This window comes from Pseudomonas sp. W2Jun17 (genome assembly GCF_023127795.1).
GTDB classification, from domain to species: domain Bacteria; phylum Pseudomonadota; class Gammaproteobacteria; order Pseudomonadales; family Pseudomonadaceae; genus Aquipseudomonas; species Aquipseudomonas synxantha_A.
This window is the reverse complement of record NZ_SPKO01000024.1, coordinates 182,647-297,989: the sequence shown is the minus strand read 5'-3', so window position 1 is coordinate 297,989 and position 115,343 is coordinate 182,647. Positions and strand designations below refer to the sequence as shown.

The window sequence follows — 115,343 nt, the reverse complement described above, 5'->3', positions numbered from 1 at the left end:
TCGCCGGGCTGTTCGTTGAGCAGCTCCAGGGCAAGGCTGGCAGGGTCGGGAAACGTATGCCCGATCAACAAACGCCCCCAACCGCAATGCACGGCAATCGGTTCGGGACCTTGCGGGCTGCCGTCTTCGGCAAGCCGGGCCTGCAGGCGCTCGTAGGTCGGCGCCTGGCCTTTGATCAAGCGTTGGCTATACGCCGCGGCGTTAGGTTTCATGGATCAGATTCCTTGTTCGCTGAGCCACAGGTTCAGCGCCGCCAGTTGCCACAGCTTGGAGCCGCGCAATGGGGTCAGTTGACCCTGAGGGTCCGTCAGCAGGCGATCGAGCATGGCCGGGTTGAACAGGCCACGGTCCTGGCTCGGGTCCAGCAGCAACTCGCGCACCCAGTTCAGGGTGTCGCCTTGTAAATGCTTGAGGCCGGGGACCGGGAAGTAACCTTTTTTACGGTCGATGACTTCGCTGGGGATCACCCGGCGCGCGGCCTCTTTGAGCACCTGTTTGCCGCCATCGGGCAGTTTGAACTTGCCCGGTACGCGGGCCGAGAGTTCTACCAGGCGGTAGTCGAGGAACGGTGTCCGGGCTTCCAGGCCCCAGGCCATGGTCATGTTGTCGACGCGTTTGACTGGGTCGTCCACCAGCATCACCGTGCTGTCCAGGCGCAGGGCCTTGTCTACGGCGGCTTCCGCGCCCGGCATGGCAAAATGTTCGCGCACAAAGTCGCCGGCAGCGTCGTTGGCGGTCAGCCATTTCGGTGCGACGGTGGCCGCGTAGTCATCGTAGCTGCGGTCGAAAAACGCCTCGCGGTACGCGGCATACGGGTCGCTTGCGCCATCCACCTGCGGGTACCAGTGGTAACCGGCGAACAATTCGTCGGCGCCCTGGCCGCTCTGCACCACCTTGCAATGCTTGGCGACTTCCCGCGACAACAGGTAGAACGCGATGCAGTCATGGCTGACCATCGGCTCGCTCATGGCGCGGAACGCCGCCGGCAGTTGCTCGATGATCTCGCTTTCGGCGATGCGCAGTTGGTGATGGCGAGTTCCGTAATGCTTGGCGATCAGGTCCGAGTACTGGAATTCGTCGCCGCGCTCGCCACCGGCGTCTTCAAAACCGATGGAGAACGTGGACAGGTCCTGCACACCGACTTCACGCAGCAGGCCGACGAGCATGCTCGAGTCGACGCCACCGGAGAGCAGCACGCCCACATCCACGGCGGCGCGTTGGCGGATGGCCACGGCTTCGCGGGTGCTGTCGAGCACGCGGTCGGTCCAGTCTTCCAGCGTCAGGTGTTTTTCGTCCTCATGGGGCCCGTACGGCAGGGTCCACCAGGTTTTCTGTTCGGTCTTGCCGCTTGCGTCGATGCGCATCCAGCTGGCGGGCGGCAGCTTTTCAATGCCCGCCAACAGCGTGCGCGGCGCGGGGACCACGGCGTGGAAATTCAGGTAGTGGTTGAGAGCGACCGGATCGAGGATCGGGTTGATGTCGCCGCCCTTGAGCAACGCCGGTAACGCCGAGGCAAAACGCAGGCGCTGGCCGGTGCGCGACAGGTACAAAGGTTTTACGCCCAAGCGGTCACGGGCGATGAACAGACGTTGGGCGTCACGTTCCCAGATGGCGAAGGCAAACATGCCGTTGAGCTTGGGCAGCAGTGCTTCGCCCCAGGCGTGGTAGCCCTTGAGCAGCACTTCGGTATCACCGCCGGAATAGAAGGCGTAGCCCAGGGCTTCCAGCTCTTCTCGTAGTTCCGGGAAGTTATAGATCGCGCCATTGAACGCCAGGGACAATCCCAGTTGGGCGTCAACCATCGGCTGCGCGGAGCCGTCCGACAGGTCCATGATTTTCAGGCGGCGGTGGCCCAGGGCAATCGGCCCTTGGGCGTGGAAGCCCCATGCGTCGGGGCCACGGGGGGCGAGGTGATGAGTGATGCGTTCTACGGCTGCCAGGTCGGCAGGTTGATGATCAAAGCGTAACTCGCCAGCTAATCCACACATAAGTTCCTTACCGGTTTTTCCGTTGGGGAGGGGTCAATACTCAATGCGCCAAACGGCGCGTACCCAGAAACTGACCCAGTGCTATGCGTGGAGTTTTAGACCGATAAGTTATAAGGCAGATGGCCGCCTAGCCATCAATCCCGCTCTTTACGGGCTGCGGCCTGGCCTCGAACCAGAGCGCGCAGGGTAAACCGGTTGGGGTGGCAAGCCGCGGCCACGCTGGCCGGTACCGGCAGCGGTTCGCCATTCAGCCAGGCGGCCAGGAGTTCGCCGCACAGTGGTGCGGTGATCAGGCCGCGGGAGCCATGGCCACTGTTGAGGTACAGCCCGGGCAGCCAGGGGCACGGCGTATCCGGTACTTGCCGGGCGTCTTTGCCCAGCACGGCATAAGCCTGCTGGAACGCTTCATGGTCGGCCAGCGGCCCGACGATCGGCAGGTAATCGGGGCTGGTGCAGCGAAACGCAGCACGCCCTTCCAACTGTTCGGCCGCCAGGCGGTCGGCGCCCAGGCGCTGCAGCAGGTCTGTGGAGATCTCGCGCAGCATCTCCAGGTTGCCGGTGTGTTCAGCGAGCGTGGGTGTGAGGTCTTGGTTGTTGAAGTCAAAACTGGCGCCCAGGGTATGTTCACCAAGGCGGGCTGGTGCGACGTAACCCTCGGCACAGACCACAGTAGTAAGGGCCTCACTGGCTGGGGTTTGTGCGAGCCGGGTGATCTGCCCGCGAATACGCTTGAGCGGTATGTCTGCGCTCAAGGGGAAACGCTTGATCTCCGCCGCCCCGGCGAGCACCACCACGCTGGCGCTGGCCAGCACGCGATCGCCGGCGCGAGCGTGCCACTGGTCGTCGTGCCGGTCCAGTTCAAGCGCCTCATGGTGGCTGAGCACCTCAATCAGCGGATGCGTCGCCTGCCACTGGCACAGTGCGGGTGGATGCACCCAGCCGCCCTCGGGGAAAAACAGGCCGCCGTGGGCCAGTTGGATTCCAGCCTGTTGTTGCGCCTGCTCGCGGTCGAGCAGGTGCAGCAGGCCCGGTGCGAAGGCGTCGGCGAGTTGGGCCTGGCGCTGGCCTTCCTTGGCGTCGAACGCCAGTTGCAACACACCACAGCCATCCCAATCCACGCCACGGTGCAAGTGCTCCAGCAGGCGGCGGGTGTGGCCGAAACCGCTGAGTATCAGTTGGGACAATGCGGTGCCATGGGCCGACAGCTTGAGGTACAGCACGCCCTGAGGGTTGCCCGAGGCTTCCTGCGCCAGGCTGGCATGGCGTTCCAGCAAGCTGACGCGCCAACCGCGGGCGGCCAGGCTGGCAGCCGTTGCGCAACCGGCCAGGCCACCGCCAATAACCATGGCGTGGCGTTCACCGTCGATGGCTGGGGGGCGAGCGAACCAGGGTTTGCTTTTTGCGGGCGGCGGCGTCTCGTCGGGCCAGCCGAGAAACTCTCCACGCAGGATCTCCCACTTATGCCCGATGCCCGGCGTGCGCTTCATCTTGAAGCCCGCGGCGTTGATCAGGCGCCGTACCCAGCCGGTGCTGGTAAAGGTGCTGATGGTCGAGCCCGGAGCGGCCAGGCGCGCCAGTTCAGCGAACAGTTCGGCGGTCCACATATCGGGGTTTTTCGCCGGGGCGAAACCGTCCAGAAACCAGGCGTCGATCTGCGCATCCAGTTGCGGCAATTGCTCCAGAGCATCGCCGATCAACAGGGTCAGGACCACGCGGCCGTTATCCAGTACCAGGCGTTGGAAGCCTTGGTGAATGGCGATGTATTGCGCCAAGAGTTGTTCGGCCAAGGGTTGCAGTTCAGGCCAGAGGGCGAGGGCGCGTTGCAGGTCGGCATGGCTCAGCGGATATTTTTCCACGCTGACAAAGTGCAGGCGCGCGCCGGCCGGTGCGTGTTGCTCAAACAATTGCCAGGCGCAGAGAAAATTCAAACCCGTGCCGAAGCCGGTTTCGCCGATCACCAGCCGCCCGCCCGCTGGCAAGCCAGCAAAGCGCTCCTGCAAGCGGTTCTGCTCCAGGAACACATAGCGGGTTTCTGCAAGGCCCGACTGGTCGGAGAAGTACACGTCGTCGAACACCCGCGAATGCGGGCGACCTTGGTCATCCCAGTCGAGCTGGGCGTGGGTGATGGGGGTCATGGGCGGCTCATAGACATACAGCAGGCAAAGACAAGGCGGCCATTCTAGCCGATCGCGGCGCGCAGGGCCGATTCCAGGTGGTAGCCCCATAGGTTTTGCATGGAAATAGCTGCTGCGTCCGGCCTGCAATCCATCAACTATCAGCGTTAATTCTGTGCAAGTTGCTGCGGTATCGTAATAGCTTGATTTATAGGCAATAAAGGACATTGCTGATGCGCCCGCAGGACGATTTGAACAGCAAACTGAACCAATTGACCCAGCGGCAACTGCAATCCGCCTTACTGGAAATGACGGGTGATTTGGACAAGGCCCAGGTGTTGCAAAAGCAACTGCCGGGCTGGATGGTCAACGCACCGCCTGGCGTGTTGGACGCACTGACCAGAGATGCCGCACGGGTTGCAGATGCCCAGGCAGTTGTCGCCGAGCAATTGAAGCCTTTGCAAGCACTGGATGAGTTTTGCAGTGAGCGGCTCAAGGCTTACTGTCAGACCCGATGGCAACTGACCGTGGATCCGAAAAAAGATCTTTTGGTGCGTGCTGTAAACGAGTACGAGAAAGAAGTCTTGCCATTGAAATATGTGAAAACGGTGAGGCTGGTCCAGGACAGTCTCCTGCATGTGGCGATGCAGAATTTTTCCGAGGATGAAGTGCGAGCGCAGCACTTTCCGACGGGCTCGCTGCTGCGCTTGGGGGCTGCCGCTCGCGGGGTCATTGGCATAACCCCCCTGGAGTTTGCACAGGGGTGCCGTGCCCTGGATCTGGGTGGCCTGTATCAGCAGCACATCAGTGAAGTATTCAAGCTGGGGAGTGATCAGCCCAACCTCAATGATGTCGCAACCGATATCGGCCAGATGAAAACCCTGGATATGAAAATCGACGCCCACATTGCCCTGATGCGCGCAGATATTTCCCAAGGTGTCTACGAGGTGTTGTGCAAATTGCTGGACCGCAAGCTGACAGCGTCTCAGGCTCAGGCGGCAGGGATTTTGTTTGAATGGCGCCCCGTCACTTGGCAATGGCTGAATGTACAGGGCAGTTGCCTGTGGAGCATCCTGGTGTTCTCCGGCCGCTCGGTTGCGCAATACCCGCAAGAACCCTGTGTGGTGTACATGCCCAATGAGCCGGAGCGGCCATTGTTCGAGTATTCCTCGTTTGATGACTTTCAGGTCTACCTCAAGCGCAAGCTTGAAGTGCCGGCTTATCGTAGTTTCTTTACCCGGTACCTGAGCCAGGATGACCGGGTCGGCTTCTTCAGCCATTTCGATCAATCCCGTACCTTGGGGGCGCTGGAGGCAACCCCCATTACGGTTAGCCTGGCGGGGCATTTTTTCGCAACTTACGCCGCCAAACTCCAAGCCGACGCGCGGACCCTGGCGGTACCGGTAGCCGACGTGGATGAGGTGGCCCGCGAGCAGCGCTTGCAAGCGTACCTGGATGCCGGTTTGACAGTGCTCAACCTCGCCGGGTTTGTTGTGCCGGAGTTGGGAATATTGATGACTGGCGTGGCGGTGGGCCAGATGCTCGGCGAGCTGTATGAGGGCATTGAGGACTGGCGCCGTGGCGATAAAGAAGAGGCGTTCAAGCAGTTGGCAGCGGTAGCGCAAAACATCACCTCGATGGTGCTGTTCGCGGCGGGGAGCAAGGTTGTCGGTTCGGCGATGAAACGCAGCGGTCTTAACCTGGATAACTTTTTTCGCCAGTTTGAAGTGGTACGCCCCACAGATGGCAATCTGCGGCTGTGGCGGGCAAATGTCACGCCGTACTTCCATGATCAGCGTCTTGTCGACGACGAGGTTGCGGACGCTACGGGAATTTACAAAGTCGGAGGGCATTCATACGTCAAGGTCAATGATTGCGTACATCGGGTTGCGTTTGACTCGAAACTGGATCGATGGCGGGCCAGCCACCCGCTGCGGCAGACGGCTTATCGCCCGCTGTTGCTGCACAACGGCGAAGGACGCTGGCGTTTTGCGTTCGAAACGCCCGACGAATGGGAGGATCAGGAGTATCTCTTTTCACGCCTGAACCCGGCAGGCCCAGGTGCTTCGCTGCATCCCAGGAAGCTTGTGCAGATCAAGGCCATTATGGATATGCCCCATGAATGGGGCGTCTATCAGGCCGAAGAGTGCCTGCCCTTTCCCGCACGTTTTCGTGATTTGTATGAGCGTTTCAAGCTGGACCAGTCCATTCGTGATCTGATCTGGCAGTTGGAAAGCGGTGCGTCCCCCAGTGTAGAAAACTTGACCTTGCAGATGCATGCCCTGCCCTTGTTAGACGGGTGGCCGGTGGGGCGCTATTTTGAGGTGCTGGATGCACAGGGCCGCGTCAAGGCGCGTTACCCCACCGGTGGGCCGTTTGACAATGTAGGCCTGCGTTTGACGCTCACTGAGCAGATGCTTCGTGAGGGCAAAGTGTTTGATGTGCTGTTGTCCGAGCTGGACGAGGCACAAAAAATCGGCCTGCTTGGAGAGGGGGTTGCTGCTGATCAGGAGCGCGGCGTATTGGAGCGTCAGTTGCTCGCACACCTCAAGGCTGACTGCAGGCCGTTGTTCGAGCAGTTGTATCAGGCCCATGACGGACCTGTACCGCCCGAATGGGCGTTGCTTAGGCGTACCTATCCGCAACTGCCCTGTACGCTGATGCGCGAATTGATGGCCCAGACCTCAACGGTGCAGCGCGAGACCCTGCGCGATAATCAACGTATCCCCATGGCATTGGCCGAGTCGGTCCAGCGTGCTCTCGGGGAGCAACGCCTGGACCGCGCCCTGATGGGGTTTGAGCAGCCTGAGCTGGCCAGCCTGGATACGGCGTGTGTGGCGGTTCGGTCGATGCCGCATCTGGCAGGGTGGGGCAGGGAGGTGCGGCTTGAGTTGCGCCAGGGTTCGCCACAGGGTGACTTATTGGCCCTGGGCGCGAGCAATGGCGCCGGTGCGCGACGAATAGTGGTCAGCTCGGACGCTGGGTTTGCAACGTTCGACGACAACGGCCTGAGTCTAGGTGGGCCTTACTCCGGACCGGACGGCTTGTTTCAGGCGATTGAGTGCGCGCTGACCGACAGTCAGCGCGTAGCAATGGGGTTGCCGCTCAACGAGGCCAACAATCTCTGGCGCCTGCGCTACATGAGCGCTTCCCAGGCCAAGGGGGAACGGGAGCTGGCCGCCGAGGCTTTTTCCAGCAGGGGCAGCGAGCCGGTGCTGGACGCGATGCCCTGTGAAATGGCTGATTCGCCGACGGGGCCATTGGCGCACCCTCGCGCGCTGGTGCGCAAGGTGAAGCGTTTGTACCCCTTGTTCAGCACTGCACAAGTGTCTTCGCTGCTGATGGCCTTGGGTGCTGACCATCTTTCCCGGGCCAGGGCGGTAAAGCGTTTGAAGGCAGAGCTTACTCATCTGCGAGCGCTGCTCAAACACTGGAAGACCGATACCCAGGGCATGGATAAACAGCCGGGCCTGAGTGACATTCGTACCAGCCGAGAGCAGGTGGCTGAGCGCATTGAAGCCTGTTGGCGGCGTCAAAGCTTTGCTCTGGATGAACATCAGATGTCGGTTGCCAGTTTGAACCTGGACGGAATGCGCGTCGGATCGTTGCCGACGCTGCCTGCCGACATTCGTTTCGACCATGTCCGTCAGGTGTCACTCAAGAACATGCGATTGGGCGATGACGTCGCGTATTTCCTCAAGTGTTTCAAAGGCATTCGGCATCTGGCGCTGGACCGTAACCGCCTGACGCGCTTGCCGGAAATATTCTCGCGGATGCTCGACCTCGAAAGCTTGTCGATGCCCCATAACCGTCTTGCACTGACCGAGCATACCCAGCTGAAACTGGCTGATCTGAATACGCTGCGCCTGCTGGACCTGAGCCATAACCCACTGGATAAGCTGGTGGATGTCAGCAGGATGCGTGACTTGCACACGCTGTTGCTGCGGGACAGCAGACTCGTCGACCTGCCGTCGGGCATCGGGCGGTTGGCCCACTTGGAGCAGGTGGATCTGCGCGATAACCTGATCACCGTGCTGCCCGAGTGGTTGTTCACGGTGCCGCGCATTTTCAGCCAGTCGATCGACTTGGGCGGCAATCCGCTATCCGACACGACAGTAGAGGCACTCGAGCGTTACCGCGCTGACGTGGGTATTGGTATGGGGTATGTAGACGACGATCAGCCTCGTATGAGCGAACTGAAGGCCAGGGCGCGGTGGTTGCCGGACGAGGTGGCTGCCCGCGATGCCAACAAGCGTAGCGTCTGGGCCAACCTGCGGGATGATCCGGAGTCGACAGAGTTGTTCCTGTTGCTGGCTGAATTGACCAGTGCTGCTGACAGTCGCCGTGTGCGCGAGGATATGACGCAACGTGTCTGGGACGTATTGCAGGCGACCCATGACAATGTCGGGCTGCGCGAGCAGGTCTTCCAACTGGCAGCCCATCCGACTGGTTGTGAGGATGGGGCGGCGCAGATGTTCAGCCAGATTGAGGTTCTCAAGGAAGTCGAGAAGGCAACGCTGCAGGCGGGTCGTGCACAGAGCAACTCCGGGGCGCTGTTGAACTTGAGTCGAGGTTTGTTTCGCCTCAGCGAGCTGGAGAAAATTGCGGCGACATACGCGGTTGAAAAAGCCTCCTCGGATCCGCTGGAAATCAACCTGGCATTTCGGATCGGGTTGGCCAAGGACCTGCAACTGCCGGGGCAGCCGAAACATATGGTCTATGACTCGTTTTTCGAGGTGCCCAGCAACGATTTGGCGATGGCGCAAGCCCAGGTGCGAACAGCTGAGCTGTCGCCTGCCTTCTTGCGTTTTATTACCCAGTTGACGTTCTGGAAAACCCATCTCAAACAGCAGTTTCCTGCTGAGTTCCTATCGGTGACTGAGCCCTTCGATACGCAGCAGCAAACACTTTTTGAGAATCGCCAGGACCTTACTGACGGGGAGTATTTCAAACAAATGGAAGCCCTGCGCACACCGCGACGGCAGGCAATAACCGCAGTGATGGAGCGCCTGACACAGCAGATGTTGAAGCATCAGGACCTGGGCCTATGTCACGTTCCTGGGTATTAACCGTAGCCGCGGTGATTGATCCACGGCAAGCCGAGTGAAATTCCTTGCCTGCCGTGGTGCCCAATCCGCTAGTCTTGAGCCATCTTGAAACGGAGCTGCCCATGTTCGAATCCGCCGAAATCGGTCACGCCATCGACAAAGACACCTATGACGCCGAAGTGCCGGCCCTGCGTGAAGCCTTGTTGGAGGTGCAGTACGAGTTGCAGCAGCAGAAGCGCTTCCCGGTGATCATCCTGATCAATGGCATCGAAGGCGCGGGCAAGGGCGAAACCGTCAAGCTGCTCAATGAATGGATGGACCCGCGCCTGATCGAAGTGCGCACCTTCGACCAGCAGACCGACGAAGAACTGGCGCGCCCGCCGGCCTGGCGCTATTGGCGGCAACTGCCGGCCAAGGGTCGCATGGGCATCTTTTTCGGTAACTGGTACAGCCAGATGCTGCAAGGCCGGGTGCATGGGCAGATCAAGGATGCGCGCCTGGACCAGGCCATCGCCGGCGCCGAACGTCTGGAAAAAATGCTCTGCGATGAAGGTGCGCTGATCTTCAAGTTCTGGTTCCACCTGTCCAAAAAACAGATGAAGGCGCGCCTCAAGGCCCTGGCCGACGACCCGCTGCACAGCTGGCGCATCAGCCCGCTGGATTGGCAGCAGTCCGAGACCTACGACAAGTTCGTGCATTTCGGTGAGCGTGTGCTGCGCCGCACCAGCCGCGATTACGCGCCGTGGCATGTGATCGAAGGCGTCGACCCCCATTACCGTGGGCTGACCGTGGGCAAGATCCTGCTGGATGGACTGCAAAGTGCCTTGAAACAGGCCAAGGTCAAGGCCAGCGGCATGAACCCGGCGCCGTTGCTTGCCTCGGTTGACCAGAAGAGCCTGCTCGACAGCCTGGACATGACCCTGCGCCTGGACAAGGACGATTACGAAGAACAGCTGATCACCGAGCAGGCGCGCTTCTCTGGCCTGATGCGCGACAAACGCATGCGCAAACACGCGCTGGTGAGCGTATTCGAAGGCAACGACGCAGCCGGCAAGGGCGGGGCGATCCGTCGTGTGGCGGCAGCACTGGACCCGCGCCAGTACCACATCGTGCCGATTGCCGCGCCCAGTGAAGACGAACGCGCCCAGCCTTATCTATGGCGGTTCTGGCAGAAGATCCCGGCGCGTGGCATGTTCACCGTGTTCGACCGCTCCTGGTACGGCCGCGTGCTGGTGGAACGCATCGAAGGCTTTTGCACCCCGGCGGACTGGATGCGCGCCTATGGCGAGATCAATGACTTCGAAGAGCAATTGCGCGATGCGAGGGTGATCGTGGTCAAGTTCTGGCTGGCCATCGACAAGGACACCCAACTGGAGCGCTTCCAGGCCCGCGAGGAAATCCCGTTCAAGCGCTTCAAGATCACTGAAGATGATTGGCGCAACCGCGACAAATGGGACGACTACCGCGCGGCGGTGGGCGACATGGTTGATCGCACCAGCACCGAGGTGGCGCCCTGGACCCTGGTAGAAGCCAATGACAAGCGCTGGGCGCGGGTCAAGGTGTTGCGCACCATCAACCGGGCGCTGGAGGATGCGTTCGCTAAAACCGATAAGCACGACAAAAAGAAAAAGAAATAGCCTGCACCCGGCTCGGTCCAAATGTGGGAGGGGGCTTGCTCCCGATGGCGGTGAGTCAGTCACAGATGTGCTGACTGACACTCCCTTATCGGGCCACATCTCACTAGTTGTCTGCTCTAGCTCTTAACTGACTGGCATTGGGGCAAGCCCCCTCCCACATTTAGGATTGTGGCGTATCCCAATCCAGTGACTTGCCCCTAGAATGCGGTTCCACTTCCTCTGGCATCTGGGGCACTCATGCACATCTCCTCCGGCCGCTGGGTCTACGGCTTTTTCCTGACCCTGCTGACCGCGTTTCTGTGGGGCATCCTTCCGGTCAAGCTCAAGCAAGTGCTGCAAGTGATGGATCCGATCACCGTCACCTGGTTTCGCCTCACGGTGGCCGGTACTTGCCTGTTTGTCTATCTGGCTGCCACCAAGCGCTTGCCCAGCCGTAAAGTGCTCGGCCCCAGGGGCGGCTGGCTGGTGGGCATGGCGGTGTGCGGCCTGGTCGGCAACTACGTGCTGTATCTGGTTGGGCTGAAAATGCTCAGCCCAGGCACCGCGCAGCTGGTAGTGCAGATGGGCCCGATCTTTCTGATGGTAGCCAGTGTGTTTGTGTTCAAGGAGCGCTTCAGCCTGGGGCAGGGTGTGGGGCTGGTGGTACTGATTATCGGCTTTGGTTTGTTCTTCAACCAACGCCTGGTGGAGTTGCTGACGTCCATGGGCACCTACACCGCCGGTGTGCTGACGATCCTGCTCGCCACCACCATCTGGGTGTTCTATGCATTGGGGCAGAAGCAGTTGCTGACAGTGTGGAATTCGTTGCAGGTGATGATGGTGATCTACCTGTCGTGCGCGGTGTTGCTCACGCCGTGGGCGCATCCGCTGGAGGCGTTGCAGTTGAGCCCGCTGCAAGGATGGCTGCTGCTGGCGTGTTGCATGAATACGCTGGTGGCCTACGGCGCATTTGCCGAAGCCCTGGCGCATTGGGAAGCCTCGCGGGTCAGTGCGACCCTGGCGTTGACGCCGTTGGTGACCTTTGTGGCGGTGGCCTTGGCGGCCTGGCTGTGGCCTGACTATGTGCAGGCCGAAGAGATCAATGCCTTGGGGTATGTGGGGGCGCTGGTGGTGGTGACGGGGTCGGCGATGGTGGCGTTGGCGCCTTCGCTGCTCGCCGGGCTCAGGGCCCGGCGGCTGCGGATATCGGTTTAAGCGCCGAGCATGTCTTCCGGGCGGACCCACTGGTCGAACTCGGCGTCGGTGAGGTAGCCGAGTTCCAGCGCGGCTTCGCGCAGTGTCAGCCCTTCGGCGTAAGCCTTCTTGGCGATCTCTGCCGACTTGTCGTAGCCGATATGCGGGTTGAGCGCGGTGACCAGCATCAGCCCGCGTTCCAGGTGTTCGGCCATTTGCGCGGCGTCGGGCTCAAGACCCGCGATGCAATGCTCCTGGAAGTTGTTGCAGCCATCGGCCAGCAGGCGGATCGACTCCAGCAGGTTGTGAATGATCACCGGTTTGTACACGTTCAACTGCAAGTGCCCTTGGCTGGCAGCCATGCCGATGGTCACGTCGTTGCCCAATACCTGGCAGGCCAGCATCGACAGCGCTTCGCACTGTGTGGGGTTGACCTTGCCGGGCATGATCGAACTGCCCGGTTCGTTGGCCGGCAACTTCACTTCGGCCAGCCCTGTGCGTGGGCCGGAACCCAGCAGGCGCAGGTCGTTGGCGATTTTCATCAGGGCCACGGCCAGGGTTTTCAGCGCGCCGTGCAAGGTGACCAGCGGTTCATGGCCGGAGAGGGCGGCGAATTTGTTCGGTGCGGTCACGAAGGGCAAGCCCGACAGCGCCGCCAGTTCGGAGGCAATCGCCTCGCCGAAGCCATGGGGTGCGTTGAGCCCGGTGCCGACAGCAGTGCCGCCTTGGGCCAGCTCGCACACGGCGGGCAGGGCGCTGCGGATCGCGCGCTCGGCGTAATCGAGCTGGGCGATAAACGCCGACAGCTCCTGGCCGAAGGTGATCGGCGTGGCGTCCATCATGTGGGTGCGGCCGGTCTTGACCAGCTTCATATGCCGCGCGGCCAGTTCCGCCAGGCCACCGGACAGCGTCGCGATAGCAGGCAGCAGTTGCTGGTGCACCGCTTGCACCGCAGCAATGCTCATGGCGGTTGGGAAGCAGTCGTTGGAGCTTTGGGAGCGGTTCACATGGTCGTTGGGGTGTACCGGGCTTTTACCGCCCCGATTGTTGCCGGCCAGTTCGTTGGCGCGGCCGGCGATCACTTCGTTGGCGTTCATGTTGCTCTGGGTGCCACTGCCGGTCTGCCAGACCACCAGCGGGAACTGGTCGTCATGCTGGCCGTCGAGGATTTCGTCGGCAGCCTGTTCGATCAGCCGGGCGATATCGGCGGGCAGGTCGCCGTTACGGTCATTGACCCGGGCGGCGGCCTTCTTGATCAGGGCCAGGGCATGCAATACCGCCAGCGGCATACGCTGCTCGCCAATCGCAAAATTGACCAGCGAGCGCTGGGTTTGCGCGCCCCAATAGGCATCATCAGGGACCTGTACTTCTCCCAGGCTGTCGGTTTCGATACGGCTCATCGGGCACCCTCCTTATCCAGTCGTGATTGGTCAGTTTAGGCCCTGGCGGCTGCCGTGGGTTCCCTAAATCCGCATTTGTGCCATTGCGCCCCGCAAAACCAGGGCCTGCGTGGGGTGGGGTTGAGCCGCGAGGTTTTTTAGGCGCAGAATGGGCGCCCTTGGGGTCTTACCTCGCCTGCTAGAAAAGGAAACTCGATGACTCGTCTTCGTGCCATCTGTACCGCGGTTGCTCTGGTTTGCGCCAGCGGCCAGGTTTTTGCCGATACCGCCAGCCACAACGCCAGTGCCGAAGCCTTCCTTACCCTGGCCCACGCTGACAAGCTGGGGACCCCGGTGTACATGCAAGTGCAGCAAATGTTCGCCCAGCGTTTCGAACAGACCAAGGCGCCTGCCGCCAAGCAGTCCGTACTGGACAGCTACCAGGCCAAGGCCAACGCGGCCCTGGACCAGGCCATCGGCTGGCCGAAGCTCAAGCCCGATATGGTCAAGCTCTACACCACCAACTTCAGCGAATCCGAGCTCAAGGACCTGGTAGCGTTCTACCAGTCGCCACTGGGCAAGAAAGTCCTGGAAAAAATGCCGCAGCTGACCCAGCAATCGGCCCAGATGACCCAGGCCAAACTGGAAAGCGCCGTACCGGTGGTGAACAAGCTGTTGGAAGACATGACCAATGAGCTGGCGCCAAAAGGTGCCGCACCGGCCAAGAAGAAGTAAGCAGCAATGACCATGCAACAGCGTATCGAAACGGCGCTCGCCGCCCTGGGGCCGGAACACTTGAGTGTGCTGGATGAAAGCCACATGCACAGCCGTGGGTTGCAGACCCACTTCAAGGCCGTGCTGGTCAGCCCGCAGTTCGAAGGGCTCAACCGCGTCAAGCGCCACCAGAAGGTCTACGCCACCCTGGGTGACCTGATGAGCGAATTTCATGCGTTGGCGCTGCATACCTACACGCCTGAGGAGTGGGCGAAAATCGACGCAGCCCCGGCCTCGCCGACCTGCGCCGGCGGGCACTGAAAACCTTTGAGGCCAGCAGGTGCCAAGCCTGCTGGTCTCGACAGGTAGTGCCAGAATCTGGTTACACAAGGCTACTTTTTATACCCCTTTATCGAGGCCGGTACCTCTAGGATTTGTTGACCTTAGTGCAAAACAGGTCATGAATTCATGTCTAACGCCCTACATCGAAATACGCCTACCTTGACGGCCATTGACCCTCGCGGGTTAGCCGTGCGCACTGTGCAGTATCATCGTGCAACGCTCGCGGACTCCCCTCAGGCGCGGGTCAATCGCCAGGTGTTGAGTGCCAGTGGTTTTTTGCTTGAACAGTGGGACCCACGTCAGTTCGCCCTTGGCTCGACCGGGGTGGCGGCGCAATCGAACCTTTACAGCCTGTCGGGTGAAACCGTGCGAACCCAGAGTATGGATGCCGGTTGGCGCTTGGTCATGTACGGTGCAGCGCGGCAGCGGTTGCACAGCTGGGACTCGCGCGGCGCCCTTCAAGCGTTTCACTATGACCATTTGCTGCGCCCTGTGGCGGTGTTCGAACAATCTGCAGAGGACCCGTCACCCCGTTGTGTCGAACGTATGACGTACGCGCCCGCAATCTCGGCCGAGGTCGTCGGCAATCGCTGTGGACGGTTGATTCGCCATGCGGACCCAGCGGGTGTGCTGCTGGTGGAGGCGTACGCGATCGATCAACGCGTCATCAAGCAAACCAGACGGTTTCGCGCCGATATCGCTCTGGTCGACTGGCCAAACAGCGATGAGGCACAGGATCTGCTAACGGAACGCCAGGCCTATACCACCACCTGGCGTTACGATGCGCTGGGTGCAATGCTGGAGCAGATCGATGCCAAGGGCAACCGCCTACAGTGGCGCTATGGGCAACAGGGCTGGGGGTTGGAAATGCTGCTGATCTTCAAGACCGGCGAGCGCCAAGTGTTGATGAATCAGCGGGTGTACAACGCCAGCGGCCAAGTCGTGTCCGAACGGGCGGGCAATAACGTTACCAAAGTCGCCCGTTACGCCGAGCACGACGGTCGTTTGCAGCAACTTGAGGTGTACCGCCAAGGGCAGGCCGGCACGCCGCTGCAGCAGCTGGTATATGAGTACGATCCGGTCGGCAACATCCTCAGCCTCAGCGACCTGGCGCAACCGACTCGATGGCACAGCAACACCCGGATTGATGCGGTTAATCGCTACCAGTACGACACGCTTTATCAGTTGATCCAGGCCAGCGGTCGGGAAAATAGCGCCAATGCCGGGGGCCGGGCTTTGCCAACGCAGGTGCAGTTCGGGGCGACGGATCAGGGGCTCTGGCGCAATTACACCCAGCATTATGCCTATGATGGTGCGGGCAATCTGACGCGCCTTCGACACGTGCCCTCCAGCGGCACAGGCTATACCCGCGAAATGCAAGTGGCGGCGCTCACGAACCGCGCCGTGCCCGTAGCGCAAGGGTGGCAGGTTCAATGGGATGGGGCGTTCGATGCCAATGGCAATCAGTTGTCGCTCGACGGCACACAGCAGGCGGCCTGGAATGTGCGCAATCAATTGACCTACACCACCCAGGTACAGCGTGAGAACGGTGACCCTGACGTGGAGAGTTACCTGTATGACAGTCAAGGCCTGCGCGCACTCAAGGTTCGCAGCCGTGAGGCTCGTGCAAAACCTTACACCCAGGAAACCTATTACCTGCCGGGCCTGCAAGTACACAAGCAAAGGGCACAGCGCTTCAATGTGCTGGACATTGATACGGGCGGTGGGCGAGTCACCGTGGTGCAATGGGAGTCGGGCAAACCCAGCGAGATGAGTACCCACTCACTGCGATTCAGCATTCTGGATCACCTCAAGAGCTGTGCGCTGGAACTGGACGAGCAGGCTCGCTTGTTGAGCCAGGAGCATTACTATCCTTATGGCGCAACGGCGTGGTGGGCAACCAGCAATATCGTTCGGGGGCACCCTAAGATTCGCCGTTACTCCGACAAGGAACGCGACGCCACGGGCCTGTACTACTACGGTGCGCGTTATTACGCACCGTGGTTGCAGCGCTGGATAAGCCCGGACCCGATGGGCGATGTGGACGGCTTGAACCTGTATGCGATGGCCCGGGGCAATCCCGTAGGGTTCAGGGATGCCGATGGCACGCAAACGACGTTTGGCGAGCAATTCCAACCCGGTCGAGGCGATATTCTCTTTGGCTTGGCCGCGACGGTTGCTGCCTACAGGAGTTTCTGGTCGAAGCTGAGCGCGCGCGGGGATGCGATGGTGGCCTATTTCTCAGGCGCGGAACTGCAGCGCTGGACTGCCGGGCTGGCGCCTCCCGTTCGCGCCTTCTCTGCATTTCGCAACGTGAATGCGGAGCTATTCAGCGACTTGACGCAAGATCCACATGACCCAGCGAAAGCTAACGAACTCAAGGCCGAGCTCATTGAGCAGCTTTCGGTCGGCGTCCGGCCGTTTTACGAGGGCATTGTTTCGAAATATTCAGGTTGTACGTCAACTTCCTGCAACCAGCAATTCGCGAGGAGGTTTGTCAGTGATCTTGCCGCAGGCAGGTATTCACTCGAGGCGACGGCTCGCCAACACGTTGGCACAGACCTATTGGCCATTCAGCAAAAAATCGTCACTCGAAGCAGCAAATCGGCTTTGGAAACCTTGACTAGCCCGCAAAGTGCGGCGATGGTCCATTTCGCTCTCGACAATTTGGACATAGGAGCCGTCGTCAGCAAGCAAGGGGTATCTGCCACGGCCTCCGAGCTGCGCTGGCTTTATCGGCATCGTCTGCAACTGGCAGGCCGCGTGACGTTCTATCGACACCAACAACGGGTCGACGCGCCTTGGGAGTCAAACGCGTCCGCTTGGCGTCGCTACAAGCCCAGCCGTCCGAGGGTGTCAGGGCGGGCGGCACGCTGACACGTGAGCGGGTCGGGGCGATGCCAGTAACTGGATACACAAAAGCATCCTCCAGCACCACCTTTCTCATCCCCTCATCCCTAGGCTCTCAGGACTACTTGTTCAGCAATAAGGTCCTGAGGTCATGTCTGATTCCATCCATCGAAACACGCCGTCCCTGGTCGCAGTCGACCCGCGTGGGTTAATTGTTCGTAACATCGATTACCACCGTTCAAGCACAGAGGTTGAACCGCAGATGCGCATTCATCGTCAGGTGTATGGCAGTACGGGCTTGATGATTGAACAGTGGGACCCACGTTTGTTGCAGTTGTCACGCTCACAGCCTGACACCGCGCCCAATCAACGCACGGTCTATAGCCTTGGTGGACAAGCGTTGCGCACCGACAGCGTGGATGCCGGCTGGCGGCTGACGCTGATGGGGGAGGCTGGGCAGTTACTGGAAGAATGGGATGGGCGGGGCGCTCACCAGGCTCATCGCTACGATCAATATCTGCGGCCGGTGGCGGTCTTCGAGCAGGCGGCCAGTGACGGGCAAGCGTTGTGCGTCGAGCGTCTTGCCTATGCTGCATCTTCGAACGAAGAGGCGGCGCGCAACCGCTGCGGCCGGGTGGTTCGCCACGATGACGGCGGCGGCTCGTTGTTCCACGAGCGGTATGGGGTGCACGCAGAGGTTGCTCAGCAGACCCGACGCTTCCGGCAGGCGGATGCCGCGCTGGATTGGCCGCAGCTGTACGCACAACGCGAGGTGCTCCTGGAGCCCGAGATATTCCAGACATCCATTGGGTTCAACGCGCTGGGTGAGCGCCTGCATCACACGGACGCCAAGGGCAATCGCTTCGACTACGCCTACGGCATTGACGGCCAGCCGGCGAGCATCTTTGTGACGCCCAGGGGCGGCGAGCGTACGCAGGTACTGGGCCAGCGGCACTATAACGCAGCGGGTCAGGTGCTCAGCGAACGCGCCGGCAACGGCGTTGTGCGTGCCATGCACTACCGTGAATTCGATGGTCGCTTGCGGCAAATGACTGCCCATCTGCCCGCGCAACCGGGCGCAGCGCTGCAAGACCTGCGCTACGAGTATGACGGCGTTGGCAACGTCGTGCGGATCGATGACCTTGCCCAGCCGACGCAATGGTCCAGCAACACCCGAATCAGTTCGACCAGCCTTTATGAGTACGACACGTTATCGCAACTGACCAAGGCCACCGGCCGCGAAACCGCCGGCAACACTGGAGGCCCGGCGTTACCAGCGAGTGTGACGTTCGGCTCGACTGACGACAGCGTATGGCGTCGCTACACCCAGCGGTTCAGCTATGACGCCGCCGGAAATATGCTTGAGTTGCAACATGTGCCCAGCAGCGGCACGGGCTTCACGCGGCAGATGAGCGTGGCCGCGGGCAGCAATCATTTTTTGCCGCAGGCCGATGGCAAGACTGCGCCGGGGTTGGGCCAGGGCTTTGACCGCAATGGCAATCTGCAAGCGTTGGCAGGCGATCACAAGATGGGCTGGGATGTGCGCAATCAACTGGTGCGCCTCACGCAGGTGCGGCGCGAGGGCGGCAACGACGATGAAGAACGTTACGCCTACGATGCCACGGGCCAGCGCATCCTCAAGCGCCGGGTCTCCCAGGCCCGGGGCGTGCTGCATAGGGCCGAGGTGCGCTACTTGCCGGGGCTGGAAATTCGGCATGACAGCGCAACGGGTGAGCAACTGAATGTACTCAACCTTGATGCTGGTACGACCACGGTCCGCGTCCTGCTTTGGGATCGCCACCCTTCGGGGGGGCGCCAGGACGCGCAGATCCGTTACGGCTTGTCGGACCACTTGGGCAGCAGCAGCCTGGAACTGGGCGAGCAGGCGCAACTGCTCAGCCAGGAAAGTTATTACCCCTACGGCGGGACTGCCTGGTGGGCGGCGAAGAATGCCAGCGAGGCGAGTTACAGGTTCATCCGTTACTCGGGCAAGGAGCGCGATGCCAGTGGGTTGTCTTACTACGGCTTCAGGTATTACGCACCGTGGTTATGCCGATGGATCAGCCCGGACCCGATCGGCGATGCCGATGGTTTGAATCTGTACGCCATGGTTGGCGGTAATCCGGTTAGCAAGGTCGATGCGCAAGGGCTGGCTGCCACACCGGCTTTGGAGGAGTCGCAGGATAAACAAATACGCAGGCTTTCCATCAGCCGCAGGCTCGCGAATATAGGTAGGGTTATGCGCCCGAGGATACAACCGGCCTCGGCGGCAGCGATTCGCGATGGTTTATCCACCTATATCGCCAATGCAATCGCGACGGGCGTCGATCTGGCGGTCTTCAGTACCGTCCAGCCCACGGCACAACGCAACCAAATCTTGCGCCTTACCGTTGCGGTGCTGGATGCAGTGTCCACGGCACATATGAGCACCGGTATCGCCGGTAACTGGACGCGATATGCGCCACAGATCGGTGCTATTTTTGCAGGTGCCGCGGGTATGGGGTATGCCATGCATGGCGACTCGATAGGTGATCAAGCCGAGCACAGCTGGGACCCGGTGGCGGTCCAGCGGTTGGGCGGACATGTGCGCGCGCTCTCCAGAGAACTGGTGCAGCAGGTCCTTCGTGGGCACGGTACCGGCATCTCCTGGGGCAGCACGCCCCTGCGCGGCAGGGTCACGCGCACCGCCGGAGCGACGGCCGCCTATGCCCTTGCTACCGTGGCCAACGCTGTTTATGGCGGGGAAGTGCCTGCGCTGATGCAACCCAATGTCTCACCTGCAATAGAAGCCTACGATGGGGCGATGGGAGCGATGATGCGTGGCGGTCACCGGACCGCCGTCCACGATCCCCATGGCCAAACCGTACAGCTGCCGGATCCTGTCGCGACGGCGCACGGTGGGCTGAGCAGAATGTTCAATCAGGTGTGGACGCACTGGGCCGCGTCCGGTGTCGAGGCATTGGCCGTTGCGCTGACGGGCCTGCCAAAGGCCGCTCAAGGCCGGACCACTCGAACAATTGTCATGGCGGCCCGCGGCGTGATTGCATCATTGACCGAATGGCGCGGCTTTTTCGTAACGTTTGCCAGGCGCGGGTATACAACCTTGGCGTCGCGATGGGGCGCAGCCCGGCGATCCTGACAAGAACATGAATGGGTCGTCGCTGCGGCCCATTCAACATCCCGGTCGGCTTCAAGGCTGCCTTTGCAGGCAAGCCTCACACACATTTGAACGGCTCACGTTGGAGGGGCCAGACCGCTACAGGTCTGGCGCAGGAGCAAAAGTTCTGTAGATACCCAGGTCTTTAGGGGGTATCAGTCAGTATGTTGTCGGAGTTCAGCTCTGCATAAGTGTCGTTTTCGTCCTCATTGACGGTGTACCAGGCCCAATAGGTGTTACGCCGCATAAATCCTCCTGCGGTCAATGTCTTTGTCGGGCGCCCGAGGGGGTCGTAGAACTGTCGGTCGCTGTGGCCCAGCTCGCGCATGGATTGATCATTGACGTAGGTGTGCTTGTCGGCGAAGTAGGGGCGGTAGACGCGAATGACCAGGCCCTTGTTGTTGTATTCGACACGCTCGCTGATGCGCCAGCGGGGGTCGGCTTGCACTTGGCGCAGCTGTTTCTTCAAAGTGGCGTTTGCATCCGGCAGTTCGTCGACCAACAGGTTGCCCTTGTCGTCGACGGCATGGGCCGGGCCTGGTTCGGTCTTCTGCTTGGTCTGCAATGAGCGGCCGAAGCCATCCCAGCAGGTCAGGGTCATGCGAACCTGTTGTTCGGCATCGCCGGGGTAGCGGTCAGCTTGCAATATGAGCCCATGTACCGGCGTACGGCTGGCCTCATCGATCAACGCCTTGAGTTGTTTTGCACTGTCACTGAGGGGCTGGCGAGCACCACCCAGCCGCGATCGCGCGCTCATGCGGATATGCCCGCCGGGGAGCAGATACCCCTTGGTAATCCACTCGGGCTTGACCAGAGCCAAGTCGATGCTGCCCATCCAACTGAAAGGCGCGTAGCAGTGCGCGCTGGCCATGTCTTGCAGCACGCTTTGCGCCTGTTCGATGGCCAATGCGGGCGTTACATTTTTGCGCGGGCGGTAGCTTTCCAGAGCGGCGAAGCCCACTCTGAGGCTTTGTTCGTGGCCGTAAAAGGTGTTGGCGAGTAATTGCCCAAAACCGTCATAAAGCGCTTCTTGAATAGTGCCATTGGGGTCGACGATTTTTATCGGCAGCAGCAATCGATAGTCGTATTCGGCCTTGGTTACACAATCGTCGGGCATTTTTACGCGCACGGTTTGCAACGTGTAGGGGTCATAGGTGAGCTTTGTTTCGCCATGGGCCTCGGTGGCCCGCAGCGCCCTTATCCGATAAAACTGGGTGGCCTTGCCATAGCGGGGAAAGTGCCGGCGAATCGACCACAGTCGGTTTTCCTTGGGCGGCACCTCGCCGTCGAATAGAAAAAACAACTCCATGGTGTGATAGCCGCTGTCGGTGAGCTTTTGCACCAGGTCCACCTTGGGTTGGTTGGGCATGGCCGGAATGTCGTTGTAGGCACTTATGGCCTGGTCATCCAGCTCGGCGATTTCCAGATAGTCAGTCAATGCCTGGACGGTGGCGACGCCAGGCTCCAGGGTTTTACCGGAGCTACCGGCCTGCCGGTAGTACTGCAGCGACAAGCCGCTCAGGGTGCGGCTGGCCCCTGCGGCCAGCGGCCCGACGCTGGTATCGATGAACACCTCATAGGCGATACGCGCAGGGTCCAGCCCGCCAGGCGCCGGCGCCTTGCCGAGCACCAGGGCGTTGTCTCGTTGGCGGTAGGGCAAGGCCAGGCACCACTGCTGTGCGTCGTCCAGATGAATGGGCTGCGCCAGCGTTTCGCTCAGGTAATAGAATTGTTGCGCGTTGTCATGGGTATCGTGCCACCAGCGCTGCTGGTGCTCATCCACCAGCACGGCGGGCGGCGGGCTGTCGGTGGTGGTACGGCGGGCATAATGCAGGGTCACGCTATGCACCAGGTAACCATAGGCATCCCAGCGCAGATTGATCTGGTGCTGGCAGACGGGATCGTTTTCCACGCCTTCATATTGATAGCTGATCGACTCCAGCGCTAATGGCAGCAACCGGGGGTAGGGCGTATGAGCACTGGCCGGGGCCAGTTCACGGACCAGATACCGCTGGTGTTTGACCGAGTAGGGCACGACGTCTTGCGCCGGGTCTGCTGCCATCACTTCGACCCGCAGCACCGCGCCACTGAGTGCACGGGCCACGTCGCGTGCCAGCGCCGGTGCGGGGTCGCTGATCAAGTCGTCATGATGATCCAGCGGTTGTGCCCCAGCTGTCCCCCTGTAGCGGCTGACCAGCGTGCGGCCGGGAGCCTTGGCGTCTGGGTCGTGAGTGCTCTGGCCGAGGCAGGGCATGTCAAGGGATCGCCCGGTATGAAACCAGGTTTTGCTGAGCACGGGAGCGCTTGAACCCGGCGCGTGAGGGGCGTCTTTGCGGCTGTCGGTGTCGGTTTGCAGCAACAGCCCAAAGCCACGAAACTTGCGGTCCACACGGTCGTAATAAGCCTGACGATAGCTCACGCGCTGGGTCAGCTGGTTGCCGGTAATTTCGTCTCGTTGGGTTTGTTGGCTGGCCAGCAGCAGCGCAAAGGGTAACTGGCTGATAGCGGGCTGGCCCTTGGCATGCAGCTCGCGTTTTTCGTCCAGCCACTCCTGGGCGCTGCTGCGATATTTGATCGCCGCCTGGGCGCCCATGTTGTTGTCGGTGCGTATGAGCAGCCAGGGCTTGTGGCTGAAAAAGTCGTAGCGCCAATGGATGGGGGTCTGGTGGGCGGCGGTCAGGATCAGGCTAGGGCAGCCCCGGCCGCTCACGTCGACGATGTTGACCTGGCAGTGGTCGTCATACTGCACACCCTCTGGCCACGGGACCTTGATCGCCTGCGCCTCGAAACCGTTGCCGCCTTTATTGAGGAAAATCCACAGGTGGGCGGCGCTCAGATACAGCAAGTCCGTAGCGCCACCTCCATTGAGGTCGACGAGCAGTACATTGGCCGGCTTGAACGTTTCATAACGCAGTGGCAACGTAGCCAACACAAACCCTCGGGCAAAGCGGCCTCGACCCAGGTTCGGCCAACATTTCACTTCGTCATGCCGGATACGCACCAGATGCTGTTGGCCCGTGGCGAGTACATCGCTGAACGCCACCAGCTCGTTAGGCGAGGCGGAAACGATCGGCAAGACGTCATCGAGCTTATGAGGCACCTCAATGGCGGGTTCGAAGCCTTTTCTTCGGCGATTGGCATACAGGCGTACGCTACGGGGGCCGATCATGGCAACGTCAGGGCGTCCCGTCCCCATCAAGTCGGCGAGGATGCCCTGGGGGTGGAAGAACTCCGAGGGGAATGCATCGAACGACGTATAGGCTGACCAGTTACGCTGTTCATCCAGGCTGAAAAAGCCATTCATTCCTGGGTGGGCAACCAGCCAGTCCAAACGGCCATCGCCGTCCACATCGGCCAGCGCCTGGTGGATGGGCCGGCTGCTGTCGGCGACCGGCACCCGCGCCAACTCCTGGGCCGCGCCGTAAATCACCTCGTCGCTGGTTTTCGTGTGCTGCGGCCTGAGCGGTTCACGGTAGTACCAACTCTTGTCAGTGCGATACAACACACCCGGTATGCCTTCGCCATACAGATCGACCAGTTGATAGCGATCGCTGTCATGCAGCCCGGGCAGCGAACTGAAGGGCTTATAGCCGCTCTTGTCTACCTTGAGCTGGCTCGATTGGTAAAAACACTCCAGCGGCGGGCGGCTCACACTATTGCCCGAGCTGTCGAAGGCCTGCTCATGGACCCCAATCAACAGGCTGACATGGGTGGGCGCGCGGTATTCCAGCAGCAGACGTTTGACCAGCACCGGGTCGGTGCCCATTTGCGCTTCCTTGGGGAAGTGGTGAAACATCAGAATCTGGTTGCAACAGCGCAGGGTGCGTAGCTCGAAGCCGAACGAAAAATCCGAGCAAGGATCGGGTCGTGTCGGCCACTCCCGGATTTTCTGATACGTCGGCCGCTTATCCAGCTCAAGGTCACGTTCGCCATAGTCAAAGAGCAACTGAAAGTGCCAGCCCATGCCCGGCTCATCGTCGGTCTTCCAAAGGTAGAGTTGTTCCTGCTCCTCGGCGGTGAAGTTGCCGTAGCAGACGCGCTCCAGGTAACGCTGGGCTCGACAGTCCCTCGGGTAGCGTGAGGAGTCAGTTTCTTTTTTGTAGTGATAATAAATGTGTTCGCCGTGGGTATTCAGGCTTTCCTGCAACAACCATTGCGCCACATGGTGCGGGTGGTCCGGATCGGCAATTCGGGCCAATGGGGTCTTCCCGTAAAAGTGCTGACTGCCATCGGCACTTTGTATCAACCAGAAGCCTGCAGCATCGGTTGCCGAGTGCCAGTGCTCGATACGGTCGAAATGGCTCTCAACCCGGGGAAAGTACCGGGTGGCCGTGTAGGCGATGGTCAGTGGCAAACCATTGAAGGAGGTCGCGGCGCGGCTGACGATCGCACCTTCGGCGTCGCGTTCGGGTAGCCATATTTGCGCGTCGGGGCCCACCAGTACGTCGTGCTCCGTGTAGGCCGGCACACCATGGGAGGTACGCCGGCTGACAGCCGGCAGGGGTATCCCCCAACCCAATCCGAAGGGGCCGTTGCCAGCGCCGCTGTGATAGGCCAGCGACATGGCCGGCGCGTAACCGCGCGCGGGAGAGATCGGCAAGGGAATCTCAAAGGTGGCCATACCGCTGGCGCCGACATCGCCCCAGCCTTTGCCGGTGCCTTGAATGGCACCGCCGCCTTTGGGCAGGGCCGGGGTATTGACTTGGAGGTTGGGCGTATCGTCGTTCATACCTTACCCCCGCTGGCAACTGGCACCCTGGCGGTGTAACGCAGGTGAATGACGATATCGTTGATTGATTGGAGTACGGCTTCTTGCCGGCTGTGATTGGGGAATTCCAGGGTCCAGTTGGAGATGGCCCCGGTGTATTCGAAGGGCAAGTAGCGATCGTGGCTCTCGAAGTTGAGGGTGAACAGGCCGTTGTCATCCAGGCCGGTGGACAGTGCGATTTGCTGATGGGCACGCATGTCGCGGCGCCGCTCGCCTGCGGGCAATACGATTTCGTTATGGGTTTGGGTCAGTATCGCCTTGATGTCCTCATAGGGGCCTAGCGTCGCGGGCAACGACACGCTGATGCTTTTTATTCGCCGCAGGATGTGGTGGGGGTAATCCTCTTCAAACAGAGCCTCGGGCAACTTGAAGCACAGCGTGCCGTTATCGACCAGTTGTCGTTTATGCTCGGCCCATGTGTTTTGTGTACTCGATGATTGAGTGCCGGTTGTGTCTGTTGTAGGTGTGGAGACTTTGCAATCGATCATGCGATGACGCAGGGAGATGGTCTTGACGATCTCCAGGTCCCGCACGTTCTGGTCCACATAGGCCGCATTCATCTTCAACAGCGACAGCTTCAGGGCCTCACCCGCCAGGTAGCCGCGGTAGTTGTTGTTCCAGGCACCGGGCTGGATAAACGTGCTCGCATAGTCTGCGACTTCGTACTGCCAGCACGCTTGCGCGGTGCGGCACAGGGAAAGGCTAAGGTCATAGACTTGGTAGTAGAACTTGCTCAGTTGTACATTGAGCCAGTCATACAGTTGTGCCCTGGTAAAGCGCTTGGCCAGCAATTGATAGTTCGACCAGGCCTGGGCCAGGGAGGTCTCGGCCAGGCGTAATTGCAGGCGCGTGGCTTTTTCCTGCTCGGCATAGGCTTGTAACTGGGCATCGACCTGTGCCAATTCGAGTCGGGCCTGATCCTGGGCATGCGCCCACTCTTGCTCCCGACGGTTGAATTGCTCGGAACGGTCCAGGTCTGCGGCAGTGCCCCGCAACACTGTCGCGACGCCTTGAGCCAAGGCTTGGGCTGCATAAAACGGGCCCTCCCAGCGCGACCCGCCGGTACTCGTACCGAAGATGTTCGGCGCGATCATCGCGATGCCGGCCGCTGCGGCGGCGGCGGAACCTGCGGCCTCGAATCCGCTACTGATCAGGTAGAGTTGGCCTGCGTGTGCTTCTGCGGGGCTGATGCCTTCGGTGAGCAGGCGTTCGTAGTGGCGCATCCGGGATTCGATCATGCTACGACTGGCGCCGAGTGCCTGGCGGTTTTTCTCGTCGAGCAACAATGCCTGGTGTTGTTGGGTGACGACGATATTGGCCAAGTCCCAGGCTTGTTGTTGCTGCAACTCCAGGTATTCAGCCTGTTCCTTGCGCTCAATCAGGCTCAGCACCGTGTTGCCGAATTGAATCACCGCCTCGGTTGCCGTGAGCGCGTGGCCCAGCATGATCTGGAAGCGATAATGGCCGACTTGCGCGTCAATGAACGGCGCCGCGCCTCCTTCGCCGAAGGCACCTATGCTGCGGCTGGCCAACAGTTTTAGAGGTGAGAGCGGGGTTGCGTACAGCGACAGGCGCAAGGGTTTGCCAGTGATATCGAGATTGTACCGCAGGTTATGCAGGCGACTTTCGAGCTTGTCCCAGCGCGCCACCAGATCGGTATTGAAGGGTAGGCACAGATTATCGGTGTCCGTGAGCGAAGCCAGTGCGGTGCTTTCGGTCGCAGGGTTGACATTGATTGGTGGGTTTTCTTGCTCCAGTTCTACCAGCGCTTTAGAGCGGCTCGTCGTCAAACTTTCGAGGGTGATTTCATCCCACGGTTCAGTGGTGGTGACGCGGGGGCGTGGCCCGAGAAAGTGATTGGCTCGCGTGTACCAGAGTTTGGCCTGGGTCAGGCTGTCGGGGGTGAGTTGCCGATAGGCTGCATCGCCACGATTGAGCAGTATGTCGAGATAAAGCAGGTAGATTGCTTTGCGAAAATGCACCGGTGAGCGAATCGCCAGTTTATGTGGGTCGTGAGTGACTGAACCGGGGAGCGGCCCCGTACGAACGAGCTCGTTGAACCCCCAAAATGCAGGGCGCTCGCTGGTCGTATCGGCCAATCGCCCTGGGTCGAAGATGTGTTTTAGCCAGGCTTGGGCTTCGACATACTGCTGCTCCTGATTCAGGCGGTGGGCAACCAGCCAGGGCACGTACAGGAACAGCTCCCAGAAGTACTTGCCGTGAGCCCCGTTAAAGTCAATGTCCTCTGCTGCGCCACCTGGCGTGAGTGGAGGTTCTTGCCACGTTTTCGGTGTTAACGAAAACAAATGCTCAAGGCTGACATTGGCCGCCTTGACCAGATTGCCGGCAAAACAGGTATTCATGCGCAGGCGGGGGGGCGTGTCGGCAGGCGGGGTTGAGGTGCTCGTTGGGAAATCAATAAATTCGGCGGTGCCGAGTTTTTCCGACGTCTGTCTTTTGATCGTCGGCGCCAGTTGTTGATTGAGCGTTGTGTCAGAGGTGGAAGGGGCCAGCTTCAAGGTGGTCGCTTTCAGGGTATAGCCGAGAATTGTCGAGTCGTCTTCTTTGGCAGGCTCAAGCGTCACCACCCCGTGTATCAGGGTGATGCCCGACGTTATTTCCTCCGTGGTCACTGGAATCCGCGCCGTGACCCGATGCCCGCTGGGTAATTCGGGATTTGATCCGGTGAGGCTTTCGTGGGTAGTGTCCTGATAGTTGATGATTTGATGTGAGTTGGCATTGATTTTTTCGGTGAATGGATAGTCTGTAAAATTGGCTCTCATAATGATGTGCTTATAGGCACGTAAATTAGATGTGCGCAGGTTGGGCCTTTTGATGGTCAACGTATTTTGTGCGTGCAGCGACGTCTTTTTGTTTGTGTCTGGATATTTGCTGTAGCGGTCAAGGGCGACCTGGATGGAGTTTTTTGTACTTGTATATAAACTGATGAACGCATTCTTGTCGATATAATGATCTTCGAGTGAGACGGTGTTCCCGTCTTTGGATTTAGCGTTAATGAGTAACCCGTTTTTGATATGTACAGCATTGGGGAACTCATCATGCGTGGCCGTATTTTTAAAATAAAGAGCGTAAAAATCAGTTTTTAACGCGTCTGTTGGGCCGATAATTTTAGACTCACTGGTCAGTTTGAGCTGAGTGGCTTTCGGATCATCCAGTGCGTCGTCTACTATCAGTATGATGCTAATATCCTTAGGGGCTTCTTTTGTTAATGTGACGCTGTACGATTGCCGGAAATTTTCATTGAGGGTGGAGGTAAACACGAGTTCGTTGGTATTTGAATCAAAAGAGACGTCACTTGTTTCTGGGCTTTTTATTTTTTCTCGATTTTTTCCAAAGTTCCAATAGTTGTTGTCTTCGGTAATCGTTTCCTCCCGGGGGGAAATCGAGTGCTTATTTGGGGGTGTCACCTTGAACTGCAAGTTACCTTGGTTTTTATGAGCAAAGAACGTGAGGTATTGCCGGGCGGTGTCAGGCAGCAACTCACTGTAGTACCCACTCACGCTTTGATCTTTGCCTTGAACCACCGTCTGCACTTTTGTCTTCTGCGATGGATCGAAGTGTTCCAGGAGTCGGTTTATCTCTTCGTCCACCTGTGAGCCGGTCAGCACGCTGTAGCGCTCGGGGCTGCCGCCATCGGCGATGGTAGTGATGTTGAAGGACTGGTCGACGTGGACAGCCTGGAAAAATTTGCCAATAAAGTTCTCCTGCTGTTTGGGGTCTTTACGGCTGGTGGCCAGCACACTTAAAAACAGTACCGGGGGGCCGTCACTGTGGACGATAGCTACCGTCTGCGTAATGGTTTTCAGAAAGGCAGAGGTCAATGCATTGACGTCTTCGGTAGCGCAGTGCTCCTCGATGCAGGCTTTGGGTGCGCTCCAACTGCCATCGTGCTTTTTATAAGAAAAATTGAGGCGAAACTTGACGTAGCGGCTGTTGATCCATTCGGTCAGCTGTTTTTTTTCCTCTGAATCCGTTTGCGCCGGTGGGACGGAACTGGTGGGGGCGGGTTTGATGCATTCGGCCCAGATGAAAAATAACCGGTTATTGAAGTACACCGGCCGGATACTTTGCTCGGCGGTGGCGTCGGAGACCGACAAGTTGATTCTCTCCCAGTCTGACCAGGCGTCCTGAAAAAGTACCGAGCCTGCGCGCTTGGACAGGTCGAGGGAGCGCCAGTAATAGGTGTTTTCGGAACTCGATTTACCGACGAAGTAATAGGTGCCGCTATGCAGCTTGCTCAAGTCGGCGTCGATATAACCGTTGATCGTGCGTATGTTGGCGGTTTCCTCGAACCTGGCCAGGTAATTGTGAACCGCCGTGGTGACGGTATCCGCTTGAATTCGATACTGGCTCAGGTCGTTTTCCAACTGTTCAAAACTGTCGGTCTTGTCACGCCGTAATGTCGGGTCCAAGTAGTTGGCGGGGTGATAGTGCAACTGCTGGTTGGCATTCCAGAGAGCGTAGGTGTGCAACTGTTCGCGCCATAACGTGTCCTGTTGCGCGGTCATGCCCTGCTTTTCATAGCCCGGTTCCAGGCCGAGTTGGATGCGCGTGATGTACTGCTGCAGGCTGGAGATGGCACAGGCTACCGGGCTGGTCGGTACGGCTTGGCTGACTTGTACGTCGAGCAGCCAGTATTCGTAAAGATCGTCGGCATGGGTGATCTTTTCCTTTAAGTCGGTAGGTACCTTGTAGGTCAGGTAGTACGCGAGCATGGCGTCGCGCAGGCTTTCATTGAGCTGTTGATTAAGCGAGTGAGACATGATCAATCCTTGAGCAGGTCGAATGTGAGTAGGGTGTGAATGGGTTATGAATACGCACTTGTGATCGCCTCGCCGACGCTCTTCCAGTCAGCAAATGTAGAGTCGGCTTTCAGTTCGCTGGCTTTGATCAGCATGTTGGCAGGCAGGCCTGTGTCGATGCTGGCTTGGCGGCAGCGCAGCACCCAGTCCAGGCGCATCATTGAGGTAATGCGTGGAGGTCTCAGTTTGTCGCAGAAGACGTCGATTTCACTGGCGTTCCAACCTAAAAGTTGAGCGAGACGCTCGTTCGTTTCTTCACTGGTGTTTTGCGTAGCGCCGTTGGGCAAGGTATTGGCGTGTTCGAAGTAGTCGAGCAGTTGCTCTTCCGTCAGGCCGCAGTGGTGTAGGCAATGTTTGAACTGCTGCATGAGGTAGAGGTTGTACGGGGTGAGTTCAAGTAACGAAGACATCTTGTACTTGCTCGCGAGCCAGTGCGGATTGACCAGGAACTGGTGAAGTGCTTGTGGGCTGAGGGGCAGTTGCAGAATATCGGCGGCGTGAGGTAACCGCAGTATCAGATAACTGAGCGTTTGCAGCGGCGAAGCAGCGGGAGCATATAAACGCAGGAAATGGTGGTCATTGTCGTATTTTTGATAGCCGTTGGTATTGCTTGGCTCATGGAGGACGGCTTGGGTGATTTCTTTAAGGCGTAGATATAAAGCCCACAACTCATCACGCACCTTGCTCAGCAGTGTGTTGAGTGTAGGTTTCGCTTGGTTGATCAAATGTGTCGTACGTACAGGCATAGTGCTGATTTCAACGGAGGAGAGCACTTGATCGAGCGCCATCTCGATGCTGTTATTGGGACGCATCCGTTGCAGCGCCGCATAGGCCAAGGATTCCCAGTCAACGGCGGGTAAACGAACTGTTTCGTCATCGGGTTGCTGAGGAAGATCAAACCGGTGCAACGCTTCGGAAAGAGACGCTTGGTCATAGCTGGCGAACTCCTTCAATAGCTGATTGATGATCGGGTCCTGGACCTGGCGATCCAGCAATAGCTGGCGTCTGAGCAGCGCCAGGCTGCTGCCGTTTTCTTTAAACCAACGGCTGGCCCACTCCAGGTGCATGAGCATGTCGAGGAAGTCAGTCGTGCCCTTCGGTTTGTTGCGTAACGTTGGGTTGCGCAGCTGCATGAGAAAGTTCGCATTCCCGAGCATTTGCACCAACTGTCGGCATTCCACGACCGATAACCCGAACAGGCGAGCGACTCTCGCTTGCCGATAGATCTCGCTGACCGTCTCGATCGTGCGGGTTGCAGGTTTGTTGGGGTTGATCAGTAGTTGAAGCGAATCCTGGGTGTCTTGCAGGCCCAACCCCGCGCAGAGCTGTTGCCGGGTGGTACCGTCGAACGTAGCGCTGTCCAGATACAGGGGAGGCAGGGCGGAACCCGTGCGATTGAACACCTGGTCGAACAATGACACGCGGTCGCCTGAGGCATGGACGGGTAACTGATGAAGCAGGGCGGCAAATTCTTCGGCTTGCAACGTGTAGCGTTTGCTCAAATAGCAAAAGACCCCCAGCGACCGGAGGGTGTTATGGGTGATCAGCAGCGTGCTGTTGCGATGGCCTTCACAGCGCATGGCGCTGACTATCAGGGTGTCCAATTGCGCGAAAGGCAGGCCGAGCCAGCGCTGTAGACGAATCATGCGTTGCAGCCTGTCGAAGCGCTCAAGGCTAACGTGGGTCAGCTTGGCGTTGTCCAGGCTGATAGCGGGTGTGGTCGTGCCGTTGATATAGCACGCACCGTAGGTGAGGCCGGGGTTTTGCTTGCAGTTAGGCGATTGGCGTGGTGACTGAGTCTGTTGTGCAAGCAGCGCCTGAAGTTGGTCGGCATCCAGTTGTGTATGGTTCAGAAAGTCAGTGAGTTCTGCCGGTCCGATCAGATCAGTCTTCCAGTTGTAATAGGCGTGATAGAACCCTTTCGCGCCCGCTTGGGTTACCAAGCTACTTTTCAGCATGTTCTGTTGTTGAGGGCTCAACCCCGATAACTGACACTGGACTTCGTTGTTCTGTTCGCCGACCTGCCCGTAAGTGCTGGTTTCTCCCGCCAGAGGCAATTGGCGACTGATGCGATAGTTCAACTCACCCAACGCCGGCTTGTCGCCCGACAGGCCCTGTTGGCATTGCTGATGGTGCAAATGATAGGGAAGAGAAAACGGATACCAGGTTTCACTCAGCACCTTATAGGTATCTTCTTCTTTGGCCTGCGCGATATTTTTGAGCAAGATCTGGTTGACGATCGACAACATGGGAACCTGGCCCGAAACGCTATGTTGGTTGATCACCTGGTCTTTGAGTTCCGGGCGTCGCTGCGACAGCTTGAGCGCGTTTGCGTCCTTGGTGTTTCCTTCCAGCTGTTGGGCGAACAAATAGAGCGCCCGCAGGTAGGCAGTCGGTGAGTCAACCGCTGCAATCGACGAACTGGAGCAGAACTGGTCCCACTTTTCCTTGAACAAGGCCTGGTAGGTTGCGCTGGTCTCGGGGGGGAGACTGCGTTTATTGCGCGGTGAAGAAGGGGGGGACGAGACTTGCTGTTCGCGAAATAGCGTTTCCAGTTGCGCGGCGGCGCTCTGGGCCTTGAGGTACACCGTGTGTGCATCGTCATCGTTGTACGTTGCCAGTTGCTCGGCAAAGGCGCTTTCGGACAATCGTACGATGTCCAATACCGAGTTGAGGTTGAGGCGCCGCAGGGCGGTCTTGAAATCGTCCCGACCGGGGGCGGGAGGACGTGAGTGATCAATCAGCTTGGCGAGCAAGGGGCTGCTGTCGGTTTGCATATTCATACGTTCCTTCACGCCCGCCGAGGGTGCCGGCGGGCAATGAAAAACGCTATCACGCAGGTTAACGGGGCCAGGTATAGGTATTTACAGGCGTCGTCGGTGCACGCCGGTTGAGGTGCCTATACACCGATACCACCTCTGTGCAAGACATGAGCCCTAGGCTTTTCTGACCATTGTGCAACTCAGGCCATGTGATCATGTCTGCTTCACTTCATCGAAATACGCCCTCGCTTGTAGCATTCGACCCCCGTGGGTTGACGGTCCGCAGTGTCGCTTATCTGCGCGCTACCCCCCAGGCTGCGCCGACGGCCCGTGTCAGGCGTCAAGTCTATGGGGCCAGCGGCCTGATGCTTGAGCAGTGGGACTCTCGCCTGCATACCCTTAAATCACGTGAACCATTGATCGAGGCGAATCAGGTGTCGGTGTACAGCCTGTCCGGGACGCTGATCCGCAACCACGATGTGGACGCCGGCATGCGGCTGATGCTGGCAGCGCCATCCGGGCAACTGTTGCAGGTCTGGGATGGTAGGGGGGCCTATCAGCGCCACGACTACGATGACTTGCAACGTCCGGTGGCGGTGTTCGAACAGGCTGCCGACGAAGAGCGACCCCGGTGTGTTGAACGCCTGGTATATGCCACCCCAACGTCTGAGCACCGCGCCCTTAACCGCGGTGGTCGTCTGGTGTGCCATGCCGACCCGGCTGGCACCCAAGTGTTCGAAGCGTATGGGATGAGCGGGCAAGTGCTTCGGCAGACGCGGCGATTTCGCGAGGCGCCGGGCGATGTTGACTGGCCGCTTGCTCAGGCCGATCAGGACGCGCAGTTGGACGGCGAGCGTTACACCACACGCTGGATATTTGATGCCCTCGGCGGCACGTTGGAACAGGTCGACGCCAAGGGTAATGGTCGGCAGTTTGCCTATGGGTTGGACGGACAGACGAAACATATTCACCTCGCCTTGAAAAGTGGCGCACGCAAAACCGTGATAGACCGCTACGTCTATAATGCCGCCGGTCAGGTGGAGACGGCCCGGTTGGGCAATGGCGTGAGCAGTCTGGCCGCCTATCGGCCCGAGGATGGCCGTATGAACCGGTTGATGGCGTACCGCCAGAATGAGCCGGCGGCGCCATTACAGGATTTGCGCTACGACTATGATCCCGTGGGAAATGTTTCGAAGCTGCGGGATCAGGCGCAACCGGCCCAATGGAGCCACAACACGCAAGTGAATGCCGCCTATTGCTATCAATACGACTCGCTGTACCAACTGACCCAGGCGACAGGCCGGGAAAGTACCGTCGCCGCCATCACCCCAGCACTGCCTGCGCGTATTTCGTTCGGTTCGACCGATGCCGGTTTATGTCGCAACTACACCCAGCATTATGCTTATGACGAGGGGGGCAACCTGACCCGGTTGCGGCATGTGCCGTCCAGTGGCGTCGGTTACACGCGCGACATGCAGGTCGCCAGTGGCAGCAACCGCGCGTTGTCTAGCGAGCATCCGGTTGGCGCGTTGGCGCAGGGTTTTGACGCCAATGGCAATCAGCAACGGCTGGGGCGTGGTGTAGCGATGGCGTGGAATGTGCGTAATCAGTTGTCCAGGGTCACGTCAGTTGTGCGCGACGGAGCTGACTCGGATGAGGAAGCTTATGTGTATGCAGGCGACGGCCAGCGTGTGCTCAAGCTCACTCACCAGCAGGTTGCCGGCAGTCGACAAACGGCGCGTGTCTATTACCTGCCAGGCCTGGAAATTCGCCAGTGGCCATTGCGTCGATTGAATGTGTTGCGCCTTGACGTAGCGCGCTGCGCGGTGGAGGTCTTGCAATGGGAGCTGGGACTTGATGAGGGGGCTGACGATGAAGCCCTGCGTTTCTGCCTGACCGATCAGCAGTCGAGCCATGGGTTGGAGTTGGGCGAAGAGGCCGAGTTATTGAGTCAGGAGAGTTATTTCCCGTATGGGGGGACAGCGTGGTGGGCATCGCGCAACGCGGTGGAGGGCAGTTACAAAACCCGTCGATATTCAGGCAAGGAGCGTGACGGCAGCGGTTTGTATTACTACGGTTTCCGCTATTACGCCCCATGGTTGCAGCGCTGGATAAGCCCCGACCCCGTTGGGGGAGGGACGCAGCTGAATCCTTATCTCATGGCGTTCAACAACCCGGTCACGTTCGTTGATTCAATGGGGTTGCAGCCTACCGACATGGAAAATCCTCAGATACAGGACGAGATCATACTCATCCTGGTTCTGGCCTTGCTGGGCCTGGGGGCGGGAGCGTTGCTGGGCGATGCGAGGGTGGGAGCTGCCGTGGGCGGGCTGGTGGGAGGCCTGCTGGTTGGTACCGCCCGCTTCATTACCTATCAAAGCATGCAGCCGCAGGCCCTGGCCAGCGCAGCGCAACAACAGGAAGAAAATTTCGCCAGGGCCGTTTCGGAGACGGCGATTGCTGCGGCGGAGGATGCGGGGCTGAGTCACGAAGAAACGGAGCGGCTGGTGAATTTTGCCTACGCGCGCCGTCATGCTGAAAAAGGCATTACCCTTATGGTCCATCGGCGTCAGGGGACCCTCCGTGGCTACGTGGGGCCTGTGGACGAGGCGGAAGACCTCGAACGCGTACTGGGGGGGAATCGTAACCCGATGCCGGAGTTGAAACGCATGGGCTATGGCGTGATAGTGCTGCGAAGTCCAGCACGTGAGTCCGCTGCCGCGAGCGGTCAGCAGGCGGGGCCAAGCGCGTTCGAGGTTGGGGTGACGACACCGGTGGCTGGTTCAAGTCGCGCACGCGGTGGTCGGCAAGCACAGGCGCAGGTGCCGTTGGTGGCGCCGGCGGCAGCGAGAGCCGTTACCCCGCAGATGGAGTTCGATACCGCGAGGCTTGTAGATACCCAACTATCGGGCCGCGAGCGCCGCAGTATTGCCCTTACCCTCAGCCACTTGCGTGAAGGGCGTTTTGGCGCGGTTCATTGGCATGCTCACAGAGACCAACTATGGTCCGCTGATTTGCACGGCTACGCCGCTGCTCGTGGACGCGGTGCCTATCGTTTGATGTTCAGCCATCTCGGCGGCCAGCGTTACCGAGTGGAGGGGGTACGTAACCCACATCGCTGAGGACCTATCAGCGGCTGCGTGCCGATGCGATGGCGCCGCACTTTTGTTAGAATGCGCGCCGCGTCGCCTGACCGACGCCTTTTTGCATCCGGTTCACCCCTTACGAGGGTAGCCACCTGGAGAGAACACCCATGACTCAACCGATTGTTGTGGCGGCACTGTATAAGTTCGTCACCCTCGAAGATTACGTCGCCCTGCGCGAGCCACTGCTGCAGGCGATGGTCGACAACGGCATCAAAGGCACCTTGCTGATCGCCGAAGAAGGCATCAACGGCACCGTTTCCGGCAGCCGCGAAGGTATCGATGGCCTGATGGCCTGGCTGAAAAAAGACCCGCGCATGGTCGACATTGACCACAAGGAATCCTACTGCGACGACCAGCCGTTCTATCGAACCAAGGTCAAGCTCAAGAAAGAGATCGTGACCCTGGGCGTCGAAGGTGTTGACCCGAACAAAAAAGTCGGCACCTACGTCGACCCGCAAGACTGGAACGCGCTGATCAGCGATCCTGAAGTGCTGTTGATCGACACCCGTAACGATTATGAGGTGTCAATCGGTACCTTTGAGGGCGCAATCGACCCAAAGACCACCAGTTTTCGCGAATTTCCCGACTATATCAAAGCCAACTTCGACCCGGCCAAGCACAAGAAAGTCGCCATGTTCTGCACCGGCGGCATTCGCTGCGAGAAGGCGTCGAGCTATATGCTCAGCGAAGGCTTTGATGAGGTTTATCACCTCAAGGGCGGGATCCTGAAGTACCTCGAAGAGGTGCCCCAGGAAGAAACCAAATGGCAGGGCGACTGCTTTGTGTTCGACAATCGCGTGACCGTGCGCCACGACTTGAGCGAAGGCGACTACGATCAATGTCATGCCTGCCGCACACCAGTGAGCGTAGAAGATCGCGCCTCTGAGCATTATGTGGCTGGCATCAGTTGCCCCCATTGCTGGGATAAGCTGCCGGAGAAGACCCGTCGCAGCGCGATCGACCGGCAGAAGCAGATCGAGCTGGCCAAGGCCCGCAATATGCCGCACCCGATTGGTTTCAACTACAAGCAAACTCCTTCCGAGGCCTGAGCCATGTCTGCGCGCCTGCTCTATGTAATGGATCCGATGTGTTCCTGGTGCTGGGGCTTCGCCCCGGTCGCGCAGGCGCTGGTAGAGCAGGCCCAGGCGGCCGGCGTGGACGTGCACCTGGTGGTGGGCGGCTTGCGCACCGGCAGCGGTGCAGCGCTGGAGCCGACCACCCGGCGCTACATTCTTGAGCACTGGCAAGCGGTGACCGAGGCCACCGGCCAGCCATTCAAGCGTGAGGGCGCATTGCCTGACGGGTTTGTCTACGACACCGAGCCTGCCTGCCGTGCCATCGTCACCGCGCGCAGCCTGGCGCCGGATTGCGCCTGGAAGCTGCTGGGGCTGATCCAGCGCGCGTTCTATGTCGAGGGACAGGACGTGACCCTCGCCCATGTGCTGGTGGACTTGGCCGAGCAGGCCGGTATTCCGCGTATCGAGTTTGCAGGCGAGTTCGACCGCGCCGAGCAGCATGCCGCCACGGCCGCCGATTTCACCTGGGTGCAGGATCTGGGGATCGCCGGTTTCCCGACGTTGCTCGCAGAGCGCAATGGCCAGTTGGCCTTGCTGACCAATGGTTACCAGCCGCTGTCCGAGCTGTCGCCGTTATTGGGTCGATGGCTGGAGCGAGCTGCCTGTGTATGAGCAACCTCAACGCACTGACCGCCTGACCTGGGCAGAGATTCGCCGTCTGGCGCTGCGCCACAAGAAAGCCCTGTGGATCGCCAATGGCGTGGCCGTGCTGGCGACGCTGTGCAGTGTGCCGATCCCCCTGCTGTTGCCATTGCTGGTGGACGAAGTGCTGCTGGGCCACGGCGATGCCGCGCTCAAGGTGATGAACCACGCGTTGCCCCTGGGTTGGCAGAAAGCCGCCGGCTACATCGGCCTGATGCTATTGGTAACGCTGGCCCTGCGCTGTGGTGCGTTGGTGTTCAACGTGGTGCAGGCGCGGCTGTTTGCGCGTTTGGCCAAGGACATCGTCTATCGCATCCGCGTGCGGCTGATCGAACGCCTCAAGCGGATCTCCCTGGGTGAGTACGAAAGCTTGGGTAGCGGTACGGTCACTACCCACCTGGTCACCGACCTGGACACCCTGGACAAATTCGTCGGCGAAACCCTCAGCCGTTTCCTGGTGGCGATGCTCACCCTGGTCGGCACGTCGGCAATCCTGGTGTGGATGCATTGGCAGCTGGCGCTATTGATCCTGTTGTTCAACCCGTTGGTGATCTACGCCACCGTGCAATTGGGCAAGCGCGTCAAGCATCTGAAGAAGTTGGAGAACGACAGCACCTCGCGCTTTACCCAGGCACTGACCGAAACCCTCGATGCCATCCAGGAAGTGCGCGCCGGCAATCGCCAGGGCTTTTTCCTCGGGCGCCTGGGCCAGCGTGCCCAGGAAGTGCGCGACTATGCGATTCATTCCCAATGGAAAACCGATGCTTCCAGCCGCGCCAGTGGGTTGCTGTTCCAGTTCGGTATCGACATTTTCCGTGCGGCAGCCATGCTTACGGTGCTGTTCTCCGACCTGTCCATCGGCCAGATGCTCGCCGTGTTCAGCTACTTGTGGTTCATGATCGGCCCGGTGGAACAACTGCTGAACCTGCAATACGCCTACTACGCCGCGGGCGGCGCGCTGACGCGGATCAACGAGCTGTTGGCACGCGCCGATGAGCCGCAGTACGCCGGTGGTGCCGACCCGTTTACCGGGCATGAGACTGTCGGTATCGAGGTGCGTGGTCTGGAGTTTGGCTACGGTGAGGACCTGGTGCTCGACCAATTGAACCTGGCGATCGCGCCGGGGGAGAAGGTGGCGATTGTCGGCGCCAGCGGCGGCGGCAAAAGTACCCTGGTGCAGTTGTTGCTGGGGCTCTATACACCACAGGCCGGCAGCATTCGTTTTGGCGGGGCCACCCAGCAGGAGATCGGCCTGGAAACCATTCGTGAAAACGTCGCCGTAGTCCTGCAACACCCGGCGCTGTTCAACGACACCGTGCGCGCCAATTTGACCATGGGCCGCACTCGCTCCGATCAAGCCTGCTGGCAGGCGCTGGAAATCGCCCAGCTGGATGCTACTGTCAGGGCGCTGCCCATGGGCCTGGACAGTGTGGTGGGGCGCTCGGGTGTGCGCTTCTCCGGTGGTCAACGGCAGCGCCTGGCCATCGCCCGCATGGTGCTCGCCGAGCCTAAAGTGGTGATTCTGGACGAAGCCACCTCGGCACTGGATGCGGCGACCGAGTACAACCTGCACCAGGCATTGGCGCGGTTTCTCAGCGGGCGTACTACACTGATCATCGCCCACCGGCTGTCCGCGGTGAAACAGGCTGACCGAGTACTGGTGTTCGATGGCGGGCACATCGCCGAGGATGGTGACCATCAGCAATTGATCGCCGACGGCGGGCTCTACGCCAAACTTTACGGACACCTGCAACAAGTGCGTTGATTTAGCTTAGGCTGTGCTATCGGAAGCGGATTTTCGCGTGCGTATCAAGCTGTGCATGTGTAAGGGACTTCATGAAGCAAAAGCGGACTCTCGGAACGCCACGGTTGTTGGGTATCGTCTGGCCCTTTATTGCCGTTGTCTTGTTCCAGGCATTGTTAGGCTGTGGCAGTCTCTACGTGCTCTCTGCGGTGCGTGGCTATGTGGCTGGCGAAAGCTTGTGGTCCAAGGGCCAGAAGGATGCCATCTATTACCTGACGCTGTATGCCGATAGCCGCGACGACGCCACCTATCTCAAATACCAGCATGCCATTGCCGTACCTCAAGGCGGGCATGAGCTGCGTGTGGCTCTGGATCGGGCCACGCCAAACCTGGCTGCCGCGCGCCTGGGCATCCTCAAGGGTGGCAATCACCCGGACGACGTCCCCAGCCTGATCTGGCTGTACCTCAACTTCCGCCATTTCAGCTACCTGGAAAAAGCCATTGAGCTGTGGACGGTGGGCGATGGCTACCTTGAGCAACTGGATGAACTGGCCCAGCAGATGCACAGCGCCATCAGCACCGATCAGGTCACCGAGCAGGATGTGCGCGCCTGGAAAGCGCGCATCATTGCCATCAACGAGGGTGTAACGCCGGCCGCCAAGGCGTTCAGTGATGCGCTGGGCGAAGGTTCGCGAATGATCCTGCGCCTGTTGTTGATCACCAACCTGGCCACCGCCCTGGGGCTGATCGTCCTGGCGCTGTTGCGTACCCACAAGTTGCTGGCCCAGCGCCACGCCTTCGCTGACGCGCTGCAGGCGGAGAAGGAGCGGGCGCAGATCACGTTGGAGTCGATTGGTGACGGGGTGATCACCACCGACGTCGACGGCGCCATTGCTTATATGAACCCCGCGGCCGAAGCGCTGACCCACTGGAAGTCCGAACAGGCCCAGGGCTTGCCGTTGGCGGCGTTATTCAAGTTGCTGGATGAAAACGCCGAGCCCGACGGCTTTACCTTGATTGAACACATCATCAAGGGCCAACTCAGTGGCGGCAGCGAGCATTCCAAGCTGATCCAGCGCCTGGACGGCAGCACCGTCTCGGTCACGCTGGTGGGCGCGCCGATCCGCAGTGCCGGCAAGGTCAGCGGTGCGGTGTTGGTGCTGCACGACATGACCCAGGAGCGCCAGTACATCGCCAACCTTTCGTGGCAGGCGACCCATGATGCCTTGACTGGCCTGGCCAATCGCCGCGAATTCGAGTTCCGTCTTGAGCAGGTACTGCAACAGGTGGCACGCCAGCAAAATGGGCGACATGCCTTGATGTTTCTCGACCTCGACCAGTTCAAGCTGGTCAACGACACCTGCGGCCATGCGGCAGGCGACGAACTCCTGCGCCACATCTGCGCGCTGTTGCAATCTGACTTGCGCGAGGGCGATACGTTGGCACGCCTGGGGGGGGACGAGTTCGGCATTCTGCTGGAGAACTGCCCGGCGCCGGTGGCGGAAAAGATCGCCGAGAGCTTGCGCCATACGGTGCAAAGCCTGCACTTTGTGTGGAAAGGCCGACCGTTCATGACCACCGTCAGCATCGGCCTTGTGCATATCTCGCAAACCCCAACCACCCTGGAAACCTCCCTGCGGGCGGCCGACATGGCCTGCTACATGGCTAAGGAAAAAGGGCGCAACCGCATACAGGTCTATCACGCCGATGATTCCGAGTTGTCGCTGCGCTTTGGCGAAATGGCCTGGGTGCAGCGCCTGCACATTGCCCTTGAGGAGGATCGGTTTTGCCTCTATGCGCAGGAAATCTCGCCGTTGGGCCACACCGAAGCCGGCAATGGGCACATCGAAATTCTTCTACGCCTGCATGACGAAGCCGGGCGCATCATTTTGCCCGACAGTTTTATCCCGGCAGCCGAACGATACGGTTTGATGACGTCGCTGGATCGTTGGGTGGTTGAAAACGTATTCAAGATCATTGCTCGATGCATGACTGAACGTCCGGGCCGTCCTATGGCCATGTGTGCGATTAATCTGTCAGGAATAACTATCGGTGATGACGATTTTCTAGGTTTTTTACGTGAGAAATTCGGTGCTTACAGCATTCCACCAGAAATGATTTGTTTTGAAATAACTGAAACCAGCGCTATAGCCAATTTGGGTAGTGCCATTCGATTTATTAATGAACTCAAAGCGTTAGGTTGCCATTTCTCACTCGACGACTTTTGCGCCGGAATGTCCTCATTCGCATATTTGAAACATTTACCTGTAGACTTCCTGAAGATCGATGGAAGTTTCGTAAAGGATATGCTGGACGACCCGATTAACCGCGCCATGGTCGAAGTGATCAACCACATTGGCCACGTCATGGGTAAGCGCACAATTGCCGAATTTGTTGAAACACCCCAGATCGAACAAGCGTTGCTTGAGATCGGTGTGGATTACGCTCAGGGCTACCTGATTGAACGCCCGCAATTGTTTACCTTTGATAGCTTGCAGTGTCGACCCGTGCGGCCTCAGCCCTTGGTGTTCAAGGCGCCCGGCACATTCCGCTGAAACATTTGCTGGTCTGTAAAATCACACTTAAAAAGGAGCCCTACAGTGATCGACACATTCAACAGAACCGGGCCGCTTATGGAAGCCTCTAGTTACCCAGCCTGGGCGCAGCAATTGATCCAGGCCTGTAGCGAGAGCAAGCGTCGGGTTGTCGAGCACGAACTGTATCAGCGTATGCGCGACAACGCCCTCAGCGCCAAGACCATGCGCCACTACCTCATTGGTGGTTGGCCGGTGGTGGAACAGTTTGCTTTGTACATGGCGCAAAACCTGACCAAGACCAAGTTCGCCCGCCACCCGGGTGAGGATATGGCGCGACGTTGGCTGATGCGCAACATTCGCGTGGAACTCAACCATGCGGATTATTGGGTGAATTGGGCGCGTGCCCATGGTGTCAGCCTTGAAGAGCTGCAAGCCCAGGACGTGCCGCCGGAATTGCATGCACTGAGTCATTGGTGCTGGCACACCAGCTCGGCGGATTCGTTGATCGTCGCGATTGCCGCCACCAACTATGCGATCGAGGGGGCGACTGGGGAGTGGTCTGCCGTGGTCTGCTCTACCGGTGTGTATGCCGACGCCTTCCCCGAGGAAGATCGCAAGCGGGCGATGAAGTGGCTGAAGATGCACGCCCAGTACGACGACGCCCACCCGTGGGAAGCCCTGGAAATCATCTGCACCCTGGCCGGGAACAACCCTGGCAAGGCCCTGCAGGAAGAGTTGCGCCAGGCAGTATGCAAAAGCTACGACTACATGTACCTGTTCCTGGAAAGCTGCATGCGCCTGGAGAACGTCGAGAAAGACAAAGAGAAGGCGCCAGCCATTCGCGAGCGCCCGGTGCGCGTTGCCAGCGAGGCGTGATGTAAACGTGATGGCGGGGACTTACCCCGCCATCGCCAAGCGGTTGCGGCCTTCGCGCTTGGCCACGTACAGAGCGTTGTCTGCCCGGCGCAGCAGGCTTTCAGCCGATTCGGCCGCCAGCAGCGTCGAGCAACCCAGGCTCACCGTCAATTCGATCCGCGTGCCTTCCACCCAGTAGTCCTGGGCTTGTGCCGCCTGGCGCAAGCGCTCACCGACCATCTTCGCTGCATCGCGTCCGGTGTTGGACAGCAGGATCAGAAACTCTTCCCCGCCAAACCGAAATACCATGTCGACGTTACGCAACTGGTGTTTGATCGCCCCCGCCACGGTGCGCAGCACGCTATCGCCGGCGGCGTGACCATGGGTGTCATTGATTCTCTTGAAGTGGTCGATGTCCAGCATCAGCACGGATAAGGGGTGCAGATGCCGCCTGGCCATGTCGATTTCCCGTTGCAGCGTCTGATCCATGGCCACGCGGTTACCGGTTTCGGTCAGCGAATCGCGCAGGGCGCTGCGGGTGGCTGCACGGTAGAGCAGGGCGTTACGCATCGGATACAGCAACGTCACCAGCAGGGATTCGAGCTGGCTCAGTTCCTCGTCGATCAACCGTTGGTTGCGGCGAAACACCAGTTCCCCAAGGTGCTCGCCTTCGTGGCTCAAGGTGTAGCTCACCGAATGGTGGCCACGATGACCGAACTCGAGGCGCAGGTCGCTGGCGGCATGGCGATACTGCAACGCGTCCAGCGGCACCAGGCGTTGTATTTCGCGAAAGAACAGGCCGAGGATGCGCTCCGGCTCCAGGCTGGTTTGCAACTGTTGGCTCAGTTGCTGGCACAGTTCGCTCAGGGTTGCGGGGCGGCGTGGACGCAGGGAAGGTTGACCAAATCCCAGGCGCTGCAATTTGGCAGTGTCGAAGTCAATCGCGTTGGTCTGGGTGGGTGTTTTCATAAGCGGGTGGCCTCTAAGCACTTGGCTGTCTTACAGGCGGGATGAGGGCGGCAAGTGCCAGGCGTCTTACTGTTCCTTCAGTTCCGTAAAACATGAGGAGCAGTTTAAACCGCTTTGCATTGAGTTATAACCCCGAGGCACGTGCCGCACGTCTTGTCATCACTTAACCTGCTTGGCAAGTGTTACAGCGAGATTCGTGCCAAAGCCGTTTTGTTTTAAAAAGTTATTATAAATCAAAAGGCTGTAATTAAAATAAAAAATTATCTTTTAATTAATGGCGCCAGTTATTTGGCTGGTATGGGCCGGCGTTGCAGCCGACCCGTTCAACTTTAATGTCACGGTGGTTAGCGTTGTTTGTCGCGAACAAACAACGACTCAAATAAACCTCACATAAATGACACCGCCTTCAGCACGGCTGGACCAGCGTCGTGCGGTCGATCTGCGCGATGGAAGTGACGCCGGTCAGCGTCATGGCCACGCGCATTTCCTTGGCGAAGATATCCAGCACGTTCTCTACCCCACGTTGGCCTTCGGCGGCCAGCGCATAGGTGGTCGCGCGCCCCAGCAGGCACGCCTTCGCACCCAGGGCGAGCATACGCACCACGTCGAGCCCGGAACGAATGCCGGAGTCCACCAGCACGGTCAAGTCATCGCCCACCGCGTCGGCAATCGGCGGCAACGCCTTGGCGGTGGACAGCACGCCGTCGAGTTGGCGGCCGCCATGGTTGGACACCACGATACCGTCGGCACCGAAGCTCACCGCATCCCTGGCATCCTGAGGGTCGAGGATGCCCTTGATGATCATCGGGCCTTTCCAGAATTCGCGGATCCACTCCAGGTCTTTCCAACTGATCGACGGGTCGAAGTTGTTGGCAAGCCAGCCAATGTAGTCCTCCAGATGGGTGGGTTTGCCCAGGTACTTTGAGATATTGCCCAAGTCGTGGGGGCGGCCCATCAAGCCCACATCGAATGCCCATTGCGGCTTGGTGACCGCCTGCAGCATGCGCCGCTGCGCCGCGTACGGCCCGGACATGCCCGAGTGCGCATCGCGATAGCGTGCGCCGGGTGTGGGCATATCCACGGTGAACACCAGCGTGGTCACGCCGGCCGCCTGCGCTCGCTCCAGCGCATTGCGCATAAAGCCGCGATCCTTGAGCACATAGAGCTGGAACCAGATCGACTGCGGGCTCTGCGAGGCCACTTCCTCAATTGAACACACCGACACCGTCGACAGGCAGAAGGGGATGTTTTTGTTGGCAGCTGCCTTGGCCGCTTGCACTTCGCCGCGCCGCGCGTACATGCCGGTCAGGCCGACCGGGCTAAGAATGACCGGCATCGCCAGTTCCGTGCCGAACAAGTGGGTGCTCAGGCTCAGGCTGTCGACATTGCGCAGGATGCGTTGGCGCAGGCTGATCTCGGCCAGGTCCGAACTGTTGGCGCGCAACGTGTGCTCAGCGTAGGCGCCGCCGTCGATGTAGTCGAACAGAAAGCGCGGCAACTTGCGCTTGGCCGCAGCGCGGTAGTCGGAAGCGGACGAGATGATCATCGACGGTGTCTCCACAGGGCAAAGTGCTACACGATAAGCAAAGTTGTGACATGATAAAAACAACTTTTATCACTGCTATCCAGTCGCAAAAGGAATACTGATGAACCTGCGAACATTGCGTGCGTTTGTCGAAGTGGTGCGCCAGGGTGGGTTCTCCCAGGCGGCCGAGGTGGTAGCGTTGACCCAGTCTACCGTCAGCAAGGCGATCAAGACGTTGGAAGACGAGCTGGGTACGCCGTTGCTCAACCGCCTCGGCCACAAGAACGAGCTGACCGCCGCCGGTGAAATCGCCTACCGCCGCGCCTTGGTGATACTCGCCGAACGCAACGACCTGATGGCTGAAATCAACGACCTGCGCGGTCTTACACGCGGCGTACTACGCATTGGCCTGCCGCCGGTGGGGTGCGGGGTGCTGTTTGCCGCCATGTTCGCCACGTACCGCAGCCGTTACCCGGACATCGACATTGAACTGACCGAGTACGGCAGTAAAAAACTGCGTGAATGCCTGGAAGCCGGGGAGGTCGATCTGGCCGCACTGCTGTTGCCGGTGGACGAAGGCTTTGACTACCAACCGGTACGCAACGAACCCCTGATCGCAGTACTGCCCATCAGCCATCCACTGGCCCGACGCAAGCGCATCGACTTCACCGACCTGGCGGACTCGCCGTTCATCCTGTTCGAAGCCGGTTTCGCCCTCAACGCCAAGATTCTCAGCGCGTGTGAGCGCAAAGGTGTGACCCCGAAAGTCACCGCCCGTAGCGGGCAGATCGACTTTATCGTCGACCTGGTCACCGCCGGCCTGGGCGTTGCCTTCCTGCCGCGAATGCTGGCGCACAAGCACCAACACGCCGGCATCGCCTTGATCCCCCTGGACGAACCCCACACCGACTGGCACATCGCCCTGGCCTGGCGCGCCAGCGCCCACCTGCCACCGGCGGCACGGGCCTGGCTGGATCTGGCGGCGGAACCGGCGTTTTCAAGCGGTCATGGCGGGTAATTGAAGCGAATGTAACGCAAAGCTTGACTTCTTCTTTTTAATCAGTAACATACGGCGCATTCCGCGATAGCTCAGTTGGTAGAGCAAATGACTGTTAATCATTGGGTCCCTGGTTCGAGTCCAGGTCGTGGAGCCAGATAGAGAAAAGCCTGCAGAGATGCAGGCTTTTTTTTTGCTTTGCGCCCAGCATGGGGCGCAATCTTGTGGGTAAAAGTTCCACCGTAAGCTGATCACAGCGAACGAAGTGAAGCGCAACTGCATGAGGGCGACCGAATGTGGGGAGCAAGCGTGAATCTAAACCGCGAACAGCGGGGGGCGTGGGTCAAGTCATTGCTACAGGGAGCTGACGCGCCGGTTAACCCGCCATACGAAGGTAGCTCCCAATCATTAGCTATCTGCCAACCATGAACGAAAACAATACGTACGCGCCTCAACTAGCGGCTTCTTTACCACTGACAGACTCGGCAGCCACATTGACGACCGGCTTGCCACGCAGCAGACGGCCATTGATTAAGGCGTACGCCATCAGACCAATCAGCAGCCCCCAGAACGCCCCGCCAATCCCGAACAACGTGATATTGGCCGCACTTGCCAGAAAGGTAATCAGCGAGGCTTCACGGGTTTTGGCGTCGGCCATCGCATTGGCCAGGCTGCCGCCAATGGTGCCCAGCAGGGCGAGCCCGGCCAGCGCCGTGATGAAAGCTGGCGGGAAGGCCATGAACACCGCTGCCAGGGTCACGCCGAATATCCCTACAAGGATGTAAAAGAAGCCCGCTGCAATGCCGGCGATCCAGCGTTTGGAGGGCTCTTCGTGGGCTTCCTTGCCGGTGCAGATGGCGGCGGTAATCGCGGCGATATTGAATGCGTGGGAACCAAAGGGCGCCATAAGCAAGGAGCCCAACCCGGTAAGGGTCACGATTGGATTGGCACTGGTGCTGAACCCGTCATTGCGCAACACCAGCATCCCAGGCATGTACTGGCCGGTCAGCGTGATCAGAAACAGCGGCAGCGCGATACTGAGCAAAGCGTTGAGCGAGAACTCTGGCCGGGTGAACACGGGTGCCGCGAGTTGCAGTGTCAGCCCAGACATATCCAGACGTCCCTGAAGCAGCAGCGCAACCACTCCCACTACCAGGATGCCCACTACTGCGTACCGTGCGGTAAAGCGTTTGAGCAGGATATATACGGTAATCAGCAAGCCGACCAGCATGGGATCAAGGCTTATGCCGCCAAACGCGCCGATGCCAAACTGCAGCAGGATACCGGCCAGCAGCCCCGCCGCCACACCCGGCGGTATCAGGCGGATGACTTTTTCGAAGTAGCCCGACAACCCCAGCAGCACAAAGGCGGCGGCCGAGATCATGTATGCGCCCACCGCTTCGGCATAGGGCGCGCTTGCCAGGGCGATCACCAGAAATGCCGCCGCCGGTGTTGACCAGGCGGTGATGATCGGTTCGCGAGAAACCCAACTGAGGAACAACCCGGTAACGCCCACACCAATCGATACGGACCACACCCACGAAGCGGTCAACTCCGGGCTTAACCCGGCGACCCTGGCCGCCTGGAACACCAGAATGAAGGTGCCGCCATAGTTGACGATGACCGAGATCAAACCGGCGAGAATCGGATGAAGCAGATCGCCGAGGCGAACAGATGACGTGGATGTTGATGAAGACATGGCTTTACGTTGCTCCCTGCAAATGGCGATGAGCAGAGTCTACGGATAAACTGGCCTGCCTTTTCCGGCCAATTTATTCGCATAGGGCAGACCGCATGGCGAAAACCTTCGAGCTCGACACCTTGAAGATAAGGATCAATGACGCCGAGTTTCAGAAGCTGGACCTGCATCAGCGGATTCAGCGGGCCCTGCGTGCACTTATCCTTGAGGGCACCCTTGGGTCTGGCCTGAAATTACCGGCGACGCGGGTCCTGGCCAAGTCGCTTGGCGTGGCCCGCGACACGGTCGAGAACGCTTATGGGCAACTGCATCGTGATGGTTTCATCGTGCGACGTGAGGGGGCGGGAAGCTATGTCTGCGAAACGGTCGGCGCCCAATTGCACGGTGCTGCACGTCGCCGTATCAAGGCGCAAGCCACCCGACCCAGTGAGGTGACGCCAGGAGTGGGCTTGAGTCAGCGCGGCATGATGATTTTCAACAGTGGTGGCGTTAACGATCAACAGACGGTTAAGGCCTTTGCTACAGGGCTGCCGGAAACCCGTACCTTCCCCACTGATGTATGGGAGCGCCTGCAACGCCACGTCATGAAGGACTATCGCAGTAACGTTCTTCTGCATGGCGACCCGCAAGGCGCTGAGCCTCTGCGCAAGGCCATCGCCACCTACTTGAACCTTGAACGCGGAGCCAAATGCTCTGCCGACCAGATTCTGGTGTTGAGCAGTACGCGCCAAGCCCTGTTCCTGTGCGCCCAATTGCTGGTGGATGCGGGTAAACCGATCTTGTTGGAAAACCCCGGCTACTACGGCGCCAGAAAGGCCTTTGAAACGGCTGAGACCAAGGTCGTGCCCATAGATGTCGATGCCCAAGGCATACGTACGGACTTGCTGCGAGCAGACCGCAGCGGCGCCGGTTGCGTCTATGTCACCCCCTCGCATCAATACCCCACCGGAGCGACGTTGCCCCTGGAGCGTCGGCTTGAGTTGATCAACTGGGCAGCCGAGCACGGCAAGTGGGTCATCGAGGACGACTACGACAGCGAGTTCCACTACGACGGGCTACCGACCGCCTGCGTGCAGGGCCTGGATAAATATCGGCGCACGATCTACCTCGGCACGTTCAGCAAAACGCTCTATCCGGGGTTGCGGATGGGCTATATGGTGCTGCCTGTCGAACTGGTCAAAGCCTTCACCTATGCGCGCAGCATGATGGACGGCCATACGCCGCAGGTCCTTCAATTGACCCTGGCGCGATTCATGGAGGACGGTCACTACAACGCCCATGTTCGGGCCATGCGCAAACTCTACGCCAGCCGCCGTGCGGTCATGCTCAATGCTATCAGCCAGCATCTGAACGGTATTGCGACGGCCTTGACCACCCAAGGTGGATTGCAGATTCCCTGCCTGCTGGCCGAGGGCTGGTCGGAAGAAAAGACCATCCGCCAAGCTGCCAGTGCGGGCGTGCAACTGCCCGGCCTCAGCCGGCTATACGCCGGCGAACAAAAGAAGCAAGGTTGGCTGTTAGGGTATTCGTCCTTGAGCGCATGTGAAATTGAATCCGCCATGCTGCGTCTGGCCAATGCGCTGAGCAATAAATAGGGCGCGCAAATGCATGGTGCGACAGGCATGAGTCCTGTCTAATCCCGCGCCTGGCCGGCCTCTGTCGATTCACCTTCATCGGCTCTATAACAACTGTCACCGCTGCGCCTGCCATCCGGGTAGACAATAAAGCCCCCGCGACCTTCGGGGCAGGCGTGCAGATACACCGGCGCCAGCTCTCGTTGCTTATCGACGTGGGCATTCAAGCGAGCAATATAGATACCCACCGAAACCGACACGCCAACAATCAGCACCACGCACGCGACCAACTGGGCGGCATAACTGGCGCCGATGTCGTCAGGACGCGCTGGCGACATAACTCGATCCTGTGCGCTCGGCATTCTGGCCAATCGGAAACCAGCCGCTGCCGCCCATGCGCCCCCGCTGAGCGTCCGGCGGCAGGAAACCCACCAGCAGGGCGAGGAAAATCAAGGCTAGCAGGGCACCTTTGATCATCGAAGACAGGTTCATGGCGAGGGCGAGCTCTGGATAAGAGAAGCCTTAGCTTAAGCAGCAGTGGGTTAACGTCAGGTAAACGTCAGCAGAAAGCAGCTCGAGTTCCGTTATCCTGCAAACCTCTGCGCACTCCCTGTTCGAGGTTTTCCCCGTGCATATCCACTTGCTGCTGGTCGAGGACAACCTTGATCTGGCCACCACCGTCATCGAGTATCTGGAGATCAGCGGCATTGTCTGCGACCACGTCAGTAATGGTCAGACCGGGCTTAACCTGGCGCTCAATCAGCATTACGACGTCATCCTCCTGGACATCATGCTGCCGCGACTGAACGGCCAGCAGGTATGCGATCGGTTGCGCCAGCAGGGCATCCAGACGCCGATCCTGATGTTGACCTCGCTGGACGCGTTATCCGACAAGCTCGCCAGTTTCGCTGCCGGAGCCGACGACTACCTGGTCAAGCCGTTCGAGCTGGCCGAGCTGGTCGCCAGGATTCGCGCCCTGAGCCTGCGCCGCAGCGGCCAGACCAGTCGCCTGCAAGTGGATGACCTGGTAATGGAGCTGACCACCCGCAAGGTCAGCCGCGCAGGGCAGGAGCTGCATTTGTCGCCCATCTGCTGGACCTTGTTGGAAAACCTGATGCGCGCAAGCCCACAGCCGGTCTCTCGAGAACGCCTGGAAGCGAAGATCTGGGGCGACGAGCCACCCGACACTGATACGCTCAAGGTGCATATGCATCGGTTGCGCAAGGCCGTGGACAAGCCTTTTGGCCGGCCGCTGATCCATACCCTGGCGGGTGTCGGCATTCAGGTAAAACCCCATGCGTAACGGCCTGAGTCTGAAGTGGGTAATCAGCGGCAGTTTCCTGTGCTTGATTGCGGTGGTGCTGGTGATCTACAGCAAGCTGCTGCCTGAATTTACCGTGCGCGGCCTGTTCTATACCGCCAGCGCGATGATGGAGGAGGAAGCTCAGTATTTTCTCCGGCACTACAAGCAGGACCCGACCACGCCGACGCCGCACAATTACTTCTATACCAGCGTCATCGGCAAGCAGGCATTGCCGCAGGACGTGCGTGAGTTGCTCGATACCCCACCGAGCCTGTCCTTCGGTGCGGTGAATATCTTCGGCGATCTCTATTCCGATGACGACGACGAGCCTTTCCAGATCATCCTCGAACAGCCCCTGGGTGACGGCAAAACCCTCTACATGTACGACATCGACCACGATAAGGAAGCCGGGGGTGAGGTCGAGACGCCGTTGTCAGACGCCTATTTCGATCAGGTCATAGAGAGTGTCAAGTTCATCAGCCTGGCGGTATTCGTGCCGGCGCTGATCATCATCGCCTTGCTGGTCTGGTGGCTGGTTCGGCCGCTGGGGCGTCTGGTGCAATGGTCCGGCACACTCAAAGATCCTGATGCCCTGGCCAGCACACGGCCGGGTTTCAGTTTCAAGGAGTTCAATATGCTGGCCGATGCCCTGGCCAAAAGTGTTGAGCAGGTGCAGGCCGCCAGCCAGCGTGAAGGCCGCCTGTTGCGCTACACCAGCCATGAACTGCGCACGCCACTGGCGGTGCTCAAGGCCAATATCGAATTGTTGGCCCTGCAATCGGGCGGTGTGCTGCCGCCTTCCTTGCAACGTATAGAACGCTCTGTGATGAACATGCAGCTGATTGCCGAGACATTGCTGTGGATGAGCCGCGAGCGTTCCGAATCGCTGCCCGAGCAAGACGTTAATCTGAGCGAGGTAGTCGGCGAACTGATTGAGAAGCACCGCTACCTGATCGGTAATCGGGATATCAAGCTAAGCATCGACATCCACACCGAACCTTGCCGACTGCCCCCTACGGCGTGTCGTATCGTGATCGGCAACTTCCTGCGCAATGCGCTGCAATACGCAGAAGAGGGCACGGTAGACATCAGTTTCGAATACCCGCGGCTGATGATTGCCAATCACGTCCGCGAGGCCAAGCCGCGACAGGAGTCCGACGATTTTGGGTATGGGCTAGGGTTGCAGTTGATGCGGCAATTGTGCGCAAAGCTGGGCTGGCAGATTGAAGTGATCCGTGAGCAACAGAGGTTTACGGTCATTCTTGATTTTACGAGCGTGCGGGCTGTCGAGTCAGAACATTAAAGGCAGATAGCGCTTCACAATAGCGACGGCTGGTTGGGGAGCGGTTTTTATACCCGCGCCTCAGCATCACAGCCCACGATTCCCGCGCGCCAGTGCGTCAGCACTGACACGCAAGAAGGGCGAGGGCGTTACAGCGTCTGCACAATGACTTGGCTTTTCAAGTCGTTGACCATACTTTCAACCGCCGGTTGCATGGCCGCAAAATCCTCCGGGGTGCAGAGAATCTCTGGCTTGCTAAACACATATTGGCGGGTGATCAGCACCGTATTGGCCTTCTTCACATAGGTCGAGCGATAGTCGAAGCCTGCCTGTTTCACCGACACAGCCTTGGGTACCGCGAGGATCTTCACCTTGGCGGGGAACTCCAGGCGCGCTACCTCTGTGATCTCACTTGAGAGGCAAGTGAAGGCCTGAGTGCGTTCCTTTTCGACGATCAAGGAAAACACGCTCTGGCCAATACCGCCGGCCAGGCTGGAGAGGGTAGGCACCCCGGTCGGGCCAGGTAGGTTCACCAGGTTGCTGGTGTGGCCTTTAATCGCGAATTTGAAGGTATTGGCAGTGCCGTCCAAGGCGTCAGTTTCGATCAACCCGCTGCCGGATTGCCCATACATGCTCAGAATCTGCTGCACCAACTGATTGCGGTCGGCCGGCTGCATGGCTTTGAGCATGAAGCGGTTAAACTCTGCGCCCCAACCGTCGATGGTGGAGTCATTGGTAAAGTCTGCAGCGCCTTTGGCGTTGACCTTGAAGGCTATGGTTGTGTTCACTTTGCCAGGTTGGCCGGACGGCGTTTGTGTACGTTCACCGGTCTGTGTCAGCAACACCGGTTTGCCGAGTTCGGGCAGAGGCAGGTAGCCAGCGGCGATGGGTGTCGCGGTGGAGTCCAGGTACAGATTGAGGCTGGGTACATAAGTGATCACATGGTTGAGCACCCCCAGGGTTGGCACCTTGGGCAGTACGTGGGCGTTGCCGGCGTTGATCAGGGCGGGCGAGCTTTCAATGGCGACGGCTTTGAGCAGCGCTTCAAGCAGGGCCACATGGTCCTTGCAGTCGCCATAGCGGTTATCCAGCACCGCTTGCGCTGAATGCGGTACTACGCCGCCGGCACCGACGTACACCGCCACATAGCGAATGTTCTTGCGTACCCAATCACTCAGCACAAGGGCCTTGCTGCGTGAGTTGTCGAGGTTGGCGGTGAGTTCCTTGGCCAGTTGGGTCATGGCCGGGGTCACTTCTACCTGTGCGCGTGCGGCGTAGGCCTGGGCAAACTGTTTGTAGTCGGTGAACGTCGATACGGCCAGCAGTTGCCCGTAGTCGGTGTAGGCAACGGAGCCTTCTTCCACGCGGTTTTTCTTGGTTTGTTCCAAGTCCCAGCGGTACACCGTTCGCCCGTTGGCGTTGGCTGGCGTGGACGCCTTGAAACCCCGTGAGTCGGCGTACAGCTTCATTTCGGCGGGCATGTCGTAGCTCAGGCGCACCTGTTCATTCTGGTAGAAATCCGGCGAGAAAAGGTCTTCGAACTGCCCCGCAAACAATGGCGTATTGCGATGGCGCTGGTACCGCAACACCATCCGATCGCCCACTTGCAGCTCCGGGAAGATCACCACCTTGACCCGCGAGTCCTGGAACATCGGCGCCTGGGCAGACTCAAGCTCCTGCTGCTCCTTGATCCGGTCGGGTGTTACCACGACTTTGCGGCCATCGGGTTTGAGGGTGTAGGCCTCGACGATATCCAGGGTTTCCAGGGTGCGGTTGTAGGTGACCGAGCGCTGGGCGTTGGAGGTGATCGCGCGCTCTTCATTGATCCGCATAACCCGTTCGACATCCAGTACAAAGCTGCCGTCGGCATTCACGACGTAGGACTGAATATTTTTTTCATGGGTCAGGGAAAGGTCGGTGTAATCGGCACGGGCTTGCGTCGTCAACAGCGCACAGACCATGGCTGCCAGCACGCCGAACAGGCGTAACGCAGAGAACGGGAGGCTTTGCATAGAGATCCTTCTGAGCTAGGGGCGCGCCGTTTCACCGGGGCGTATGTTCCTGAATATGCCGATGGATAGGACTCGCAAGCGCTTCGCCTATTCATTTGGCTGACGTTCAAGGGTTATGAAGATTTTTTCAGGTTTCTCTCGCACGCTATGGGGGCCGAGATTTTCCTTTGAGTAAGACGTTTTCGAATTATTTTATTTAGCCCTGATTAATCAAAAAGTTAAACGCCTCGATTATGGTCATGGAGCGCAGGCGTGTTCTTTTTGACGGCCAATGATTTTTTCCCTTTCGTTTTATTCCAAACAGGTCTTTTACCGAAAAATCAGGACCATGCTTTATTGGTCGAAGCGGGCGGCTGCCTTGGGCAATGCGGTCTTCGAAGCGGCAATCAAGCAACCATTGTTTGAGTTATCGATGCCTTCAAAAGGATCAAACCCCATGGCATTCACCACGCTGATACTTGACGCGCCCGGTCCGCCGCTGCTCTATGAGGAAATCGATCGATTCCTTGAACTGGGCTTGGCGGTCGTCCTTAACCTCTATTACTTCACCGATAAACACAGCATCCAGCAGCGCTACGGCGCACGCATCGGGTATGCCGATATCAACGGCCATGATGAGCGGGGTTTTATCGCAGCGGTGTATCAGGCTGGGGGTTACAGCGTGTTCAAGACGCGCTTGAACATCCCGCTGGGCGGCGAACTGATTCGCGCCGCCAGCTCACCCGGGTTGCCCATACCGCTGCGCGCCATCGCCCAGGCCGGGACCGGTCTCAACCATATCGACCGACAGGCGTGCGAGCAGGCGGGAGTGACGGTTCTGCATACGCCGGGTTCCAACGCGACCGCTGTCGCTGAATACGTGTTGGCCCAGGCGTTGTTTCTGTCTCGGGATCTGGACCACTACAACGCGCAAACCCACCAAGGCCACTGGTCAAAAGGCACCTTGGCGCCTGCTGCTGAATACGCCGAACTCACCCTCGGGCTGGTGGGCACCGGCAGCATTGCCCAGCAGGTGGCGTGTAAAGCCAGCGCCTTGGGGATGAAGGTGATTGCCACCGGGTCCGAGCGCTTCACCGAGCAGGAGGCGCGCCGCCTCGGGCTGCAACGCAGGCAAACCCTGGAACAGTTGCTGGATGAGGCCAATATCGTTTCGATCCATGTGCCGCTCACCCCGCAGACTCGCGGCTTATTCGGCAGCGCCGAGTTCAAGCGGATGCGCCAGGGTTCGATACTGATCAATACCGCTCGCGGTGGCATCGTCGACGAGCAGCAACTGGCCGCCTTCATGATCCGGTTTCCCCGGCATATCAAGGCGGTCGCCATTGACACCTTCGCCCTGGAAAAAGACCGTTTCAGCTCGCCGTTGGCGGGCATTGCCGGTGCGCAATTGACGCCGCATATCGCCGGCAATACCACCACCGCAATCCGCACCGCTTCGCAGCGCATCGTCGACCACATCCACGCGTTCAGTCACGCCTTGCAGATGCCGTGTCGCTGATACTGCCTGTGCCGGCTGAGGGGCTAAGCGAGCTTCACATTCATGGTGATGTGGGCAGTGAAGACCTTGACGCCGCCCGCATCGAAGATCTCTACCGGCACGATCTTGTCGCCCGCGGTCTGCCAATCGATAGCGCTGCCATCGGCGACGGCGCGGATATCGGTTTTCGCCTTGGCCAGGTATTCCACGCTCATGCCCTTGGGAATCCAGCGTGCGCCAGCGGGGATCGACGCGTCGGTCATCATGCCGCCGGCCAGTTCGGCGGCGTTGCACAGCGCAATGGCATGCACCGAAGCCAGGTGGTTGGTGATTTCCTTGCGAAACGGCACGGTGACCACTGCATGGTTGGGCTTGAGTTCCGCGATCTCGGGAGTGATGGTGCTGAAGTAGGGTGCCATCTGGCACGCCAGGTTGCTGAATGCGGCAGGGCCTACGCTATTGAACATGCTCAGTGCTTGGCTCATACGAATATCCTCAAGGCTTAGTTGCGGAATAATATTCCGTAACAGAACAATATTCTGTAGATTCCGTGCCTGTCAACCCGAGCTTTCTCTGGCGGTCGCTCAGCCTATAAACTGTTTTGATTTGGCGTTCCCCCCCATGCACTCCATCGATCTCATCGAGCGCACCTTCCCCGGCAGGCGCAGCGACCTTAAGCGCACCATCCTGCGTGAGGCGTTGGCCTGTTTTAACGAGGCAGGCATCGAGGCGACCAACATCGAGACCATCCGTGCGCGCTGCGACACCAGCGTGGGCGCTATCTATCACCACTTTGGCAACAAGGAAGGGCTGGTCGCCGCGCTGTTCTTTGCTGCGCTGGAAGACCAGGCCAGCCTGCGTGACCACTACCTGCAAGCGGCGGATACGGCCCACGCCGGTGTGGTCGGCCTGGTGTACAGCTACGTTGAATGGGTCACCGCCCAGCCGGACTGGGCGCGGTTTGTTTTCCAAAGCCGTTTTGCCGTGTCCAACGGCCCGTTCAAGGACGAGTTGATTGCGCGCAACAAGCAGCGCAACCAGCAGTTGAAGGAGTGGATGGGCGGGGAAGGGCGCAAGGAACACTTCAGCCATTTGCCCGCAGAACTTATCCCTTCGTTGATCATTGGCGCGGCGGAAAGCTACTCCCGTGCGTGGCTGTCGGCGAAGGTCAAAAAGAGCCCCTTTGAGTACCGTGAGCTGCTGGCTGAAGCGGCGTGGAGCTCGATCAGCCAGCGTTAGTCATTCCTCCTCATCCCCCTGTGGGAGCTGTCGAGCTTTGGCGAGGCTGCGATAGCGATGGTTCAGGCTATGAAGGGTTGACTGTGCCGCCGCCTTCGCAGCCTCGCTGGGGCTCGACAGCTCCCACATTAGGGCGGTGCTGTTGTCGGGAGTTGTGTTTGTCGCAATGGCCCTGCCAATCGAGATCAACCCAGCACCGCTAATCCCTGTGGGAGCTGTCGAGCCCCAGCGAGGCTGCGAAAGCGGTAGTTCAGGCGATGAAGATGTTGACTGCGTCGCCGCCTTCGCAGCCTCGCTGGGGCTCGACAGCTCCCACATTTGGGCGGTGTTGTTGTCGGGAGCTGTGTTTGGCGCAATGGCCCTGCCAATCGAGATCAACTCAACACCGCTAATCCCTGTGGGAGCTGTCGAGCCCCAGCGAGGCTGCGAAGGCGGTGGTTCAAACGATGAGCCTCTCGGCAATGCCTGCGCCTGATCAAGTTCCGTCTGGGGCTATACTGGCCTCCTTCCAACCCATCGAGATCCCCATGAGCACCTCCCTTTCCCTGGCGCCTGCACGCAAGCCTGCAGCGCCACTGATAGCCTTTATCATCCTGGTGGCGGGCGCCCTGTTCCTGCAAAACACCGTTGGCGCACGCCAAGTGTTGTTGCTGGTGGTCGGCGCCGCGCTGGGCCTGACGCTGTACCACGCTGCCTTCGGTTTTACCTCGGCCTGGCGCGTGTTTATCAATGATCGGCGTGGCGCCGGCTTGCGTGCGCAGATGGTGATGCTGGCGGTGGCGGTGCTGCTGTTTTTCCCGGCACTGGGCGCGGGCACTTTGTTCGGCCAGCCGGTCGTGGGCTTGGTGGCGCCGGCCGGTGTGTCGGTGGTGTTCGGGGCGTTTATCTTCGGGATCGGCATGCAGCTGGGTGGCGGCTGTGCATCGGGCACCTTGTTCACCGTGGGCGGCGGTAATGCGCGCATGTTGGTGACGCTGCTGTTCTTTATCTGTGGCTCGTTGATCGCCACCCACCACGTCGACTGGTGGTTTGCGTTGCCGTCGTTCCCGGCGGTTTCCATCGTCAAAAGTTTCGGTGTGCTGCCGGCGCTGGTCTTGAGCCTGGCGGTGTTCGCGCTGATTGCGGTGGCGACCGTGCGCCTGGAAAAGCGCCGTCACGGCCAGCTTGAACAAGGCGTGCACAGCGAGCATCAAGGGCTGCGTCGTTTTCTGCGTGGGCCCTGGCCGCTGGTGTGGGGCGCGATTGGCCTGGCGCTGCTCAACTACGCCACCCTGGCCCTGGCTGGGCGGCCGTGGGGCATCACCTCGGCGTTCGCGCTGTGGGGCGCCAAAGTGGCGAGCGGGCTGGGTGTGGATGTGGCGAGTTGGGCGTTCTGGCAGATGCCGGGCAATGCCAAGGCCCTGGCCGCGCCGGTCTGGGAAGACATCACCAGCGTCATGGATATCGGCATTGTCCTTGGCGCGCTGCTGGCCGCTGGCCTGGCCGGGCGTTTCGCTCCCAGCCTGAATATTCCGGCACGCTCGTTGATCGCCGCCGTGATCGGCGGCCTGCTGCTCGGCTACGGTTCGCGCCTGGCCTATGGCTGTAATATCGGCGCCTATTTCAGTGGCATCGCCTCGGGCAGCCTGCATGGCTGGGTGTGGCTGGTGGCGGCGTTTATCGGCAATGGCGTGGGCGTGCGCCTGCGGCCCTTCTTCTTTGCCGGCGAACGGCCCCAGGTGGCGTTGAGTGGTTGCTGAGCAGGCCGCCCACATTCGCCTGGCGCGCACGCAAGACGCCGGTTTGTTGCCCGCCATCGAGCAGTGCGCGGCTCAGGCGTTTCGCGCAATCGAAGGGCTGGCCTGGCTGGCGGATGCCGCGTCGATTGGCGTCGAGTGCCATCGGCAGTGGATCGCGCTATCGACCTGTTGGGTGGTGGTTGATCACCACGACCAACCCCAGGGTTTCCTCAGCGCAGAACGCTTTGGCGACGATCTGCATATCCATGAAGTGTCCGTGGTCCGGCCGCTGCAAAGCCAGGGCTGGGGGCGCAGGCTGGTGGAAACGGCGATGAACCACGCCCGCGCCCAGCAACTGCATGCAGTGACCCTGACCACCTTTGTGCATGTACCGTGGAATGCACCGTTCTACCGGCGCCTGGGCTTCGCTACTCACAGTGATCCGCGTCTGGAAACGATCCTGGCGGATGAGTACGCCCATGGCTTCGAACCCGGCAGTCGTTGTGCCATGGCGTGCCCGGTGACATGTCCGAATCCGTCCTGAAGTAGTCTGCCTTGCGCCTGTCGTGCGCTGTGGGTTGTCCTTACCATGGCTTGCATCGTTCACCCACTGATGCAAGCCAAAAGGACTGCCCATGAGCCGTAAAGCCCTGATCGTGATCGACGCCCAGCACTCGTTCCGTCATTCAACCTATTGGTCCGAAAATGACCTGCCCGACTATCTGGAAAAACAGCAGGCCCTCATCGATGGTTGTGTTCAGCAGGGCATCCCGGTGGTACAAGTCTTCCATGTTGAAGACCAGGGGCATTTCTCCATGCAATCGGGCAACGTCAGGGCACTGAGCGAGCTGTCGATCAATCCGCAGTTGGTGATCCACAAGCGCTACCACAGTGCCTTTGCGGGTACGCCCCTGGCCGCTCGCCTGGTGGAGATGGGCGTCGCCACGCTGATCATCAGCGGCATCCGCACCGAGCAATGCTGCGAGACCACTACGCGGCAGGCTTGCGACAGTGGCTTAAAGGTGGATTTTGTCAGCGAGGCGACGCTGACCTTCCCGATGACCCACGCGCGTAGCGGCCGGGTCTATACGCCGGCCGAGATTCGCGAACGCACGGAGCTGGTCCTCGATGACCGCTTCGCCCGCATCGTGACGGTCGCCCAGGCCCTGGCGGAGTGAATCGATGAGTGTGCCGGTGCTGTTTGTGCTGTTGCCAAACGTACTGATGCTCGACCTGGCCGGGCCTGCCGAAGTGCTGCGTCTGGCCGCCCAGGTCGATGACCCGGCGGTGGTGGATTTCGACTTGCAGTACGTCAGCCCGGTGGCAACGCTGCACACCTCCATCGGTTTGCCGCTGACGGGGCTGGCGCCACTGCCACCGACCTTGGCCCCCGGCACCCTGGTGGTCTTGGTGGGCTCCACGATGAAGGTCAGCAAGGCACACCAGCAGGCGTTCGAGTCGGCCAGCAACCACCTGACTTACTGGTTGCAAAACGTCTTCGCACCCTCGGCTGAACGCCTTATCTGCGTATGCGCCGGCGCGTTGAGTGCCGCCAGCGCCGGATTACTGGATGGCCGCCAATGCACCACGCACCACTCGTTGTGCGCCACCTTGCAAGCCATGGCGCCCAAGGCTCGCGTCCTGGAAAACCGCTTGTACGTGACCGATGGTCCGGTCAGTTGCAGCGCCGGTGTCACGGCCGGTATCGACCTGATGCTGCACCTGGTCGCCGAGCTGGCCGGGCCACGGCTGGCGTGCGCGGTAGCGCGGGACATGGTGGTTTACCTGCGCCGCAGCGGCAGCGACCCGCAGTTGTCGCCCTGGATAACCGGGCGTAATCACCTGCATCCGGCGGTGCATCGGGTGCAGGACGCCATCGCCGCGGCGCCCTGTGAGGACTGGACCGTAACCCGCATGGCCGCCCTGGCCTGCACCGGCAGCCGCCACCTGGGGCGCTTGTTCCAGGAGCATGTCGGCATCAGCCCGCTGGACTACCTGCACCGCCTGCGCCTGGCGGTGGCCCGTGAACTGCTGGCCGAGTCGGACCTGGGCATTGAAACCGTGGCCGAGCGCGCAGGCTTTGGTTCGGCGCGGCATCTGCGGCGTATCTGGGGCAAATATGAAGCGGCCACCCCTTCAGCCATGCGCCTTACTCAGCAGGCGTCTCGAGGGGCGTGACAGGGTTTTCACCGGCCTCGGTCGCCAGCTTCAAACGGTCGGCCTTGCTGATGTATTTGTCTTTGCTTTTCGGCGCCAGCTTGGCGCTGGCTTTTTTGGCTTTGGCCTTGAAGAGCTGCTGGAGTTTTTTCTGGCGGTTCATGTCGCGGAGCCTGAGAGGGAAAGGCGCGGATGATACCAGTTTCAGCAAATGTGACCGGGCCCTGGGTCGCTTTTTAGCGCTGATCTGTGCATTGAATCGTCCTTCGTTTCGCCAATAATCGGGCCGAGTATCCAGCGCAAACGGAAAAGCCCCGATGAGCATTCACACCCGTACCAAACGCATGACTGTCCCTCAATTGGTCGCCATGAAGGGGCAGCAGAAAATCGTCTCCCTGACCGCCTACTCCAGCGCTATCGCCAAGCTGATCGATCCGATCGTCGACTTCATCCTGGTCGGTGACTCCACGGCCATGGTCGGCTATGGCCGGGCGTCGACCCTGAGCATGCAGCTGGAAGAAATCATCGGCCACACCCGTGCGGTGGTCGACAGTACACGCTTGGCCTGTGTGATCGCAGACATGCCGTTTGGCAGTTACCAGGAGTCGTATGAGCAGGCTTTTCGCAACTGTGCCCAAGTATTGGCGCGTACCGGTTGCGACGCGGTCAAGCTGGAGGCCAATCAGGCCCTGGCCGGCACCGTGGAGTTCCTGGTTGCACGAGGTGTACCGGTGATGGCCCACGTGGGGCTGATGCCGCAATTCGTCAACGTCATGGGCGGGTTCAAGGCTCAGGGCCTGAGCGCTGAAACCGCTGCGGTGATTGTCGCCGATGCTCGCGCCAACCTGGAAGCGGGGGCCTTCAGTCTGCTGCTGGAAGGGGTGGCCGAAGGTGTGGCCCGGCAGATCACCCTGGACTCAAGCAAACCCACCATCGGCATCGGCGCATCGCCTGCGTGTGACGGCCAGGTGTTGGTCACCGAGGATGTGCTGGGCCTGGGCGGCGGCTCGATGCCGCGCTTCGTCAAGCAATACGCTGATGTGGGGGCGGTGATTCGCGATGCCTGCGAGCGTTTCGCCGACGATGTGCGCCAGGGTCGTTTTCCCGAAGACCGGCACTGCTACGGGCTTTGACGCAACGCCTGGGCCAGTAGTTGGACGGCCTGGGCAATGTCCTTGCTCCAGTCGAGTGTGTAGCTCAGGCGCAGGTGATCTGGCCAGGCGCCTTGCTGGCTGAACAGTTCGCCGGGGGCGATGACGATGCGCTGGCTTAGCAAGTGCGCGAACACCTGGCGCATATCCACCGGGCGGCTGGCCCGGAGCCAGAAGCTTGCGCCGCCATGGGGTTCGACCACCTGCCATTGGCCATTGCCGTGGGTTAACAGCAGGGCTTTGAGCTGCGTCATGCGCGCCAGTAACCGTGCGCGCAACGCCTTCAGATGGGCGTCGATACGCTTGGACGCAAACAGCTTGGCGATGGCTTTCTGGCGGATCGGCGAGAGGCGAAAGCCGCGCTCCAGGAACAGCTGTTGCAACGGTGTGGCATGCCCGCGACACAGCACATAGCCGTAGGGTGCCTCCGAGCCGATGACTTTGTCGAAGGTCGAGAACACCAGTAGTTTGTGCGGGTCGGCGTAGTCGCGATAACGCGCCGGTTGCGGGCCGAAATACAGCTCGCCGTAGGTGTCGTTTTCGAACAGCCAGATATCCCGCTCGGCCAACCATTCGCAGATCTGCTGTTTATCCTGCGCGGGCATCACACCGCCCTGGGGCATATTCACCGTCGATGACAGCACCGCCAGGCGGATCGGCTCACGCTTGAGCAGCGTGTTCAGAGCGCCCAGGTCAAAACGCCCATCTGCGCCGAGGGGCATCTCGATCACACGGATTTTCGCCGCCTGCAATTGCCGCAGGATCGCCCACGAACACGGCGACTCCACCAGTGCGAGCGTGCCCGCCAGGTTCAAGGCGTTGAGCGAGACCTCCAATACGCTGTGCAAGTCCGAGCCGATATACACCTGGTCGGCTTGCCAGTAATGGTCAGTAGAGCGGCTGTAGCGTTCGGCCAAGGCGGCGCGCAACTCGGGCTCGCCCATTGGCAGATACAGGGGTGCCAGTGATCGCGGATACTGCCGGGTCAGTTCGCGTTCCAGCATCAACAAAGGCTGCTCCAGCGACAGCAGCATCGCCGGCGCATCACTGCTCAGGGCCAGCATGCCGGGTTGGCGTGCGTTGGCGAAGACCTGGTCGAGCAGGGGGGATGAATTTGGGTTGATGGCGGGAGCCGAGTTCGGGACGATGAAAAAACCGAGCTTGGGCCTGGCCTGGATCCGCCCTTGTTCCTCAAGCAATGCATACGCGTACTTGGTGGTCGACACCGACACGCCCAGGCGCAGGGCCAGTTGGCGCAGGGACGGCAATTTGCGTGCGCCGTCGGCAGGGCAGGCCTCGATCAGCTCGATGAGGTAGCGGTACACCGCCTGATAGGCAAAGGTGTCTTTGCTTCTTTTCATACTTATTTGAACCGCTATTCTGTAGGAGCGAGCTTGCTCGCGAAGCACTTCAGCACGCCACGTTTTACCTGGAAGCGCGCGTTATCGTTGAGATTTTTCGCGAGCAAGCTCGCTCCTACATCATCAAACCCTGATCAACGTGCCAAAAACTGGCTGATCAACGTGATCACCTGCTGCTGGATAATCGGTCGTGGCCGTGCACCCGGCCCATCCTGACAAATGATGCTGTCGCCGGGCACATCCGCGTCGAGCACCGCCGCCGCGCCCGGTTTGCATTGCGACATAAAGCTGAAGTGATTGGCGTCGCGGATCTCCACGTACTGCGTCGAGGCGTTTGGCAACCGTTTGGCCATGTCGGCCGATTCCATCTGCGCCGGCAAATCCGCTGACGGTACACCGGCGGCGATCACCAAGGCCCGCACCGGCAGCGCCGCCAGACTTGCATCGGTAAACCCGCGCGACAGGCCCAGGTCCAAAGACACCACGGCGCTGACGCGCTTGTCGCTCAAGTCCGCCGCCAATTGCTCCTTCCCGTTCGCAGTGCCTTCAGGGTTCATCTCACGGTAGGCGGCACACGCGACCAACGTCGGATGAGCGCTGCAGTCCCGGGCAAACAGCGCCGGGTCAAAACGCGCACCGGCCGTCTCCATCACCGTCCAGCCTCCCAGGGAATGCCCCACCACGGCGATCCGGCCGCTATCCACCGCACCGAATGGCTCTGGCTGGGCCAATAGCGCATCAATGGCCCGACTTAAATCCCTAGGCCGTTGCCATAACTGCGCAGCGGCCTGTGCGCTGCGATCCTGGCTGGTAGTGCCCGGGTGGTTGACCGCCGCCACGATATAACCCTGCTGCGCCAACGCACTGGCCAGCCACGCCTGTTTGCCCCAATTGCCCCCGTAGCCGTGGGAGAGCACCACCAAAGGATGCTTGCCGGGCGTCGGCGCCGCATCGGGAACGGCCAGCACGCCGATGAACACCACATTGTCGGCGATCAGCTTGGGTTTGGCAGTGGTGGCGGCGGGGTACCACACAGCCATTTCCAGCGGGCGGTTGTTGTGGGTGTCTGGCAGGGTGGTGGTTTGAAAGCCGACGGGGCTGTCGCTGGCGAATGCGGGAGCGCTCAGGCACATCAGCAGCAGAGCGGCGAGGCGGGCTTTCATGCTGTTTTCGTCCTTGAAAGGGAGGGCGCAGCATGACCTGAAACGGTCGGTTCAGGTAGAGGGTCCAAGAGAAAGGGCGCCCACCAGGCTCCGAGGGCCTGACCGGCGCCTAGGTGCTGCCGAGTCGTCGTGAAGTCGATCATGACGACGCGGCGGTCTATCGGGTGGCTGCAAGACTAGCTAACCCTTGAAGCACTTTCCCTCGCCATCAATTTGTCCACCAACAAAACCCCCAATTCACTCAGCTGATGAATCGCCAGCGCGACATCGCGCTGTTTGCCTGACAGTTCATCCGACAGGTCAAGCAATAACGCTGTCACCGAGGAAAAGGTTTCGTAGCTATTGGCGATGAGCATTCGTTGCTGGCGTCGTCGGCAACGCTGAACAGCGGTGAGGGAGGTGGTTCGGCGTGGGTGTTAAGGGATGCCTGATCAAGCTTGAGGTTTGGATCGTTTGGAGGGTTAGGCGTGACTTTATACATGTGTGTTGTACCTGTTTTAGGGCCAACACCTCATCGCTACTAAACGATGGGGTGGCGGCTGTACGCAGGTTAGTAGACCGGGGAAACACACAAAGCCGGCGCGCCCGAGGGCGCCCTGCGCACAGCCACCATCAAGCACAGACAAGAACATCTGATCGATGAGGCTCATGCACTTTATGTTGTCACTCGGGCTACTAAACCCGATCACTGAGTTGTCAGCGACCGAGCCACCTTAGAGACGCCCATCCAAGCGCACAAGCCGGCGGATTCTGACGCAACTGTAGGCAATGGAGCAAGGTGGTGCGGAGCGCTGTAGGACATGTCTACGGGCTATCGCTACTCGTAGGCGAACTGGTCAATCAACCCCAAACGCGGAACACGACTGTTTGGCTCTAATATTGCGCCTGGAGCAATGACGGCATTCGCGCCGATTTTGCAGCCGTCGCCTACCAGGGCACCAAATTTGTTCACCCCTGTCTCGATCACATTGTCTGCATAGCGGATCTTGATATCCGCCCCATCCAACTCGTTACGGTAATTGGCGATGATTGCACCGGCTTCAATATTTACCCCTTCGCCAATCAATGAATCGCCGACAAAGTTGAAGTGTGCCAGCTTGCTTGCGGCCAGCATGAAGGTGCTTTTCAGTTCGCAGCTTGGGCCCACAATGCAATGGCTGCCCAGATAAACGCCGCCGCGCAGGTACGCTCCCGCTGCTACGAATGAGCCTTCGCCGATGATGATCGGGCCTTTCAACACAGCGCCTTCTTCGACAATGGCGCTTTCGTGGATGGCACAGTCTCCGTGGCGCCGGTAGCCCGTGCCGAGGCGTGACAGCAAGACCATAATCTGGTTTTCGCAGTCTTGAGACACCCGCCAAGCGGCAGGCTGCGTCACGCCAAGGGAGGGCCATTGAGCAATGAATGTACTGATCTCAGGTAGCTTCATGCAGAGCGCTTCCGATGTCGGGGTGGGAGGGTAGAGCCCGCTGTGACGATAGGGTGGTGGGCTCAGGCAACATCTTAATAGCGTCTGCCCCGGTTTACTTAGTACCAAAGAAAGTCGCGGGTCGCCGTTGTGCGCAAAAATGCTGCCTCAACGACAACGCAGTGCAAATGTGGGAGGGGGCTTGCTCCCGATTGCGGCAGGTCAGCCAACCTCTCAATGGCAGATACACCGCTATCGGGAGCAAGCCCCCTCCCACATTGGCTGTGTGTTGCTGGTTTTAAAAAAGCACTGGCAGATGCAAGATGTAGCCAGTAGGCTACAGGCGGACAAAAGATTCTCGATGCCCTGAGAGGTCAATGACATGAGTCAGTCAACATTCAAACCAGAGGACATGCCGATCCTCGAGCTGGATACATCCGGCACCAGCGCCTATGAGGCTTCACGCTTCCTTGATAGCCCGCAAACCATCAGTGCCTATCTTGCGCAAAGCATGGCGTGCCATGACCCGCAAGTCCTTATGAAGGCGCTGGCCGAGGTTGCCAAAGCCCAGGGTGTGAACAAGGTTGCCGAAGCGGCAGGGGTGAATCGGGAGAGCTTGTATAAAACCCTGAAAGGCGGCTCAAAGACGCGTTATGAGACGGTCCAGAAGCTGATGTTGGCATTAGGGGTGGAACTGACGGTGCAACCGATTGCCGCGACCACAATTAAAAAAACGGCCGTCACCGGCAAAACCTGATGGACCAAAAATCGGACGGTTTATTTGATTGAAAATAGATACGTCCCTTTTTGTCCACAGAGGGCTATCCGTTACGAAGGGATGATGCGATTTACGAGAGAAGCAGTGTTGATGTGCGCCTGGTCTTGTAGGAAATCGACCTCTTGCAGCGTAAGGTTATTCCCATAATACTGGTTATATATCCAGTATTTTCGGGGCGGCGCGCTCATGAAACGAAAATGAGTGAAAAATGGGCCAGTGGCAAAAAAAAGCAGCTCCGTTAGGTTGAGGTCCTCTTCTTCAAGAAAGGAGAGTTCTTAATCAAATCAATGGAGTCACAAAATGAACAAACCACAAACCCAGACACCGCTTCGCCATGGTCGTGTCACATCCCCTTCCAGCCGTGGCGCAGTCGCCGTGGATCTCGGCCTGCTGGAGACCTGGCAGGTCAATGAAATGGAAGGCGGCAAAAACTTCCCGGCACTGATGGCCGGTCCGTTCCCGGCGCCTTACCAAACCGACAGTGACAGCGTCACTCCACCAGCCGACGGCTTCATCCTCAGCGGTGGCAAGACCGATGCGCGTGACTGCATCAACTTCACCAACGAGGAAATGGCCAAGAAACTCAACCGCGCCTTCACCTGGCCGTTACTCAATGTCGAGCCGGGTCAGACCTTCAAGGTCACCTGGGCATACACCGCGCCGCACACCACCCGTGGCTATCGCTGGCTGATCACCAAGGATGGCTGGGATCCCAAACAGCGCATCACTCGCGCACAGCTGGAAACCCAGCCGTTCGCCGAAGACTTCTATACCCAGGTGCCGTACTACAGCCATGCCGGCGAACTGAAGGCCAAGGTCAATCATGAAGTGAAACTGCCGGCCAACAAGAAGGGCCAGCATGTGATCGTATTGATGTGGATCGTCGCCAACACCGGCAACGCCTTCTATCAAGCCTTCGACGTGGACTTCAAATAAGCCCGCACCATTAAACCCACAGGTTCTGAAGGATTAGAACATGTCAAATATCGACTTTACCTCACTGCAATCGCCACTCAACGATGCCGCTTCGCTGATGCCCAGCATTGCCGGCAAAAAGATCCTCATGGGCTTCTGGCACAACTGGCCTGCCGGACCCAGCGATGGCTACCAGCGTGGCCAGTTCGCCAATATCAGCCTGGCGGATGTACCAAAGGATTACAACGTGGTGGCCGTGGCCTTCATGAAGGGCAACGGTATCCCAACCTTCAAGCCGTACAACCTGTCCGACGCCGAGTTCCGTCGCCAGGTGGGCGTGCTGAACAGCCAGGGCAGGGCGGTGCTGATTTCCCTTGGCGGCGCCGATGCACACATCGAACTGCATAAAGGCAACGAACAGCCACTGGCCAACGAGATTATCCGCCTGGTGGAAACCTATGGCTTTGATGGCCTGGATATCGATCTTGAACAGAGTGCGATTGATTTCGCCGACAACAAGACTGTCCTGCCCGCCGCGTTGAAACTGGTCAAGGACCACTACGCCGGTCAAGGCAAACACTTCATCATCAGCATGGCGCCGGAATTTCCGTACCTGACCACCGCCGGCAAATACGTCGGCTACATCCAGGCGCTGGAAGGCTATTACGACTTCATCGCCCCGCAGTATTACAACCAGGGTGGCGACGGGATCTGGGTGCAGGAGGTCAACAACGGCAACGGTGCCTGGATTGCCCAGAACAACGACGCGATGAAAGAGGACTTCCTGTTTTACCTGACCGAAAGCCTGGTGAGCGGAACGCGGGGGTTTACCAAAATCCCGGCAGACAAGTTCGTCATTGGCCTGCCCGCGAACGTCGACGCGGCTGCCACCGGTTATGTGATCAACCCAACAGCCGTGACCCGTGCGTTCAAGCGTTTGTACGACAAAGGATTGTCGATCAAGGGCCTGATGACCTGGTCGGTGAATTGGGATAACGGGGTCAACAAAGACCACGTGCCCTACAACTGGGAGTTCAGCCGTCGTTATGGGCCGCTGATCAATGGCACTGCTCTCTCTGGCCTTGAGGAGGATACGGCGGATCTCGAGGTCGCCAATCAGCAGTAGTGCAAAGAGGCCTCTGGCAGACGTGCCAGAGGTCAAACAGCTAAGCTTCTGATCTGACTGAAATCCGATGCCTGTTTGGGCATCGGATTTTTTGCGTCACGCTCAAATTGCGCTGAGCGCTCCTAAAGCTGATTCACCGCACCAAGCAAGGCCGCTTGTTATCAAAGCCCCAACCCGGGATCAAGAATTGCATCGCCACACTGTCATCCCGCGCCCCAAGGCCCATGCCTTTGTACAGCTCATGGGCCTTGGCCACGGCGTCCATATCGATATCCACGCCCAGGCCCGGCTTGGCCGGCACCTTTACGTAGCCCCCTTCAATCTTCAGCGGTTCGCGGGTCAGGCGCTGGCCGTCCTGCCAGATCCAGTGGGTGTCGATGGCGGTGATCTCACCCGGGGCGGCCGCGGCCACCTGGGTAAACATCGCCAGGGAGATATCGAAGTGGTTGTTGGAATGCGAGCCCCAGGTCAGGCCCCACTCGTTGCACATTTGCGCGACGCGCACCGAGCCCTGCATCGTCCAGAAGTGCGGGTCGGCGAGGGGGATGTCCACTGATTGCAGCTGGATGGCGTGGCCCATTTCACGCCAGTCGGTGGCGATCATGTTGGTAGCGGTTTTAAGGCCCGTGGCGCGACGGAATTCGGCCATGACTTCGCGGCCCGAATAGCCGTTTTCTGCGCCGCAGGGGTCTTCGGCGTAGGCCAGCACGTGGTGTTGGTCGCGGCACAGGCGGATGGCTTCTTTCAACGACCAGGCACCGTTTGGGTCAAGGGTGATGCGCGCATCCGGGAAGCGTTCGGCCAGCGCGGTGACGGCTTCGATTTCTTCATCGCCACTGAGCACACCGCCCTTGAGCTTAAAATCGTTGAAGCCATATTTGGCCTTGGCGGCTTCGGCCAGGCGCACCACAGCGTCAGCGGTCAGGGCTTTTTCGTGACGCAGGCGGAACCACTCATCATCGGCGTCGGCTTCGTTGCGGTAGGTCAGGTCGGTAGCGTTGCGGTCTCCCACATAGAACAGGTAGCCGAGCATTTTCACTGCGTCGCGTTGCTGGCCTTCGCCGAGCAAGGCGGCCACCGGCACTTCGAGGAACTGGCCCAGCAGGTCGAGCAGCGCGGCTTCCATGGCGGTGACGGCATGAATGGTGATGCGCAGGTCGAAGGTTTGCAGGCCGCGTCCCGCGCTGTCTCGGGACGCAAAGGTGCTGCGCATCTGGTTAAGCACGCGCTGGTACTGGCCAATCGGCTGACCGATCACCAGGCTGCGCGCGTCTTCCAGGGTTTCACGGATACGCTCGCCGCCGGGCACTTCGCCCACGCCGGTGTTGCCGCTGCTGTCCTTGAGGATGACGATATTGCGCGTGAAGTAGGGGCCGTGGGCACCGCTGAGGTTCAGCAACATGCTGTCGTGGCCGGCGACCGGGATGACCTGGAAATGGGTGACTACAGGGGTATTCATGGCAAGGTCCTTATATACGCTCAAAGGGGTTTGCTGATGGCGGCGCCTGAGGGTGCAGCGCTATGTGAGGTCTGCACGATAGAGGGCGACGTCTTGGCGAAAAACACCAGGATGGCCGCAAGCACCGAGGTGCCGGCCAGGCCATACAGCCCGCCCTGGATCGAGCCCGTGGTTTGTTCCAGAAAGCCGAAGGTGGTCGGCGCCACAAAGCCGCCCAGGTTGCCGATGGAATTGATCAGCGCGATCACGGCGGCGGCGATGCGCACATCCAGGTAGCCCTGGGGGATCGGCCAGAACAGCGACGACGCGGACTTGAACCCGATGGCCGCAAAGCAGATCGCGACGAAGGCGAAGATCGGCCCGCCGGTGGTGGACATGAACATGCCGGCCGCCGCGATCAGCAGGGCCGCCGCGACCCAGGCTTGCTGGAACTTGAACTTGCCCGACAGCGACGCAAAGGCGTACATGGCAATGATGGAGATCAGCCAGGGGATCGAGTTGAAGAAACCCACCTGCACATCACTCAGGTCGCCCATTTTCTTGATGATGCTCGGCAGCCAGAAGGTCGCGGCATAGATCGTCAGTTGAATGCAGAAGTACAGGGCGCAGAACAGCAGGATCTGGCGGTCCTTGAGCAGCTTGCCGATGGTCGGTTTCACCGTGGTCAGGGCTTCACGTTCGCGCTGTTCCTGGTCAATGGCGTCAACCAGGGCGTCCTGTTCTTCGCGGGTCATCCACTTGGCATCATGGGGCTTGGAGTCCAGCCAGAACCACACAAAGAAGCCCAGCGCCACCGAGGCCAGGCCCTCGATGCCGAACATCCATTGCCAGCCGTGCAAGCCAAAACCTTCGATCTGCAACAACGCGCCCGACAACGGCCCGGAGATCAATGACGCCACCGCCGAGCCACTGAGGAAAATAGCGATGGCCTTGCCGCGCTCCACGCCGGGCAACCAACGCGTGAAGTAATAGATCACGCCGGGGAAGAACCCGGCTTCCGCCACGCCCAGCAAGAAACGCAGGATGTAGAAGTGGGTTTCGTTCTGGATAAACGCCATCAGCGTGGCGACGATGCCCCAAGTGAACATGATGCGGGTCAGCCAGATACGGGCGCCGACCTTTTGCAGCAGCATGTTGGACGGCACTTCGAACAGCGCATAACCGATGAAGAACAGCCCGGCGCCGAAGCCGTAGGCCGCTGCGCCGATCCCCAGGTCATGCTCCATGTGCGTGCGCACAAAGCCGATATTGACGCGGTCGATGTAGTTGAGGATGAACATGACCACGAACAGTGGCAGCACATGGCGCTTCACTTTGCTCACGGCGCGGGCGAGCACTGAATCACTTTCGGGTACGGCAGATGCTGGGCTTGAATGGCTCACCATTTGAAAACTTCCCCCTGATTGTTTTTATGCGGGTTTGGTTGTTTTGTTGACAGACATCATACAAGTGGTTTTTCAGGAATCGCAATGCGCTGATGAGTGAATTTGTTTTTATAAGTACTGTGATTGACCAGTTGGTTCGGTTATTTAGGCGTTTTCATTGGTTGTCGCAGCGGGGCTCGCGTGGAGTGTTTTGAGCAGGTCAGCAATACAGTTGGTGAGCATTTGATGTGTTGTCATACAAGTTAAAGGTTTTTTGCAGCAAAAGGGCGGTGCTTCCGGGCAGGGTGATAAGCTTGCTCCTGCCCAACCCTGCGGACCTGTAGTCATGCCCATTGAAAGCCCAACGCCTGTGCGTAAACGCTCAACCAACCTGGCCCAGGGCGTGGTTGAGGCGCTGACCCAGCGCATCCTGCTCGGGCAACTCAAGCCCGGTGAAAAACTGCCGTCTGAATCCACCATCGTGCTTGAGCACGGAGTGAGCCGCACCGTTGTGCGTGAAGCCTTGTCCAAGTTGCAGGCGTCGGGGCTGGTGGAGACGCGTCACGGCATCGGCACCTTTGTGCTGGAGCAACACACGCAGCCGGGCCTGCGCCTGCATGTGGACACGGTCGCCAGCGTGCGCAACATGCTCGAATTACGCTTGGGCCTTGAGGTGCAGGCTGTGGCGTTGGCCGCCCTGCGCAGGAGCGAAGCGCAACTGGCCCATATGCGCCAGGCGCTGGACGACTACCAGGCCTCGCTGGCCAACAACGACAGTTGCGTGGAGGAAGACAAGCGCTTTCACCAACTGATCGCCGAGGCCACCGGCAATACCTTTTTTACCGACATCATGCTGCACCTGGGCAGTGCGATGATCCCGCGCACCCAGGTCAAGGACGCCGAACGCGGCGGCGCGGACTTTGCCCAGCTGGGGCAGTTGGCGAACCTGGAGCATGAGGCGATCTACAACGCCATCAAGCGCCAAGACCCGGACGCCGCACGGGCGGCCATGGTGCTGCACTTGACCAACAGCCGGGATCGATTTTCCGGGCACTCATAAGGAACCACCGTTGAACCAACACACCTTGTCCATGCGCCTTGAGCGTGTGGCAGCGCACGTGCCAGCCGGCACACGCCTGGCCGATATCGGCTCGGATCACGCCTACCTGCCGGTGGCGTTGATGCTCCGAGGCGCTATTGCGGCGGCAGTGGCGGGGGAAGTGGCCGCTACACCGTTTCACGCAGCCAACCGTACCGTGGCCGACAACGGTCTGGCGCAGCACATCACCGTGCGCCGGGCTGATGGCTTGGCGGCAATCAAGGCGGGCGATGATATTACCGTCGTCAGCCTGTGCGGCATGGGCGGCGAAACGATCCGCGACATTCTCGACAGCGGCAAGGCGCACCTCAATGGCCGCGAACGCTTGATCCTGCAACCCAACGGCGGCGAACAGCCGCTGCGCCAATGGTTGATGGACAACGGCTACCGGATCCTGCACGAGGAGCTGCTGCTGGAAAACCGCTTCTACTACGAAATCATCGTCGCCGAACGCGCCGAGGCGGTCACCTATACCGCCGAGCAGCTGTACTTTGGCCCGTTGCTAATGCAGGCGCGTAGCGAGGAGTTCCTGGCGAAGTGGCAGCGTATAGTGCGCGAAAAACGCAAGACACTGGCCAGCCTCGAACAGGCGCGGCAGGCCGTGCCCGAGCAGAAAGTGCAGGAGATCGTGCAGCAGGTGAAGTGGATCGATCAGTTGCTCGCCTGAGCCACATTCACGGCACTTCACCGCTACCCTGTAGTCTTCTCCTAAATCCCCCAAGGTGTTGCCCGCTATGATCACTGTTCACCATCTCAACAATTCCCGCTCACAACGTATCCTGTGGGCGCTTGAAGAATTGGGCCTGCCCTACGACATCAAACGCTACCAGCGCGACGCCAAGACCAACCTGGCGCCACCTGAACTCAAGGCCATTCACCCCCTGGGCAAATCCCCGGTGATCGAAGACGGTTCCCGCGTGCTGATCGAATCTGCCGCAATCATCGACTACCTGATCCGCCGCCACGGCAACGGCCAACTGCAACCCGACCCGGCCACCGACGCCTACGACAGCTATGTGCAATGGCTGCATTTTGCCGAAGGCTCGGCCATGCTGCCGTTGATGCTCAACCTTTATGTGGGGCGGCTGGGTGAAGCGGGCGCACCGCTGCATCCACGGATTGAATCGGAGTTGGCCAACTACCTGGGCTATCTGAATGATGTGCTGGGGCGCACGCCGTACCTGGTTGGCGACGAACTCAGCGGTGCGGATATCCAGATGAGCTTTATCGGTGAAGTCGCCCAGGCCCAGGGTAAATTGCAGGCTTACCCGAACCTGGCGGCGTGGCTGCAAAAACTCCAGGCGCGGCCGGCTTACCGCAAGGCGGTAGAGCGGGGCGGGGAATACGCGTTCGCCAAATAGCCAGAGGTGAAGAGGACCAATGTGGGAGGGGGCTTGCTCCCGATAGCGGTGGGTCAGCTACAAAAATGCTGACTGACAGACTGCTATCGGGAGCAAGCCCCCTCCCACATTTGGAACCAGGTGAACCTTCGAGTCCTCCAGCGCTCACTTAAGAGGTGGCACTGGCTTTTCTCGAAAGGAATCTGCATGCACTCCACCTCGTCAATCGCGCCCGTAGAGCGTGAACTGAGCCTGCGGGCAGTCATCACCGGGATCGTGCTGGGTATCCTGCTGACCCCTTCCAACGTGTACGCGGGCTTGAAGATCGGCTGGTCGTTCAACATGTCGATCATCGCCTTGCTGATTGGCTATGGCATCTGGCAGGGCCTGGCCCGGCGTTCCGGCGAGCACCTGCCGTGGACCCTGCACGAGAGCAATATCAACCAGACCGTGGCCTCTGCCGCGGCGTCGATCATTTCCGGCGGGCTGGTCGCGCCCATCCCGGCCTATACCCTGCTCACGGGCAACCAGCTGGCGGCGCTGCCGATGATCGCCTGGGTGTTTTCGGTGAGTTTCCTGGGGATCTGGATCGCGTGGTACCTGCGGCCTTCATTGCTCAATGACAAGGCGCTGAAGTTTCCCGAAGGCATGGCCACCCTGGAAACCCTGCTGCACATCTACAACCATGGCCGCGAAGCCGCCACGCGCTTGAAAGTGCTGCTCGGCGCGGCGCTGTTGTCCGGATCGGTCAAGTGGGTAGATACCTTTATGTGGGCCTTCCCGCGCTGGTCGCCGAGCCCCGCGTTGGAGCGCCTGACCTTCACCGCAGACCCTTCACTGCTGTTGCTGGGGTTCGGCGGCATCATCGGCATTCGCGTGGGCCTGACCCTGCTGCTTGGCGCCTTGCTGGCCTGGGGCGGGCTGGGGCCGTGGCTGTTGGCTAACGGCTTGGTGAGCCTGCCCGCCGACAGCAACGGTCCGCAATTTGCCGCGCTGGTGGAGTGGCTGCTGTGGCCCGGGGTGAGCCTGATGGTGTGTTCCACCTTGGCGTCCCTGGCGATTCGCCTGTGGGCACTGCATCGCTCGACCCGGGCGTCTGGCGGCACGCCGTGGACGGTTCCCAAGCCCGGGCCTGCCGTGGGGTTTGCCTTGGCGATCGCGCTGGTGGTGAGCCTGCAAGCGCTGTTGTTCGGTATCAACCTGGGCATGGCGCTGCTGACCATTCCCCTGGCGATCTGCCTGGCCGCGGTGGCGGCGCGGGTGGTGGGGGCGACCGGTATTCCGCCGATTGGCGCCATCGGGCAACTGTCCCAGCTGAGCTTTGGCATTGTTGCGCCTGGCCAGGTGCCGATCAACCTGATGAGCGCCAACACCGCCGGCGGTTCGGCGGGGCAGTGCACGGACCTGATGAACGACTTCAAGGTGGGCAAAGCGATTGGCGCGACGCCGCACAAGCAAGTGATCGCTCAGATCCTCGGAATTTTCGTCGGCAGCATCGTCGGCGTATTCGCGTACCTGGCGTTGATCCCTGACCCTCAAACCATGCTGCTCACCGAACAATGGCCGGCCCCGGCCGTCGCCACCTGGAAAGCCGTGGCCCAAACCCTGACCCACGGTTTGGATTCACTGTCCCCCAGCATCCGCTGGGCCATCGGCATTGCAAGCTTGTTCGGCGTGCTGCTGGGCATACTCGACAGCACATTACCCACACATCGCGCCCGCTATCTGCCAAGTGCGGCAGCCCTGGGACTAGCGTTTGTGTTGCCTGCGTCGGTGTCGCTGATGATGGCCCTTGGCGCGATCATGACCTGGGCCGTGAGCTGTCGCTGGCCGAGCGTGACGCAGCGCTTTGCGATCACGGCAGCGGCGGGGTTGATCGCCGGCGAGAGCATTACCGGCGTGGGCGCGTCGTTGTGGCAGATGCTGGGGAGTGGATGAATGACCCACGTGGATTTACAACTTTTCACGAATTCAAAAGGCTCATCGTTATAGGCTTGGCGCTGCGATCACTGGATCAAACCCATTCAACTGAGCGTTGAGCCTGCCCCATGAAACTGCCTGCCCTCGCTGCCACGTTTCTCGCCGTTGCTACGCTGCACCCTTTACCCGTGCACGGCGCAGGCCCCATCACCCATGTCGCCATCTACCGTGGCCCGGCAGGTTGGCGGACTGCTCGGAAAACGTGAAAACCGCCCTGCAGCGTCTCAACCCCAATTTCCAGATCGACTTCGTCGGCGCCGACGAACCCATCGACATCACGCCAGAAAACCTGGCGCACTATGACCTCTACGTGCAACCCGGTGGCGGCCAGGACATCCCGGCCGCTCTCGACAGCCTGGGCGATACACGTGCCGAAGCCATCCGCGCTTACGTCGCCAACGGCGGCCGCTACCTGGGCCTGTGCATGGGCGCCTACCTGGCCGACGACAACAACCTCGGCCTGATCCCTCAGGCCATTGACACCGAAGCCGGCCGCCCCGGTTTTGAAGTGACTGGTATCGACGATGCCGCCGTGCGGGTGACGTGGGACGGGCAGCCTGACCATGTGTTTTACCAGGACGGCCCTTACTTCCCCAAAGCCAGCGCCGCGGCACCGTACAAGGTCATCGCGACCTACCACAATGGCGACGTGGCGGCGGCGCGCTACACCTACGAACGTGGCGTGGTTGTTCTGAGCGGGCCGCATCCGGAAGCCGGGCGAGAGTGGTTTGAAAATGCCGATATCGAGCTGAGCAAGATGCCGCGTGGAGAGCTGTTCGGGTCGTTGATACGTAGCGCGCAAGAGTAGGGCGCCACGCTCGTCACTTCAGGGGGCCACCCTCACAAATGTCGATATCAGACACGATGGCGGCGTAACCAGGCTACTTGCGTCTGGCCTCGGGCACTTAAGGTGAGGGTCATTGGCCGCCCGAGAACAACAAAAACAATGACTAGCCTCAACTGCAACGATTCCAACGGTCAGCTGGCGCAGGGCTTCAAGCCGCGTCACGTGACCATGTTGTCCATCGCCGGCATCATCGGCGCGGGGTTGTTTGTCGGCTCCGGACACGCCATCGCCGCCGCGGGACCTGCGGTTTTACTGGCTTATCTGTTTTCCGGCCTGCTGGTGGTGCTGGTCATGCGCATGCTGGGGGAGATGGCGGTGGCACGCCCCGACACCGGCTCGTTTTCCACCTACGCCGACCAGGCCATCGGCCCCTGGGCGGGGTTCACCATCGGCTGGTTGTACTGGTGGTTCTGGGTGCTGGTCATTCCCATCGAAGCCTTGGCCGCCGGGCACGTGCTCAACCAGTGGTTCCCTCAGGTCGATGCGTGGCTGTTCGCCTTGGTCTCAATCGTGTTGCTGGTGATCACCAATCTGTTCAGCGTGGCCAAATATGGCGAGTTCGAATTCTGGTTCGCCATGGCCAAGGTGATTGCCATCGTCGGCTTTATCGGCCTGGGTTTCAGCGTGCTCATGGGCTGGATCCCGGATCGTGAAGCCAGCGGCTTGAGCCGCTTGATGGAAGAACACGGAGGTTTTGCCCCCAACGGTCTTTCGGCGGTGGTGGGCGCGTTCATTACCATCATGTTCAGTTTCATCGGTACCGAAGCGGTGACCATCGCCGCAGCCGAATCGAGCAACCCGGCGCAGAACATCGCCAAGGCCACCCGCTCGGTGATCTGGCGCATCGGCGTGTTCTACCTGTTGTCGATCTCCATCGTGATTTCCGTGGTGCCCTGGAACGACCCGCTGCTGGCGTCCGTGGGCTCCTATCAGCGCGCACTGGAACTGATGAATATTCCCAACGCCAAGTTCATGGTCGATGTGGTGGTGTTGATCGCCGTAGCCAGTTGCATGAACTCCTCGATCTACATTTCCTCGCGCATGTTGTTTTCCCTGGGCAAACGCGGCGATGCGCCATCGGCCCTTAAAATCACCTCGAAGGCGGGCGTGCCCCGGGCGGCGGTGATCGCCAGCACCATCATCGGTGCGGGCGTCACGTTGCTGAGCTACTTCATGCCAGCCGGTCTGTTCCAGTTCCTGCTCGCCAGCTCCGGCGCCATCGCGTTGTTGGTGTACCTGGTGATCGCGATCTCGCAACTGCGTATGCGTCGCTTGCTGCTTCGGCAAAACGTCGAGTTGACCTTTCGCATGTGGCTGTTTCCGTGGCTGACTTACCTGGTAATCGTGTTCATCTGCCTGGCCCTGGGAGTGATGATGGTGACGCCCGAGCACCGCACCGAAGTGTCCTCGACCATTGGCCTGGCATTGGTGATTTCCTTCATCGGCCTGGTCACGTCGCGCCAGCACAACCGGGCACCCAAGCCGGTGGCGCTGGAACATTCCTGATCACGCCTGCGGGGTAGCGGTGATGGAAACCGAGGCACCTGTTTGCCAGACCATCGGCTTTTTGCTGCTGGACCAATTCACCCTGATATCGCTGTCGTGTGCGGTCGAGCCGCTGCGCATGGCCAACCAATTGGCGGGCGAAGAACTCTACCGTTGGCAAACCCTGAGCCTGGACGGCCAGCCGGTTTGGGCCAGCGATGGCGTGTCGGTGACCCCGGATGCGTGCGCGCAGGACCAGCGCGGCTTCGATGCGGTGATCGTGTGCGGCGGCGTCGGCATTCAACAGGCTATCAGCCCTGCGCTCATCGCCTGGCTGCGCAGCCAGGCGCGCTTGTACTGCAAACGTCTCGGCGCGGTGTGCACCGGCAGTTGGGCACTGGCCCAGGCGGGGTTGCTCGATGGCTTCCAGTGCAGTGTGCATTGGGAGCTGATGGCGTCGATGCAGGAGGCGTTTACCCGCGTCAAGGTCAGCTCCAGCGTGTTCACGCTCGATGGCAACCGCTTCACCAGCTCCGGCGGCACTGCACCGCTGGACATGATGCTGCACCTGATCGGCCGCGATCACGGGCACACGTTGTCGGCGGCGATTTCCCAGATGTTCGTGTACGAGCGCATTCGCAATGAGCGCGACCACCAACGCGTGCCGCTCAAGCACCTGCTCGGCACGCAACAGCCCAAGCTGCAAGAAGTGGTCGCCCTGATGGAATCTAACCTGGAAGAACCCATCGACCTCGACCAACTGGCCGCCTATGTTCACGTGTCCCGACGCCAGTTGGAGCGCATGTTCCAGAAGCACCTGTACTGCACGCCATCGCGCTATTACCTCAAACTGCGCCTGACCCGTGCGCGTCAGTTGTTGATGCAGACGCCGATTTCGATTGTCGAGCTGGCGGTGATTTGCGGCTTTGTGTCCACGCCGCATTTTTCCAAGTGCTACCGGGACTTCTTCGGCGTGGCGCCCAGCGATGAGCGCTCGGACATGCGCCTGCATCCGCCGCCTGAGCTACGGCCCGAGGTGCAAGCCCGGGCCCCGCAAAGGCCCAGGAATGCACTGGAGCAGGCGCGCGACGAGCCGACCTTTGCCACGGTGCAGATTCAGCGGCGCTAAGGCGATGCTCAGCTTAGCGTCAGAATGTTGTCTGTAGACCCACCCTGAGGGTTCGGCCCGGTGCCGGCATAAAGCTTTGCGCCAGCGGGTCCAGGTAGTAGCGGTCGGTGAGGTTTTGCAGCGAGACATTCAGTTGGGTGTGGTCCTGCAATTTGTAGTTGAGGAACAAGTCCACCAGCGTCACTTCGCGATAGACCAATTGTGGCGTGGTGGCGCCTGTCTGCCAGGGTTTATCGGCGGTCACCGTGGGGCCGGAGGTGTAGGTGATGCGCGTGCCGACCGTCAGCGACTGGTCGAAAAAGCGCAGGCCGGTGGTCAGGTTGGCGGCAAAGCGTGGCGGGTTCTGAGTGTTGGTGTAGGAGCCCATGAAACTGCCGGGCGTGCAGTTGGGCGTCTGGCTGGTGTCGCGATAGCGGTTGCTGCTGGCACGCAGGCGAGCGGCGAACGCCGAGTCGCAGGTTTGGGTCTTGAGGTAGTAGGTGGATGACAGGTCGGCAAACACACGGCCGGCATCGTAATGGGACTGCAACTCCAGGCCGCTGGTCTTGAAGCTGTCGGTGTTGCTGAATTGCATCTGGCCCATCAGGCCGGGGCTGGGGTCGTAGTAACGGGTGATGTAGTTTTTGATCGTGTTGTTGAAGTACGCCAGTTTGATCGCCGCCTCATCGTCAGCCACAAACAGGCCTTTTTGGAGGGTGCTGGCGCCGATTTCCCAGTTGCTCGAACGCTCGGGCTTCAAGCCTTTGCCGGGTAGGGTTTGTAATACGCCCTGGCTGGTCTCGAACAGCGACGGCATCCGCAGGCCCTGGGTGTAAGAGGCGTAGACGAAGGTGTCGGGCGCCACCTCCAGATTGATGCCGAAGGCAGGAGCAAACGCACCGCCGCTGTTGCGGTTTTTTCCGGAGTAGTCATAACCGCTGACCACTTCGCCCACCTGGGGCTCATACACCGTGGTATCCGTGGCCCCGAAATCGTTATAGCGCGGGCCCTCAAATGGGTAGTTGGTGTTACTGAAAACGATGCCGTTGTTCAGGCGCGGGTCGGTAGCGTCGGTGTAGTCCCCGTTCATGTCGGGGAACCAGAGCATGTTGCCGTAGGCCCCGGCGTTCGTGGCTGACACATAGCGCAACGGGCGCTCTTCCCGGCGCGCCGTTGAAAGCGGCACATGGTCTTGTGTGCGGTAATAGGTATAGCGGCCACCGCCCCATAGTGTCAGGCGGTCCACGGGTTGGTATTCAAGCTTGCCGTTGAGGTTGAATTCCTGGCGTGAACCATCGCGCAAACTGCGGTTGGCGTTGATGTCGTGCTGGGTGGTGACCACGCCTTTTTGCGGGCGCAGCTCTTCGACCTGGAAGCCACCGCCCAAGTCCAGCTTGAGGTCACCATAGTCGCTGGTGAACCGTGAGGTATTGGCCAGGTCACCGCCGATGCGACGGTTGGCCTGACGGCTCCAGTTGCGGTCCGAACGGTAGGCTTGGGAAGCGGGCGCGAGCACTGAAGTCAGTTGGCTGGTTTGCGCATCGGTCATCCACAGGCTGGTGGTAAAGTCCACCAGCGGGTTGTTGGTGGGCAGGTAATGGTAGCGCGCGGTATAGGTGTCGATCTGGGTATGGCCCAGCGGGTACTGGTAGATACCGCCGGTGCCGAACCGAAAAATATCCGACGGCATGATCTCGCCGATGTGCCCGTTGTAGCGCTGGTAACCGAGGTCGAAGGTGTGTTCGTCGGTGGGGCGGATGGTGGTCTTGAGCAACCAGGATTCAGTCTCGGCCGACGAATTGAGTACTTCTTCGCCGGCGTTATAAGTGCTGGCCACCGTGCTTTCTTCGTCGCCATAGCGGTCGTAGGTACGGTAGCGATCCTGGCCCTTTTTGCCGGCAAAATAGTTGCCTTGATTGCGGTGAGCGTAGGCTGCGACCACATCGAACAGGTCATGGGTGTAGGCAAACGCGGCGCTGCCGGATTCGGCTTGGGAGCCGAACAACCCGCCACGGTTTCGGTGCGGTTCGGCGTACAGGCTGCCCTCGGATGAGTGACCGTCGCGGTAGGCGGGCGCAACGCCGTTGTTCCACGCCTCGCCCTTGAGGCGCAGGCCGATGTTTTGCCCATCGCGCAGAATGTCTTCAACCCCAAGGGTGCGCATTTTTACCGTGCCGCCAATGGCGCTGGAGTTAACGCTGGGGCCCTTGTCGATGGTCACGTCGCTGATCAAATCCGGGTCGATGTAACTGCGCTGTTGGGTGCCGGCATAGCCGCGATACACATCCAGCGCTTGCTGCGCGCCATCCACCGTAACCGCCACGCGGCTCTGGCCCTGGATGCCGCGGATGTTCACATCCAAACCGCCGCCGTTGCGGCTGTCGCCCACCTGCACGCCGGGCTGGCCTTTGAGCAGGTCGCCGGCGGAGATCACGCCGAAGCGCTGCATGTCCTCGCCGGAGATATACACGGAGGAACGCGGCGCCGAATACACCTGCTGTTTCTGCGGGTCTTCGCCGGTGACTTTCTGCGTGGGCAGCGCAAGCGCCGTGCCGCCCGGGTACAGCTCGTAGCTGCCATCGGCCAGGCGCTGATAACTCAAGCGCGTGCCTTCCAGCAGCCGTGTCAACGCGGCTTCGGTGGTGAAGTCGCCGGTCAGGCCCTGGCTGCTCTTGCCGGCAGTCAGCGTGGCGCGCCCCGCCATGCTGATGCCCGCCTGTACGCCGAAGCGCGAGAGCACCTGGTCCAGCGTACCGGCGTCGATGTGGAAGTGCTGGCGCTCATCGGCTGCCAACACCGCCGCGCCGTACAACGGTTGCAAGCCGAGAAACAGCAGGCCGAGCGTGCGGCTGCGCAGAACATGGAGGGGGGAGGTCATGCAGGGCTCCTGAGGGTGAAGGCCCACCTGTTTCGATGGGTTATTCCCATAGGCCAAGCGACGTGGAAAAAACTGCGCTGTATGACAAAAATATTTTCAGGCTGGCACCACGGTCACCCAATAGCGCGTGCGCCGCTCAATGCGCACCGGCAGCGCTTGGGCGAGCAGGGCCAGGGCTGCATCGGTATCGTCGAGCTGGAAACTGCCGGTAACGCGCAAGCCTGCAACGGTTTCGCCACAGCGCAAAATCCCTGGGCGATAGCGCGAGAGTTCGGCCAGCAGCGTGTCCAGGCGCATGCGTTCGGCGCGCAGCAAACCCCGCAGCCAGGCCTGGGCGAGGAACCCATCGACAGGAGCCGGCGCGGCGATACCCTGGCTATTGACCTGGGTACGCCAGCCCGCGTCCAGCCGCAGGGGCAGTTGGTGGCCTCGCGCATGCACCTGTACCAAGCCGCGCAGGACCGTCACCTGGGTACCCCGGCGGTCGTGGCGCACCAGCAGATGAGCGCCCGGGCTATGCAGCGTCGCGTCGGGTGTCAGCAGTTGCAGCGCCCGCGATTCGACGGGCGCGTCCAGGGCCATCTCGCCTTCGACCAACTGCACGCTGCGCTGTGCGGCGTTGAAGTCCAGGTTGACCGCGCTGGCGGTGTTCAGCCACAACGAACCGCCGTCGGCCAACCGCCATTCGCGCCGCTCGCCGGTGCCGGTGCTATAAGTGGCCAACGCCGAACGTACTACGGTGGACTGCGCACCCTGCCACGACAGCCCGCCGAGCAGGCCGACGGCGAGCAGCGCCTTGAGCATCTGGCGGCGCTGCTGTGGATCATTGCCGGCAGCTTCCAGCGCCCGTCGCGTGGTGGCATCCGCCAACAGTGTCGCTCCCGGTTGCAACGACAACGGCAAACTGCTGACGCGCTGCCAGGCGTATTCATGTTCGGTATTGGCTTGGCGCCATTGCTGCAAAGCCAAACAATCGGCAGCGTTCATCAGCCCGGATTGGCTTTTGACTAGCCAGTTGATGGCGCTGTCGCGGACCTGCGGATCAACCGGCAGGCTCATTCAAAACGACTCGCGTAACACACGCTGAACGCCTTGCCCATGGCCCGCTGCACCTGAGCCACGCTGAGGTTCAGCTGCGCGGCGATTTGCGGGTAGGTCAAGCCGTCGAGCTGGGACAAGAAGAAAATCCGCCGCACCGGCATCGACAGCCCCACCAGCAATGAGTCGAGTTGCAGCAGGGTCTCGATGGTCAGCAGTCGCTCCTCCGGCGAGGGCTCCAACGCTTCGGGCCGAGCGGCCAGTGCCTCCAGGTAAGCGCGTTCAATCGCCTGGCGCCGCCAGCGATTGATCAGCAAATCATTGGCAATCTTGGCCAGAAACGCCATGGGCTGGCGCAGCTCGCCCACCTCCTGGCGCGAACACAACACGCGCACGAAGGTGTCGTGGGCCAGGTCCTCGGCATCGGCACGGTGCCCCAGACGTCGATGCAACCAGCCCCGCAACCAGGTGCGGTGGCGGGTATACAACTGCTCGACCGGCGAGGCGGTGCTGTCGTTGAACATGTGAGATTCGCTTGGCTTAAATGATAACTCTTCTCATCTTATGGGTTTTGGTTAAGGGTTGTACAGCGCTAAGCAGCGTACGCCTGCGCTCAAATCCACTGATCGTTGACTGCCGTCCGCTCTCCGCCTTCGTGTCCGGTGTTCAAGATGCCCCTTGGCTCGATCATCATCAGCCTGGCTTCTCCTTCGGCGGCGGTCCTGTGCTCAATGCCACGCGGCACCACATACAACTCACCCGGCTTCACATACACCGGGCCACCCGGCAGGTCGATACGCAGCGTGCCTTCGAGCACCAGGAAGGCTTCATCGGTTTCGGGGTGCGAATGCCAGATGAACTCGCCCTCGATGCGCACCACCTTGAACTGGTAGTCGTTCATTTCGGCAACCACTCTTGGGCTCCATTGTTGGTCGATGAGCGAGGCTTTGTGCGCGAGGTTTATCGGTTGGGCGGGTTGCTGTAGGTGAGTCATGCTGAGCCTTCCTGTCGGTGAGAAGGCCAGACTATCCGGGCGACAGGTCAGAGGCTTGTACGATCCTGCAACCCCTCCACTCGCACGCCCCCGCATTCCCCATGGGAATGCAGCACATAACATTAATGAATTTTTCTTGCTGCCACGGTTAACGTAATTTGCGTCAAGGCCACGGAGAACCGCCTTGAACTCATCCTCACCCAACCCTGCTGACAAATTCGATACCTCAAGAGCCAACGAGTACGCACGACAAAGCCGTATCGCATTGGCGGGCTATGACGCGTGCCAGGACCTGGCAGCGTGCATGCTGGCGGCAAGCCTTGGCGATACCCCTTCGGCCAAGGTACTTGTGGTCGGCGCTGGCGGTACGGCGCAAGAGATCATCGCCATGGCCAGCCTTGAACCGGGCTGGCGTTTTATGGCGGTTGATCCCTCCCAGCCGATGCTGGACGCGGCAAGGCAGCAGTTGGAAGCCAACCACTTGCTTGATAGAACCACCCTGCATCTCGGGCAGCTCGAAGACCTGCCAGCAGACGCGTCATACGACGCCGCCACCTTGATCGGTGTGCTCCACCATCTGGAGGGTGACGACGCCAAGGACCGGATACTGCGATCGATTCGGGCGCACCTGAAACCGGGGGCACCGCTGATCGTCGCGGGCAATCATTATGCGTATGCCAGCCAGCCGTTGCTGCTGGCGGCGTGGGGGCAACGGTGGCGTCAGCATGGCGCCAGCTCGGACGAAGTAAAGGCCAAGCTCGGCAAAATCCTTCAAGGCGCTGACCCGCCCCATTCCGAGGCCGCGGTTCAGAAGCTGTTGCACGACGCCGGCTTCGGCGACGCGACCCGTTTCTTCAGCAGCCTTTTCTGGGGGGCTTGGTTGACGTGCAAGGTGGGGTAGCGATGTTCCCCTTGCTCAACAACCCGTGGCGCGATTCAGATCGCTCGGAGAGTAGCCAGCCGCCGACGCCAATCGCCGCCATGCCGAAGGTGGCATTCCTCTTCGGAGTCGAAACTGACGCAGCGGGCGATGTTCGGGACGTGCACGTCAGAGTCATCCAGCGCGGCGGTGGTCAGCTCGCGCATACGGGCGTCTGCCCCGGTTGCGAGGGCTTGAGCCTTACTCGCAAGGCTGTCGAATACCCAGATCACCCGCAGGCTTTGGGGGAAGGCGCGGTAGTCGACTGTGTGGGTCAACCAGTCGAAGCCCGGGATTTCCGCCTTTGCGATCTCGCAGGCGTCGGTCAGGGCTGCAATGAGACGGCGTTCGATACGGGCGTGGTCGCGTGAGGCAGGCGGCATAAGGGAAATCCGTGAATTCTGGGAGTGGGTTGGGGGGGGCAGGCGAGAGGCTGATCAGAGCATAGGTATCTACACAACTTCGGCACGACGCTAAATCTGTGGCGAGGGAGCTTGCTCCCGTGACGGCCTGACAGCCGATGCATGTCCATCTGACGCTCCGAAATCCAAATGTGGGAGCTGGCTTGTCGGGTCGCCGCATCGCTGCGAAGACGGCCTGACAGCCGACGCCAATCTACCTGACACCCCACGATCAATTGTGGGAGCTGGCTTGCCTGCGAAGACGGCCTTACATTCGACACCGTGATACCGAGTACATATCCATTCCTGCGGTAACGGCCACCTAGGGTTCCGCTCTGACAGCGGCTCACTTTTGAAAAGCCCAAAAGTAAGCAAAACGCTCTTGCCCCACCACTCGGCACCTCGCTTAGGCTCGGTGTGCCCGAACACAGGCTTGAATCCGTGGGCCGCCGCCACGCGCCATCCATGGCGCGGGGCGGCTAACCCGGCGTCCTGCCGGGTTACCCACGAATTCAAGCCTGCGTTCGGCCAGCGTGGTTTAACGGGGCGCCTAAGATCAAGATCAAAAGCAGATCAAGATCAACAGCGGCTCGCTTCGCATCGTGGTTACCGCTGAGCGCTACAGAGTTGTGTAGATACCTATGCTGATCAGAGCGGGCGCGATTGAAGCGAGGGACGCAACCGTTGCCATTCATTCCAGCAATCCTCGGCAACGATATCCGGGTAACCCCGTTCTTGTTCCATCGCCAGCGCGGTGGAGAAGGTTACCGCAATGCAAGTGGCCTGGTCGCGGAGATCGCAGACTTCGACTTCGTTTAGGGGGGCGCCTTTTTTCGCTTCGGCGGCCGTCAGCACGGCGGCAAGGGCGGGGACAAAAACCAGGCAGAGGGGCTCGGTAGACATCAGCTTTTTCCTGAGTAGGGTGGGTGGTGCGCTTATTCTTCAGGGTTGATCAACGATCTCAACGTATGGTCCTCCCAAACGCCAGCAATCTTCAGATAGGCTCGCGCATAACCTTCCTTTTCAAACCCCAGCGACTCCAGAAGGCGTTCACTTCGCACATTGCGGGGCAGATGATTGGCCATGATCCGATGAAGCCCCAACTGCTCAAAGCAATGACGGTTAGTGACCTGAAGTGTTCTTTTCATCAGGCCACGGCCCTGGGCAGATTCCGCCAACGAAAAGCCGAGATGACAGGCCTGAAAAACGCCCCTCACAATGTTCGTATAGTTACACCGCGCTAGAACCTCTCCGCTTTCGGGTTCAAGCAAGAGGAAACACAGAGCGTTGCCAGCCTGCATATTGTTTACCTGCTGCTCGACCCTGGCCTTGGCGTTGCCAGTGGTGAAGTATTCCTCATCCCTGAGCGGCTCCCAGGGTTGCAGATGCCTGCGGTTGACGCTTTCGTAACGGCTGATCCTCTCGAAATCGTCGCGGCACAATGGCCGAAGGCAGTAGCCCTCAACGCAATAATCCATAAGCCCCTCCAGATTTACCAATGGCCCCCCACCTCACTGCGTAGCCGCAAAGAATAGCGCCGCTGCGCGTAAAGCGACCCCTTTCATGGCAAACAGGTCTACCATGCCAGCCCCGGCAGTGGTTCCACTCGCTCCCGAACTCCATTCTTCAAGGTAGCGATAATGTCCATCGACCAGATCTCCCTCCCCAAAGGCGTCGGCCCCCACGCCGCCAAGCTTCTTGACGCTATTACTGGCGCCTCCACCCATGAAGAACTTAACCGTGCTGGCGGTAAAGCCGAGGGCTTTGTGCTGGGGCTGGAGGCCACCAAGGCGATCAAAAGCCAAATTGCAGAGTCGTTGTACGTGGCGTATGACGACGCGGCGAGCAATCGGGCTGGTGAACTGAAGGGCTAGTACAAGTCAGCCCATGGTTCCGGAATGAGCGCCAATCGCCGGAATAGGCTGACGAACATAATAATTGTCGAATTCACTGCTTTCGATGAGCTGGAAGCCATGGCGGGTATAAAAGCGATTCGAAGCGCTTTCTTTGAGAGCCCCCACTTTAATAGGCAGCGCAGCCGCATCCGCCTCTTTGAAAACCTGAGTGAGAACAGCGGACCCTACCCCTGACCCTTGCGCGCTCGGCCTGACATACAAGTGGTCGAGCAAGAGTTCATTGCGGTGATGTTTGACCACTACGAAACCCACCCGCTCTCCAGCTGCCTCGATATAGCGTGTGTCGCGAGCTTCAAAGCCGCCAAGAAACCGCTCCCGCGCACGGACCGGATCAAATCGCCCAACACGCTCCAGACTTTCGCGCATTGCCTCGATTCGAATGGCTACCAGATTATCCAAGTCGCTATGTTGAGCGGGGACCAAAATGATGGGGGAGTTTTGATTGGGTGCAACGGGCATATTGTGTGCTCCAACTACCATCCTGGGGGGCCAGTATAGAGAGCCTGATACTGATGAAGCGACCCGCATGATATGTTCACGGCATACATGGAGTAACGGACCCCAGGAAGGAAATTGCAATGCCAGTGGACACCCACCCAATCCGCATTCTTTCGCAACGCCTTAGCATCGAGCCCTTCTGCGAGCACGACGCTGTTGAGTCCTTCCTTTGTATCACGCCTACTCTGACTCGCTACATGTCCTGGGAACCGCCTGCCTCGCTGGAAGAGTACGCGCAAGTCTGGGGGCAGTGGCTGCCTGCGATAGCGGATGGTAGCGACATCGTGTTCACGGTCAGGGAGCGGGTGAATGCCCGTTTTACCGGCTTGGTCGGGCTGCACCATACCGGCAGTGAAACGCCGGAGTTGGGTATCTGGATCCGTGAAGATAAACATGGGCAGGGGTTTGGTGGTGAAGCGGTGCAGGCGGTTGTTCAGTGGGCTAACAAACGGTTTGCGGCAAAGCACTTTATCTACCCTGTTGCGACGCAGAATCGTGCGAGTCGGCGTATTGCCGAAACTTTGGGGGGAGTTGTCATTGAGAGGCGGATGTCGGAAAAATATGAGTCGGTTGTGTATCAGATACCGGTGGTTTAACTCTGGGTATCAGGTTGGTCGGAGGCCTGCTTTCGGCCAGAAGCCGCCTATCGTGAACGGCTTCTTTAGACCAGAAACATAAATTCGCTATCACTAGTTTTTTCTGGAGTTTGACCGTTTGCATCTAGCCTCGACGTAGCGGGCGCCGCCCTCACACCCTTCCCCCTTTTACCCTTGCCTTAACCCATTTCAATAGCCCGCAGGATCTTGCCTTCTTATACCGCCTCTCTCTCTTCTCAATCCTCTTCGCAGCCCTGTCCAATATCTGCTCATATCGGGTGTAAAAGCTCTTTTCAAGCTCAGCCAAACGTTGCGGGTGATCCCAGTTTTGCTTATCCCATCTAACCGACACAATCCATTGAGGTGGACCAGGCTGAGGGATTCTCTTGTACGAGCACGTCGCGCCCAACGATAAGAAAAGCTGCTCCCGCGCATCGCGTAGCGCAATAGGGTCGTCTTGTGGGTTTTGGCGAAACAAATCAAATTCAAGCACTGTGACGTTTGGGAAGACGCTGGCGATGTGTCGAGCGAACAGCAGAGACCCAAGGCCGCCCAGTCCGCAGCCCTTTAGCTCGGAGACAACTGCGTAGTGGTTGAAGGAAAGGGTGGCGCTTTTATTGTTCCCGGTCGGCGTTTCAACGTTCGCGATGATGAAGGCTCCATAGCGAATGCTCGCATCGCCCTCGCCTAGATACGGTGCAAGGTAGGCGTCCAGTACACAAAACTCATATTTTTCCTTTGCTTCCACCGCTTTTTTCATTGCTACTCCATTGGCGTTTTTTTGGGACTTCTGTGGATTCACGACCGCTCACATTTGCTCAGTATGCCCTGCATGTGCAAAGGGGAGCTTGCCGGGTTTACACTGCGTAATTGCATGGACTTGACCAGTCATTTGAGGGTATGTGACCAGCTAACTGGGTAGCGATGGCCGGCAGAAATCGGCCAATAGCCGACATTTAGATCAGCCCATTGAGGAAATTACTCGGAGGTCCAAACGTTCCACCACTCCATCTCGCCGCGTCCTTAACCATCGATATCGCCGTTTCGGATGGCCATCCTGATGGCTTGTGCTGTCGTTGTCACGCCCAGACGTCGGCGCGCTGAGCGGAGGTGATTTTCAACCGTACGCTCCGACAAACCGAGAGTAGCTGCAATATCCGCTTGCCGTCTTCCGGCAGCCGTCCATTCCATGACTTCACGCTCTCGCGGGGAAAGGCTTTGTAACGCTTCGTCCAGTGGAGCCTCAAGCAACCGCCTAGCTGCGAAAAAAGCGGCCGTCGCAACCAAGCTTAGTCCCAAGCGAACCCGCGCGCTTCCATCCACCGGCTCACCCCCCAAGCTCATCGCGCCCTCAAGCCCCTGCGGGCCGAAAACGGGTACCTGCAACCCCTGAATCCCTGGGTCACCTGGAGAACGAATCACCCGGTAGCGCTCTTCTCCATTGACCTGCTCTTTCTGCCAGAAGAAGGATTGCCGAGCATTCAGAAGGTGGCGAGTCACCGGACAATGTCGAACATAAGTCTCTGCATCCACCGATCGACCGTTATCGAACCAATCGCCTTCAACCCAGTAGATATGCTCAACCACTTCTTCACTTGCCGGCGATGCAGAAAACAACACGAATCGATCATAGCCGTAGGGCGTGGCAAAACCCCTGACGGCTTTCTTGATTGATTCAAGTGTGCGCGCCGTCTCTATCTCCAGAGCAGCTCGCATCGCTGTTTCTGCCGACCCGTCGCTCACTCCGATGCGACCTCTTTCAACAATGCTTCAACTGCCAACTTGCCCAGATTATTGCCTGCCAGTGGGCTGTCGCCAGTCAGCAACTTGCGGTCTTGGAGCGTTGCACCTGAAATATCCTGGTTGACGATCTCAACTCCCAGGGCTTTCAATTGCTCACCAAATTTCCAGGTCAAATGCCCAGGCATATAACCGATGTCGGGCGTTTTTGCGTCGAGACTGTCTGGAAATGCGCAGATCTTGTAGCCGTTGAAAATGTAGGAATCCCTCGACTCTCCAATACCCGCCGCGAGCATTGCTGCTGGGCCGTGACATAGGGAAATCACAAATTTGTCGTTGGTGATTGCCCAATGCAAAGCCGCTTTCACGTCGGCACTCTCCGGCAATCCAATCAGCGCGCCGTGTCCGCCGGGTATGAAAACCCCGATGTAATCCGAATCCTCGCCCAGTGCCTTTTCGACCACATCGGAAAGCTTCAAGGGTTTTTTGAACTGTTCGCGGTATTTGGCGTAGAAATTCTTTACCTCGGTATCTTCGGAAGGCATGGCCCAGAACTCAAACTTCACCGGATTGCCTGACAGGGTCGCAACGTCGAACGCGAAACCGGCTTTGTCGAGGTGGTACATGGGTAGCAACGTCTCGACCGGGTGATTACCGGTGGAAAACATGGTGCCGTTGTCGGTCAGTAAATAGCGCTCGTCGGCGCCGATCAGCAATATTTTCCAGCGGCCACCTTGGTAAGGATTAGGGTAATCCGCGTCACTCAAATCAGATTTTGGCGAGGTAAATTGGCTTAGCGAGTATGGAGAGGGGAAAAAGGCATTGTCCTCTGCCTGATCCGGAGTGGGGCGCTTGTCGTCACTCTGCAAGGTAGTCATGGTTTTCTCCTACGAATGGGCCGATTGCCGAAATCAATGCTAATAGCGTGACGCAGGCCCAGCAATGAGGGTTTTCCCTCAAAGAAATTTTCCGCACCCATACAGTACGCCGCTCGGCTGCTTTTGGCCGATTGCTGCCCCTGGCGAGAGGCATAAAACGGCCAAAGGCGGACATCAAAGCAGGGAGAAATAAATCCTCCCATTTACCCCCGGTCTCGCCTCCTTCCGACTAGTAAGTGCTCTGGCCGGCATGAGGCGACCCCGTATTAGCACGTGCAGGTGCAGTAGGCTCATACGGGACAAGTGATTTACGAGAGAATCGGGATGTCAGCCAGCATGTCCTTAAGCGTGATGGCATCCCACGGCAGATGCTCGGTGATACCTAAACCAACTACATCAGTCGCACTGGACACATCGTTGATCAATCGCACCACTTGGGCCGCGCTCATTTTCCCTGCTGGAAAAGCCTCATAAGGATCGCTCGCCGGGTTGGGCTCACCGAAGAACACCGAGCGAAACTCAGTCGGGTTCAGAACATCCAGGTCAAAGTGGATGGCCAGATGCTTGATTTCGTTGAGACGGATCCACTCCAGTACGCTTTCACTGGACGAGATCAGCGCTTCTGGTGTTGCAACACTCAGACTGTGGCGTTCGATGAATTCAGCTTCCTGGCGGGTCAGACCATCCTGCCGCAGCCCTGCAAACATCACCTTCTTCGGATCAATGTGCACCTTTACTTGAGCTGCCAGCGTTGCGTCTCCTTCACCGAGCAGGTTGGCCATTACCATCGTGTGGGCGTTGCAATACTCTTTCGGGTTTTTGATATCCGGGTGTGCATCTATCCAGAGGATAGCGAGTTGGCCGTCGTACCGTTCGTTGAGGTAAGCGAACGGGGCTTGGTCGACCAGGCAGTCGCCTCCAAATACCACTACGCGGTCTGGGCGATGCTCATTAAGTACTTCAGTTGTTGCCTGGAGCTGCTCCATGATCGCTTCACGATGGGCTACGCCATCCTGAATCACCGTCTTCTGCCCGGTGTAGGGCTTTACGGGAATCTCGATCAGAGGGCTGGTACTGGCCGGTGCCAGGAAGGCTAGTAGCTCTGCACCGAACCCGGTTGGCGGATTGTCACCACCTTGCCACTGGGGAATCTTCAGGCGAAGTGTTTTACGTGGGCCGGCCAGCTCGATGGTAAGCTCGCTTTCCTTAACGCTGGCAATCGGCTGGAGCACATCACCGTTGAACGGACGCATTTCAAGCTGAGCTTCCAATCGGTTTGGCAGGTCTGGGTTAGCCAGGGCTGCTTTGCCAATGGCTAAAACGCTCGCGCCTGCATCCAGCACCTTGCCGGCACTCTCAAGATCTTCCAGGCCGCCATTGGCAATGATCGAAACGCCAGGGGCGTAACGGTGCGCGAGCGACACCAGGGTATCCTGGCCTTCGGGGAAGGCTGGCTTTGAAGCATCGTATTCAGTGACATGGATGAAGTCTGCGCCTGCTTGCGCAAGAGCACTGAAAATGATCTGCGCGTCAGCTTCGCCGCCCGGCCACTTACTGGTGAAATCGTTCACCTTGCCTTGTGAGATCCGGATGCCGACCCGAGCTAACTGACCGATTTCCTTTTTGACCTTCTCTACGATTTCCGCCAGCAGCGAGACCCGCCTCTGGGTATTTCCACCCCAGCGATCGGTGCGTTTGTTGGTCTCGTAGCTTAGGAACTGATCGAGCAAATAGCCGTTGGCACCGTGAATCTCGACGCCGTCGAAGCCCGATATGCGTACAGCGCGAATCGCTGAGCTGACGAAGCCCTCGACGATTTCAGCGATTTGCTGCTCGCTCAATTCTTTCGGTTCGGCGTAATCGCCCTTGCCGTAGTAGAAACTCAGTTGCTGACCCTTTGGCTTGATCGCCGAAGGCGCGACGGTTTCGGTGCGAAAACGATTACTCTGGCTGAGCGCGCCCGAGTGCATTATCTGAGCGAAGAAACGGCTGCCCCTGGCCTGAACCGCCTGCACGGTAGCCACCCAGGCGTGCGCTTGTTCGTCGTCAGCCAAGCCAGGCTGGAATGCGTATCCCTGGGAGTAATTCCTGTCGGTATAAAGCCCTTCGGTAGTAATCAGACCGAAACCACCCTGTGCGAAGCGCAGGTAGTACTCATGCATCGCCGCAGTGATTTTGCCATGCTCAGTGGCAGTGACGCGGGTCATGGGGGCAACAGCAAGATGGTTCTTCAGCTTCAAACCGTCTATTTGAGTGGTTGCCAAAACTCGAGGTATTACTTGCGCAGTCATGATCTCAGTCCTCATCAAAATTCTTGGACTGTTGGACGAATCACGATTTCGTTGATGTCCACGTCCTGGGGTTGTTCGATGGCATAGGCGATGGCGCGGGCGACTGAATCGGAGGAAATCTGGTTGGCCTGATAGAAGCCTTTCACCACCTCCGCAGTATCGCTATCGCAGGTGTGGTGCTTGAGCTCAGACTCAACCGCGCCGGGAGAGATGATTGTCGAGCGGATGTTATGGCCAATCTCGCTGCGCAAGCCTTCAGCGATAGCCCGCACAGCGAACTTGGTGGCGCTGTAGACACTGCCGATGGGTGCAAAGACCTTGATGCCGGCTACCGACGAAATATTGATGATATGCCCGCTGTTCTGAGCCTCGAAGCGTGGCAGTACGGCCGCGATACCATAGAGCACGCCTTTGATGTTGATGTCGATCATGCGATCCCATTCATCAACCCTGAGCTTGTTGATCGGCGCCAGCGGCATGGTGCCGGCGTTATTAACCAGCACATCGATTCGGCCGAACTTCTCGACGCCGGCGGCTGCCAACGCTTCCAGATCCTCTCGACGCGTCACATCCGTTTGCACCGCGATGGCTTGGCCACCCTCAGCAGCAATCTCTGCGACTATTTGATCAAGGCGTTCCAGTCGGCGAGCACCCAGAACAACCTGTGCACCCGCACGAGCCAGGAGGCGAGCTGTAGCCTCGCCCAAACCGCTGCTGGCTCCGGTAATGATGACAACTTTGCCTGCGATATTTGATTGGCTCATACGAAGAATCTCCGTTGTTGGAAAAGGTGCGTTACACCCTACCCGTCAATGACCAACCAAATAATGGGTAAACTGCTTATTTATAAACAACCAAGAGTTGCCTATGGATCGTCTTCGAGCTATCGAAATCTTCATCAAATCCGCCGACCTGGGCAGTTTTTACAAAGCCGCCGCAGTGCTGGGTATAACCCCTCAAGCCGTCAGCAAGGCCGTTCGTCAGCTGGAAGCAGAGTTAGGATTGCCGCTGTTCCGGCGTTCGCGGCGCAGCTCAAGCCTGACCGAAGAGGGGCGCACCTTCCTCGAACGAACCCGAGGCGGGGTTGCGGCACTGGCATCGGCATGGGAACAGACCCGACAAGCCACTGCGTCTGACCAGGGGCTCATTCGTCTGACAGCACCATTGAGCTTATGTAAGAACCTCATGCTGCCACTCATCAAGAGCTTTCAGCAGGCACATCCAGATGTTGAATTCGATCTGGTGGCGGAGGATCGATACACAGATATCGTGAGTGCCGGCATTGATGTGGGCTTCAGATCAGGTTTCTCCCCCGAAGGGCAGCTCGTGGTGAGGGAACTGATGCGACTCCAACTGATCGCCTGTGCCTCTCCAGACTATCTGGATCAACACGGCGTTCCTGCCACGCGCATGGATCTGGTCAACCATGAGTGCATTGGCAGTCGTAGGCCGAATACCGGTCGGGTCATTCCTTGGGAATTCAACGTCGATGGCATCGCCGAGTACGAGCCTGTCCATGTCTCGTTCTGTACCAATGACGTAGGTACCGAATTGCAAGCCGCTTTGGCAGGCATGGGGATAGGCATGATCGATGGCATCATCGCCGCTCCCTATCTGCGCAGCGGTGAACTAGTTCCTCTGTTCTGCAGTAGCATCAGCGAGCGATACGCGATCTTTCTTTATCATGCCCATCAGCCTGACATGCCTCGGCGCGTCCAGCGCTTCATTGAGCACGCGGCCCAGTATATTAAACAGCAGGCCGACAGTTTCCGCTTTGATGAAAAACAGCTTTCAGCTTTGCATCTGGGATACGTAAAGGAACTTTAAAAACCATTCAAACAGTCAGGGCGAGAATATGTAATCACTCTTGGCAGGTCCGAGAGCCAAGAGTGACTGATCCAAGCGCCACTGCCATCTTCCTTACTTACTGCAGATATCGAAGAGGCTGATTCGTACCACAGATGGAGATTTGCAAAGATCTGCTTCTGGCCGAAAGACTGACAAGTCTTGAGCGTACGCTTTTGGCCGGTTAGCTAACGTTGCTCCGATTAGCCATCCTTGTCCTTCCACACGTGGAGGACTTGTCATGAACATCATCGCTACCTGCAGACGTCAGCCCTGGAACAAAGGAAAACTGGTCGGGCAGAAAACCCCACTCCGACTGAGAGATATCTGGGCCATCCGAGTAAGGCTTCAAATTGCGGAAAGAACCCGAGATCTGGCTCTCTTCGATCTGGCCATCGACAGCAAGCTTCGAGCCTGCGACTTAACCAAGCTCCGCGTGCGCGACGTTGCTCATGGCGAGCACTTATCATCACGAACCATGGTGATGCAGCAGAAGACGCAACGGCCTGTGCAGTTTGAGATCACTGATCAAACACGATCTGCTCTCTGGGCCTGGATACATCGGGCCCAGCTACGCAGCGAGGACTACCTTTTTCCTAGCCGGCTGCATACTTCAGACCATCTATCTACTCGTCAATACGCTCGTATCGTCAAAGGCTGGGTGAAAGCCGTGGGCCTTGATCCAGCCATGTATGGCACACACACAATGAGACGTACGAAGGCATCACTGATCTATCGCAGGACGAAGAACCTGCGGGCGGTTCAGTTGCTGCTCGGCCATACGAAGCTGGAGAGCACTGTTCGATACCTGGGGATTGAGGTCGATGACGCCCTGGAGATGGCGGAACAGACTGAGGTTTGACCATGCATAGCGACGGTCGAAGTTAGACCGTCGCTAACCGGCCCGCTCGTCGACAGAGACGTCGACTACGCGGACCGCATTGGTATCACTGACTTAATCGTCAAGGCTTTCGGGAAGCAGAGTGCTTTGTCCGCGATAGTCACCTTGGATGAAACGTTTCATAGGCAATCCTGCGTTATCACTTTGGGCAATCGGAGCAACGTTGGAAGACTCTTGATGTACTCTGATGCAAGAAAGTAATGCTAGTAAATTTGGAGCTTAAGGATCTGCCTATGGATGTGATTTCAGCGCACCAATTTTCTACAAATCACCGTACTCAAATTGAGGCAAGCGATCACTGTGGCTGTTTTTACTGCTTAGGTGTGTTTTCGCCCTCTGAAATCACTGAGTGGGTTGATCTAGATAGCACCGCTCTGTGTCCGAAGTGCGGGATCGACTCGGTCATCGGTTCAGCATCCAGTCTGCCGATTACCCCTGTATTTCTTTCGAAAATGCACGAACACTGGTTCTAGAAGATCCCGTCATTCGAGGGCATCCCTTCGGTTTGAGATCTACAGACTAGCTTTACCTCAGTGCCGAACGTTCCTGCTAAGTATTTACACACTCTGGGCCGAAAGCAGTCGCCGCTCTCCTCATCGCAGAGGGCTTTGTGCCGAGGCTGAATCCACCAAAGCCATCAAGCGCCAACTCGCCGAGTCGTTGTACGTGGCTTACAACGACGCGACGAGTTATCGAGCTATTGAATTAAAGGGCTAATCATCACCCAGGGCAGGGCGCTTCGCGGTCGAGGAGTCTGGCGGTAAGCAGTACGCCCAGTTCGCTCAGTTGGTGTATGGCGAGGGCGATGTCGCGGTGTTTGCCGTTGAGGTCTTCGGACAGGTCGAGCAGGAGGGTGCTGACGCTGGTGAAGGTTTCGTAGCTGTTGGTGATGAGGCTTTCGTTGCTGGCGTTGGGGGCAACGTTGAAGAGGGCACTTGAATTTGCTTTTGACATGAGTAGACATCCTGAGTGATGCCACCACCTTTCCGCTACTAAACAGTGGGTGGCAGCTGTACGCAGGTTAGTAGACCGGTGGACATCTAAAGCCGGCGCGCCCGAAGACGCCCTGCGCACAGCCACCATCAAGCACAGACGCACTGTCTGACTGATGAAACTCATGCACTAATAGATACCCAAGCTCAGGCTACTAAACCCGAATCACTGAACAATTCAGCGACCGAGCCACCTTAGAGACGGCCACCCCAGCGCACAAGCCGGCGGATTCTGACGCACGCGTAGGCAATGGAGCAAGGCGCGGTGTGGAAATCGGATTTTGCCTTCAGGCGCTGCGTTATCGTTTGGGTTTTTCGCGAGCAAGCTCGCTCCTACAGAAGTGCCATATTCCGGTGTTATGGTTGGCGCTGACGATGGAGGACTGAACATGACATTGACTGTCGACACCTTGCTCGAATTGGCCATGGCCAACCCTATCAATGCGCAAATCACCGCGCGCCTGCCGGATCTGGGTGTGCAGCAGTGCATGCTCACGGCGGGCTGCCTGTTCCAGGCGGTGTGGAACCATCAGGCGAATCTGCCGGCTGCTCAGGGCGTGAAGGACTATGACGTTTTTTACTTTGACGAGGACCTGTCCTACGAGGCGGAAGACGCGGTAATTCGTGCGGCGCAGGTGCTATTCCAAGACTTGGGGGTGAATGTGGAGGTCAGGAATCAGGCGCGGGTGCACCTTTGGTATGGGCAGCGGTTTGGCCGGCCTTACCCGCAGTTGCATTCGGCCCGGCAAGGGGTGGACCGTTACCTGGTGGCGGGCACGTGTATTGCGCTGGATATTGCCTCGGGCGAGGTGTACGCGCCTTATGGCTTGGAGGATGTGAAGCAGGGTGTCTTGCGTATCAACCCCTTGCATCCGGAGCCGGAGCTGTTTTTGCACAAGGCCAGGAGTTATCAAGCGCGTTGGCCGTGGCTCGAGATTGTCGAGCCGGGCTTAGCCCCAATGCTGTAGGAGCGAGCTTGCTCGCGAAAATCGTTAACGATAACGCGTGCCTTCAGATTAAACGCGGCGCCTGTGAGTTTTTCGCGAGCAAGCTCGCTCCTACAGTAACCCCCCGAGTACGCCGCAACCTATTACTACCAGCCATGGCGGCAGCTTCCACACCATCAACGCGACCAGTGCGAGTAGCGCCAACGCCACGTCATACACATTGAAAATCGCGCTGGTCCACACCGGTTGGTACAGCGCCGCCAACAACAGGCCAACCACCGCCGCGTTCACCCCGGCCAGCGCCGCCTGGGTGCGCGGGCTTTTGCGCAGGTTGGCCCAGAAGGGCAAGGCGCCGAAGATCAGTAGAAACGAGGGGGCGAAGATCACCAGCAGCGCGATCACCCCGCCAAGCCAACCGCTCGGGGCGTGGGTCATGGAGGCGCCGAGGAAGGCGGCGAAGGTGAACAGCGGGCCGGGCATAGCCTGGGTGGCGCCGTAACCGGCGAGGAATACATCGTTGCTGACCCAGTGGCTGGGCACCACTTCGGCTTGCAGTAGCGGCAACACTACGTGGCCGCCGCCGAATACCAGCGCGCCGCTGCGGTAGAAGGCGTCCACCAGCGCCAGCGTGGGGTTGAGCGCCCATGCGGAGAGGAGTGGCAAGCCTATAAGCAGCAGCAAAAACAGCATCAACCACAGGGCTCCGGCACGGCGGCTGATGGCGATGGGCAGCGCGTCGGGCTCGGCACTGCTCTCGGGCTTGAACAGCAACAGGCCGGCCACGCCTGCGACCACCATGACCCCGACTTGAGCCCAGGCGGAGGGTTGCAGCAGCACCACGCAGGCGGCGATCAACATCAACGCCACCCGTAAAACGCCTCGGCACAGGTTGCGTGCCATGCCCCATACGGCCTGGGCCACCACCGCTACGGCGACGACCTTGAGGCCGTGCAGCGCGCCATGGGGGAGGGCGCCGCCGTAGTGGGCCAGCCCCAGGGCAAACAGGATCAGGGCGATGGCCGACGGCAAGGTGAACCCGGCCCAGGCTGCCGCCGCGCCCCGGTAACCCGCGCGGGACAGGCCCAACGCGATACCGACCTGGCTGCTGGCCGGGCCGGGCAGGAATTGGCACAGGGCGACCAGTTCGGCATAGCTGCGCTCGCTGAGCCAGCGGCGGCGGGTGACGAACTCTTGGCGAAAATAGCCCAGGTGCGCAATCGGCCCGCCGAAGGAGGTGAGGCCCAGGCGCAGGAAGATCAGGAACACTGACCAGGGGCTGCTGCGGTGATCGGCAAGCTGGGGCAAGGGGGCGTCTCGGGCAACGATGCTGGATGTTGCCGACCATAACCAATTTTCATGACGCGCAGAAGAGCGGGTATTTTGCTGCTCCCATTGAATTTATCCGCGGTTGCTTGAGTCACTCAAAGCAGTGCATTGTTTTTCCATCCACAGGACCTCAAGGACCGACCATGACCTTTTTCATCTTCCTGCTCGCCTGCGCCGCCGCCGCCAGTACCGGTGTGATCTTCAAACCCGGTGCCTGGTACGAATCCCTGGTCAAGCCCAACTTTACCCCGCCCAATTGGCTGTTCCCGGTGGCATGGACGATCATCTACCTGCTGTTGGCCTGGGCCGGTTACCGCTTGACCCTGATCCCCGGCAGCGAAATGGTGTTGGCCTTGTGGGCGGCGCAGATTGCATTGAACACGCTGTGGACGCCGGTGTTCTTCGGGGCCCATCGGTTGTTCGCCGGGATGGTGATTATCGTGCTCTTGTGGCTCACCGTGGCAGCGATGGTGGTGCTGGCCGTGCGCCTGGATTTGATTACCGGGCTGATCCTGTTCCCGTATCTGGCGTGGCTGTGCGTGGCCGCGGCGTTGAACTTCTCGATCCTGCGTAATAATCGCTGATGGCTTACCAGCATTGGCCCGCCAGCGAGCCCGAACTGGCCCAGATGCGCCGCTTCAATCAGAAACTGGCGTGGATGCCGCGCTTTAAAGTCCGCAACCGCGTGACGCCGCGCATGATCCAGGCACTGCTACGCGCCAGCCAGACGTTCAAGAAGGCGCCCGTGGTTGAGCTGAAAAGGCTGGGCACGGTGCCCGTGCGCATCTTGCGCCCCAGTGGCAAGCTCAAAGGCGTGGTGCTGGATATCCACGGCGGTGGCTGGGTGATCGGCAATGCGCAAATGAATGACGACCTTAACCTCGGCATGGTCAACGCTTGCGATGTGGCGGTGGTGTCGGTGGATTATCGGCTGGCGGTGGATACGCCGATCGAAGGGTTGCTGGACGACTGCCTGACGGCTGCGCGCTGGCTCCTGGCGGATTGCCCGGAGTTTGCCGGCCTGCCGGTGTTTTTCGTCGGTGAATCGGCCGGCGGGCATCTGGCGGCGGCCACCTTGTTGGCGCTCAAGCAATGGCCCGAGTTACTCCAGCGGGTAAGCGGCGCGGTGTTGTATTACGGCGTCTACGATTTGACCGGCACGCCCAGTGTGCGCACGGCCGGGCCGGGCACCTTGTTGCTGGACGGTCCGGGCATGGTCCAGGCGCTGCGCCTTCTAACGCCGGGGATCAGCGACCAGACGCGCCGGCAGCCGCCGTTGTCCCCTTTGTATGGGGACTTTGAGGGGCTGCCGCCAGCGCTGATGTTCGTGGGCGAATTGGACCCGCTCAAGGATGACACCCTGCTTATCGCCGAGCGATGGGCGGCGGTTGAGGCCCATCTACTGCCGGAAGCGGCCCATGGGTTTATTCATTTTCAGGTGGCGATGGCCGATCGCGTGTTGGCTTACGCTCGCCAGTGGATAGCGGGTCGGATCCTTGGCGATGAGCGTTAGTATCGAGGCGGTGCAGGCCGCTGACATTCCCCAGGTGCTGAGCTTCGCTTTGCAGGCGCGTGATGAACTGTTTCCGTCGCTCAGTGCCACCGGTGTTCCTCACGATCTGGCGCAGTTTGAAGCCATCTACCTTGAGGGCGGCGGGCGGTTTTTGATTGCCCGTGCCGAAGGCCGGATAGTTGCCTCGGTGGCTTATCGGCCCTACGACGGCCGCTTCCCACAGTTGAACTACCAGGGGCGCAAGACGGTGGAAGTGGTGCGCCTGTATGTGCTCCCGGCAGTGCGCCGCCTGGGCCTGGCGGGCCAGTTGTACCGCTCGCTGGAGGCGCTGGCGCGGGCGAATGGCGTGGAGGTGATGTACTTGCACACCCATCCGTTTCTGCCCGGCGCGATTGATTTCTGGCGGCGGCAGGGGTTCGAAGTGGTGGATGTCGAGGCCGACCCGATCTGGCAAACAACCCATATGCACCTGCCTCTGTAGAACCAATGTGGGAGGGGGCTTGCTCCCGATGAGGGAGTGTCAGCAAACACATCTATGACTGACCCACCGACATCGGGAGCAAGCCCCCTCCCACATTTTGATCACAGTTGGCTGTCAGGCTGTCACCAGAACAAGCTGCTCCAACCTACAGGTTCAGTTGGAGCGCAGACGCAGGATTTGCGCACCGTCGAACGGGTCTGTCAGGTAATGCCCCTGCACCCCGAAGGTCTCTTGCAAACGCTGCGGCGTCAGCACTTGCAGCGGCGCGCCCAGCGCCACCAGGTGCCCGCGATCCAGTACGGCCAGGCGATCACAGGTCAGCGCCTGATTCAGGTCATGCAGCGCAATCAAGGTCGTCACCGGCAAGCCTTGCACGCCTTTGAGGATCGCCAGTTGATGCTGGATATCCAGGTGATTGGTCGGCTCGTCCAGCAACAAAATCTGCGGCCGTTGCGCCAGGGCGCGGGCGATGTGTACGCGCTGACGCTCGCCACCGGAGAGGCTGCGCCAGGCGCGTTGGCTCAGGTGGGTGGCGTCTACGTCGTGCAGGGCCTGGTGCACGATGGCATCGTCTTCGCGCGACCACGGACTCAGCGCCGACAGCCACGGCGTGCGGCCCAGGGCCACGGCATCGAACACGCGAATGGCGTCGTCGGTGTCGGCCTGTTGCTCCACGACCGCCAATTGTTGCGCGATGGTGCGGCGGGGCAACTGACCCAGCGGCTTGCCACCCAGGCGAACATCGCCGCTGGCCGGCACACGTAATCCAGCCAGCAATTTGAGCAGGGTGGATTTGCCTGAACCATTGGGCCCGACGATGCCGAGGGTTTCACCCAACTGCACGTCCAGGTCAACGTCACGCAGCAACTGCGCCTCACGCACTTTGAAGCCCAGGCCGCTGCAACTGAGCACGCTCATCGCGCATTCCTCCGGCCAATCAGGATCAGCGCAAACACCGGCGCGCCCACCAATGCGGTCACCACACCCACCGGAATCACCTGGCCCTTGATCAAGGTGCGCGACAGCACGTCCGCTGCGATCAAAAACAGCGCGCCACCCAAGGCGCTGGCCGGCAACAAGCGCGAATGCCCGGTGCCAAGCAACAGGCGCACCGCGTGGGGAATCACCAAACCGACAAACCCGATGGAGCCGACGATGGACACCATCACCGCCGTCACCAGCGCAGCGCAGGCCACCAGCACAAATTGCACGCGGCGCACCGGGATGCCGAGGGAGGCCGCCGAGTCGCTGCCGAAGGTAAACGCATCCAGTGCGCGACGGTGCCACAGGCACACCGCGAGCCCCACGACCGCCACCGGCACCGCCAACCACACCGAGGGCCAGCGCACGCCGCTGAGGTTGCCCAGCAGCCAGAACATAATGCCGCGGGCTTGTTCGGAGCTGGCCGACTTGGTGATCAGGAACGCGGTCAGGGCATTGAATAACTGCGAGCCGGCGATGCCTGCGAGGATGATTTGCCCGGTGCCGCTGGACGAACCGCTGGCCCGCGCCAGCAGCGTCACCAGCGCAAACGCCGCCATCGCCCCCACAAACGCGCCGGCCGATAACGACACCAGGCCACCGCCCACGCCAATCAAGGCAACGAGCACCGCGCCGGTTGACGCGCCGGCGCTGATGCCCAGCAGGTACGGATCGGCCAGCGGGTTACGCAGCAGTGATTGCAGGATCACGCCGCATGTTGCCAACCCTGCGCCGCAGGCTGCGGCCACCAGGGCCCGGGTGAGGCGATAGTTCCACACCACGCCTTCGTCGATGGGGTCCAGTACGTAGCCGGCGGCCCAGAGTTTATTGGCGAGCACCTGCAGCACCACCTGCGGTTCGATGGCAGTTTCACCGATGGCGACGCCAGCGAGGAGGGCGAGCAGCAGCAACGCCAGGGCGAGTAGGGTGCGCATCATTGGCCCAGGTTATAGCCGTCGATGGCGGCGGCCAGTTGTTCAAGGCCTTCGAAGGTGCGCAGGCTCGCCTGCAACGCCAGGGCGTCGAGGATGATGATGCGGTTGTTCTTCACCGCGTCCATGTTGCGGGTCACGGGGTCGCTGCGCAGGAAGGCGAGTTTCTTTTCATGGTCGTCGGCCGGGTAGCGGCGGCGGTCCATGCGTGCGATCACCAAGAAGGTGGGGTTGGCCTTGGCGATGGTTTCCCAGCCGACGGCGGGCCACTCTTCATCGGACTGCACGACGTTACGCAGGCCTAGGGTTTGCAGCATGAATTGCGGCACGCCCTTATGGCCGGCTACGTAAGGGTCGCTGGCCATTTCGGCGCTGGAGAACCACACCAGTGCGCTGGCCTGCTTCAAGCCTTTGCCCTGCGCCGTAGCGACGGATTTGGCCAGGCGCGCCTTGAGTTCGTCGGTCAGTTGCTGGCCGCGATCCTGTACGTCGAAAATCTGCGCCAGTTGCTGGAGGCTCTGGTAGATCGTCTCGATGCGAAAGGGCTCCAACCGGGTGCCATCGGCGCCCACCAGGTTGTCTTTGCCTTCGCAGTCGGACGGCAACAGGTAGGTGGGGATCTTCAGTTCATGAAACTGCTCACGGGTGCCGACCACGCCTTGGGGCCCTACCACCCATTCCAGTTCGGCGGCCACCAGTTGCGGGCGCTTGGCGAGTACGGCTTCGAAGCTTGGCTCGTTGTTGGCCAGGCGCTCGATGCGGTCGTCCTGGGCCTTGTACTGCGCCGCCACGTTGTTGAACCACAGCGAAGTGCCGACCACCTTGTCGCCCACGCCCAGGGCGTAGAGCATCTCGGTGGCGGCCTGGCCGATGGTCACGCTGCGGGCGGGGGCGTGCTGGAAGGTCAGGGTGCTGCCGCAGTTTTGCACGGTCAACGGGTACTGAGTGGGCGCGGCTTGCGCCAGGGCACACATACCCAAGCCTGCGATCAGGGCGGTAACGCGTGGCAGCATGAGGCGATCTCCTTGTGAACCGTAGATGCAGCAGGGGAGGTACGGCTCGGAAATACGCCCATGGACGCTGCTGATGGGCAGGGCCAGGATGTCCTTCCCGGACACCCCGCCGGTTAGTGAATTAGCTGGGCCGGCAGGTCTCCTGACTGATGCGTCGTCGCCTTGCTCCCGCCTTCCCGGACGCGGTCCAGTGGCAGTGGGGAGCAGGCTCGGCATCTACAGTTGCGGGGGCAGTTTCGGTTCACGTCGCGTGCGGCGTTTCGAATTCCCTGTTAGTCCCATACGGGAACCGGCGGCGGTATGGTAAGCGATCACACCCTGTAGGCGCGAATCAGAGCCGAATATCTTGCGGCCCGCGGATCAGCGCTTCGATCCGCGTACCTGTGGCGCGTTCTTCGTTGCTGAACCCGTCGTAGTCGGCCAGGTTGGCGAAGCGGATGCCGGTCAGTTGTTCGATCTGGATCACACTGCGCTGGTAGGTTCGAAGCGGGCCGAATACCAGGTCGAGTTGGCCCAGTTCGCGGCTTTGGTCAATCGTGTAGGCACTGGCCGAGGGCTTGCCATCGTCGCTGAGGTAAGCCACCACTTTCCAGAACGCCTTGGGGATTTTCACGCCACGGTAAAGCCGGTCGTCATCGGCGAACACTGGCCCGGTAAACACCGTGGCCCGGGCTTTCCAGCGCTGGGTGTTGTCGAGGATGTAGTCTTCGAGCTCCAGCCAGGTTTTCTGGTTGAAGCCGCTCATTTGAGGGGAGCAGTTGGTGAAGTGAAAGGTGTCGATGTTGGCGGTGTTCGCCTCGTCGCCCCAGTTGGGGTCCTGGCGCCGTACCAGGTGGCCGCGGTCCAGGCCATTGCCGGCATAGAGGTCTTCACCTACTTGGGCGTCCAGGGGCAAGCGGCCATCGTAGGCCCAGGTGTCGTTGCTGCGCGTGATGTCCACATGCTTGGCGCCGTCGATATTGACCCCCACGTAGAGCGCCAATCGTCGGGAGCGCGACATGGTGATGGAGAAATGCGTGTAGTCCAGGCGCTTGGGTTGCACGTCGCCCGCCAGTGGCTCGCCAACCGTGGGCCATGGCACCACGAAATCGCTGAGGAAATCGTCGGCATAGCCCGCGCGGTTTTTGAAGTCCTTGGCCGCTGTGACACGCGGCGTCGCGGCTCTGGCTTCCAGCAGGGTGGGGCTGGCCGCGACCAATGGACGCAGGTCGGCGAGCCTTGGGCGGTGGGAAAGGTCGATTTGGGCTGTGCGGGCGGGCATGGGCATGTTCCTTATGGGCCTCGGATAAACACCACTGAAACACAAACTCATGACAATTTGGCCCAGGGGGCGAACACAGGGCTATCCTGAAAACCGTTACCCGGACGTTCATCACACGCCAAAAAGGAGCCAGCTCATGTGTGTTCGCCAACTGCGCAACCCGATTTTCTGCCTGATCCCGCCGTACATGCTCGACCAGATCGCCCGCCACGGGGATAAAGCCCAGCGGGAGGTCGCATTACGCACGCGCGCCAAGGACAGCACGTTCCGGTCGTTGCGTATGGTCGCGGTACCCGCCAAGGGCCCGGCCCGCATGGCACTGGCCATGGGCGCCGAGAAGCAACGCTCGATCTACAGCGCCGAAAACACCGACAGCCTGCCCGGCAAGCTGATTCGCGGCGAAGGGCAGCCCGCCAGTGGCGATGCCGCAGTAGACGAAGCCTATGACGGCCTGGGCGCCACCTTCGATTTTTTTGACCAGGTATTCGACCGCAACTCCATCGACGATGCGGGCATGGCGCTGGACGCCACGGTGCACTTCGGCCAGGACTACAACAACGCGTTCTGGAATTCGACCCAGATGGTGTTCGGCGATGGCGACCAGCAGTTGTTCAATCGCTTCACCGTGGCACTCGACGTCATTGGCCATGAGTTGGCTCATGGCGTGACCGAGGATGAGGCCAAGCTGATGTACTTCAACCAGTCCGGCGCGCTGAACGAGTCGCTGTCGGATGTATTCGGTTCGTTGATCAAGCAGTACGCGCTGAAGCAAACGGCCGAGGACGCCGACTGGTTGATCGGCAAGGGGCTGTTTACCAAAAAGATCAAAGGCACCGCTCTGCGTTCGATGAAAGCCCCGGGCAGCGCCTTTGATGACAAGCTGCTGGGCAAAGACCCGCAGCCGGGGCATATGGATGATTTTGTGCAAACCTACGAGGACAATGGTGGCGTGCATATCAATTCCGGCATTCCCAACCACGCGTTCTATCAGGTGGCCACCAAGATTGGCGGGTTCGCCTGGGAGCGTGCAGGGCGGATCTGGTATGACGCACTGCGCGATTCGCGGCTGCGGCCCAATTCCGGCTTTTTGCGTTTTGCGCGTATCACCCATGATATTGCCGGTCAGCTTTATGGCGTAAACAAGGATGAGCAGAAGGCGGTCAAGGCAGGCTGGAAAGCGGTGGGCATTAACGTTTGACGAAGCCGCCTGTGCGGCGAGGAACAGCCATGCGAATTTCAATCAAGGAAAGCGGCGGGGCGGCGTTTTTTCCAGGGTTGGCCAAACCGCGCAGCGTCGAACTGGACGCGCTGCCCGAGCAGGACCAGCAAGAGTTGCGGCAACTGATCGAAGACTCGGGTTTCTTTCGGTTGCCGCAAAGCACTCGCCCTGAACCAGGCAACCCCGGCCAGGTGCATTACACCCTGACAGTGACGGAAGGAGCGCGCGAGCACACGGTCTGTGTACTCGCGCCGGTAAAACCCCAGGCCCTGGATGGTTTGGTGCAGTGCGTGCGACGACATATCAATTGTTGAAGCGCCAAGGCTGGCAGGCTACTTGCGATCCAGCCACACCGTCTGCGCATTGCAGAACTCGCGTACACCGAAGTGCGACAGCTCGCGGCCGAACCCGCTTTTCTTGACGCCGCCAAACGCCACCCGAGGGTCAGACACGCTGAACGCGTTGACGAAGACCCCGCCGGTTTCCAGCTGGTCGGCAATCGCTCGCGCCTTTGCCGAGTCGGCCGTGAAGATGCTGGCCGTCAGGCCGAACTCGCTGTCGTTGGCCAGGGCTACGGCGTGGTCGGCGTCGCGGGCGGTGATGATCGAGGCCACGGGGCCGAACAGTTCCTGTTTGAACGACGTCATTTGGTCGGTGACGTCGGCCAGTACGGTCGGCTCATAGTAATTGCCCGCGCCCGCGACTTTATGGCCGCCCAGCAGCAGCCTGGCGCCTTCTTCCAGGGTCGCCTGGACCTGGCCGTGCAGTTCGTCACGCAGATCAAAACGCGCCATGGGGCCAATATAGGTGGCGGTCGAGGTGGGTTCGCCCATCACCAGGGCGCGGCTGGCTTCCAGGAATTTGACGGTGAAGGCTTCAACCACGCCTGCTTCGATGATCAAGCGCTTGGCGGCGGCACAGACCTGGCCGCTGTTCTGGAAGCGGCCGATGACGGCGGCTTGTACGGCGGCGTCGAGGTCGGCGTCGTTGAGCACGATAAACGGGTCGGAGCCACCCAGTTCCAGCACGCATTTTTTCAACGCGGCCCCGGCCTGTGAGCCGATGGCAATACCGGCGCGAACGCTGCCGGTGAGCGTCACGGCGGCGATGCGCGGGTCGGCGATGGCGGTGGACACGCCGTCCTGGGTCACGTTGATCACTTCAAACACACCTTCGGCAAAACCGGCTTTGCGCAGCGCTTGCTGGATCAGGTAGGCGCTGCCCATTACGTTGGGCGCATGTTTGAGTACATAGGTGTTGCCGGCGAGCAGGGTCGGCACGGCGCCGCGCAGCACTTGCCACACCGGGAAGTTCCACGGCATCACCGCGAGGATCGGGCCCAGTGGGCGGTATTCGATCCGGGCGCTGCCGTTGTCCACCAAGGTAGGTTCCGGGGCGAGCATGGCCGGGCCGTGGGCGGCGTACCACTCGCTGAGCTGGGCGCATTTTTCAATCTCGGCGCGGGCCTGGGCGATAGGCTTGCCCATTTCCAGGGTGATCATCTGCGCCATGTCTTCAGCTTGCTCACGCAGGGCGACAGCCAGGGCCAGCAGATAGTCGGCACGCTGGTTCACCGGGGTGTGGCGCCAGGTACGGAAGGCATCGGTCGCGCGGGTGAGGGCGGCATCCAGTTGTGCTGCGCTTTCATAGGGGTAGCTGGCAACGGTTTCACCGTTGGCGGGATTGATCGACAAGGCGTGGGTCTGGTGGGAAATAGCGTTGTTCATGGCACCGTCCGGCTGAATGAGTGGAATGGGACCAGCGTACGGGGCTGTATCTTTTCTGGAAACTGAATAATATTAAGCAATACGTTCATGAATGGAGAATGACTTGGATCTGGTGCAGCTGGAAATCTTCAAGGCGGTTGCCGAACAAGGCAGCATCAGCGCCGCCGCACAGTTGATTCATCGGGTGCCGTCGAACCTCACCACGCGCATCAAGCAACTGGAGCAGGATTTGGGCGTGGAGTTATTCATCCGTGAGAAGAGTCGATTGCGTTTGTCCCCTGCGGGGTGGAATTTCCTCGGCTATACGCGGCGTATTCTCGATCTGGTGCAGGAAGCCCGCGCCACGGTGGCGGGGGAGGAGCCCCAAGGCGCCTTTGCCCTGGGCTCGCTGGAGAGCACGGCGGCCGTGCGTATCCCGGCGTTACTAGCGGCGTATAACCAGCAATACACCAAGGTGGAGTTGGACCTGAGTACGGGCCCCTCGGGCACCATGATCGAAGGCGTACTGTCGGGCCGGCTGACGGCGGCCTTTGTCGATGGGCCGGTGCTGCATTCCACGCTGGAGGGTGTGGCGGTGTTTGAGGAGGAGATGGTGGTGATCGCGCCGCTGCATCACGCGCCGATCAGCCGGGGGCAGGATGTGAATGGCGAGAACATCTATACGTTTCGCTCGAACTGCTCGTACCGGCATCACTTTGAACGCTGGTTTTCACAGGATGGCGCGGTGCCGGGCAAGATCTTCGAGATCGAGTCCTACCATGGCATGTTGGCCTGTGTCAGCGCCGGGGCCGGGCTGGCGCTGATGCCGCGCAGTATGCTGGAGAGTATGCCGGGGTGCGCGGCGGTGAGTGTGTGGCCGTTGACGGACAGCTTTCGACTGCTCAATACCTGGCTGATCTGGCGGCGGGGCACGGTTTCGCAGAGTTTGAACAGTTTCGTAAAACTGCTGGAAGAACGCAATCTGCCAGCATCCTAGATCAAATGTGGGAGCTGGCTTGACTGCGATAGCGGTGTGTCAGTCAATGAATCTTTAACTGAACCGCCGCTATCGCAGGCAAGCCAGCTCCCACAGGTGTCTTGCATCAGCCGCCAAATTGCAGGGTGCCCATCGCCAGTTTGGCCATGATCGCCGTTGCACCCAACTGCACCAGCCACAAGGCCAGCCCACCCAGAAATACCCCCAGCGCCACTTGCAGCACCAGGCTCTTCTGGCGCTTGGCTTGCGGTGCGCGTGGGGCATAGTCGTGCAATTCGTCGCGGTCGGCGCGCAGGTCCAGGTCATCGTTTCTCATAGGGTTCTCGCAGCAAGGAGGCAGTCGACGTTCAGTCTAGTGTGTTCGCCAATAAAAAGGGGGAAGCCAATGGCTTCCCCCCTTCGTCTAACGCTTGCCGGCTTACAGCACTTCGACAATCGCCTTGGTCACCGCACCAATGTTCGACTGGTTCAGGGCCGCCACACAGATACGCCCGGTGTCCAATGCATAGATGCCAAACTCGGTACGCAGGCGTGTGACTTGCTCAACGGTCAGGCCGGAGTAGGAGAACATCCCACGCTGGCGACCGACGAAGCTGAAGTCATGACCTGGCGCAGCCTTGGCCAGCTCGGCCACCATCTGCTCGCGCATACCGCGGATGCGCAGGCGCATTTCGGCCAACTCGGCTTCCCACTGAGCGCGCAGCTCAGGGTTGTTCAACACTGCGGCAACGATGGCTGCGCCGTGGGTGGGCGGGTTGGAGTAGTTGGTGCGGATCACGCGCTTGACCTGGGACAGGATGCGCGCGCTTTCTTCCTTGGACTCGCTGACGATCGACAGCGCGCCTACGCGCTCGCCATACAGCGAGAACGACTTGGAGAACGAGCTGGACACAAAGAAGGTCAGGCCCGACTCAGCGAACAGGCGCACTGCGGCGGCGTCTTCGTCGATGCCATCGCCAAAGCCCTGGTAGGCCATGTCGAGGAACGGCACCAGGTTCTTGGCCTTGACCACCTCCAGCACGTCTTGCCAGTCGGCTGGGCTCAGGTCGACGCCAGTCGGGTTGTGGCAGCAGGCGTGCAGCACCACGATGGACTGTGGCGGCAGGGCGTTGAGGTCTTCGAGCAGACCGGCGCGGTTCACGTCATGGGTGGCCGCGTCGTAATAACGGTACGTCTGCACCGGGAAACCGGCTTTTTCGAACAGCGCCTGGTGGTTTTCCCAGCTTGGGTCGCTGATGGCAACAACGGCGTCGGGCAGCAGTTGCTTGAGGAAGTCGGCGCCGATTTTCAGCGCGCCAGTACCGCCGACGGCCTGGGCGGTAATCACACGGCCGGCACTCAGCAGCGGCGACTGCGCACCAAACAGCAGCTTCTGCACGGCCTGGTCGTAGGCCGCGATGCCGTCGATCGGCAAGTAGCCACGGGCGGCGTGTTGCGCCACACGAATGGCTTCCGCTTCGGCAACGGCACGCAAGAGTGGAATTTTCCCCTCCTCGTTGCAGTAAACGCCCACGCCAAGGTTGACCTTGGTGGTTCGTGTATCGGCGTTGAATGCTTCGTTGAGGCCCAGGATAGGATCGCGTGGTGCCATTTCGACAGCGGAGAACAGGCTCATTTTTGCGGCAGCTCTATGGGGGAAGGGAGGGACGTGTCGCGCTCCAGCCGAATGCACTAGAGCGGTGCACAAACGGGGAGCTAGTATAGAGGCCATCACCGCGCAGGGCGACAGCCGAAATGGCTTTTCGGCCAAGTTTTTCGGTTTATTTGCTGACCGTTAGTCTTATTGCAACCTTGAAGGGAAAGGACATGTAGGACGTCAGCCTTGAAACCCGTCACATTCGCCACCACTTCTACAGCTATCATGGTTTTTTCCTGCAACCTGCGATGATTATTCGCGGGTTGCTGAGCTATTTCGTCCCTGGCGGTGTCGAGTCTGGGGTGACTTCACGAGGTACGTTATGTCGGATTTCCAGCTCGTTACCCGTTTTGAGCCCGCCGGCGATCAACCGGAAGCCATTCGCCAGATGGTCGAAGGCATCGAGGCCGGCCTGGCGCACCAGACGCTGCTTGGGGTGACCGGTTCCGGCAAGACCTTCAGCATCGCCAACGTGATCGCCCAGACCAACCGCCCGACCCTGGTGCTGGCGCCGAACAAGACCCTGGCCGCGCAGCTTTACGGCGAGTTCAAGGCGTTCTTCCCCAACAACGCTGTTGAGTACTTCGTTTCCTACTACGACTACTACCAGCCCGAAGCCTACGTGCCGTCCTCCGATACCTTTATCGAGAAGGATGCATCGATCAACGACCATATCGAACAGATGCGGCTGTCGGCGACCAAGGCGTTGCTGGAGCGCAAGGACGCGATCATCGTCACCACGGTGTCGTGCATCTACGGTCTGGGCAGCCCCGAAACCTACTTGAAGATGGTGCTGCACGTTGACCGAGGCGACAAACTCGACCAGCGCGAACTGCTGCGCCGCCTGGCGAGCCTGCAGTACACCCGTAACGACATGGACTTCGCCCGCGCCACCTTCCGGGTGCGCGGCGATGTGATCGACATCTACCCGGCCGAATCCGACCTGGAAGCGATCCGCATCGAGCTGTTCGATGACGAAGTCGAAAGCCTGTCGGCCTTCGACCCGTTGACCGGCGAGGTGATCCGCAAGCTGCCGCGCTTTACCTTCTACCCGAAAAGCCACTACGTGACCCCGCGTGAAACCCTGATGGGCGCCATCGAGGGTATCAAGGTCGAGTTGGCCGAGCGTCTGGAATACCTGCGTTCCAACAACAAGCTGGTGGAAGCCCAGCGCCTTGAGCAGCGCACCCGTTTTGACCTGGAAATGATCCTGGAGCTGGGCTACTGCAACGGCATCGAAAACTACTCGCGCTACCTGTCGGGTCGCGAATCCGGGGCGCCGCCGCCGACCCTCTATGATTACCTGCCGCCGGACGCCTTGCTGGTGATCGACGAATCCCACGTCAGCGTGCCGCAGGTGGGGGCCATGTATAAGGGCGACCGCTCGCGTAAGGAAACCCTGGTGGAGTACGGCTTCCGCCTGCCGTCGGCGCTGGACAACCGGCCAATGCGCTTTGACGAGTGGGAGGCCATCAGCCCGCAGACCATCTTTGTGTCGGCGACGCCCGGCAACTATGAAGCCGAGCACGCTGGTCGCGTGATCGAGCAGTTGGTGCGACCTACTGGCCTGGTGGACCCGGAGATTGAAATCCGCCCGGCGTTGACCCAGGTCGACGATCTGCTGTCGGAGATCAACAAGCGCGTGGCCCTGGAAGAGCGGGTGCTGGTTACAACATTGACCAAGCGCATGTCCGAAGACTTGACCGACTACCTGGCCGACCACGGCGTGCGCGTACGTTACCTGCACTCGGACATCGACACCGTGGAGCGGGTAGAGATCATCCGCGACCTGCGCCTGGGGACCTTCGATGTGCTGGTGGGGATCAACCTGCTGCGTGAGGGTCTGGACATGCCCGAAGTGTCGCTGGTGGCGATTCTGGATGCGGACAAGGAGGGCTTCCTGCGCTCCGAGCGCTCGTTGATCCAGACCATCGGCCGGGCGGCGCGTAACCTCAATGGCCGGGCGATCCTGTATGCGGACCGCATCACCGGCTCCATGGAGCGGGCGATTGGCGAGACCCAGCGTCGTCGCGACAAACAGATCGCGTTCAACCTGGAACACGGCATCACCCCCAAGGGCGTGTTCAAGGACGTTGCCGACATCATGGAAGGCGCCACCGTGCCCGGCTCGCGCAGCAAGAAGCGCAAGGGCATGGCCAAGGCTGCCGAGGAAAGTGCCAAGTACGAGAACGAACTGCGCTCGCCGAGTGAGATCACCAAGCGGATTCGGCAGTTGGAAGAGAAGATGTACCAGCTGGCTCGGGACCTGGAGTTTGAGGCGGCGGCGCAGACGCGGGATGAGATTGGCAAGTTGCGCGAGCGTCTGTTGGCTGTTTAATTTGCGTTGATTGGGCTGGCCTCATCGCGGGCAAGCCCGGCTCCCACATTGATCTGTGAACGCGGTCAAAATGTGGGAGCTGGCTTGCCTGCGATGGCCGCGCCTCGGTTTTCCAGATATCCCCCAGGCTGTTACCATTCGCCCCTTGTTTCAATTTTCAGTTTTATCGCCCATTCGAGACCTGCCATGACCACCGTCCGCACGCGCATTGCGCCATCGCCTACTGGGGATCCCCACGTCGGTACTGCTTACATCGCCTTGTTCAACTACTGCTTTGCCAAGCAGCATGGTGGTGAATTCATCCTGCGGATCGAAGATACCGATCAACTGCGCTCCACCCGTGAGTCGGAACAGCAGATTTTCGATGCCTTGCGCTGGCTGGGCATTACCTGGGCTGAAGGTCCGGACGTCGGCGGCCCGCATGGCCCGTATCGCCAGAGCGAGCGCAGCGACATCTACAAGCAATACACCCAGCAACTGGTCGACATGGGCCACGCCTTCCCGTGCTTCTGCACCGCCGAAGAGCTGGACCAGATGCGCGCCGAGCAACAGGCCCGTGGCGAGACCCCGCGCTACGATGGTCGCGCGCTGTTGTTGTCCAAGGAGGAAGTGGCCGCACGCCTGGCGGCTGGCGAACCCCACGTTATCCGCATGAAAGTGCCGAGCGAAGGCGTGTGCGTGGTGCCGGACATGCTGCGCGGTGACGTCGAAATCCCGTGGGACCGCATGGACATGCAAGTGTTGATGAAGACCGACGGCTTGCCGACGTACTTCCTGGCCAACGTGGTCGACGATCACCTGATGGGCATCACCCATGTGCTGCGCGGTGAAGAGTGGCTGCCATCGGCGCCGAAACTGATCCTGCTGTACGAATACTTCGGCTGGGAGCAACCGCAGCTGTGCTACATGCCGCTGCTGCGAAACCCGGACAAGAGCAAGCTGTCCAAGCGCAAGAACCCAACGTCGGTAACGTTCTACGAGCGCATGGGCTTTATGCCTGAGGCGATGCTCAACTATCTGGGCCGCATGGGCTGGTCGATGCCGGACGAGCGCGAGAAATTCTCGTTGCAGGAAATGGTCGACAACTTCGATCTCTCCCGTGTCTCCCTCGGCGGGCCGATCTTCGATATCGAGAAGCTGTCGTGGCTCAACGGCCAGTGGCTGCGTGACTTGCCCGTGGAAGAGTTTGCCAGCCGCGTGCAGCAATGGGCGTTGAACCCCGAGTACATGATGAAGATTGCGCCGTTGGTGCAGGGCAGGGTAGAGACATTCAGCCAGGTCGCGCCCTTGGCCAGTTTCTTCTTTGCCGGCGGCGTGAACCCGGATGCCAAGCTGTTTGAATCCAAAAAGCTCTCCGGCGACCAGGTTCGCCAACTGATGCAGTTGATCCTGTGGAAGCTCGAAAGCCTGCGCCAGTGGGAAAAAGATGCGATCACGGCCACGATCCAGGCGGTGGTGGAATCCCTTGAGCTGAAACTGCGCGATGCCATGCCGCTGATGTTTGCCGCGATCACCGGGCAAGCGAGTTCGGTGTCGGTGCTCGATGCGATGGAAATCCTCGGCCCGGACCTGACCCGTTTCCGCCTGCGCCAAGCCCTTGATTTGCTTGGTGGTGTGTCGAAGAAAGAAAACAAGGAATGGGAAAAGCTGCTGGGCGCCATCGCTTAAGCAGGCCGTTGCAGTGACGAAACCCCGGTTTTCCGGGGTTTCGTCGGTAAGTGATTGTTATCCCGGCAAAAAATTTTGAAAATTGTTGAAAATAAATTTGACACGTTTCCAAACCGCCATTAAGATTCGCCCCGTCCTCACCGATGA

At 59.7% G+C, this 115,343-nt stretch carries 89 protein-coding genes, 1 tRNA gene, 5 pseudogenes and 1 riboswitch (1 of these 96 running past the window's edge); of the genes and pseudogenes, 50 read left to right on the top strand and 45 right to left on the bottom strand.

What is annotated here, in order from left to right; all coding sequences use genetic code 11:
• The 3 genes from ngg to mnmC all read right to left on the bottom strand — a co-directional run.
• Positions 1–212: the 5' portion of an N-acetylglutaminylglutamine synthetase gene (gene ngg / locus E4O98_RS13345; protein WP_078821927.1), read on the bottom strand. The gene continues 1,534 nt to the left of window position 1, outside the view; 212 of the gene's 1,746 nt are visible here — the first part of the coding sequence; the start codon lies at positions 210–212; its stop codon lies beyond the left edge, outside the window.
• A gap of 3 nt (positions 213–215) precedes the next feature.
• Positions 216–1,988, bottom strand: coding sequence for an N-acetylglutaminylglutamine amidotransferase (locus tag E4O98_RS13340; protein WP_032880150.1), 1,773 nt, complete (start codon positions 1,986–1,988; stop codon positions 216–218).
• Between the two features lie 134 nt (positions 1,989–2,122).
• The gene (gene mnmC / locus E4O98_RS13335; RefSeq protein ID WP_248135479.1) at positions 2,123–4,123 is read right to left on the bottom strand and encodes a bifunctional tRNA (5-methylaminomethyl-2-thiouridine)(34)-methyltransferase MnmD/FAD-dependent 5-carboxymethylaminomethyl-2-thiouridine(34) oxidoreductase MnmC; all 2,001 of its coding nucleotides are present in this window, start codon (positions 4,121–4,123) and stop codon (positions 2,123–2,125) included.
• A gap of 212 nt (positions 4,124–4,335) precedes the next feature.
• Between mnmC and E4O98_RS13330 the strand changes: the two genes are divergently transcribed.
• The 3 genes from E4O98_RS13330 (at position 4,336) to E4O98_RS13320 (ending at position 11,981) form a co-directional block, all read left to right on the top strand.
• Positions 4,336–9,171: an NEL-type E3 ubiquitin ligase domain-containing protein gene (locus E4O98_RS13330; protein ID WP_248135477.1), complete on the top strand. Its 4,836-nt coding sequence runs from the start codon at positions 4,336–4,338 to the stop codon at positions 9,169–9,171.
• 101 nt (positions 9,172–9,272) lie between these two features.
• Positions 9,273–10,787 (top strand): polyphosphate:AMP phosphotransferase, encoded by a 1,515-nt coding sequence (pap, locus tag E4O98_RS13325; protein ID WP_078821923.1) that lies wholly within the window; start codon positions 9,273–9,275, stop codon positions 10,785–10,787.
• Between the two features lie 237 nt (positions 10,788–11,024).
• Positions 11,025–11,981, top strand: coding sequence for a DMT family transporter (locus tag E4O98_RS13320; RefSeq protein WP_032880154.1), 957 nt, complete (start codon positions 11,025–11,027; stop codon positions 11,979–11,981).
• Here the strand turns inward: E4O98_RS13320 and E4O98_RS13315 are convergent.
• The gene (locus E4O98_RS13315; protein WP_248135475.1) at positions 11,978–13,360 is read right to left on the bottom strand and encodes a class II fumarate hydratase; all 1,383 of its coding nucleotides are present in this window, start codon (positions 13,358–13,360) and stop codon (positions 11,978–11,980) included. The two genes, E4O98_RS13320 and E4O98_RS13315, sit on opposite strands and share 4 nt — an antisense overlap.
• Before the next feature lie 195 nt (positions 13,361–13,555).
• On the opposite strand from E4O98_RS13315, the gene E4O98_RS13310 reads away from it, so the two are divergent.
• The 4 genes from E4O98_RS13310 (at position 13,556) to E4O98_RS13295 (ending at position 20,384) form a co-directional block, all read left to right on the top strand.
• Positions 13,556–14,074: a DUF2059 domain-containing protein gene (locus E4O98_RS13310; RefSeq protein WP_032880156.1), complete on the top strand. Its 519-nt coding sequence runs from the start codon at positions 13,556–13,558 to the stop codon at positions 14,072–14,074.
• Positions 14,075–14,080: 6 nt separating this feature from the next.
• Positions 14,081–14,374 (top strand): BolA family protein, encoded by a 294-nt coding sequence (locus E4O98_RS13305; protein ID WP_032880157.1) that lies wholly within the window; start codon positions 14,081–14,083, stop codon positions 14,372–14,374.
• A gap of 210 nt (positions 14,375–14,584) precedes the next feature.
• A complete protein-coding gene (locus E4O98_RS13300) occupies positions 14,585–17,272 on the top strand; it encodes an RHS repeat-associated core domain-containing protein (RefSeq protein ID WP_248135473.1) in 2,688 nt (895 codons plus the stop codon).
• A gap of 124 nt (positions 17,273–17,396) precedes the next feature.
• On the top strand, positions 17,397–20,384 hold the full coding sequence (locus tag E4O98_RS13295) for an RHS repeat-associated core domain-containing protein (RefSeq protein WP_248135471.1): 2,988 nt from the start codon (positions 17,397–17,399) through the stop codon (positions 20,382–20,384).
• 163 nt (positions 20,385–20,547) lie between these two features.
• Here the strand turns inward: E4O98_RS13295 and E4O98_RS13290 are convergent, their stop codons facing one another.
• The 3 genes from E4O98_RS13290 to E4O98_RS13280 are packed head-to-tail and all read right to left on the bottom strand — an operon-like array spanning position 20,548 to position 32,770.
• The gene (locus tag E4O98_RS13290) at positions 20,548–25,131 is read right to left on the bottom strand and encodes a SpvB/TcaC N-terminal domain-containing protein (RefSeq protein ID WP_248135469.1); all 4,584 of its coding nucleotides are present in this window, start codon (positions 25,129–25,131) and stop codon (positions 20,548–20,550) included.
• Entirely contained in the window at positions 25,128–29,954 is a 4,827-nt protein-coding gene (locus tag E4O98_RS13285; protein ID WP_248135467.1) for a neuraminidase-like domain-containing protein, read from the bottom strand. Before E4O98_RS13285 ends, E4O98_RS13290 begins: the two co-directional genes overlap by 4 nt.
• A 44-nt stretch (positions 29,955–29,998) precedes the next feature.
• Positions 29,999–32,770, bottom strand: coding sequence for a Tc toxin subunit A (locus tag E4O98_RS13280; RefSeq protein WP_248135465.1), 2,772 nt, complete (start codon positions 32,768–32,770; stop codon positions 29,999–30,001).
• Between the two features lie 350 nt (positions 32,771–33,120).
• Between E4O98_RS13280 and E4O98_RS13275 the strand changes: the two genes are divergently transcribed.
• From E4O98_RS13275 to E4O98_RS13250, 6 genes are all read left to right on the top strand, one after another.
• The gene (locus E4O98_RS13275) at positions 33,121–35,877 is read left to right on the top strand and encodes an RHS repeat-associated core domain-containing protein (protein ID WP_248135463.1); all 2,757 of its coding nucleotides are present in this window, start codon (positions 33,121–33,123) and stop codon (positions 35,875–35,877) included.
• Between the two features lie 131 nt (positions 35,878–36,008).
• On the top strand, positions 36,009–36,950 hold the full coding sequence (locus E4O98_RS13270) for a rhodanese-related sulfurtransferase (protein ID WP_078821910.1): 942 nt from the start codon (positions 36,009–36,011) through the stop codon (positions 36,948–36,950).
• A 3-nt stretch (positions 36,951–36,953) separates the two neighbouring features.
• On the top strand, positions 36,954–37,589 hold the full coding sequence (locus tag E4O98_RS13265; RefSeq protein ID WP_078821909.1) for a DsbA family protein: 636 nt from the start codon (positions 36,954–36,956) through the stop codon (positions 37,587–37,589).
• Positions 37,582–39,384, top strand: a complete 1,803-nt coding sequence (locus tag E4O98_RS13260; protein ID WP_005789883.1) for an ABC transporter ATP-binding protein — start codon at positions 37,582–37,584, stop codon at positions 39,382–39,384. Before E4O98_RS13265 ends, E4O98_RS13260 begins: the two co-directional genes overlap by 8 nt.
• A 71-nt stretch (positions 39,385–39,455) precedes the next feature.
• Complete coding sequence (locus E4O98_RS13255; protein WP_032880164.1) at positions 39,456–41,918, top strand: EAL domain-containing protein; 2,463 nt, start codon at positions 39,456–39,458, stop codon at positions 41,916–41,918.
• Between the two features lie 45 nt (positions 41,919–41,963).
• Positions 41,964–42,776 carry an iron-containing redox enzyme family protein gene (locus E4O98_RS13250; RefSeq protein ID WP_032880165.1) on the top strand — a complete coding sequence of 271 codons (813 nt, stop codon included), beginning with the start codon at positions 41,964–41,966 and terminating at the stop codon, positions 42,774–42,776.
• 21 nt (positions 42,777–42,797) lie between these two features.
• On the opposite strand, the gene E4O98_RS13245 is transcribed toward E4O98_RS13250, so the two are convergent.
• The gene (locus tag E4O98_RS13245) at positions 42,798–43,724 is read right to left on the bottom strand and encodes a GGDEF domain-containing protein (protein WP_248135461.1); all 927 of its coding nucleotides are present in this window, start codon (positions 43,722–43,724) and stop codon (positions 42,798–42,800) included.
• A 406-nt stretch (positions 43,725–44,130) separates the two neighbouring features.
• The gene (gene lldD, locus E4O98_RS13240) at positions 44,131–45,270 is read right to left on the bottom strand and encodes an FMN-dependent L-lactate dehydrogenase LldD (RefSeq protein ID WP_248135458.1); all 1,140 of its coding nucleotides are present in this window, start codon (positions 45,268–45,270) and stop codon (positions 44,131–44,133) included.
• A 100-nt stretch (positions 45,271–45,370) separates the two neighbouring features.
• Between lldD and E4O98_RS13235 the strand changes: the two genes are divergently transcribed.
• Both E4O98_RS13235 and E4O98_RS13230 read left to right on the top strand, forming a co-directional pair.
• Positions 45,371–46,267, top strand: coding sequence for a LysR family transcriptional regulator (locus E4O98_RS13235; protein WP_032880168.1), 897 nt, complete (start codon positions 45,371–45,373; stop codon positions 46,265–46,267).
• Positions 46,268–46,327: 60 nt separating this feature from the next.
• Positions 46,328–46,403: transfer RNA gene (locus E4O98_RS13230), tRNA-Asn, on the top strand.
• Between the two features lie 294 nt (positions 46,404–46,697).
• Here E4O98_RS13230 and E4O98_RS13225 read toward each other — a convergent pair.
• Positions 46,698–47,945, bottom strand: a complete 1,248-nt coding sequence (locus E4O98_RS13225) for a benzoate/H(+) symporter BenE family transporter (protein ID WP_248135456.1) — start codon at positions 47,943–47,945, stop codon at positions 46,698–46,700.
• 95 nt (positions 47,946–48,040) lie between these two features.
• Here E4O98_RS13225 and E4O98_RS13220 point away from each other — a divergent pair, with 95 nt between their 5' ends.
• Positions 48,041–49,540, top strand: a complete 1,500-nt coding sequence (locus E4O98_RS13220) for a PLP-dependent aminotransferase family protein (protein WP_248135446.1) — start codon at positions 48,041–48,043, stop codon at positions 49,538–49,540.
• Between the two features lie 38 nt (positions 49,541–49,578).
• Here the strand turns inward: E4O98_RS13220 and E4O98_RS13215 are convergent, their stop codons facing one another.
• Together E4O98_RS13215 and E4O98_RS13210 are read right to left on the bottom strand one after the other, a co-directional pair.
• Positions 49,579–49,857 carry a hypothetical protein gene (locus tag E4O98_RS13215; protein WP_032880171.1) on the bottom strand — a complete coding sequence of 93 codons (279 nt, stop codon included), beginning with the start codon at positions 49,855–49,857 and terminating at the stop codon, positions 49,579–49,581.
• Positions 49,838–50,011, bottom strand: a complete 174-nt coding sequence (locus tag E4O98_RS13210; RefSeq protein ID WP_164365968.1) for a hypothetical protein — start codon at positions 50,009–50,011, stop codon at positions 49,838–49,840. Before E4O98_RS13210 ends, E4O98_RS13215 begins: the two co-directional genes overlap by 20 nt.
• A gap of 136 nt (positions 50,012–50,147) precedes the next feature.
• Between E4O98_RS13210 and E4O98_RS13205 the strand changes: the two genes are divergently transcribed.
• Entirely contained in the window at positions 50,148–50,822 is a 675-nt protein-coding gene (locus E4O98_RS13205; protein ID WP_078821902.1) for a response regulator transcription factor, read from the top strand.
• Positions 50,815–52,125 carry a HAMP domain-containing sensor histidine kinase gene (locus tag E4O98_RS13200; RefSeq protein WP_032880173.1) on the top strand — a complete coding sequence of 437 codons (1,311 nt, stop codon included), beginning with the start codon at positions 50,815–50,817 and terminating at the stop codon, positions 52,123–52,125. The genes E4O98_RS13205 and E4O98_RS13200 overlap by 8 nt, the downstream gene beginning before the upstream one ends.
• A 128-nt stretch (positions 52,126–52,253) precedes the next feature.
• Here the strand turns inward: E4O98_RS13200 and E4O98_RS13195 are convergent, their stop codons facing one another.
• A complete protein-coding gene (locus tag E4O98_RS13195) occupies positions 52,254–54,116 on the bottom strand; it encodes a DUF3857 and transglutaminase domain-containing protein (RefSeq protein ID WP_148852525.1) in 1,863 nt (620 codons plus the stop codon).
• 252 nt (positions 54,117–54,368) lie between these two features.
• On the opposite strand from E4O98_RS13195, the gene E4O98_RS13190 reads away from it, so the two are divergent.
• Together E4O98_RS13190 and E4O98_RS13185 are read left to right on the top strand one after the other, a co-directional pair.
• Complete coding sequence (locus E4O98_RS13190; RefSeq protein WP_164699537.1) at positions 54,369–54,521, top strand: hypothetical protein; 153 nt, start codon at positions 54,369–54,371, stop codon at positions 54,519–54,521.
• A 31-nt stretch (positions 54,522–54,552) separates the two neighbouring features.
• Positions 54,553–55,614: an NAD(P)-dependent oxidoreductase gene (locus tag E4O98_RS13185; RefSeq protein ID WP_032880175.1), complete on the top strand. Its 1,062-nt coding sequence runs from the start codon at positions 54,553–54,555 to the stop codon at positions 55,612–55,614.
• A 23-nt stretch (positions 55,615–55,637) separates the two neighbouring features.
• On the opposite strand, the gene E4O98_RS13180 is transcribed toward E4O98_RS13185, so the two are convergent.
• Entirely contained in the window at positions 55,638–56,078 is a 441-nt protein-coding gene (locus E4O98_RS13180; protein WP_005789870.1) for a hotdog fold domain-containing protein, read from the bottom strand.
• Positions 56,079–56,214: 136 nt separating this feature from the next.
• Between E4O98_RS13180 and E4O98_RS13175 the strand changes: the two genes are divergently transcribed.
• The 5 genes from E4O98_RS13175 to E4O98_RS13155 all read left to right on the top strand — a co-directional run bounded on the left by E4O98_RS13175 (position 56,215) and on the right by E4O98_RS13155 (position 60,728).
• Positions 56,215–56,832, top strand: coding sequence for a TetR/AcrR family transcriptional regulator (locus E4O98_RS13175; protein ID WP_005789869.1), 618 nt, complete (start codon positions 56,215–56,217; stop codon positions 56,830–56,832).
• Between the two features lie 527 nt (positions 56,833–57,359).
• Positions 57,360–58,571 (top strand): YeeE/YedE family protein, encoded by a 1,212-nt coding sequence (locus tag E4O98_RS13170; protein WP_148852526.1) that lies wholly within the window; start codon positions 57,360–57,362, stop codon positions 58,569–58,571.
• Positions 58,561–59,094 (top strand): GNAT family N-acetyltransferase, encoded by a 534-nt coding sequence (locus tag E4O98_RS13165; RefSeq protein WP_248135442.1) that lies wholly within the window; start codon positions 58,561–58,563, stop codon positions 59,092–59,094. The genes E4O98_RS13170 and E4O98_RS13165 overlap by 11 nt, the downstream gene beginning before the upstream one ends.
• Before the next feature lie 91 nt (positions 59,095–59,185).
• Positions 59,186–59,728 carry an isochorismatase family protein gene (locus E4O98_RS13160; protein WP_228308757.1) on the top strand — a complete coding sequence of 181 codons (543 nt, stop codon included), beginning with the start codon at positions 59,186–59,188 and terminating at the stop codon, positions 59,726–59,728.
• Between the two features lie 4 nt (positions 59,729–59,732).
• Positions 59,733–60,728: a helix-turn-helix domain-containing protein gene (locus tag E4O98_RS13155; protein ID WP_103733739.1), complete on the top strand. Its 996-nt coding sequence runs from the start codon at positions 59,733–59,735 to the stop codon at positions 60,726–60,728.
• Here E4O98_RS13155 and E4O98_RS13150 read toward each other — a convergent pair.
• Positions 60,700–60,870 carry a DUF2986 domain-containing protein gene (locus E4O98_RS13150; RefSeq protein WP_078821893.1) on the bottom strand — a complete coding sequence of 57 codons (171 nt, stop codon included), beginning with the start codon at positions 60,868–60,870 and terminating at the stop codon, positions 60,700–60,702. The two genes, E4O98_RS13155 and E4O98_RS13150, sit on opposite strands and share 29 nt — an antisense overlap.
• A 154-nt stretch (positions 60,871–61,024) precedes the next feature.
• Here E4O98_RS13150 and panB point away from each other — a divergent pair, with 154 nt between their 5' ends.
• On the top strand, positions 61,025–61,840 hold the full coding sequence (panB, locus tag E4O98_RS13145) for a 3-methyl-2-oxobutanoate hydroxymethyltransferase (RefSeq protein WP_005789863.1): 816 nt from the start codon (positions 61,025–61,027) through the stop codon (positions 61,838–61,840).
• On the opposite strand, the gene E4O98_RS13140 is transcribed toward panB, so the two are convergent.
• The 4 genes and pseudogenes from E4O98_RS13140 to E4O98_RS13125 form a co-directional block, all read right to left on the bottom strand.
• The gene (locus tag E4O98_RS13140; RefSeq protein ID WP_248135440.1) at positions 61,828–63,219 is read right to left on the bottom strand and encodes a PLP-dependent aminotransferase family protein; all 1,392 of its coding nucleotides are present in this window, start codon (positions 63,217–63,219) and stop codon (positions 61,828–61,830) included. The genes panB and E4O98_RS13140 overlap by 13 nt on opposite strands.
• A 134-nt stretch (positions 63,220–63,353) precedes the next feature.
• Entirely contained in the window at positions 63,354–64,382 is a 1,029-nt protein-coding gene (locus E4O98_RS13135) for an alpha/beta fold hydrolase (protein WP_248135437.1), read from the bottom strand.
• Between the two features lie 176 nt (positions 64,383–64,558).
• Positions 64,559–64,863, bottom strand: a pseudogene (locus E4O98_RS13130) (DUF6124 family protein).
• 336 nt (positions 64,864–65,199) lie between these two features.
• A complete protein-coding gene (locus E4O98_RS13125; protein WP_248135423.1) occupies positions 65,200–65,811 on the bottom strand; it encodes a transferase in 612 nt (203 codons plus the stop codon).
• 361 nt (positions 65,812–66,172) lie between these two features.
• Between E4O98_RS13125 and E4O98_RS13120 the strand changes: the two genes are divergently transcribed.
• The 3 genes and pseudogenes from E4O98_RS13120 to E4O98_RS13110 all read left to right on the top strand — a co-directional run.
• Positions 66,173–66,547: an addiction module antidote protein gene (locus E4O98_RS13120; protein ID WP_032880190.1), complete on the top strand. Its 375-nt coding sequence runs from the start codon at positions 66,173–66,175 to the stop codon at positions 66,545–66,547.
• Between the two features lie 321 nt (positions 66,548–66,868).
• A complete protein-coding gene (locus E4O98_RS13115) occupies positions 66,869–67,504 on the top strand; it encodes a lytic polysaccharide monooxygenase auxiliary activity family 9 protein (RefSeq protein ID WP_032880191.1) in 636 nt (211 codons plus the stop codon).
• Between the two features lie 40 nt (positions 67,505–67,544).
• Positions 67,545–68,546: pseudogene (locus E4O98_RS13110) on the top strand (chitinase); the annotation flags it as partial.
• 196 nt (positions 68,547–68,742) lie between these two features.
• On the opposite strand, the gene gudD reads toward E4O98_RS13110, so the two are convergent.
• Both gudD and E4O98_RS13100 read right to left on the bottom strand, forming a co-directional pair.
• A complete protein-coding gene (gudD, locus tag E4O98_RS13105; protein ID WP_248135420.1) occupies positions 68,743–70,068 on the bottom strand; it encodes a glucarate dehydratase in 1,326 nt (441 codons plus the stop codon).
• 20 nt (positions 70,069–70,088) lie between these two features.
• Positions 70,089–71,450 carry an MFS transporter gene (locus tag E4O98_RS13100; RefSeq protein WP_032881269.1) on the bottom strand — a complete coding sequence of 454 codons (1,362 nt, stop codon included), beginning with the start codon at positions 71,448–71,450 and terminating at the stop codon, positions 70,089–70,091.
• A gap of 328 nt (positions 71,451–71,778) precedes the next feature.
• Here E4O98_RS13100 and E4O98_RS13095 point away from each other — a divergent pair, with 328 nt between their 5' ends.
• The 7 genes and pseudogenes from E4O98_RS13095 to E4O98_RS13065 all read left to right on the top strand — a co-directional run bounded on the left by E4O98_RS13095 (position 71,779) and on the right by E4O98_RS13065 (position 79,312).
• Entirely contained in the window at positions 71,779–72,492 is a 714-nt protein-coding gene (locus E4O98_RS13095; RefSeq protein WP_223019123.1) for a FadR/GntR family transcriptional regulator, read from the top strand.
• A 10-nt stretch (positions 72,493–72,502) separates the two neighbouring features.
• The gene (locus tag E4O98_RS13090) at positions 72,503–73,198 is read left to right on the top strand and encodes a tRNA (adenine(22)-N(1))-methyltransferase TrmK (protein WP_248128854.1); all 696 of its coding nucleotides are present in this window, start codon (positions 72,503–72,505) and stop codon (positions 73,196–73,198) included.
• Positions 73,199–73,265: 67 nt separating this feature from the next.
• Positions 73,266–73,892 (top strand): glutathione S-transferase, encoded by a 627-nt coding sequence (locus E4O98_RS13085; RefSeq protein ID WP_032880196.1) that lies wholly within the window; start codon positions 73,266–73,268, stop codon positions 73,890–73,892.
• Between the two features lie 186 nt (positions 73,893–74,078).
• Positions 74,079–75,809 carry an OPT family oligopeptide transporter gene (locus E4O98_RS13080; RefSeq protein ID WP_032880197.1) on the top strand — a complete coding sequence of 577 codons (1,731 nt, stop codon included), beginning with the start codon at positions 74,079–74,081 and terminating at the stop codon, positions 75,807–75,809.
• Positions 75,810–75,919: 110 nt separating this feature from the next.
• A pseudogene (locus E4O98_RS13075) lies at positions 75,920–76,659 on the top strand (BPL-N domain-containing protein).
• 138 nt (positions 76,660–76,797) lie between these two features.
• Positions 76,798–78,204: an amino acid permease gene (locus E4O98_RS13070; protein WP_032880200.1), complete on the top strand. Its 1,407-nt coding sequence runs from the start codon at positions 76,798–76,800 to the stop codon at positions 78,202–78,204.
• A gap of 22 nt (positions 78,205–78,226) precedes the next feature.
• On the top strand, positions 78,227–79,312 hold the full coding sequence (locus tag E4O98_RS13065; protein ID WP_032880201.1) for a GlxA family transcriptional regulator: 1,086 nt from the start codon (positions 78,227–78,229) through the stop codon (positions 79,310–79,312).
• Between the two features lie 19 nt (positions 79,313–79,331).
• Here E4O98_RS13065 and E4O98_RS13060 read toward each other — a convergent pair whose 3' ends face one another.
• From E4O98_RS13060 to E4O98_RS13045, 4 genes are all read right to left on the bottom strand, one after another.
• Positions 79,332–82,169 (bottom strand): TonB-dependent receptor, encoded by a 2,838-nt coding sequence (locus E4O98_RS13060; RefSeq protein WP_248135403.1) that lies wholly within the window; start codon positions 82,167–82,169, stop codon positions 79,332–79,334.
• Between the two features lie 96 nt (positions 82,170–82,265).
• The gene (locus E4O98_RS13055) at positions 82,266–83,228 is read right to left on the bottom strand and encodes a FecR domain-containing protein (protein ID WP_248135387.1); all 963 of its coding nucleotides are present in this window, start codon (positions 83,226–83,228) and stop codon (positions 82,266–82,268) included.
• Positions 83,225–83,731 carry a sigma-70 family RNA polymerase sigma factor gene (locus E4O98_RS13050; protein ID WP_060767271.1) on the bottom strand — a complete coding sequence of 169 codons (507 nt, stop codon included), beginning with the start codon at positions 83,729–83,731 and terminating at the stop codon, positions 83,225–83,227. Before E4O98_RS13050 ends, E4O98_RS13055 begins: the two co-directional genes overlap by 4 nt.
• A gap of 89 nt (positions 83,732–83,820) precedes the next feature.
• On the bottom strand, positions 83,821–84,201 hold the full coding sequence (locus tag E4O98_RS13045; protein ID WP_032880206.1) for a cupin domain-containing protein: 381 nt from the start codon (positions 84,199–84,201) through the stop codon (positions 83,821–83,823).
• A 184-nt stretch (positions 84,202–84,385) separates the two neighbouring features.
• On the opposite strand from E4O98_RS13045, the gene E4O98_RS13040 reads away from it, so the two are divergent.
• On the top strand, positions 84,386–85,102 hold the full coding sequence (locus E4O98_RS13040; RefSeq protein WP_223019129.1) for a class I SAM-dependent methyltransferase: 717 nt from the start codon (positions 84,386–84,388) through the stop codon (positions 85,100–85,102).
• Between the two features lie 35 nt (positions 85,103–85,137).
• Here E4O98_RS13040 and E4O98_RS13035 read toward each other — a convergent pair whose 3' ends face one another.
• From E4O98_RS13035 to E4O98_RS13025, 3 genes are all read right to left on the bottom strand, one after another.
• On the bottom strand, positions 85,138–85,503 hold the full coding sequence (locus tag E4O98_RS13035) for a hypothetical protein (RefSeq protein WP_248135384.1): 366 nt from the start codon (positions 85,501–85,503) through the stop codon (positions 85,138–85,140).
• A gap of 666 nt (positions 85,504–86,169) precedes the next feature.
• Complete coding sequence (locus tag E4O98_RS13030; RefSeq protein ID WP_248135381.1) at positions 86,170–86,424, bottom strand: hypothetical protein; 255 nt, start codon at positions 86,422–86,424, stop codon at positions 86,170–86,172.
• 32 nt (positions 86,425–86,456) lie between these two features.
• Positions 86,457–86,999 (bottom strand): GNAT family N-acetyltransferase, encoded by a 543-nt coding sequence (locus E4O98_RS13025; RefSeq protein ID WP_248135378.1) that lies wholly within the window; start codon positions 86,997–86,999, stop codon positions 86,457–86,459.
• A gap of 162 nt (positions 87,000–87,161) precedes the next feature.
• Between E4O98_RS13025 and E4O98_RS13020 the strand changes: the two genes are divergently transcribed.
• The gene (locus E4O98_RS13020; RefSeq protein ID WP_003192651.1) at positions 87,162–87,395 is read left to right on the top strand and encodes a hypothetical protein; all 234 of its coding nucleotides are present in this window, start codon (positions 87,162–87,164) and stop codon (positions 87,393–87,395) included.
• A 6-nt stretch (positions 87,396–87,401) separates the two neighbouring features.
• Here the strand turns inward: E4O98_RS13020 and E4O98_RS13015 are convergent, their stop codons facing one another.
• Positions 87,402–87,896, bottom strand: coding sequence for a GNAT family N-acetyltransferase (locus E4O98_RS13015; protein ID WP_248135376.1), 495 nt, complete (start codon positions 87,894–87,896; stop codon positions 87,402–87,404).
• A gap of 119 nt (positions 87,897–88,015) precedes the next feature.
• On the opposite strand from E4O98_RS13015, the gene E4O98_RS13010 reads away from it, so the two are divergent.
• Complete coding sequence (locus E4O98_RS13010; protein WP_248135373.1) at positions 88,016–88,531, top strand: GNAT family N-acetyltransferase; 516 nt, start codon at positions 88,016–88,018, stop codon at positions 88,529–88,531.
• A gap of 151 nt (positions 88,532–88,682) precedes the next feature.
• Here the strand turns inward: E4O98_RS13010 and E4O98_RS13005 are convergent, their stop codons facing one another.
• From E4O98_RS13005 to E4O98_RS12980, 6 genes and pseudogenes are all read right to left on the bottom strand, one after another.
• On the bottom strand, positions 88,683–89,291 hold the full coding sequence (locus tag E4O98_RS13005; protein ID WP_248092200.1) for a hypothetical protein: 609 nt from the start codon (positions 89,289–89,291) through the stop codon (positions 88,683–88,685).
• Positions 89,292–89,554: 263 nt separating this feature from the next.
• Positions 89,555–90,274: a PA1136 family autoinducer-binding transcriptional regulator gene (locus tag E4O98_RS13000; RefSeq protein ID WP_248092203.1), complete on the bottom strand. Its 720-nt coding sequence runs from the start codon at positions 90,272–90,274 to the stop codon at positions 89,555–89,557.
• Complete coding sequence (gene hchA / locus E4O98_RS12995) at positions 90,271–91,149, bottom strand: glyoxalase III HchA (protein ID WP_248092206.1); 879 nt, start codon at positions 91,147–91,149, stop codon at positions 90,271–90,273. Before hchA ends, E4O98_RS13000 begins: the two co-directional genes overlap by 4 nt.
• A gap of 308 nt (positions 91,150–91,457) precedes the next feature.
• Positions 91,458–92,171 carry an arginase family protein gene (locus E4O98_RS12990; protein ID WP_323134844.1) on the bottom strand — a complete coding sequence of 238 codons (714 nt, stop codon included), beginning with the start codon at positions 92,169–92,171 and terminating at the stop codon, positions 91,458–91,460.
• 171 nt (positions 92,172–92,342) lie between these two features.
• Positions 92,343–93,440: pseudogene (locus tag E4O98_RS12985) on the bottom strand (NADH:flavin oxidoreductase); the annotation flags it as partial.
• Between the two features lie 14 nt (positions 93,441–93,454).
• The gene (locus E4O98_RS12980) at positions 93,455–94,204 is read right to left on the bottom strand and encodes an SDR family oxidoreductase (protein ID WP_032880218.1); all 750 of its coding nucleotides are present in this window, start codon (positions 94,202–94,204) and stop codon (positions 93,455–93,457) included.
• A gap of 103 nt (positions 94,205–94,307) precedes the next feature.
• On the opposite strand from E4O98_RS12980, the gene E4O98_RS12975 reads away from it, so the two are divergent.
• A complete protein-coding gene (locus E4O98_RS12975) occupies positions 94,308–95,267 on the top strand; it encodes a LysR family transcriptional regulator (protein WP_032880219.1) in 960 nt (319 codons plus the stop codon).
• Between the two features lie 259 nt (positions 95,268–95,526).
• Positions 95,527–96,147, top strand: coding sequence for a tyrosine-type recombinase/integrase (locus E4O98_RS12970; protein ID WP_032880221.1), 621 nt, complete (start codon positions 95,527–95,529; stop codon positions 96,145–96,147).
• 96 nt (positions 96,148–96,243) lie between these two features.
• Here E4O98_RS12970 and E4O98_RS12965 read toward each other — a convergent pair.
• Positions 96,244–96,309: pseudogene (locus E4O98_RS12965) on the bottom strand (hypothetical protein); the annotation flags it as partial.
• Between the two features lie 597 nt (positions 96,310–96,906).
• A complete protein-coding gene (locus tag E4O98_RS12960) occupies positions 96,907–97,140 on the bottom strand; it encodes a DUF6124 family protein (RefSeq protein WP_248135371.1) in 234 nt (77 codons plus the stop codon).
• 427 nt (positions 97,141–97,567) lie between these two features.
• Between E4O98_RS12960 and E4O98_RS12955 the strand changes: the two genes are divergently transcribed.
• Positions 97,568–98,146 carry a nucleotidyltransferase family protein gene (locus E4O98_RS12955; protein WP_103733772.1) on the top strand — a complete coding sequence of 193 codons (579 nt, stop codon included), beginning with the start codon at positions 97,568–97,570 and terminating at the stop codon, positions 98,144–98,146.
• Positions 98,147–98,236: 90 nt separating this feature from the next.
• Here the strand turns inward: E4O98_RS12955 and chrA are convergent, their stop codons facing one another.
• The gene (gene chrA / locus E4O98_RS12950; RefSeq protein ID WP_248135369.1) at positions 98,237–99,430 is read right to left on the bottom strand and encodes a chromate efflux transporter; all 1,194 of its coding nucleotides are present in this window, start codon (positions 99,428–99,430) and stop codon (positions 98,237–98,239) included.
• Positions 99,431–99,594: 164 nt separating this feature from the next.
• Between chrA and E4O98_RS12945 the strand changes: the two genes are divergently transcribed.
• The 3 genes from E4O98_RS12945 to E4O98_RS12935 are packed head-to-tail and all read left to right on the top strand — an operon-like array spanning position 99,595 to position 101,445.
• Positions 99,595–100,035 (top strand): TspO/MBR family protein, encoded by a 441-nt coding sequence (locus E4O98_RS12945; protein ID WP_248135366.1) that lies wholly within the window; start codon positions 99,595–99,597, stop codon positions 100,033–100,035.
• Entirely contained in the window at positions 100,035–100,964 is a 930-nt protein-coding gene (locus E4O98_RS12940) for an alpha/beta hydrolase (RefSeq protein ID WP_228308732.1), read from the top strand. The genes E4O98_RS12945 and E4O98_RS12940 overlap by 1 nt, the downstream gene beginning before the upstream one ends.
• Positions 100,954–101,445 carry a GNAT family N-acetyltransferase gene (locus tag E4O98_RS12935; RefSeq protein WP_228308731.1) on the top strand — a complete coding sequence of 164 codons (492 nt, stop codon included), beginning with the start codon at positions 100,954–100,956 and terminating at the stop codon, positions 101,443–101,445. The genes E4O98_RS12940 and E4O98_RS12935 overlap by 11 nt, the downstream gene beginning before the upstream one ends.
• A 153-nt stretch (positions 101,446–101,598) precedes the next feature.
• Here the strand turns inward: E4O98_RS12935 and E4O98_RS12930 are convergent, their stop codons facing one another.
• From E4O98_RS12930 to E4O98_RS12915, 4 genes are all read right to left on the bottom strand, one after another.
• On the bottom strand, positions 101,599–102,363 hold the full coding sequence (locus E4O98_RS12930; RefSeq protein WP_248135363.1) for an ABC transporter ATP-binding protein: 765 nt from the start codon (positions 102,361–102,363) through the stop codon (positions 101,599–101,601).
• A complete protein-coding gene (locus E4O98_RS12925) occupies positions 102,360–103,364 on the bottom strand; it encodes an iron ABC transporter permease (RefSeq protein WP_003192595.1) in 1,005 nt (334 codons plus the stop codon). Before E4O98_RS12925 ends, E4O98_RS12930 begins: the two co-directional genes overlap by 4 nt.
• Positions 103,361–104,371, bottom strand: a complete 1,011-nt coding sequence (locus E4O98_RS12920) for an ABC transporter substrate-binding protein (protein ID WP_078821862.1) — start codon at positions 104,369–104,371, stop codon at positions 103,361–103,363. The genes E4O98_RS12925 and E4O98_RS12920 overlap by 4 nt, the downstream gene beginning before the upstream one ends.
• Positions 104,372–104,485: 114 nt before the next feature.
• A riboswitch (cobalamin riboswitch) is annotated at positions 104,486–104,680 on the bottom strand.
• A 22-nt stretch (positions 104,681–104,702) separates the two neighbouring features.
• Positions 104,703–105,632 (bottom strand): DNA/RNA non-specific endonuclease, encoded by a 930-nt coding sequence (locus E4O98_RS12915; RefSeq protein ID WP_248135361.1) that lies wholly within the window; start codon positions 105,630–105,632, stop codon positions 104,703–104,705.
• Positions 105,633–105,768: 136 nt separating this feature from the next.
• On the opposite strand from E4O98_RS12915, the gene E4O98_RS12910 reads away from it, so the two are divergent.
• Together E4O98_RS12910 and E4O98_RS12905 are read left to right on the top strand one after the other, a co-directional pair.
• Positions 105,769–106,830: a M4 family metallopeptidase gene (locus E4O98_RS12910; RefSeq protein WP_078821860.1), complete on the top strand. Its 1,062-nt coding sequence runs from the start codon at positions 105,769–105,771 to the stop codon at positions 106,828–106,830.
• Between the two features lie 29 nt (positions 106,831–106,859).
• Positions 106,860–107,165: a protealysin inhibitor emfourin gene (locus E4O98_RS12905; RefSeq protein ID WP_005789790.1), complete on the top strand. Its 306-nt coding sequence runs from the start codon at positions 106,860–106,862 to the stop codon at positions 107,163–107,165.
• 18 nt (positions 107,166–107,183) lie between these two features.
• Here E4O98_RS12905 and E4O98_RS12900 read toward each other — a convergent pair whose 3' ends face one another.
• The gene (locus tag E4O98_RS12900; protein ID WP_248135358.1) at positions 107,184–108,578 is read right to left on the bottom strand and encodes an aldehyde dehydrogenase family protein; all 1,395 of its coding nucleotides are present in this window, start codon (positions 108,576–108,578) and stop codon (positions 107,184–107,186) included.
• Between the two features lie 103 nt (positions 108,579–108,681).
• Between E4O98_RS12900 and E4O98_RS12895 the strand changes: the two genes are divergently transcribed.
• Positions 108,682–109,554, top strand: a complete 873-nt coding sequence (locus E4O98_RS12895) for a LysR family transcriptional regulator (RefSeq protein WP_223019003.1) — start codon at positions 108,682–108,684, stop codon at positions 109,552–109,554.
• A gap of 106 nt (positions 109,555–109,660) precedes the next feature.
• Here the strand turns inward: E4O98_RS12895 and E4O98_RS12890 are convergent, their stop codons facing one another.
• Both E4O98_RS12890 and E4O98_RS12885 read right to left on the bottom strand, forming a co-directional pair.
• Positions 109,661–109,870, bottom strand: a complete 210-nt coding sequence (locus tag E4O98_RS12890; RefSeq protein WP_005789784.1) for a hypothetical protein — start codon at positions 109,868–109,870, stop codon at positions 109,661–109,663.
• A gap of 102 nt (positions 109,871–109,972) precedes the next feature.
• Positions 109,973–111,169 (bottom strand): amino acid aminotransferase, encoded by a 1,197-nt coding sequence (locus E4O98_RS12885; protein WP_216091819.1) that lies wholly within the window; start codon positions 111,167–111,169, stop codon positions 109,973–109,975.
• A gap of 343 nt (positions 111,170–111,512) precedes the next feature.
• On the opposite strand from E4O98_RS12885, the gene uvrB reads away from it, so the two are divergent.
• Positions 111,513–113,528 (top strand): excinuclease ABC subunit UvrB, encoded by a 2,016-nt coding sequence (uvrB, locus tag E4O98_RS12880; RefSeq protein ID WP_005789781.1) that lies wholly within the window; start codon positions 111,513–111,515, stop codon positions 113,526–113,528.
• Between the two features lie 186 nt (positions 113,529–113,714).
• A complete protein-coding gene (gene gltX, locus E4O98_RS12875) occupies positions 113,715–115,196 on the top strand; it encodes a glutamate--tRNA ligase (RefSeq protein WP_005789780.1) in 1,482 nt (493 codons plus the stop codon).
• The last annotated feature ends 147 nt before the right edge of the window (positions 115,197–115,343 follow it).

Coding starts and splice junctions, on each gene's coding strand:
- E4O98_RS13195 (WP_148852525.1), bottom strand. CDS start 54,116: ATGCAAAGCCTCCCGTTCTCTGCGTTACGCCTGTTCGGCGTGCTGGCA.
- mnmC (WP_248135479.1), bottom strand. CDS start 4,123: ATGACCCCCATCACCCACGCCCAGCTCGACTGGGATGACCAAGGTCGC.
- E4O98_RS12920 (WP_078821862.1), bottom strand. CDS start 104,371: ATGCTGCCACGCGTTACCGCCCTGATCGCAGGCTTGGGTATGTGTGCC.
- E4O98_RS13020 (WP_003192651.1), top strand. CDS start 87,162: ATGTCCATCGACCAGATCTCCCTCCCCAAAGGCGTCGGCCCCCACGCC.
- E4O98_RS13030 (WP_248135381.1), bottom strand. CDS start 86,424: ATGTCTACCGAGCCCCTCTGCCTGGTTTTTGTCCCCGCCCTTGCCGCC.
- E4O98_RS13055 (WP_248135387.1), bottom strand. CDS start 83,228: ATGAGCCTGCCGGTTGATCCGCAGGTCCGCGACAGCGCCATCAACTGG.
- E4O98_RS13035 (WP_248135384.1), bottom strand. CDS start 85,503: ATGCCGCCTGCCTCACGCGACCACGCCCGTATCGAACGCCGTCTCATT.
- E4O98_RS13280 (WP_248135465.1), bottom strand. CDS start 32,770: ATGCAAACCGACAGCAGCCCCTTGCTCGCCAAGCTGATTGATCACTCA.
- lldD (WP_248135458.1), bottom strand. CDS start 45,270: ATGATCATCTCGTCCGCTTCCGACTACCGCGCTGCGGCCAAGCGCAAG.
- E4O98_RS13065 (WP_032880201.1), top strand. CDS start 78,227: ATGGAAACCGAGGCACCTGTTTGCCAGACCATCGGCTTTTTGCTGCTG.
- E4O98_RS13060 (WP_248135403.1), bottom strand. CDS start 82,169: ATGACCTCCCCCCTCCATGTTCTGCGCAGCCGCACGCTCGGCCTGCTG.
- E4O98_RS12930 (WP_248135363.1), bottom strand. CDS start 102,363: ATGAGCGTGCTCAGTTGCAGCGGCCTGGGCTTCAAAGTGCGTGAGGCG.
- E4O98_RS13045 (WP_032880206.1), bottom strand. CDS start 84,201: ATGACTCACCTACAGCAACCCGCCCAACCGATAAACCTCGCGCACAAA.
- uvrB (WP_005789781.1), top strand. CDS start 111,513: ATGTCGGATTTCCAGCTCGTTACCCGTTTTGAGCCCGCCGGCGATCAA.
- gudD (WP_248135420.1), bottom strand. CDS start 70,068: ATGAATACCCCTGTAGTCACCCATTTCCAGGTCATCCCGGTCGCCGGC.
- E4O98_RS13305 (WP_032880157.1), top strand. CDS start 14,081: ATGACCATGCAACAGCGTATCGAAACGGCGCTCGCCGCCCTGGGGCCG.
- E4O98_RS13150 (WP_078821893.1), bottom strand. CDS start 60,870: ATGAACCGCCAGAAAAAACTCCAGCAGCTCTTCAAGGCCAAAGCCAAA.
- E4O98_RS13200 (WP_032880173.1), top strand. CDS start 50,815: ATGCGTAACGGCCTGAGTCTGAAGTGGGTAATCAGCGGCAGTTTCCTG.
- E4O98_RS13080 (WP_032880197.1), top strand. CDS start 74,079: ATGCACTCCACCTCGTCAATCGCGCCCGTAGAGCGTGAACTGAGCCTG.
- E4O98_RS13180 (WP_005789870.1), bottom strand. CDS start 56,078: ATGAGCCAAGCACTGAGCATGTTCAATAGCGTAGGCCCTGCCGCATTC.
- E4O98_RS13025 (WP_248135378.1), bottom strand. CDS start 86,999: ATGGATTATTGCGTTGAGGGCTACTGCCTTCGGCCATTGTGCCGCGAC.
- E4O98_RS13070 (WP_032880200.1), top strand. CDS start 76,798: ATGACTAGCCTCAACTGCAACGATTCCAACGGTCAGCTGGCGCAGGGC.
- E4O98_RS13095 (WP_223019123.1), top strand. CDS start 71,779: ATGCCCATTGAAAGCCCAACGCCTGTGCGTAAACGCTCAACCAACCTG.
- E4O98_RS12945 (WP_248135366.1), top strand. CDS start 99,595: ATGACCTTTTTCATCTTCCTGCTCGCCTGCGCCGCCGCCGCCAGTACC.
- E4O98_RS13210 (WP_164365968.1), bottom strand. CDS start 50,011: ATGAACCTGTCTTCGATGATCAAAGGTGCCCTGCTAGCCTTGATTTTC.
- E4O98_RS13215 (WP_032880171.1), bottom strand. CDS start 49,857: ATGTCGCCAGCGCGTCCTGACGACATCGGCGCCAGTTATGCCGCCCAG.
- E4O98_RS13185 (WP_032880175.1), top strand. CDS start 54,553: ATGGCATTCACCACGCTGATACTTGACGCGCCCGGTCCGCCGCTGCTC.
- E4O98_RS12905 (WP_005789790.1), top strand. CDS start 106,860: ATGCGAATTTCAATCAAGGAAAGCGGCGGGGCGGCGTTTTTTCCAGGG.
- E4O98_RS13330 (WP_248135477.1), top strand. CDS start 4,336: ATGCGCCCGCAGGACGATTTGAACAGCAAACTGAACCAATTGACCCAG.
- E4O98_RS13125 (WP_248135423.1), bottom strand. CDS start 65,811: ATGAAGCTACCTGAGATCAGTACATTCATTGCTCAATGGCCCTCCCTT.
- E4O98_RS12955 (WP_103733772.1), top strand. CDS start 97,568: ATGACATTGACTGTCGACACCTTGCTCGAATTGGCCATGGCCAACCCT.
- E4O98_RS12925 (WP_003192595.1), bottom strand. CDS start 103,364: ATGATGCGCACCCTACTCGCCCTGGCGTTGCTGCTGCTCGCCCTCCTC.
- E4O98_RS12980 (WP_032880218.1), bottom strand. CDS start 94,204: ATGAGCCAATCAAATATCGCAGGCAAAGTTGTCATCATTACCGGAGCC.
- E4O98_RS13320 (WP_032880154.1), top strand. CDS start 11,025: ATGCACATCTCCTCCGGCCGCTGGGTCTACGGCTTTTTCCTGACCCTG.
- E4O98_RS13310 (WP_032880156.1), top strand. CDS start 13,556: ATGACTCGTCTTCGTGCCATCTGTACCGCGGTTGCTCTGGTTTGCGCC.
- E4O98_RS13235 (WP_032880168.1), top strand. CDS start 45,371: ATGAACCTGCGAACATTGCGTGCGTTTGTCGAAGTGGTGCGCCAGGGT.
- E4O98_RS13175 (WP_005789869.1), top strand. CDS start 56,215: ATGCACTCCATCGATCTCATCGAGCGCACCTTCCCCGGCAGGCGCAGC.
- hchA (WP_248092206.1), bottom strand. CDS start 91,149: ATGACTACCTTGCAGAGTGACGACAAGCGCCCCACTCCGGATCAGGCA.
- E4O98_RS12940 (WP_228308732.1), top strand. CDS start 100,035: ATGGCTTACCAGCATTGGCCCGCCAGCGAGCCCGAACTGGCCCAGATG.
- gltX (WP_005789780.1), top strand. CDS start 113,715: ATGACCACCGTCCGCACGCGCATTGCGCCATCGCCTACTGGGGATCCC.
- E4O98_RS13265 (WP_078821909.1), top strand. CDS start 36,954: ATGTCTGCGCGCCTGCTCTATGTAATGGATCCGATGTGTTCCTGGTGC.
- E4O98_RS13160 (WP_228308757.1), top strand. CDS start 59,186: ATGAGCCGTAAAGCCCTGATCGTGATCGACGCCCAGCACTCGTTCCGT.
- E4O98_RS13285 (WP_248135467.1), bottom strand. CDS start 29,954: ATGTCTCACTCGCTTAATCAACAGCTCAATGAAAGCCTGCGCGACGCC.
- E4O98_RS13135 (WP_248135437.1), bottom strand. CDS start 64,382: ATGAAAGCCCGCCTCGCCGCTCTGCTGCTGATGTGCCTGAGCGCTCCC.
- pap (WP_078821923.1), top strand. CDS start 9,273: ATGTTCGAATCCGCCGAAATCGGTCACGCCATCGACAAAGACACCTAT.
- E4O98_RS13315 (WP_248135475.1), bottom strand. CDS start 13,360: ATGAGCCGTATCGAAACCGACAGCCTGGGAGAAGTACAGGTCCCTGAT.
- E4O98_RS13295 (WP_248135471.1), top strand. CDS start 17,397: ATGTCTGATTCCATCCATCGAAACACGCCGTCCCTGGTCGCAGTCGAC.
- E4O98_RS12915 (WP_248135361.1), bottom strand. CDS start 105,632: ATGCCCGCCCGCACAGCCCAAATCGACCTTTCCCACCGCCCAAGGCTC.
- E4O98_RS13085 (WP_032880196.1), top strand. CDS start 73,266: ATGATCACTGTTCACCATCTCAACAATTCCCGCTCACAACGTATCCTG.
- E4O98_RS13340 (WP_032880150.1), bottom strand. CDS start 1,988: ATGTGTGGATTAGCTGGCGAGTTACGCTTTGATCATCAACCTGCCGAC.
- E4O98_RS12885 (WP_216091819.1), bottom strand. CDS start 111,169: ATGAGCCTGTTCTCCGCTGTCGAAATGGCACCACGCGATCCTATCCTG.
- E4O98_RS12960 (WP_248135371.1), bottom strand. CDS start 97,140: ATGTCAAAAGCAAATTCAAGTGCCCTCTTCAACGTTGCCCCCAACGCC.
- E4O98_RS13120 (WP_032880190.1), top strand. CDS start 66,173: ATGAGTCAGTCAACATTCAAACCAGAGGACATGCCGATCCTCGAGCTG.
- E4O98_RS13255 (WP_032880164.1), top strand. CDS start 39,456: ATGAAGCAAAAGCGGACTCTCGGAACGCCACGGTTGTTGGGTATCGTC.
- E4O98_RS13170 (WP_148852526.1), top strand. CDS start 57,360: ATGAGCACCTCCCTTTCCCTGGCGCCTGCACGCAAGCCTGCAGCGCCA.
- E4O98_RS13050 (WP_060767271.1), bottom strand. CDS start 83,731: ATGTTCAACGACAGCACCGCCTCGCCGGTCGAGCAGTTGTATACCCGC.
- E4O98_RS12975 (WP_032880219.1), top strand. CDS start 94,308: ATGGATCGTCTTCGAGCTATCGAAATCTTCATCAAATCCGCCGACCTG.
- E4O98_RS12970 (WP_032880221.1), top strand. CDS start 95,527: ATGAACATCATCGCTACCTGCAGACGTCAGCCCTGGAACAAAGGAAAA.
- E4O98_RS12935 (WP_228308731.1), top strand. CDS start 100,954: ATGAGCGTTAGTATCGAGGCGGTGCAGGCCGCTGACATTCCCCAGGTG.
- E4O98_RS12910 (WP_078821860.1), top strand. CDS start 105,769: ATGTGTGTTCGCCAACTGCGCAACCCGATTTTCTGCCTGATCCCGCCG.
- E4O98_RS13140 (WP_248135440.1), bottom strand. CDS start 63,219: ATGAAAAGAAGCAAAGACACCTTTGCCTATCAGGCGGTGTACCGCTAC.
- E4O98_RS13115 (WP_032880191.1), top strand. CDS start 66,869: ATGAACAAACCACAAACCCAGACACCGCTTCGCCATGGTCGTGTCACA.
- E4O98_RS13010 (WP_248135373.1), top strand. CDS start 88,016: ATGCCAGTGGACACCCACCCAATCCGCATTCTTTCGCAACGCCTTAGC.
- E4O98_RS13225 (WP_248135456.1), bottom strand. CDS start 47,945: ATGTCTTCATCAACATCCACGTCATCTGTTCGCCTCGGCGATCTGCTT.
- E4O98_RS13155 (WP_103733739.1), top strand. CDS start 59,733: ATGAGTGTGCCGGTGCTGTTTGTGCTGTTGCCAAACGTACTGATGCTC.
- E4O98_RS12900 (WP_248135358.1), bottom strand. CDS start 108,578: ATGAACAACGCTATTTCCCACCAGACCCACGCCTTGTCGATCAATCCC.
- E4O98_RS13290 (WP_248135469.1), bottom strand. CDS start 25,131: ATGAACGACGATACGCCCAACCTCCAAGTCAATACCCCGGCCCTGCCC.
- E4O98_RS13015 (WP_248135376.1), bottom strand. CDS start 87,896: ATGCCCGTTGCACCCAATCAAAACTCCCCCATCATTTTGGTCCCCGCT.
- E4O98_RS13275 (WP_248135463.1), top strand. CDS start 33,121: ATGCTTGAGCAGTGGGACTCTCGCCTGCATACCCTTAAATCACGTGAA.
- E4O98_RS12890 (WP_005789784.1), bottom strand. CDS start 109,870: ATGAGAAACGATGACCTGGACCTGCGCGCCGACCGCGACGAATTGCAC.
- E4O98_RS13005 (WP_248092200.1), bottom strand. CDS start 89,291: ATGAAAAAAGCGGTGGAAGCAAAGGAAAAATATGAGTTTTGTGTACTG.
- E4O98_RS13270 (WP_078821910.1), top strand. CDS start 36,009: ATGACTCAACCGATTGTTGTGGCGGCACTGTATAAGTTCGTCACCCTC.
- E4O98_RS13220 (WP_248135446.1), top strand. CDS start 48,041: ATGGCGAAAACCTTCGAGCTCGACACCTTGAAGATAAGGATCAATGAC.
- E4O98_RS13245 (WP_248135461.1), bottom strand. CDS start 43,724: ATGAAAACACCCACCCAGACCAACGCGATTGACTTCGACACTGCCAAA.
- panB (WP_005789863.1), top strand. CDS start 61,025: ATGAGCATTCACACCCGTACCAAACGCATGACTGTCCCTCAATTGGTC.